The 113,753-nt window shown below is 73.0% G+C and carries 95 protein-coding genes, 4 pseudogenes and 1 riboswitch; of the genes and pseudogenes, 55 read left to right on the forward strand and 44 right to left on the reverse strand.

Translation table 11 applies throughout. The annotated features are described in order from the left end of the window. From ACIQMV_RS28125 to ACIQMV_RS28135, 3 genes are all read left to right on the forward strand, one after another. Positions 1-3,554, forward strand: a 3,554-nt coding sequence (locus ACIQMV_RS28125) for a HAMP domain-containing protein (protein WP_402596175.1), incomplete at its 5' end; no start/stop codon positions are given. 97 nt (positions 3,555-3,651) lie between these two features. Beyond that, a complete protein-coding gene (locus tag ACIQMV_RS28130; protein ID WP_402596176.1) occupies positions 3,652-6,093 on the forward strand; it encodes a SpoIIE family protein phosphatase in 2,442 nt (813 codons plus the stop codon). Between the two features lie 193 nt (positions 6,094-6,286). After that, positions 6,287-6,673 (forward strand): STAS domain-containing protein, encoded by a 387-nt coding sequence (locus tag ACIQMV_RS28135; RefSeq protein ID WP_141364477.1) that lies wholly within the window; start codon positions 6,287-6,289, stop codon positions 6,671-6,673. 58 nt (positions 6,674-6,731) lie between these two features. Here ACIQMV_RS28135 and ACIQMV_RS28140 read toward each other — a convergent pair. Then, a pseudogene (locus ACIQMV_RS28140) lies at positions 6,732-7,143 on the reverse strand (MarR family transcriptional regulator); the annotation flags it as partial. Between ACIQMV_RS28140 and ACIQMV_RS28145 the strand changes: the two are divergent. From ACIQMV_RS28145 to ACIQMV_RS28180, 8 genes are all read left to right on the forward strand, one after another. Beyond that, entirely contained in the window at positions 7,073-7,222 is a 150-nt protein-coding gene (locus tag ACIQMV_RS28145) for a hypothetical protein (RefSeq protein ID WP_402596246.1), read from the forward strand. The pseudogene ACIQMV_RS28140 and the gene ACIQMV_RS28145 overlap by 71 nt on opposite strands. 183 nt (positions 7,223-7,405) lie before the next feature. Continuing rightward, positions 7,406-8,305, forward strand: a complete 900-nt coding sequence (locus ACIQMV_RS28150) for an STAS domain-containing protein (protein ID WP_402596177.1) — start codon at positions 7,406-7,408, stop codon at positions 8,303-8,305. After that, the gene (locus ACIQMV_RS28155; protein WP_402596178.1) at positions 8,302-8,721 is read left to right on the forward strand and encodes an STAS domain-containing protein; all 420 of its coding nucleotides are present in this window, start codon (positions 8,302-8,304) and stop codon (positions 8,719-8,721) included. Before ACIQMV_RS28150 ends, ACIQMV_RS28155 begins: the two co-directional genes overlap by 4 nt. Further along, positions 8,721-9,161, forward strand: coding sequence for an anti-sigma regulatory factor (locus tag ACIQMV_RS28160; protein WP_402596179.1), 441 nt, complete (start codon positions 8,721-8,723; stop codon positions 9,159-9,161). Before ACIQMV_RS28155 ends, ACIQMV_RS28160 begins: the two co-directional genes overlap by 1 nt. Beyond that, complete coding sequence (locus tag ACIQMV_RS28165; RefSeq protein WP_402596180.1) at positions 9,161-10,228, forward strand: SpoIIE family protein phosphatase; 1,068 nt, start codon at positions 9,161-9,163, stop codon at positions 10,226-10,228. Before ACIQMV_RS28160 ends, ACIQMV_RS28165 begins: the two co-directional genes overlap by 1 nt. Next, positions 10,225-11,994: a PP2C family protein-serine/threonine phosphatase gene (locus tag ACIQMV_RS28170; RefSeq protein WP_402596181.1), complete on the forward strand. Its 1,770-nt coding sequence runs from the start codon at positions 10,225-10,227 to the stop codon at positions 11,992-11,994. Before ACIQMV_RS28165 ends, ACIQMV_RS28170 begins: the two co-directional genes overlap by 4 nt. Before the next feature lie 302 nt (positions 11,995-12,296). After that, positions 12,297-13,661 carry an NAD(P)/FAD-dependent oxidoreductase gene (locus tag ACIQMV_RS28175; RefSeq protein ID WP_402596182.1) on the forward strand — a complete coding sequence of 455 codons (1,365 nt, stop codon included), beginning with the start codon at positions 12,297-12,299 and terminating at the stop codon, positions 13,659-13,661. 158 nt (positions 13,662-13,819) lie between these two features. Beyond that, a complete protein-coding gene (locus ACIQMV_RS28180; RefSeq protein ID WP_402596241.1) occupies positions 13,820-16,039 on the forward strand; it encodes an FUSC family protein in 2,220 nt (739 codons plus the stop codon). Between the two features lie 29 nt (positions 16,040-16,068). Here ACIQMV_RS28180 and ACIQMV_RS28185 read toward each other — a convergent pair whose 3' ends face one another. Both ACIQMV_RS28185 and ACIQMV_RS28190 read right to left on the reverse strand, forming a co-directional pair. Then, entirely contained in the window at positions 16,069-16,500 is a 432-nt protein-coding gene (locus tag ACIQMV_RS28185; RefSeq protein WP_141364461.1) for a hypothetical protein, read from the reverse strand. Between the two features lie 89 nt (positions 16,501-16,589). Beyond that, complete coding sequence (locus ACIQMV_RS28190; protein ID WP_402596183.1) at positions 16,590-17,462, reverse strand: SigB/SigF/SigG family RNA polymerase sigma factor; 873 nt, start codon at positions 17,460-17,462, stop codon at positions 16,590-16,592. A gap of 238 nt (positions 17,463-17,700) precedes the next feature. On the opposite strand from ACIQMV_RS28190, the gene ACIQMV_RS28195 reads away from it, so the two are divergent. Next, complete coding sequence (locus tag ACIQMV_RS28195; protein ID WP_141364457.1) at positions 17,701-17,922, forward strand: 3-deoxy-D-manno-octulosonic acid transferase; 222 nt, start codon at positions 17,701-17,703, stop codon at positions 17,920-17,922. Between the two features lie 548 nt (positions 17,923-18,470). Continuing rightward, the gene (locus ACIQMV_RS28200) at positions 18,471-18,923 is read left to right on the forward strand and encodes a cyclic nucleotide-binding domain-containing protein (RefSeq protein ID WP_141364455.1); all 453 of its coding nucleotides are present in this window, start codon (positions 18,471-18,473) and stop codon (positions 18,921-18,923) included. A gap of 18 nt (positions 18,924-18,941) precedes the next feature. Here the strand turns inward: ACIQMV_RS28200 and ACIQMV_RS28205 are convergent, their stop codons facing one another. Together ACIQMV_RS28205 and ACIQMV_RS28210 are read right to left on the reverse strand one after the other, a co-directional pair. Beyond that, positions 18,942-20,249, reverse strand: a complete 1,308-nt coding sequence (locus ACIQMV_RS28205; protein ID WP_402596184.1) for an MFS transporter — start codon at positions 20,247-20,249, stop codon at positions 18,942-18,944. Positions 20,250-20,288: 39 nt separating this feature from the next. Then, positions 20,289-21,044: a TetR/AcrR family transcriptional regulator gene (locus ACIQMV_RS28210; protein ID WP_141364451.1), complete on the reverse strand. Its 756-nt coding sequence runs from the start codon at positions 21,042-21,044 to the stop codon at positions 20,289-20,291. 111 nt (positions 21,045-21,155) lie between these two features. Between ACIQMV_RS28210 and ACIQMV_RS28215 the strand changes: the two genes are divergently transcribed. Then, a complete protein-coding gene (locus ACIQMV_RS28215) occupies positions 21,156-22,370 on the forward strand; it encodes a saccharopine dehydrogenase family protein (RefSeq protein ID WP_402596185.1) in 1,215 nt (404 codons plus the stop codon). A 118-nt stretch (positions 22,371-22,488) separates the two neighbouring features. After that, positions 22,489-22,842, forward strand: coding sequence for a DUF488 domain-containing protein (locus ACIQMV_RS28220; RefSeq protein ID WP_402596186.1), 354 nt, complete (start codon positions 22,489-22,491; stop codon positions 22,840-22,842). Between the two features lie 45 nt (positions 22,843-22,887). On the opposite strand, the gene ACIQMV_RS28225 is transcribed toward ACIQMV_RS28220, so the two are convergent. The 3 genes from ACIQMV_RS28225 to ACIQMV_RS28235 all read right to left on the reverse strand — a co-directional run bounded on the left by ACIQMV_RS28225 (position 22,888) and on the right by ACIQMV_RS28235 (position 25,678). Beyond that, positions 22,888-24,561 (reverse strand): FAD-binding dehydrogenase, encoded by a 1,674-nt coding sequence (locus ACIQMV_RS28225; protein ID WP_402596187.1) that lies wholly within the window; start codon positions 24,559-24,561, stop codon positions 22,888-22,890. A 72-nt stretch (positions 24,562-24,633) separates the two neighbouring features. Next, on the reverse strand, positions 24,634-25,266 hold the full coding sequence (locus ACIQMV_RS28230; RefSeq protein ID WP_402596188.1) for a TetR/AcrR family transcriptional regulator: 633 nt from the start codon (positions 25,264-25,266) through the stop codon (positions 24,634-24,636). Positions 25,267-25,411: 145 nt separating this feature from the next. Next, positions 25,412-25,678, reverse strand: coding sequence for a hypothetical protein (locus tag ACIQMV_RS28235; protein WP_402596189.1), 267 nt, complete (start codon positions 25,676-25,678; stop codon positions 25,412-25,414). A gap of 155 nt (positions 25,679-25,833) precedes the next feature. Here ACIQMV_RS28235 and ACIQMV_RS28240 point away from each other — a divergent pair, with 155 nt between their 5' ends. Continuing rightward, positions 25,834-26,286 carry a hypothetical protein gene (locus ACIQMV_RS28240; protein WP_402596190.1) on the forward strand — a complete coding sequence of 151 codons (453 nt, stop codon included), beginning with the start codon at positions 25,834-25,836 and terminating at the stop codon, positions 26,284-26,286. A 129-nt stretch (positions 26,287-26,415) separates the two neighbouring features. Here ACIQMV_RS28240 and ACIQMV_RS28245 read toward each other — a convergent pair whose 3' ends face one another. The 4 genes from ACIQMV_RS28245 to ACIQMV_RS28260 form a co-directional block, all read right to left on the reverse strand. Continuing rightward, positions 26,416-26,682, reverse strand: coding sequence for a hypothetical protein (locus tag ACIQMV_RS28245; RefSeq protein ID WP_402596191.1), 267 nt, complete (start codon positions 26,680-26,682; stop codon positions 26,416-26,418). A gap of 59 nt (positions 26,683-26,741) precedes the next feature. Beyond that, a complete protein-coding gene (locus tag ACIQMV_RS28250) occupies positions 26,742-28,109 on the reverse strand; it encodes a hypothetical protein (RefSeq protein ID WP_402596192.1) in 1,368 nt (455 codons plus the stop codon). Positions 28,110-28,268: 159 nt separating this feature from the next. Continuing rightward, on the reverse strand, positions 28,269-29,714 hold the full coding sequence (locus tag ACIQMV_RS28255) for an LCP family protein (protein ID WP_402596193.1): 1,446 nt from the start codon (positions 29,712-29,714) through the stop codon (positions 28,269-28,271). 64 nt (positions 29,715-29,778) lie between these two features. Next, positions 29,779-30,330 carry a hypothetical protein gene (locus ACIQMV_RS28260; protein WP_402596194.1) on the reverse strand — a complete coding sequence of 184 codons (552 nt, stop codon included), beginning with the start codon at positions 30,328-30,330 and terminating at the stop codon, positions 29,779-29,781. A 243-nt stretch (positions 30,331-30,573) separates the two neighbouring features. Further along, positions 30,574-30,746: riboswitch (M-box (ykoK) riboswitch) on the forward strand. 415 nt (positions 30,747-31,161) lie between these two features. On the opposite strand from ACIQMV_RS28260, the gene mgtA reads away from it, so the two are divergent. From mgtA to ACIQMV_RS28275, 3 genes are all read left to right on the forward strand, one after another. Next, entirely contained in the window at positions 31,162-33,879 is a 2,718-nt protein-coding gene (gene mgtA / locus ACIQMV_RS28265; RefSeq protein WP_402596195.1) for a magnesium-translocating P-type ATPase, read from the forward strand. Between the two features lie 99 nt (positions 33,880-33,978). Beyond that, positions 33,979-34,725, forward strand: coding sequence for an MBL fold metallo-hydrolase (locus tag ACIQMV_RS28270; RefSeq protein WP_402596196.1), 747 nt, complete (start codon positions 33,979-33,981; stop codon positions 34,723-34,725). Between the two features lie 10 nt (positions 34,726-34,735). Further along, entirely contained in the window at positions 34,736-35,995 is a 1,260-nt protein-coding gene (locus tag ACIQMV_RS28275; RefSeq protein WP_402596197.1) for a DUF4032 domain-containing protein, read from the forward strand. Between the two features lies 1 nt (position 35,996). On the opposite strand, the gene ACIQMV_RS28280 is transcribed toward ACIQMV_RS28275, so the two are convergent. After that, a complete protein-coding gene (locus ACIQMV_RS28280; RefSeq protein WP_141364430.1) occupies positions 35,997-36,869 on the reverse strand; it encodes a universal stress protein in 873 nt (290 codons plus the stop codon). A gap of 200 nt (positions 36,870-37,069) precedes the next feature. Between ACIQMV_RS28280 and ACIQMV_RS28285 the strand changes: the two genes are divergently transcribed. Genes ACIQMV_RS28285 through ACIQMV_RS28295 form a run of 3 tightly spaced genes read left to right on the forward strand, consistent with a single transcriptional unit; the run spans position 37,070 to position 40,592 of the window. Beyond that, complete coding sequence (locus ACIQMV_RS28285) at positions 37,070-38,746, forward strand: FAD-dependent oxidoreductase (RefSeq protein WP_401774306.1); 1,677 nt, start codon at positions 37,070-37,072, stop codon at positions 38,744-38,746. Positions 38,747-38,757: 11 nt separating this feature from the next. Next, on the forward strand, positions 38,758-40,245 hold the full coding sequence (locus ACIQMV_RS28290) for an ATP-binding protein (RefSeq protein WP_388484059.1): 1,488 nt from the start codon (positions 38,758-38,760) through the stop codon (positions 40,243-40,245). Then, the gene (locus ACIQMV_RS28295; protein ID WP_141364424.1) at positions 40,242-40,592 is read left to right on the forward strand and encodes a UBP-type zinc finger domain-containing protein; all 351 of its coding nucleotides are present in this window, start codon (positions 40,242-40,244) and stop codon (positions 40,590-40,592) included. Before ACIQMV_RS28290 ends, ACIQMV_RS28295 begins: the two co-directional genes overlap by 4 nt. Positions 40,593-40,665: 73 nt before the next feature. On the opposite strand, the pseudogene ACIQMV_RS28300 reads toward ACIQMV_RS28295, so the two are convergent. Beyond that, positions 40,666-42,463, reverse strand: a pseudogene (locus ACIQMV_RS28300) (M4 family metallopeptidase). Between the two features lie 312 nt (positions 42,464-42,775). Here ACIQMV_RS28300 and ACIQMV_RS28305 point away from each other — a divergent pair. The 4 genes from ACIQMV_RS28305 (at position 42,776) to ACIQMV_RS28320 (ending at position 46,348) form a co-directional block, all read left to right on the forward strand. After that, on the forward strand, positions 42,776-44,008 hold the full coding sequence (locus ACIQMV_RS28305) for a serine hydrolase domain-containing protein (protein WP_402596198.1): 1,233 nt from the start codon (positions 42,776-42,778) through the stop codon (positions 44,006-44,008). A gap of 38 nt (positions 44,009-44,046) precedes the next feature. Further along, positions 44,047-44,724 carry an AIM24 family protein gene (locus tag ACIQMV_RS28310; RefSeq protein ID WP_402596199.1) on the forward strand — a complete coding sequence of 226 codons (678 nt, stop codon included), beginning with the start codon at positions 44,047-44,049 and terminating at the stop codon, positions 44,722-44,724. A 115-nt stretch (positions 44,725-44,839) separates the two neighbouring features. Further along, complete coding sequence (locus ACIQMV_RS28315; RefSeq protein WP_141364416.1) at positions 44,840-45,799, forward strand: threonine/serine dehydratase; 960 nt, start codon at positions 44,840-44,842, stop codon at positions 45,797-45,799. A 123-nt stretch (positions 45,800-45,922) separates the two neighbouring features. Beyond that, positions 45,923-46,348, forward strand: coding sequence for an SsgA family sporulation/cell division regulator (locus tag ACIQMV_RS28320; RefSeq protein WP_141364414.1), 426 nt, complete (start codon positions 45,923-45,925; stop codon positions 46,346-46,348). Positions 46,349-46,401: 53 nt separating this feature from the next. On the opposite strand, the gene ACIQMV_RS28325 is transcribed toward ACIQMV_RS28320, so the two are convergent. The 4 genes from ACIQMV_RS28325 to ACIQMV_RS28340 all read right to left on the reverse strand — a co-directional run bounded on the left by ACIQMV_RS28325 (position 46,402) and on the right by ACIQMV_RS28340 (position 49,628). Next, positions 46,402-46,899: a DUF6328 family protein gene (locus tag ACIQMV_RS28325; protein WP_402596200.1), complete on the reverse strand. Its 498-nt coding sequence runs from the start codon at positions 46,897-46,899 to the stop codon at positions 46,402-46,404. Between the two features lie 95 nt (positions 46,900-46,994). Beyond that, entirely contained in the window at positions 46,995-47,978 is a 984-nt protein-coding gene (locus tag ACIQMV_RS28330; RefSeq protein WP_401774314.1) for an aldo/keto reductase, read from the reverse strand. 116 nt (positions 47,979-48,094) lie between these two features. Continuing rightward, the gene (locus tag ACIQMV_RS28335; protein ID WP_402596201.1) at positions 48,095-48,799 is read right to left on the reverse strand and encodes a ribonuclease H; all 705 of its coding nucleotides are present in this window, start codon (positions 48,797-48,799) and stop codon (positions 48,095-48,097) included. Between the two features lie 31 nt (positions 48,800-48,830). Continuing rightward, a complete protein-coding gene (locus ACIQMV_RS28340; RefSeq protein WP_402596242.1) occupies positions 48,831-49,628 on the reverse strand; it encodes a VOC family protein in 798 nt (265 codons plus the stop codon). A gap of 189 nt (positions 49,629-49,817) precedes the next feature. On the opposite strand from ACIQMV_RS28340, the gene ACIQMV_RS28345 reads away from it, so the two are divergent. Continuing rightward, a complete protein-coding gene (locus ACIQMV_RS28345; protein WP_402596243.1) occupies positions 49,818-50,825 on the forward strand; it encodes a zinc-binding alcohol dehydrogenase family protein in 1,008 nt (335 codons plus the stop codon). A gap of 90 nt (positions 50,826-50,915) precedes the next feature. On the opposite strand, the gene ACIQMV_RS28350 is transcribed toward ACIQMV_RS28345, so the two are convergent. Continuing rightward, entirely contained in the window at positions 50,916-51,398 is a 483-nt protein-coding gene (locus tag ACIQMV_RS28350) for a VOC family protein (RefSeq protein ID WP_402596202.1), read from the reverse strand. A 169-nt stretch (positions 51,399-51,567) separates the two neighbouring features. On the opposite strand from ACIQMV_RS28350, the gene ACIQMV_RS28355 reads away from it, so the two are divergent. The 3 genes from ACIQMV_RS28355 (at position 51,568) to ACIQMV_RS28365 (ending at position 54,140) form a co-directional block, all read left to right on the forward strand. Then, positions 51,568-52,770 (forward strand): epoxide hydrolase family protein, encoded by a 1,203-nt coding sequence (locus ACIQMV_RS28355; RefSeq protein WP_402596203.1) that lies wholly within the window; start codon positions 51,568-51,570, stop codon positions 52,768-52,770. Positions 52,771-52,879: 109 nt separating this feature from the next. Next, positions 52,880-53,536, forward strand: coding sequence for a ClpP family protease (locus tag ACIQMV_RS28360; RefSeq protein WP_281155923.1), 657 nt, complete (start codon positions 52,880-52,882; stop codon positions 53,534-53,536). Between the two features lies 1 nt (position 53,537). Next, positions 53,538-54,140 (forward strand): ClpP family protease, encoded by a 603-nt coding sequence (locus ACIQMV_RS28365; RefSeq protein ID WP_402596204.1) that lies wholly within the window; start codon positions 53,538-53,540, stop codon positions 54,138-54,140. 67 nt (positions 54,141-54,207) lie between these two features. On the opposite strand, the gene ACIQMV_RS28370 is transcribed toward ACIQMV_RS28365, so the two are convergent. Next, the gene (locus ACIQMV_RS28370) at positions 54,208-54,636 is read right to left on the reverse strand and encodes a helix-turn-helix domain-containing protein (protein WP_402596205.1); all 429 of its coding nucleotides are present in this window, start codon (positions 54,634-54,636) and stop codon (positions 54,208-54,210) included. 326 nt (positions 54,637-54,962) lie between these two features. Between ACIQMV_RS28370 and ACIQMV_RS28375 the strand changes: the two genes are divergently transcribed. Further along, a complete protein-coding gene (locus tag ACIQMV_RS28375) occupies positions 54,963-55,847 on the forward strand; it encodes an RNA polymerase sigma factor SigF (protein ID WP_402596206.1) in 885 nt (294 codons plus the stop codon). 84 nt (positions 55,848-55,931) lie between these two features. On the opposite strand, the gene ACIQMV_RS28380 is transcribed toward ACIQMV_RS28375, so the two are convergent. Continuing rightward, positions 55,932-56,387 (reverse strand): ATP-binding protein, encoded by a 456-nt coding sequence (locus ACIQMV_RS28380; protein WP_402596207.1) that lies wholly within the window; start codon positions 56,385-56,387, stop codon positions 55,932-55,934. Between the two features lie 233 nt (positions 56,388-56,620). Between ACIQMV_RS28380 and ACIQMV_RS28385 the strand changes: the two genes are divergently transcribed. Continuing rightward, positions 56,621-57,802 (forward strand): streptophobe family protein, encoded by a 1,182-nt coding sequence (locus tag ACIQMV_RS28385; RefSeq protein ID WP_253266470.1) that lies wholly within the window; start codon positions 56,621-56,623, stop codon positions 57,800-57,802. Here the strand turns inward: ACIQMV_RS28385 and ACIQMV_RS28390 are convergent. Beyond that, a complete protein-coding gene (locus tag ACIQMV_RS28390) occupies positions 57,786-58,196 on the reverse strand; it encodes a hypothetical protein (protein WP_401774327.1) in 411 nt (136 codons plus the stop codon). The two genes, ACIQMV_RS28385 and ACIQMV_RS28390, sit on opposite strands and share 17 nt — an antisense overlap. Before the next feature lie 304 nt (positions 58,197-58,500). Here ACIQMV_RS28390 and ACIQMV_RS28395 point away from each other — a divergent pair. Continuing rightward, positions 58,501-58,942, forward strand: a pseudogene (locus ACIQMV_RS28395) (nuclear transport factor 2 family protein). Between the two features lie 102 nt (positions 58,943-59,044). Here ACIQMV_RS28395 and mgrA read toward each other — a convergent pair. After that, a complete protein-coding gene (mgrA, locus tag ACIQMV_RS28400; RefSeq protein ID WP_141364387.1) occupies positions 59,045-60,037 on the reverse strand; it encodes an L-glyceraldehyde 3-phosphate reductase in 993 nt (330 codons plus the stop codon). Positions 60,038-60,166: 129 nt separating this feature from the next. Here mgrA and ACIQMV_RS28405 point away from each other — a divergent pair, with 129 nt between their 5' ends. Together ACIQMV_RS28405 and ACIQMV_RS28410 are read left to right on the forward strand one after the other, a co-directional pair. Beyond that, a complete protein-coding gene (locus ACIQMV_RS28405; RefSeq protein ID WP_402596208.1) occupies positions 60,167-61,060 on the forward strand; it encodes a LysR substrate-binding domain-containing protein in 894 nt (297 codons plus the stop codon). Between the two features lie 52 nt (positions 61,061-61,112). Next, on the forward strand, positions 61,113-61,628 hold the full coding sequence (locus tag ACIQMV_RS28410) for a DinB family protein (RefSeq protein WP_402596209.1): 516 nt from the start codon (positions 61,113-61,115) through the stop codon (positions 61,626-61,628). Here the strand turns inward: ACIQMV_RS28410 and ACIQMV_RS28415 are convergent. The 4 genes from ACIQMV_RS28415 to ACIQMV_RS28430 all read right to left on the reverse strand — a co-directional run bounded on the left by ACIQMV_RS28415 (position 61,610) and on the right by ACIQMV_RS28430 (position 64,519). Beyond that, the gene (locus ACIQMV_RS28415; RefSeq protein ID WP_402596210.1) at positions 61,610-62,680 is read right to left on the reverse strand and encodes an adenosine deaminase; all 1,071 of its coding nucleotides are present in this window, start codon (positions 62,678-62,680) and stop codon (positions 61,610-61,612) included. The two genes, ACIQMV_RS28410 and ACIQMV_RS28415, sit on opposite strands and share 19 nt — an antisense overlap. Positions 62,681-62,724: 44 nt before the next feature. Next, positions 62,725-63,123, reverse strand: coding sequence for a VOC family protein (locus ACIQMV_RS28420; RefSeq protein ID WP_402596211.1), 399 nt, complete (start codon positions 63,121-63,123; stop codon positions 62,725-62,727). An 89-nt stretch (positions 63,124-63,212) separates the two neighbouring features. Beyond that, entirely contained in the window at positions 63,213-64,148 is a 936-nt protein-coding gene (locus ACIQMV_RS28425; RefSeq protein ID WP_141364377.1) for a M48 family metalloprotease, read from the reverse strand. Next, on the reverse strand, positions 64,145-64,519 hold the full coding sequence (locus tag ACIQMV_RS28430; protein WP_141364375.1) for a BlaI/MecI/CopY family transcriptional regulator: 375 nt from the start codon (positions 64,517-64,519) through the stop codon (positions 64,145-64,147). Before ACIQMV_RS28430 ends, ACIQMV_RS28425 begins: the two co-directional genes overlap by 4 nt. A gap of 328 nt (positions 64,520-64,847) precedes the next feature. Between ACIQMV_RS28430 and ACIQMV_RS28435 the strand changes: the two genes are divergently transcribed. Next, positions 64,848-65,555, forward strand: coding sequence for a dienelactone hydrolase family protein (locus tag ACIQMV_RS28435; protein WP_402596212.1), 708 nt, complete (start codon positions 64,848-64,850; stop codon positions 65,553-65,555). 40 nt (positions 65,556-65,595) lie between these two features. On the opposite strand, the gene ACIQMV_RS28440 is transcribed toward ACIQMV_RS28435, so the two are convergent. The 3 genes from ACIQMV_RS28440 to ACIQMV_RS28450 form a co-directional block, all read right to left on the reverse strand. Next, entirely contained in the window at positions 65,596-66,504 is a 909-nt protein-coding gene (locus tag ACIQMV_RS28440) for an oxidoreductase (RefSeq protein WP_398228475.1), read from the reverse strand. Positions 66,505-66,559: 55 nt separating this feature from the next. Then, positions 66,560-67,930, reverse strand: coding sequence for an RICIN domain-containing protein (locus tag ACIQMV_RS28445; protein ID WP_402596244.1), 1,371 nt, complete (start codon positions 67,928-67,930; stop codon positions 66,560-66,562). A 383-nt stretch (positions 67,931-68,313) separates the two neighbouring features. Then, on the reverse strand, positions 68,314-68,670 hold the full coding sequence (locus tag ACIQMV_RS28450) for a YciI family protein (protein ID WP_402596213.1): 357 nt from the start codon (positions 68,668-68,670) through the stop codon (positions 68,314-68,316). A 243-nt stretch (positions 68,671-68,913) separates the two neighbouring features. On the opposite strand from ACIQMV_RS28450, the gene ACIQMV_RS28455 reads away from it, so the two are divergent. The 3 genes from ACIQMV_RS28455 (at position 68,914) to ACIQMV_RS28465 (ending at position 72,754) form a co-directional block, all read left to right on the forward strand. Further along, a complete protein-coding gene (locus ACIQMV_RS28455; RefSeq protein WP_402596214.1) occupies positions 68,914-70,446 on the forward strand; it encodes an SDR family oxidoreductase in 1,533 nt (510 codons plus the stop codon). 93 nt (positions 70,447-70,539) lie between these two features. Next, on the forward strand, positions 70,540-71,913 hold the full coding sequence (locus ACIQMV_RS28460; protein ID WP_402596215.1) for a cryptochrome/photolyase family protein: 1,374 nt from the start codon (positions 70,540-70,542) through the stop codon (positions 71,911-71,913). 232 nt (positions 71,914-72,145) lie between these two features. Continuing rightward, positions 72,146-72,754: a sigma-70 family RNA polymerase sigma factor gene (locus tag ACIQMV_RS28465; RefSeq protein WP_402596216.1), complete on the forward strand. Its 609-nt coding sequence runs from the start codon at positions 72,146-72,148 to the stop codon at positions 72,752-72,754. Between the two features lie 20 nt (positions 72,755-72,774). Here the strand turns inward: ACIQMV_RS28465 and ACIQMV_RS28470 are convergent. Beyond that, positions 72,775-73,362: pseudogene (locus tag ACIQMV_RS28470) on the reverse strand (SRPBCC family protein); the annotation flags it as partial. A 187-nt stretch (positions 73,363-73,549) separates the two neighbouring features. Here ACIQMV_RS28470 and ACIQMV_RS28475 point away from each other — a divergent pair. Then, the gene (locus tag ACIQMV_RS28475; protein ID WP_141364363.1) at positions 73,550-73,816 is read left to right on the forward strand and encodes a GlsB/YeaQ/YmgE family stress response membrane protein; all 267 of its coding nucleotides are present in this window, start codon (positions 73,550-73,552) and stop codon (positions 73,814-73,816) included. 31 nt (positions 73,817-73,847) lie between these two features. On the opposite strand, the gene ACIQMV_RS28480 is transcribed toward ACIQMV_RS28475, so the two are convergent. Then, positions 73,848-74,624, reverse strand: a complete 777-nt coding sequence (locus ACIQMV_RS28480) for a GNAT family N-acetyltransferase (protein ID WP_402596217.1) — start codon at positions 74,622-74,624, stop codon at positions 73,848-73,850. Positions 74,625-74,755: 131 nt separating this feature from the next. Continuing rightward, the gene (locus ACIQMV_RS28485; protein ID WP_402596218.1) at positions 74,756-75,415 is read right to left on the reverse strand and encodes a chaplin family protein; all 660 of its coding nucleotides are present in this window, start codon (positions 75,413-75,415) and stop codon (positions 74,756-74,758) included. 264 nt (positions 75,416-75,679) lie between these two features. Here ACIQMV_RS28485 and ACIQMV_RS28490 point away from each other — a divergent pair, with 264 nt between their 5' ends. Further along, on the forward strand, positions 75,680-77,287 hold the full coding sequence (locus ACIQMV_RS28490; RefSeq protein WP_402596245.1) for an alpha/beta fold hydrolase: 1,608 nt from the start codon (positions 75,680-75,682) through the stop codon (positions 77,285-77,287). A 6-nt stretch (positions 77,288-77,293) separates the two neighbouring features. On the opposite strand, the gene asnB is transcribed toward ACIQMV_RS28490, so the two are convergent. Further along, positions 77,294-79,138, reverse strand: a complete 1,845-nt coding sequence (gene asnB / locus ACIQMV_RS28495; RefSeq protein WP_402596219.1) for an asparagine synthase (glutamine-hydrolyzing) — start codon at positions 79,136-79,138, stop codon at positions 77,294-77,296. Positions 79,139-79,574: 436 nt separating this feature from the next. On the opposite strand from asnB, the gene ACIQMV_RS28500 reads away from it, so the two are divergent. Then, the gene (locus ACIQMV_RS28500) at positions 79,575-80,675 is read left to right on the forward strand and encodes a chemotaxis protein (RefSeq protein WP_141364355.1); all 1,101 of its coding nucleotides are present in this window, start codon (positions 79,575-79,577) and stop codon (positions 80,673-80,675) included. 83 nt (positions 80,676-80,758) lie between these two features. Here the strand turns inward: ACIQMV_RS28500 and ACIQMV_RS28505 are convergent, their stop codons facing one another. Beyond that, positions 80,759-81,172: an SsgA family sporulation/cell division regulator gene (locus ACIQMV_RS28505; protein WP_402596220.1), complete on the reverse strand. Its 414-nt coding sequence runs from the start codon at positions 81,170-81,172 to the stop codon at positions 80,759-80,761. 417 nt (positions 81,173-81,589) lie between these two features. Between ACIQMV_RS28505 and ACIQMV_RS28510 the strand changes: the two genes are divergently transcribed. Then, a complete protein-coding gene (locus tag ACIQMV_RS28510; RefSeq protein WP_402596221.1) occupies positions 81,590-83,044 on the forward strand; it encodes a PP2C family protein-serine/threonine phosphatase in 1,455 nt (484 codons plus the stop codon). A gap of 21 nt (positions 83,045-83,065) precedes the next feature. On the opposite strand, the gene ACIQMV_RS28515 is transcribed toward ACIQMV_RS28510, so the two are convergent. Beyond that, positions 83,066-84,559 carry a hypothetical protein gene (locus tag ACIQMV_RS28515; protein WP_402596222.1) on the reverse strand — a complete coding sequence of 498 codons (1,494 nt, stop codon included), beginning with the start codon at positions 84,557-84,559 and terminating at the stop codon, positions 83,066-83,068. A 234-nt stretch (positions 84,560-84,793) separates the two neighbouring features. Here ACIQMV_RS28515 and ACIQMV_RS28520 point away from each other — a divergent pair, with 234 nt between their 5' ends. After that, the gene (locus ACIQMV_RS28520; protein ID WP_402596223.1) at positions 84,794-85,933 is read left to right on the forward strand and encodes an aminoglycoside phosphotransferase family protein; all 1,140 of its coding nucleotides are present in this window, start codon (positions 84,794-84,796) and stop codon (positions 85,931-85,933) included. A 324-nt stretch (positions 85,934-86,257) separates the two neighbouring features. Continuing rightward, a complete protein-coding gene (locus tag ACIQMV_RS28525) occupies positions 86,258-88,237 on the forward strand; it encodes an N-acetylmuramoyl-L-alanine amidase (RefSeq protein WP_402596224.1) in 1,980 nt (659 codons plus the stop codon). A 76-nt stretch (positions 88,238-88,313) separates the two neighbouring features. On the opposite strand, the gene ACIQMV_RS28530 is transcribed toward ACIQMV_RS28525, so the two are convergent. From ACIQMV_RS28530 to ACIQMV_RS28550, 5 genes are all read right to left on the reverse strand, one after another. Beyond that, entirely contained in the window at positions 88,314-88,811 is a 498-nt protein-coding gene (locus ACIQMV_RS28530; protein ID WP_141364343.1) for a hypothetical protein, read from the reverse strand. A gap of 803 nt (positions 88,812-89,614) precedes the next feature. After that, positions 89,615-90,517 (reverse strand): universal stress protein, encoded by a 903-nt coding sequence (locus ACIQMV_RS28535; RefSeq protein ID WP_402596225.1) that lies wholly within the window; start codon positions 90,515-90,517, stop codon positions 89,615-89,617. Between the two features lie 124 nt (positions 90,518-90,641). Next, complete coding sequence (locus ACIQMV_RS28540; RefSeq protein ID WP_402596226.1) at positions 90,642-90,884, reverse strand: DUF397 domain-containing protein; 243 nt, start codon at positions 90,882-90,884, stop codon at positions 90,642-90,644. A gap of 95 nt (positions 90,885-90,979) precedes the next feature. Next, positions 90,980-91,576 carry a GNAT family N-acetyltransferase gene (locus ACIQMV_RS28545; protein ID WP_401774374.1) on the reverse strand — a complete coding sequence of 199 codons (597 nt, stop codon included), beginning with the start codon at positions 91,574-91,576 and terminating at the stop codon, positions 90,980-90,982. After that, positions 91,573-93,072, reverse strand: coding sequence for an acyl-CoA synthetase (locus ACIQMV_RS28550; protein WP_402596227.1), 1,500 nt, complete (start codon positions 93,070-93,072; stop codon positions 91,573-91,575). Before ACIQMV_RS28550 ends, ACIQMV_RS28545 begins: the two co-directional genes overlap by 4 nt. Positions 93,073-93,265: 193 nt before the next feature. Between ACIQMV_RS28550 and ACIQMV_RS28555 the strand changes: the two genes are divergently transcribed. From ACIQMV_RS28555 to ACIQMV_RS28580, 6 genes are all read left to right on the forward strand, one after another. Further along, a complete protein-coding gene (locus tag ACIQMV_RS28555; protein WP_402596228.1) occupies positions 93,266-95,053 on the forward strand; it encodes a serine hydrolase in 1,788 nt (595 codons plus the stop codon). Between the two features lie 357 nt (positions 95,054-95,410). Continuing rightward, positions 95,411-97,267, forward strand: coding sequence for a hypothetical protein (locus ACIQMV_RS28560; protein WP_402596229.1), 1,857 nt, complete (start codon positions 95,411-95,413; stop codon positions 97,265-97,267). 99 nt (positions 97,268-97,366) lie between these two features. Then, entirely contained in the window at positions 97,367-98,782 is a 1,416-nt protein-coding gene (locus ACIQMV_RS28565) for a hypothetical protein (protein WP_402596230.1), read from the forward strand. 36 nt (positions 98,783-98,818) lie between these two features. Then, complete coding sequence (locus ACIQMV_RS28570) at positions 98,819-101,413, forward strand: hypothetical protein (protein WP_402596231.1); 2,595 nt, start codon at positions 98,819-98,821, stop codon at positions 101,411-101,413. A 46-nt stretch (positions 101,414-101,459) separates the two neighbouring features. Continuing rightward, the gene (locus ACIQMV_RS28575) at positions 101,460-103,052 is read left to right on the forward strand and encodes a VWA domain-containing protein (protein ID WP_402596232.1); all 1,593 of its coding nucleotides are present in this window, start codon (positions 101,460-101,462) and stop codon (positions 103,050-103,052) included. A gap of 49 nt (positions 103,053-103,101) precedes the next feature. Beyond that, complete coding sequence (locus tag ACIQMV_RS28580) at positions 103,102-105,063, forward strand: PQQ-binding-like beta-propeller repeat protein (protein ID WP_402596233.1); 1,962 nt, start codon at positions 103,102-103,104, stop codon at positions 105,061-105,063. 361 nt (positions 105,064-105,424) lie between these two features. Here the strand turns inward: ACIQMV_RS28580 and ACIQMV_RS28585 are convergent, their stop codons facing one another. Continuing rightward, positions 105,425-106,993, reverse strand: coding sequence for a phytoene desaturase family protein (locus tag ACIQMV_RS28585; protein ID WP_402596234.1), 1,569 nt, complete (start codon positions 106,991-106,993; stop codon positions 105,425-105,427). A gap of 299 nt (positions 106,994-107,292) precedes the next feature. Here ACIQMV_RS28585 and ACIQMV_RS28590 point away from each other — a divergent pair, with 299 nt between their 5' ends. Next, a complete protein-coding gene (locus ACIQMV_RS28590; RefSeq protein WP_402596235.1) occupies positions 107,293-107,739 on the forward strand; it encodes a helix-turn-helix domain-containing protein in 447 nt (148 codons plus the stop codon). 552 nt (positions 107,740-108,291) lie between these two features. On the opposite strand, the gene ACIQMV_RS28595 is transcribed toward ACIQMV_RS28590, so the two are convergent. After that, positions 108,292-108,861, reverse strand: coding sequence for a hypothetical protein (locus tag ACIQMV_RS28595; RefSeq protein ID WP_402596236.1), 570 nt, complete (start codon positions 108,859-108,861; stop codon positions 108,292-108,294). 286 nt (positions 108,862-109,147) lie between these two features. Here ACIQMV_RS28595 and ACIQMV_RS28600 point away from each other — a divergent pair, with 286 nt between their 5' ends. Next, entirely contained in the window at positions 109,148-109,285 is a 138-nt protein-coding gene (locus ACIQMV_RS28600; protein ID WP_172633111.1) for a hypothetical protein, read from the forward strand. A gap of 192 nt (positions 109,286-109,477) precedes the next feature. Here the strand turns inward: ACIQMV_RS28600 and ACIQMV_RS28605 are convergent, their stop codons facing one another. Beyond that, the gene (locus ACIQMV_RS28605; RefSeq protein ID WP_402596237.1) at positions 109,478-111,724 is read right to left on the reverse strand and encodes a tetratricopeptide repeat protein; all 2,247 of its coding nucleotides are present in this window, start codon (positions 111,722-111,724) and stop codon (positions 109,478-109,480) included. A 257-nt stretch (positions 111,725-111,981) separates the two neighbouring features. Between ACIQMV_RS28605 and ACIQMV_RS28610 the strand changes: the two genes are divergently transcribed. Beyond that, entirely contained in the window at positions 111,982-112,203 is a 222-nt protein-coding gene (locus ACIQMV_RS28610; protein ID WP_141364311.1) for a hypothetical protein, read from the forward strand. Between the two features lie 540 nt (positions 112,204-112,743). Continuing rightward, entirely contained in the window at positions 112,744-113,550 is an 807-nt protein-coding gene (locus ACIQMV_RS28615; protein WP_402596238.1) for a ribonuclease BN, read from the forward strand. Positions 113,551-113,753 lie beyond the last annotated feature (203 nt).

Consider the following 113,753-nt stretch of genomic DNA (forward strand, 5'->3'; position numbering starts at 1 on the left):
ACCAGCTCTCCGCCTTCGCCGACGAGGTCACCCGCGTCGCCCGGGAGGTCGGCACGGAAGGGCGCCTCGGCGGACAGGCCGACGTCCAGGGCGTCAAGGGCACCTGGCGGGATCTGACCGACTCCGTCAACTTCATGGCGGGCAACCTCACCGCCCAGGTCCGCAACGTCGCCCAGGTGGCGACGGCGGTCGCCGAGGGCGACCTCTCCCAGAAGATCACCGTCGACGCCCGCGGCGAGATCCTCGAACTCAAGAACACCATCAACACGATGGTCGACCAGCTCTCCGCCTTCGCCGACGAGGTCACCCGCGTCGCCCGGGAGGTCGGCACGGAAGGGCGCCTCGGCGGACAGGCCGACGTCCAGGGCGTCTCCGGGACGTGGAAGGACCTCACCGACAACGTCAACGTGATGGCGTCCAACCTGACCGGGCAGGTCCGCTCGATCGCCCAGGTCGCCACCGCCGTGGCCCGCGGCGATCTGTCCCGCAAGATCACGGTCGAGGCCGAGGGCGAGGTCGCGGCCCTGGCCGACGTGATCAACACGATGGTCGACACCCTGTCCGCGTTCGCCGACGAGGTCACCCGCGTCGCCCGCGAGGTCGGCACCGAGGGACGCCTCGGCGGACAGGCACACGTGCCCAACGTCGCGGGCACCTGGAAGGACCTGACCGACAACGTCAACTCGATGGCGAACAACCTCACCGGTCAGGTGCGCAACATCGCGCTGGTGACGACCGCGGTGGCAAGGGGCGACCTGTCGAAGAAGATCGACGTCGACGCGCGCGGCGAGATCCTGGAGCTGAAGACGACCATCAACACGATGGTCGACACCCTCTCCGCCTTCGCCGACGAGGTCACCCGCGTCGCCCGCGAGGTCGGCACCGAGGGACGCCTCGGCGGACAGGCCGAGGTCGAGGGCGTCTCGGGCACCTGGAAGCGGCTCACGGAGAACGTCAACGAGCTGGCCGGCAACCTGACCCGGCAGGTGCGGGCGATCGGCGCGGTGGCCAGCGCCGTGGCGGAGGGCGACCTGACCCGCTCGATCACCGTGGAGGCCTCCGGCGAGGTCGCCGAACTCAAGGACAACATCAACTCCATGGTGGAGTCCCTGCGCGAGACCACCCGGGCCAACCAGGAGCAGGACTGGCTCAAGTCCAACCTGGCGCGGATCACCAGCCTGATGCAGGGGCACCGCGACCTGCCGGTCGTGGCCGAGCTGATCATGGATGAGCTGACACCGCTGGTGTCGGCCCAGTACGGCGCCTTCTATCTGGCCGAGGACGGCGAGCGCGGCCCCGAGCTGCGGCTCGTCGGCTCCTACGGCAGGCCCGACGACGACCGGCCCACCCGGTTCTCCTTCGGCCGCTCACTGGTCGGCCAGGCCGCGCGCAGCCGCCGTACCATCACGGTCGGCGAACTGCCGGCGGGGTACGTCACCATCTCCTCCGGACTCGGCCAGGCGGTGCCGACCGCGCTGATCCTGTTGCCGATCCTGTTCGAGGACCAGGTCCTCGGCGTCATCGAGCTGGCGTCGGTCACCGCGTTCACTCCGGTCCACCGGGACTTCCTGGAGCAGTTGCGCGAGGCCCTCGGGGTCAACGTCAACACCATCGTGGCCAACGCCCGCACGGACGAGCTGCTCGACGAGTCCCAGCGGCTGACGGCCGAACTCCAGGCCCGCTCGGCCGAGTTGCAGTCCCAGCAGGACGAGCTCCAGCGCTCCAACGCCGAACTGGAGGACAAGGCCTCGCTGCTGGCGGAGCAAAACCGCGACATCGAGGCGAAGAACCTCCAGATCGAGCAGGCCCGGCAGGAACTGGAGGCCCGCGCCCAGCAGTTGTCGCTGGCCTCCAAGTACAAGTCGGAGTTCCTGGCGAACATGAGCCACGAGCTGCGCACCCCGCTCAACAGCCTGCTCATCCTCGCCCAGCTGCTCGCCCAGAACCCCTCGCGCAACCTCACCCCGAAGCAGGTCGAGTACGCGGGGATCATCCACTCCGCGGGCAGTGACCTGCTCCAGCTGATCAACGACATCCTGGACCTGTCGAAGGTCGAGGCGGGCAAGATGGACGTCACCCCGGAGCGGGTGTCGCTGCGCCAGCTCATCGACTACGTCGAGGCCACCTTCCAGCCGATGACGACGCAGAAGGGCCTTCACTTCGCGGTCACCACCGCGGCGGGCGCGCCCGCGGACCTGCTCACCGACGACTCACGGCTGCGGCAGATCCTGCGCAACCTGCTGTCCAACGCGGTGAAGTTCACCGAGCAGGGCGGCGTCGAGCTGTGCATCGAACCGGCCGCGGACGACGAGGTGCCCGGAGGCGTCGTGCGGGGCGGCGCGGTCGTGGCCTTCCGGGTCAGGGACACCGGCATCGGCATCCCGGAACAGCACCTGGAGACGATCTTCGGCGCCTTCCAGCAGGCGGACGGCACCACCAGCCGCAAGTACGGCGGGACCGGCCTCGGGCTGTCCATCACGCGGGAGATCGCGCATCTGCTCGGCGGTGCCGTCGCCGTGGACAGCGTGCCCGGCCGGGGCAGCACGTTCACGCTCTTCCTGCCGGTGGCCCGCCCCGACTTCGAGCAGGTGCTGGGCGGCGGCAGGACCCCGCAGAAGGCCCCGGCCGAGCTGGTGCCGGCCGCCGCGGCGGACCGGGAGGCCGGGCGGGCGCACTCGGGCGGCGACGGGCCGCGCAGGCGGCGGCTGCTGGTCGTCGAGGAGCGTTCCCGCGGGCTGCTGACCCTGGTGGCCGAGAGCGTGGTCGCGGACGTGGTCCGGCACAGCGCCGACGACGCGGGCGCGCTGCCCACCGTGGACGTCATCACCGCCATGGGGGCGCAGGAGGCGGCGGGGGCGCTGGCCGCCGAGCCGTGCCACTGCGTCGTCCTCGACCTGGACATGCCCGAGCGGGAGGCGTCCCGGTTCCTCCGGGCGCTCCAGGGCGACTCGGCGCTGGCGGGCGTACCGGTGCTCGTGCACAGCGGTCGGCGTCCGGACGTGGCCCGGGCAGAGGCGCTGCGCTCGCGCGGGGACGACGGATCGCTCGAATTCCTCTCCAGCCTCGACGAGTTGCGCGAGCGCGTCGCCCTGCACCTGTCGGCCGAGGAACCCGGGGACGTGCTGTCCCTGGTGCGGGCCGACGAGCCGCAGGACCTCGCGCCACCCGTCGACGGTGCCTTCTCGGGCCGTACCGTCCTCGTCGTCGACGACGACGCGCGCAACCTGTTCGCGCTGAGCGGGATCCTGGAGCTGCACGGCTTCCGGGTGCTGCACGCGGAGAACGGGCGCAAGGGCATCGAGACGCTGGTCGGCAACCCCGACGTCGCGCTCGTCCTGATGGACGTGATGATGCCGGAGATGGACGGCTACACCGCGACGTCCGAGATCCGCAGGCTGCCGCAGTACGCCGAGCTGCCGATCATCGCCGTCACCGCGAAGGCGATGCCCGGGGACCGGGAGAAGTCACTGGCGTCCGGGGCGAGCGACTACGTCACCAAGCCCGTCGACACGGACGACCTCATCGCCTGCGTCCGGCACTGGCTGTCCGCGTGAGCGCGTCGGTGCCCGCCCCGCGCAGCGGCGGGGCGGGCCCGGTCCGCAGCGGCACCTCCCGCACCCCAGCGCCGTTCAGCCGAGGAGCTTGTCCATCGTGAGCACGTCCGAGCAGCAGCGCGATCCGGCCGGCGCCGGGCCGGTTCCGGAGCCGTCCGCGTCGGGGGCGCAGCCGCCCGCCGACGGCCCGGCACCGGCCGATCCCACGTGGGCCTCCCCCACGTCCCCCGTGGGGCGGCTGGCCGCCACTGTGGAGCGGCTGCGCCGCGAAGTGCGCGCCGCGCAGGCGGAGGCCGAGGGCCGGGCCCTGATCGAACTCGCCAAGGGCATCCTGGTGGAACGGCTGGGCTGCGGTCCGGCGCAGGCCGCCCGGCAGCTCGCCGAGCTGGCCGGGCAGGCCCGGGTGACGCCGCTGGAGTTCGCGGTGGAGGTCATCAACCAGGCCGCCCGCGACCGCGTCTCCGAGGTCACCGACGCCTTCCTGGCCGCCGCTGAGAGGGCGGCGGAGCGCGACTCGGCCGTGCGGCTGCGGGCCGCGGAGAGCGGGGCACTGGCGGCGGACGACACCCAGGCCGTCGCCGACTCGCTGCTGGAGCACGCGCTGCGCCCGCTGGGCGCGGTGGCTGTGGCGGTCTGGGCGGCGGGCGCCGACGGCTCGCTGGCCCTGTCGGGCAGCGCCGGTTTCTCCCCGGCGGAGGCCACCCGGTGGCGCTATGTGCCGCCGGAGGTCGCCACCGTGGCCCGCCGTGGACTCACCGAACGCACCGGCCAGTGGTTCACCTCGCTCGCCACGACCGGACTGCCCACCATCGGGCGGCACCTGCACCCGGACGGGGGCCGGGTGGCGGTGCCCGCCGGCACCGGCGGCCGGATCCACGGGGTGCTGGAGATCGCCTGGCCCGGACCGCTGGAGCCGCAGCCACCCCAGGTCGTACGGCAGGTGGAGGCCCTCGCCGAACTGTGCGCGCACACCCTGGAGACGTCCACGCCGGGCCAGGACGCGGGACGGGAACCGCGGGTGCTGCCGGACACCGCCGAGCTGATGGACCTGGCCGACGGACTGCACGACCCGGCCCTGGTGCTGGTCCCGCACGTCGACGGCGACGGGCAGCTGGTGGACTTCCGCATCCAGCACGTCAACAGCCGCTTCCTGGATCCGGCGGGCCGGCCGCGGGCCGTGGTCAACGGCGCGCTGCTCCTGGAGGCCTTTCCCATGGCCGCCGGGAAGAGCGAGCTGTTCCAGCGGGTGGAGCGGGTGTACGCCACGGGTGAGGTGTACCGGGCGCACCGGATGCATCTGACGGCGCTGGTCGACCAGGTGCCGCTGTCGGCGGTGGCGGACATCAGCATCAGCCGGCACGGCGGCAGCGTGCTGCTGATATGGCGCATCGAGGACGAGACGGCACGGCTGGCGAGCCTGCTCCAGCACGCGCAGCGCCTCGGCCGCATCGGCGGCTTCGAGGAGAACCTGCTGACGGGCGAGATCACCTGGAACGACCAGCTGTTCGGCCTCTACGGCCGCGCCCCGTCGAGCACCCCGGTGCCGTTGGAGGAGCTGCCCGTGCACGCCCACCCGGACGACGCCGTGGCGATCGGGCGGTTCCTGCGCACGCTGCTGCACCACCGCCACCCGGCCTCCGCGGCCTTCCGACTCCAGCGGCCCGACGGGGTGACGCGGCACATCCGGGTGGTGGCCGAGCCGGTCCTGGACACCGACGGGCGGCTGTTCGTGGTGCGCGGCGCCTACCAGGACGTCTCCGCGCAGCACTGGACGGAGGTCGCGCTCGCCGCCACGCGCGACCAGCTCGCGCACACCGAGCAGCAGGCGACCGAGCGCAACCGGCTGACGCTCCAGTTGCAGCACGCCATCATGCCGCCGACCCGGGCGCCGCTGCGGGTGAGCGGGCTGGAGGTCGCGGTGCGCTACCGGCCGGCGGAGACCGAGCAGTTGGTGGGCGGCGACTGGTACGACGCCGTGGTGCTGCCCTCCGGGCTCGTGCTGCTGTGCGTCGGCGACGTCGCCGGCCACGGCATCGAGGCGGCCACCAGCATGGTGGTGCTGCGCAACGCGCTGCGGGGCCTGGCCGTGACCGGGGCCGGGCCCGGCCAGCTGCTGTCGTGGCTCAACATCGTGGCGCACCATCTGACCGGTGCCGTCACCGCCACCGCGGTCTGCGCCCTGTACGACCCCCGGCGGCGCACCCTGCGCTGGGCCCGGGCGGGGCATCTGCCGCCTGTGCTGGTCCGCGGCGCGGAGGCGGCGCCGCTGCCCCTGGTCCGGGGCATGCTGCTGGGCGCGGTGGCGGAGGCGGCGTACGAGGAGGCCGAGCTTCGGTTCGCGCCGCAGGACACGCTGTTGATGTACACCGACGGTCTGATCGAGCGCCGGGACCGCTCCGTGGAGGAGTCGCTCAGCCATCTGCTGACCACGGTCCGTTCGGCGCCCGGGCCCCTGGACCAGCAGCTGGACCGGCTGCTGACCTACAGCAGGTCGGACACGGACGACGACACGTGCATCGTGGGCATCCGGGTCGCCTGACGGCGAGCGGTCGCTGCCCGCTCCGACGCATGGCGGCACCGTTCAGGGGTAGGCGCGGAGGCGCAGTGCGGGGAGCCGCCCGTCGCCGGTGATGCGAAATGGATCACGTCGCCGGTGCACGACCGGTGTGCGTCGAAGGCGTCGACGGGGGTAGCCGCCACTGGCCGGCCGTCAGCACCCGTTGGAGGTATCCGTGCCCCTTGCCCACAACCCGCTGTCCGTGGAGGTCACCCTGCCCCGGGAGGATGTCGCCCTGCTCACGGTCGAGGGTTACCTGGACGTCGACACCGCGACCGAGTTGCAGGCCCATCTGGCCAACCAGCTCCACCACGGCCGACGGCACTTCCTGCTGGAGCTGTCCGCCGTCCCCTTCATGGACTCCTCGGGGATGAACATCATCCTGCGGGTGTACCAGGAGGCCCGGGAGCGGGCGGGCAGCGTGCACATCATCGCCCCGGCCCCGGCGGTGCTGCGGATCCTCGATCTCACGGGGGTCAGCATCACGGTGCCGGTCTCGCGGACCGCCGAGGAGGCGCTGGCCCTGGTGGACCGGCAGCCGGAGGAGCCGGAGGCGACGTGAGCGCGTCGGCAGGCGTGGGGAGCGCCGGGAGCGCGGAGCGCGTACGGGCGCGGTGTCGGGCCGTGCGGGCGTCGCCCGCCGCGCCGCCGTCGTGGATCAGTGCCGACGCGGCCGCGCAGAACCCCTCGAGCCCGGTCAGCGGCGCCGTCCGCCGGCACGTCGGCATCCGCTGCAGCACGGACCGCAGCTCCGTCTCCCGGCGCGCACGCACGTCGGCCAGGAGCGCCCGGCCGCGGCGGCTGAGGCGCAGTTCCCCCTCCCGGCGGCTGGTGGCGGCCACCTGCCGCCGTACGAAGCCCCCCGCCTCCAGCCCGGTCGCGGAGCCTGCTCGTGGACGGCGGTGGGGAGCCCAGGGCTCCGGCGAGGGTGCGCAGGTTGATGCCTTCGTCGTGTTCCAGGATGAGCAGCACCCTGAGCCGGGCGGCGGAGAGGGGCGCAGTGGACGCGCGGCCCCACAGGATCTCCAGCAGCTCGGCCGCCGTGGAGGTCGCGCGCGCCACCTCGCCCGGCGGGCGGGAGGACGTCACGCCGGGACTCTCGCAGGATTGACGCGGGCTGTCGGCTCGCCCCGGTGGCCCGTCCCGGCCGATTTCGGGGCCCGGGCCGCGCCGTCAGGACGCCGTGTCGTGCGAAGTCGGCCTGTGGTTACAGTTGTCGCCCGGCAACGGTCGCACCGCCGTGCCGCCCGGGGGCGGACTCGCAACGGTGCAACGCGGATGAGGAGTTGAGCAGGTGCCGGAGCAGGCAGCGGCAGCACAGCACGGATCGCCGGCGCACGAGGTCGCGGACTTCCTGCGCCGCCGCAGGGAGCAGATCGCCCAGCGGTGGGCCGAGGAGCCGCTCTTCCGGACCGTGTTCACCGTCTCCCGGGACGAGGCGGTGGAGGCGGGCCGCGCCGTCGTCGACGCCCTGGCCGAGGTGGCCGCCTCCGAGCGGGTGTCCGACCCGGACGCCCACGGTTTCCTGCTGGTGCGCGAGCAGTTGGCGCGGATGGGCGCCGCGCGCGGCAGGACCGGTCTGACCGCCTCGGAGGTCTCTCGGGACGTGGACGCCCTGCGGCCGCCCGCGGTGGAGCTGCTGACTGCCGAGCTCGCCGACGCCCCGGCGGAGCATCTGCGGGAGTGCGCCGGCGTCCTGACGGTCCTGACGGGCACCCTGCGCCTCGTGGTGATGCAGACGGCGCTCAGCGAGGGACAGGCCCTCATCGACCGCCAGCGGCTCCAGCTGCTGGAGGTGGCCACTCCGGTCATCAAGCTGTGGGACGGCATCGTCGCGGTGCCCCTGATCGGAACGCTCGACAGCGCCCGCAGCCAGGTCGTCATGGAGACACTGCTCGAGGCGATCGTCGACCAGCAGGCGCGCTACGCGATCCTCGACATCACCGGGGTGCCGACCGTCGACTCGCTGGTCGCCCAGCACCTGATGAAGACCGTGGCGGCCGCCCGGCTGATGGGCGCCGAGTGCGTGGTCTCCGGCATCCGCCCCGCCATCGCCCAGACCATCGTCCACCTCGGCCTGGACCTGGGCACGGTCGTCACCCGCGCCACCCTCGCCGACGCGCTCGCCCACGCCCTGCACCAACTGGGCGCCGACATCGTGAGCCGGACACCGCATGGTGTGGGTGACCGGTGACCGACCGTTTCCCGACGCCCGGCACGGGACACGTGCCGGTGCTCCGACTCGGCGACGTGCTCCTGGTCACGCTCCAGGGAGATCTGCACGACAGCACCGCCGAACAGCTCCAGCAGGACATCGGCGAGGCCATCGCGGACAACGCGGCCACGGGGGTGGTCATCGACATCTCCGGTGTGGAGATCGTCGACTCCTTCCTCGGCCGAGTGCTGGCCGAGATCGCGGCCAGCGCCAAGCTGCTGGCCGCGCAGACCGTGGTGGCGGGGATGCGTCCCGCGGTGGCCATCACCATGGTCGAACTGGGTCTGACGCTGCCCGGACTGCGCACCGCGCTCACCGCCGAGGACGCCCTGCGGCTCGTCACCGAGCACACTGCGCTCCCGCGCCCCGGCGGCGCCCGGACGGGGAGCCGGTGATGGAGACAGCAGCAGGCGTCCAGGCCTGCCTGCCGATCCGGTCGGACATGGATCTGGTGTGGGTACGGCAGCATGTGCGCCAGGCGGCCGCCCGGCTCGGCTTCGGCCTGGTCGACCAGACGAAGCTGATCACCGCGGCCAGTGAGCTGGCACGCAACACGCTGGTGCACGGCGGGGGCGGGCAGATGGAGGCGGCCCTCGTCGTCGACGGGCACAGGCACGGGCTCCGGCTGGCGTTCAGCGACGAGGGGCCGGGCATCACGGACCTGGACCGCGCGCTCAGCGACGGCTACACCTCGGGCGACGGTCTGGGCATGGGCCTGGGCGGCGCCCGGCGCCTGGTGCACGAGTTCACGATCGACAGCACCCCGGGCGCCGGCACCACGGTCACCGTCACCTCCTGGGCGACCCGGGCGCCGCGGCCGTACGAGGGGCCCTGATGCCGCGCGTCTGGGAGGTCCCGGTGCCCGACTCGACCCGGGTGCGCGACGCGCGGGTCGCCGCCGAGGACGCGGCCGCGCTGGCCGGCCTGGGCGAGTCCCGCACCGCCGCCGCGGCGCTGGTGGCGACCGAACTCGCCACCAACCTGCTCAAGTACGCCGAGGGCGGGCGGCTCCTGATCGAGGTCGTGCCCCCGCCGAGTGCCCCGGGCGGGCACGGCGATCCGGCGCCGGTGGTGCAGATAGCGGCCGTCGACCACGGTCCCGGCATGGCCGACGTCGCCGCCGCCCGGCGCGACGGGTTCTCCACCAGCGGGTCGCTCGGAGCCGGACTCGGCGCCTGCCATCGCGTGGCCGACGAGTTCCACCTGCACAGCGCACCCGGCCGGGGCACGGTGGCACTCGCCCGCGTGGGCGCCGCCGTACCGCGTGCCGTGGCCGTACCGCGGTCGGCCGCGGTATGGGCGGGCGGTGTCACCATCCCGTTCGCGGCGGCGGAGTACTCGGGTGACGCCTGGTCCTGGGCCGGCGCCGAGGACCGGGTGACCCTCATGCTGGCGGACGGTCTCGGCCACGGCCGGGAAGCGGCCCGCGCCTCGTCGGCGGCGGTCGAGACCCTGCGCCGCTCGGCCCGTCTGACGCCGGCCGAGCTGCTCCGGCGACTCGACACGGCGCTGCGCGGCACCCGGGGGGCGGCCGTCGCCGTGGCCCAGCTGGACCTGCGGGCCGGGCGGCTGCGCTTCGCCGGTATCGGCAACGTGGGAGCCCGGCTGCGTGAGGGCGGCACCTGGCGTCATCTGCTGTCCCGGCCGGGCATCGTCGGCGTGCACCGGCCCACGACGCTGCCCGAGACCGAGGTGCCCTGGGGGGCCGACCGCCTGCTCGTTCTGCACAGCGACGGCCTGCCCAGCCGGTGGGCGCCACCCGGCGCGGCCGGTCCGCTCACGGCGACCGACCCCGCGGTGACGGCCGCCGTGACGGTGCGTGACGCCAGCAGCTCCGCCCGTCCGGTCCGGGACGACACCACCGTGGCCGTTCTGACCCCCGCCCCGCCGGATCGCCCATGACGCACACCTTGTGGATCACCACCGTCACCGACGCCGCCCGGGCCCGTGTCGCCGCGGTCCGCGCGGCGGCCGCGTACGGGGTGCCGCCGCTCGAACGGGTCCGTCTGGCCACGGCCCTCAGCGCCCGCCTGCGGCAGTGCCTGACCGAGGGCGGCACCTGGACGGTCGGCCTCGGGGCCCGGGCCCCGGCCCCCGAAGAGGACGCGGGCACGCTGCACGTCGCCGTGGCTCCGGCCGGTGGCACGCGGGACGACGGGGAACCGCCGTGGCGGATGTCCGTGACCTGCCCGGAGGCCGGCGCGCCGCCGGACCCCGTGGTGCCCGACGACACGGCCCTCCTGGCCGAGGCGCTGCTGGGCGCCGACGAGGACACGGCGGTGGCCCTGGGGAGACTCGCGGAGCAGGAGGAACTGGTCGCCTTCCACCGCGAGGAGCTGCACCAGACCAACCAGGGAGTCCTTGCCCTGCACGCCGATCTGGACGCCGCCTGGCGGGCTCAGCGGGAGGCGTTCGCCGCCGAGCGCGCGGCGCGCACCGAGGCGGAGGAGGCCCGCCGCAGACTGAGGTTCCTGGCCGACGCCAGCGCGCTCCTGACGGCCTCGCTCAACCACGAGGAGATCCTGCGGCGGCTGCCGGACCTGCTCGTGCCCCAGTACGCCGACCGGGTCGACGTATGGCTGTTCGACCACGAGGACGAGCGGCTCCGGTCCGCCCCGCATCCGGCGGCCGCGGTGCTCGCGGCCCGTACCGGCCGGCCGCAGTACGCGGCCGACCACCCCGGCGACCTGCCGGGCGTCGACGACCAGCCGCCGTCCGCGCTGAACCCCGGCCGGCCCCTGCTGTGCGTCCCGCTGCTCGCGCGGCGGGCACCGCTCGGTGTGCTGACCCTGTCGCCGCCCGGCGCCCGCTGGGACCCCGACGACGCGGTCATGCTGATCGAGCTGGCCCGGCGGGCCAGCGTCGCCCTCGACAACGCGCGCCGCTTCGAGCACAACCGCGACATCGCCGAGACGTTGCAGCGCGCGCTGCTCACCGAGCTGCCCACCACGCCGGGCCTGCGCCTGGCCGCGCGCTATCTGCCGGCCACGCACGGGCTGAACATCGGCGGGGACTGGTACGACGCCTTCCGGCAGCCCGACGGGAGCCTGATCACCGTCATCGGGGACGTCACCGGGCACGGGCTGCACGCGGCCGTGATGATGAGCCAGCTGCGCACCGCGCTGCGCGCCTACGCCGTGGACGGCGGCAGCCCCGGCCGGCTGCTGACCCGGCTGCACGTGTTCCTGCACCATCTCCAGCCCGACCTGTTCGCGACGGCGGTGATCGCCCGGTTCAGCCCGGACGACCCCACCGTCACCTGGGCCGCCGCGGGCCATCCGCCGCCCGTGCTGCGGCTGCCGGACGGCCGGGTGCGCGTCCTCGACGCCAAGCCGGGCGCGATGCTCGGCATCCCGCTGAGGCAGGAGATCGAGGACCACACGGTGCGCCTCTCCCCCGGCGCGACCCTGGCGCTGTACACGGACGGTCTCGTGGAGCGCCGGGCACGGGGCATCGACCCCGGCATCGACCGCCTCGCCGCCGCCCTCGAGGCGTTCGACCCGGCCGGCCTGGACACCGACCTGGACGGCTCGGCGGACCGCATCCTGGGCCCGCTGCTGAGCGACTCCGAACGCGACGACGACGTCTGTCTCCTGCTCTGCCACATCGACCGCGCGGCCGGCGGGGAGCCGGGCCGGGTCCCGGCGGGCGCTGACCACCTGCGGTAGCGCCGCGCGGCGCGGCCACCCCGCACACGGCCGCCGGGACGAACGGGCCCTCCGGCTGCCCGTGAGCGCTTCCGGTACGGCACCGGATCCCGGGAACCCGCCGAGGCGGCCCCTGCCGTGCGGCCGCGTACCGGACGGCGGGGACGGCGGCGTCCGGTGCGCACATGGCCCGGTGGGGGCATCGTTGTGCTCGACGGACTCGACGGACCCGATGGATCAGTGAGGTGCGAAGCAGCCGTCCACGGGCAGACGCAAGGACGTCGATGCAGCCGCCCGGAGCCCCGCAGAAGGGATGAAACATCGTGACACGACCCAGGATCCTGGTGGTCGGCGCAGGCTTCGCCGGTGTGGCGTGCGTCCGCCGCCTGGAGCGCAGGCTCTCCCCCGGCGAGGCGGACATCACCCTGGTGACGCCGCGGTCCTACCAGCTGTATCTGCCGCTGCTGCCTCAGGTGGCCTCCGGGGTGCTGACACCCCAGTCGGTCGCCATCTCCCTGCGCCGCAGCAGGAAGTACCGCACCCGGATCATCCCGGGCGGAGCCGTCGGCGTGGACCTGAGGGCCAAGGTGTGCGTCGTCCGCACGCTCACCGACCGCGTCGTCGACGAGCCGTACGACTACCTGGTACTGGCCCCCGGCAGCGTCACCCGGACGTTCGACATCCCGGGGCTCCTGGACCACGCCTTCGGCATGAAGACGCTGGCGGAGGCCGCCTACATCCGCGACCACGTCATCACCCAGCTGGATCTCGCCGACGCCAGCGAGGACCCGGCCGAGCGCGCCTCGCGGCTCCAGTTCGTGGTGGTCGGCGGCGGATACGCCGGCACCGAGACCGCGGCGTGCCTGCAACGGCTGACGCACGCCGCCGTCAAGCGCTACCCGCGGCTGAACCCAGCGCTGATCAAGTGGCACCTGATCGACATCGCGCCGAAGCTGATGCCGGAGCTGGGCGACAAGCTGGGCCGCAGCGCCCAGGAGGTGCTGGGCCGCCGGGGCGTCGAGATCTCGCTCGGGGTGTCCATCGCCAAGGCCGGACCGGAGGAGGTCACCTTCACCGACGGCCGGGTGGTGCCGACCCGCACCCTGATCTGGACCGCCGGCGTGGTGGCCAGCCCGCTCATCGCGACCCTCGGCGCGGAGACGGTCAGGGGCCGGCTCGCGGTGACCGCCGAGATGTGCCTGCCCGGCCACGACGGGGTGTTCGCGCTCGGGGACTCGGCCGCCGTACCCGACCTGGCCAAGGGCGGCGGCGCGGTGTGCCCGCCGACCGCGCAGCACGCCACACGGCAGGGCCGGCGGGTCGCGGAGAACGTCATCGCGACGCTGCGCGGGCAGCCCCTGCGGCCGTACGAGCACAAAGACCTCGGTCTCGTCGTCGACCTCGGCGGCGCGGACGCAGTCTCCAAGCCCCTCGGCGTGGAACTGCGGGGCGTCCCGGCCCAGGCCGTGGCCCGCGGCTACCACCTCGGGGCGCTGCGCACCAACGTCGCCAAGACCAGGGTCGCGATCAACTGGCTGCTGAACGCGGTCGCCGGGGACGATTTCGTCCGCACCGGATTCCAGGCCCGCAAGCCCGCCAAGCTGAAGGACTTCGAGTACACCGACGCGTACATGACGCCCGAGCAGGTGCGGGAGCACGTCGAGCGGGCCGGCCCCCGGCAGGTGTGACGCCCCGCGGCGCCTCTCCCGCCGGTACGACCTGGGCCGCGAAGGGCGGTCCGGCCGTGACATGCCATGCTGGTCGGGCGGATCATGACGGGAGACGGGGACGGGAAACGGGAGGGTGCGGCGGCGTGGGAGCAGCACAGAGGCCGGTCCGGTCGGGGCTGCGTGATCGCTTCACGGCGTCCGATCCCGGCCTGCTGCGGCTGGCCGCCGGATCGCGGACGGCGGGCTCGATCGCGCTGACGCTGGCCGTACTCGGCGTGCTGCGCGTGCCCGTGACGCTTCTGGTGGCCGGGGCGATCGCGTCGATGGCGGCCACCTTCGCCATCCGGGAGAAGCAGCGCTCGCAGCAGGCGGTCACGCTCGCCCTCGGTCTTCCGGTGGCGCTGGCGTCCGTCTCGCTCGGCGCGCTGCTCAACCCGCTCGTGGTGGCCGGGGACGTCGTCTTCGTCGTCCTGATCTTCTGCGCGGTCTACAGCCGCCGGTTCGGCGACCGGGGCAACGCGCTCGGCCTGATCGGCTTCCAGCTCTACTTCATGTCCCTGTTCGTCGGCGCCACCGCGTCGGCGCTGCCCGGGCTCTACGTCGTCATCGCGGTCGCGTTCGCCTCCAGCGCCCTCGTCCGGTTCGTGATCGTGTACGAGACACCGGCGGGCGTCCTGCAACGCCTGCGCGAGGCGTTCCGGGTGCGTCTGGCGCAGCTGGTGACCGCCCAGCTGGAGCTGCTGGACGCCGGTCCGGACGAGGTGGAGAAGGTCCTGGAGGCGGTGCGGGAGGGCACGGCCCGGCTGCACGAGACGGCGATGATGATCCAGTCCCGGCTGGCGGAGGGCACCTCCGACGAGGCCGTGGCGCGGCTGGTGCAGCGGCGGATCGCGGACGCCGAGATCGCCGCCGAGCGGCTGGGGCTGCTCCTGCTGAACGCCCGCAGCGCCGAGCGGACCAACACGCTCACCCTCCACCTGCCCGGCGCGTCCGTCCCGTCCAGCGGCCGGCTGCCGGTGCGGGACGAGGCGACCGAGACACTGCGCCGCGATCTGCGGGCGCTGGCGATGCTGGTGCTGCGGCCCGTCGGGGAGGGCGGTGGGACGGCGCTGGCGCACGTGCGCAACCGGCTCCTCGGCTACCGCGAGGAGGAGAACCTGCCGCCCGCCTCGCCCGCCGTGCAGGACGTCTTCCGCGGGATCGGCGAGACCGCGCGGGCCGTGTTGGGGCTGCGGATCGCGCTGGACGGCTCGCAGGACGAGTCCGACGACGCGCCCGCGACGGTCCGCTCCCGGGAGGAGCTGGACGCGGAGAACGCCGCCATCGAGGGCGTCGAGGAGGCCGAGCGGGAGGAGCAGGTCCCGACCGGGTGGCGGCGGCCCACCACGCGGGCGGCCGTGCAGGTCGCGGTGGGCTCGTCGCTGGCCATCGTCGGCGGCGAGTTCCTTTCCAGCCAGCGCTGGTACTGGGCGGTGCTGACCTGCTGGATCGTCTTCATCAACACGTCGTCCACGGGCGAGATCCTGGTCAAGGGATACCGCCGTCTGGTGGGCACGGTGCTCGGCGTCGTGGCCGGCATCGTGCTGGCGGGGCTGGTCGGGCCGCACACGTGGACGGCGCTGGCCCTGGTGCTGCTGTTCATTTTCGCGATGTTCTACACGGCCCCGCTGTCGTACACGCTGATGTCCTTCTTCGTCACCGCGGCGCTGGGACTGCTGTACACGCTGCTGCACAGGTACAGCGCGGCGGTGCTCGTGCTGCGTGTGGAGGAGACGGCGCTGGGGGCGGCCTGCGGGATCATCGCGGCCGCGCTGGTGCTGCCGGTGCACACCGACCGCCGTACGAACGAGCTGCTCGGCAAGGCGCTGGAGCGGCTGACGGACGTCACGACCGCCGCGGTCGAGCAGCTCAGCGGCGGCCCGGCGGTCGATCTGCTCGACCGAGCGCGCGAACTGGACCAGGCGCTGGGCGATCTGCGGGCGGCCACGCAGCCGCTGACGCATCCGATCACGCCCCTGCGGGCGCGGCGGAACACCGTCCAGTACGTCGTGGCGCTGCTGGAGACCTGTGCCTATCACGCGCGGTCGCTGGCGGCGACCGCCGAGCTGCTGCCCACCCATCCGTCGATAGCCGCGGATCCCCGGCTGCGTCGGGCCTGTGCCCGGATCACCCGCAACATCGAGACGATCCGCGCGCACGTGGCCGACGAGCCCACCTCCGCCGAGGTCGAGCGGGGTCCGAGCATCGCCTCGCTGCTGGAGGCGGGCGGGACGCCCGGCGTTCCGCGGTACGGACGCATCACCGACCGGGTGCTGCGGCATCTCCAGCGCCTGGACGAGGCGGTGGTCGGCCTCGCCCGCCCGCTGGACGTCCCGGTGTCGAAACCGGCGCCGTGACGGGCCGGGGTCCGGCCCCGGCCCGCCGCTCAGAAGTCGGTGGGCATGTCGCTGGCCTCGGCGATGCCCCGCAGCTCCTCGGTCTCCCGGTGCCGGTCGCGGATGTAGTCGGCGATCTCGGTCAGGCGCGCCGGGTCGGCGGCGGTCGCCGCATCGGTGACGACCCGGACCGGGCCGGTCTCCTCGATGTCGAGGACGACCAGCTCGTTGTCCAGCCGTCCGGTCACCGCGGTGGCGATGACCAGGGCGGCCTCGTCCCGTATCTCCTGGGGGAGGCCCTGCGCCTGGGCTCCCTCCAGCGGGAAGTCGGCGGAGGGTACGCCGCGCTCGTCGATGGCCCGCAGGACCGGGTCGACGACGTCGAGCAGCAGTTCGTACTCCTCCTCGGGCATCCGGACACGCAGCAGGTCGAGATACACCTCCACGGCCCGGCCGTCGGGCGGAAGCTCGTCTTCGTTCATTGGCTCCGTGTTCCCCGCGTGCGCCCGCTCAGACGCGGAACGCGCGATCGGCGGCGGGGGCCGGCGGCACGAGCCGGGGAGGGGGTCCCTCACGTCGAGGGTTCCGTCGCCGGTCCCGGTCCGTCGCCGGAGCGGTTCGCCCGTTCCGACAGCACCTCGTCGCGCACGCGCGCGCAGCTGCGGCTGATGAGCCGGGAGACGTGCATCTGGGAGATGCCGAGCCGGTCCGCGATGCGGCTCTGTGTCATGTCCTCAAAAAAGCGCATGTAGAGGATGGCGCGTTCGCGTTCGGGCAGCCGGCGCAGTCCTTCCTTGGCCGACTCCCGGTCGACGACGGTGTCGTAGGAGGAGTCCGACGCGCCGAGGCTGTCGGCGAGGCTGTAGCCGTCGCCGCCGGCCGACAGTTCGGCGTCCAGGGACAGGGTGCTGAAGCTGTCGATCGCCTCCATCCCCGCGTTGACCTCCTCCTCCGTCAGCCCGGCGTGCGCGGCGATCGCCACGACCGAGGGTTCGGGGCTGCCGGGGTTCTGGGTGAGTTCGCGGCGCGCGACCCGTACCTTGTTGCGCAGTTCCTGGACGCGGCGGGGCACCCGAAGCGCCCACATCCGGTCCCGGAAGTGCCGCTTGACCTCTCCGGTGATGGTCGGCACGGCGTAGCTCTCGAAGGCGCCGCGATCCGGGTCGAACCGGTCGATCGCCTTGACCAGCCCGAGTGCCGCCACCTGCCGCAGGTCCTCGATGGACTCGCCGCGGTCGCGGAAGCGGCCGGCGATGCGGTGGGCCATGGGAAGCCACGCGCCGACGAGTTCGTCGCGCACAGCCTCCCGTTCCGGGCCGTCCTCCGCGGCGGCGAGGCGTTGGAAGAGGGCGGCGGTGTCGGGGGCGTCGTCGTGCGGCCGGCGGGCGGGAGCCGCCTGGTCCGCGGGAGCGTCGGGGCGGCTTGTCGATATGTCGATGAGCATGCGGTATGGCTCCTGAACGGTGTTTCAGGGACTGACCGCGGAAGGAGTGGTGCCGTCCGGTCCGCCTGGAGACCTCCCGGAGCAGCAGAAACAGCTTCCGCTGACGCGCCTCCGGTCCGAAGCACGAGGTTCCGTCTGCCCGGCGGTGGGAGCGACAAACTCCGCTTCGCGTAGTTCTTCTCCGTAACGACCGATTCGAGCCGCCATCGCGGCGCGCGGGAGCGGGTAGGTGGAGGACATGACCGATGTGGTGCACTCGGACGAACTGCTGCGGCGCATCCAGCGTGCGAGGGCGTGCGCGGTGCAGGAGGAGCGCCGGTGGCAGGACCGCCGCGACATCCTCGGGGCGAGCGATCCGGACGCCTCGCGCGAGGCGGCCGTACGCGTCCTGACCTACGAGGCCGTCCTGCGGGTGCTGGACGAGATCCTGGCTCCGGGCCGGCACACCGAGCGGGACTGACGGCTGGAGTGAGTCCGCTCACGTGACCCGGTTCCGGCTGCGCGGAACCGCCCAAGATGGTTTACGGTTCATCCATACGCGGCGACGGGGTCGACTCGAAACGTCCCCCGCACACCGCCATGTACGGCCCTGGCTGGCCTCCCCCGTCCAGCCAGGGCTTTTTCATGCCCTCGCCCGGAGACCGGCGAAGAATCCCGGTTCCGGCCACCCCAGCCGGGTACGGGCGGTTCTCGTGACGCGCGCTCTGCTCTCCGGGCCGAGGGTGCTCGCCGTGTACGCGGTCCGCCGGGCGACGGAGGGAGACCGGGCTGACCACCGGACATTCCGACGGTGATCGTCAGCGCGGTGGGCGGCCTCGCCGGTCCCGGCCCGCCGGCGTTTCGTGGCCGCCCGCGGGGCCGCCGCCCCGGCGGTCGCGGCGATCCTGTGGACGTGCGGCACGGGAAGACGAGAAGTCGCCTCCGCCGAGGTGCCCTGGGAACCCGCAGCGGCTGAAATGGGGAGGAGGCACATGCGCGGAACCCATCGCCGGCGAGGAGCTTCGGGTCATGACCAAAGCGATAAAACTGCTGACCGCCCTCCCCCAGAAACAACGCGAGCGCCTGATGGAGGTCGCGCGGGAGGTCTCCTTCCCCGAGGACACCAGGATCTTCGAGGCGGGGGGCACGGCCGACCGCTTCTGGGTCATCCGCTCCGGCGCCGTGCACCTGGACCAGCAGGTGACGCCCACCCGCAAGGTGACGGTGGCGTCCCTCGGCGCGGGCGACCTGCTCGGCTGGTCCTGGCTGTTCCCGCCGTACCAGTGGGACTTCGGGGCGGAGGCGTACAGCCAGGTCCGCGCCTACGAGTTCGACGCCTCGGCGGTGCTGGCGCTGTCCGTGGAGGATCCGCTGCTCGGGCTGTCGCTGGTGCGGACCGTCGCCGAGATCCTCGCCCACCGGCTGGAGCTGACCCGGGGCAAGCTCCTGGAGCAGTACACCATCCCCCGGCGCTCCCACTGATCCGCCGGATCCGGTCGGTCAGATCCGGTAGCGGCGCAGCGCCGGGACGGCCGCCGCCAGGCCCAGCATCAGGGCGACCACCAGCAGGCCGCCGCCGGCCACCGCCGCGCGCGGGCCGAAGGCCGAGCCGGCCGTGCCGTGCAGGACGTCCGCCAGGCGCGGACCGCCCGCGACGACGACGGTGAAGACGCCCTGCATACGGCCGCGCATCTCGTCGGTGGCGGCGGACAGCAGGATGGCGCCGCGGAACACCATGGAGACCATGTCGGCGACTCCGGCGGCCGCCAGGAACACCACCGCGAACCACAGGCTGCGGCTCAGCCCGAACCCGGTGACGGCCGCCCCCCAGGCGGTGACCGCGCCGATCACCATCCAGCCGTGCCGGCGCGCCCGGGAGAGGGTGCCGGAGAACAGCCCTCCGATCACCGCGCCGACCGGGATGGCCGCGAACAGCAGGCCGAGCGCGAGTCCCTCGCCGTAGGGGGCGTACGTCTCGGCGGCGAGCTGCGGGAACAGGGCGCGGGGCATCCCGAAGACCATGGCGATGATGTCGGCGAGGAACGACAGCAGCAGCACCTTGTGCCCGGAGATGTAGCGGAACCCGTCGGCTATCTCCCGCACCCCCGCACGCCGTACGGCGGACCCGGCCAGGGGCGGCAGTGCGGGCAGGCGCAGCACCGCCCACACGGTGACGCACAGGGCCACGGCGTCGATGAGGTACAGCTCGGGCAGCCCGATGACGGGGATGAGCGCGCCGGCCAGCAGCGGTCCGGCCACCAGACCGGTCTGCATGACGGTCGACCCCAGGGCGTTGGCGGCGGGCAGTTCCTCGGCCGGGACCAGCCGGGCGATGGAGGCGTTGCGGGCCGGGGAGTTCAGCCCGAAGAAGGCCTGCTGCACGGCGAGCAGCACCATCAGCACCACGACCGAGTCGAACCGGGCCGCGGCCTGCAACCAGAACAGCACCGAGGTGACGGCGATGCCACTGTTGGTGATCAGCAGCAGTTTGCGGCGGTCCATCGTGTCGGCGACCGCGCCGCCCCACAGCGCGAACACCACCATCGGGACCAGGCCGGCGAGGCTGGCGTAGCCGACCCAGGCCGAGGAGCCGGTGATGTCGTAGATCTGCTTGGGCACGGCGACGGCGGTGAGCTGGCTGCCGACCGCGGTGACGATGGTCGAGGACCACAGCCGGCGGAAGGCGGGGCGGCGCAGCGGCCGGGTGTCCATGGCCCAGCGGCGCCAGCCACGCCGGCCGGCTCCGGGCGGGTCCGGGGCGTCACCGTGCGGTGGCGTGCTGCTGTCGGTGCTCTCGCTGGTGTCCACGGGCTTCCTGGTTGCTCGTTACATCTATCGATGCGGTGTTCAGTGTCGCAGCACCGGCCGGGCCCGGGGACCGCCCGGATCCGGACCGCTGCCGCGTACGCGAGCCAACCGGGCCGCCGCGCTGTCGAGCAGCATGTCCAGGGCGGTCGGGTAGGCGCTGGTGACCATGCGGGTGGCGAGCAGGGGCGCCGCCTCGGCGATGCGCGGATGCGTGGTGGCGGGCAGCCGGGCGTAGGTCGAGTGCCACATCTCCTCGTCGGCGCGCAGCGCGTCGCTCGGCAGGGCGAGGGAGGCGGCGTCGAGCGCGGCGAAGGCGAGGGTCTGGTCGACGAAGGCGTGGTAGATCCGCACCGTGTCGGGCAGCGGGAAGCCGGCCCGCCGCAGCACGCCCAGAACAGCCTCGTCGGCGGCCAGTTCGTTGGCCCGGCCGGAGACGCGGTTGGCGGTCACCACCGCGGCCTGCGGATGCGCGACGTACGCGGAGTGGATGCGCAGGCCCACCTCGCGCAGGTCGGCCCGCCACCGCCCGGTCGGCTCCCAGCCGGCCAGTGCCCGCCCGATGAGCGCGTCGCCGATCGCCAGGGTGAGGTCGTCCATGCCGCGGAAGTAGCGGTAGAGGGTGCTCGGGTCGCAGTCGAGCGCCAGGCCGAGGCGGCGGGCGGTCAGCCCCGTGCTGCCGTGCTCCCGCAGCAGGCGCAGCGCGGTGTCGACGATCAGTGTCTCGGACAGCACGGTGCCGCTCCGGGTGGGGCGGCGGCGCCGTCGCTTCTCCTCGGGGACCACCGGTTTCGGCATCCCGACCTCCTCGGACTCCTCGCCAGCCTTATGCCAACGCCATTGACCTTACGTGCCGCGCGGCGTTGTTATCGACGCTCAGCGAAGAAAAGCCGAGAGGGAGTCCAGGTCATGCGTGTACTGCTCGTGGGTGCCGGTGGTGTGGGTACGGCGATCACTCGGATCGCGGCCCGTCGTCCGTTCCTTGAGTCGATGGTCGTCGCGGACTACGACCGCGGGCGGGCCGAGTCCGCCGTGGCGGCCGTCGACGACGGCCGGTTCACCGCCGAGCGCGTCGACGCGAGCGACGAGGCGGCGGTGGCGGACCTGCTCGCCCGGCACCGCTGCGACGTGCTGCTGAACGCGACCGACCCGCGCTTCGTGATGCCGCTGTTCCGCGCGGCCCGCTCGGCCGGCGCCGGTTACCTCGACATGGCGATGTCCCTGTCCCGTCCGCACCCCGAGCGGCCGTACGAGGAGTGCGGGGTCATGCTGGGCGACGAGCAGTTCGCGCTGGCGGAGGACTGGGAGAAGGCCGGCGCGCTCGCGCTGGTCGGCATGGGGGTGGAGCCGGGCCTGTCCGACGTGTTCGCGCGGTACGCCGCCGACGAGCTGTTCGACGAGATCGAGGAGATCGGCGTCCGCGACGGCGCGAACCTGACCGTCGACGGCTACGACTTCGCACCGTCCTTCAGCATCTGGACCACCATCGAGGAGTGCCTGAACCCGCCGGTGGTGTACGAGGCCGGGCGCGGCTGGTTCACCACCGAGCCGTTCAGCGAGCCGGAGGTGTTCGACTTCCCCGAGGGCATCGGCGAGGTCGAGTGCGTGAACGTGGAGCACGAGGAGGTGCTGCTGGTCCCGCGCTGGGTGGACGCGAGGCGGGTGACCTTCAAGTACGGTCTGGGCCGCGAGTTCATCGACACCCTCAAGACGCTGCACCTGCTGGGTCTGGACCGCACCGACCCGGTCACCGTCCCGGGCCCGGACGGGCCGGTCGCCGTCTCGCCCCGGGACGTCGTCGCCGCCTGCCTGCCCGACCCGGCGACCCTGGGCGAGCGGATGCGCGGCAAGACCTGCGCGGGCACCTGGGTACGCGGCACCCGGGACGGCGCGCCGCGCGAGGTGTACCTGTACCACGTGGTCGACAACGAGTGGTCCATGGCCGAGTACGGGTGCCAGGCGGTGGTGTGGCAGACGGCGGTCAATCCCGTGGTCGCTCTGGAGCTGCTGGCCACCGGGGCCTGGTCCGGAGCGGGTGTCCTGGGCCCCGAGGCGTTCCCGGCCCGCCCCTTCCTGGACCTGCTGACGGAGTACGGCTCCCCGTGGGGCATGCGCGAGCAGTGACCGGGTCCGGCCCGTTCAGGTCAAGTCGGGTCCCCTCACGCGCGCGGTGCGGCCGGCTCCCGGCCGCACCGCAGTACGCTCCGCACCGGAACCGCCCGCACCCGAGAAAGGCCCGACCGTGAGCATCCGCGTGCGTCGCATCTACGATCCGCCCGAGCCCGACGACGGCGTGCGGGTCCTGGTCGACCGGCTCTGGCCGCGCGGTGTCTCCAAGGAGGACGTGCACATCGACGAGTGGCCGAAGGCCATGACGCCGTCCACCGAGCTGCGCCGCTGGTACCACGCCGGCGAAGGGTCCTACGAGGAGTTCCAACACCGTTACGAGGCCGAGCTGGCCGAGCCGGAGGCAGCCGAACTGCTCGATCACATCCGGAAGTTGGCCCGCCGGGGCCCGGTGACCCTGCTGACCGCCTCCAAGGCGCCGGAGCAGAGCCACGCCTCGGTGGTGGCCGGACTGCTGAAGAGTAAGTGAGCCCGCCCGCCCCCGCGTCGCAGGGGGGGCGGGCGGCGAGTCCGCTCAGGCGGTCTGCCGTGCGGCGGCCCGACCGGCCGCACGCCCTGAGAACAGGCACCCGCCGAGGAAGGTGCCCTCCAGGGCGTTGTAGCCGTGGACGCCGCCGCCGCCGAAGCCGGCGACCTCGCCGGCCGCGTAGAGGCCGTCGATCACCTGCCCGTCGTTGCCGAGCGCGCGCGAGTCCAGGTCGGTCTGGATGCCGCCGAGCGTCTTGCGGGTCAGGATGTGCAGCTTGACGGCGATCAGCGGGCCGGCCGCCGGGTCCAGAACGCGGTGCGGGGCGGCCACCCGGCCGAGGCGGTCGCCGATGTAGCGGCGGGCGTTGTGGATGCCCTGGATCTGGGTGTCCTTGCTGTAGGGGTTGGCGATCTGGAGGTCGCGGGCCTCGATCCGGCGCCGCACCTCGGCGGCGTCCAGGAGGGGCTTGTCGGTCGACTGGTTCATCTTCTCGACCAGTTGCTCCAGCGTGTCGGCGATCAGGAAGTCCTCGCCGTGCCGCAGGAAGTCCCGTACGGGTCCGGGTGCCCCCTTGCCGAGCAGCCGGTCGCGCAGCACCGCCTTGCGGTCCTTGGCCGTGATGTCGGGGTTCTGCTCGGAGCCCGACAGGGCGAACTCCTTCTCGACGATCCGGCGGGTCAGCACGAACCAGGAGTGGTCGTACCCGGAGATGTCCTCGGTGGTGCGCAGGTGTTTGAGGGTGCTGAGCGTGTCGTAGCCGGGCAGGCAGGGGTCGGGCAGCCGGCGGCCGAGGGCGTCCAGCCACACCGAGGACGGGCCGGGCAGGATGCGGATGCCGTGGCCGGGCCAGATCGGGTTCCAGTTCCGCAGTCCCTCGGTGTAGTGCCACATGCGGTCCCGGTTGACGAGCCGTACGCCGGCCTCGGCACTGATGTCCAGCATCCGGCCGTCGACGTACGCCGGGACGCCGGTGACCATCCGCGACGGCGGGGTGCCGAGGCGCTCGGGCCAGTAGCGGCGGACGAGGTCGTGGCCGGCGCCGATGCCGCCGGTGGTGAGGACCACGGCCTGCGCGGTGAGTTCGAAGGCGCCGGTCTCCTCGCGGTTGGAGGCGACACCGCGGGGCGAGTCGTCCTCGGCGAGGACCGCGCCCCGCACTCCGCGTGCCGCGCCGTCCTGGACGACGAGCTCGTCGACCCGGTGGCGGTGGTGGAAGGTGAGCAGGCCCTCGCGCGCGGCCTGGAGGGCGTACGCGGCGAAGGGTTCCACGACGCCCGTGCCGGTGCCCCAGGCGATGTGGAAGCGGGGTACGGAGTTGCCGTGGCCGTCGGCGCGCAGATCGCCGCGCTCGGCCCAGCCGACCGTGGGCAGCAGCGTGATGCCGTGCCCTTCCAGCCAGGACCGCTTCTCCCCCGCCGCGAACTCGACGTAGGCGCGCGCCCAGCGCACCGCCCAGGAGTCCTCGTCGTCCAGCCGGTCGAACCGCGCGCTGCCCTGCCAGTCGTTCCAGGCCAGCTCGAAGGAGTCCTTGACGCCGAGCCTGCGCTGCTGCGGGGTGTCGACGAGGAACAGCCCGCCGAAGGACCAGTACGCCTGCCCGCCGAGGTTGGCGGCGTTCTCCTGGTCGACGAGCGCGACCCTGCGGCCCCGGCTGGTCAGTTCGTGCGCGGCGACCAGGCCCGCGAGGCCCGCTCCGACGACGATGACGTCGGCGTCCATGACGACCGTCCCCTTCCTCGGTTTCCTCGGTTTTCTTGGATTTCTTGGATTTCTTGGTGCTCTTGTTTTCCGTCAGTCCTCTTGTGATGCGCGTGCGGCGCCGCCGTCGGTGAGCAGCGCGGTGAGCAGCTGTCCGAGCCAGGCGCGGGCGCCCTCGACGTCCTTGTCCAGCAGCAGTCGGGTGGTGACTCCGTCGTAGGCGGCGACGACCGCGTGCGCGGCGCCGTCGGCGTCGCCGAGGACGGCGGGCAGGGGGGTGCGGGCGCGGGCGAGCCGGTCGGCGACGGCCCGGCGCAGCCGCGCGCGGTGCTCCAGCAGCGTCCGCGCCACGGCCGCGTCGCGGGCGGCGTACACCAGGAAGTCCGTCTTGACCAGGAGCCAGTCCAGGTCCAGCAGCAGCACGTCGGTGACCCGGTCGACGGCGGCGGGCACGTCGAGGTCCGGGCCGTCGAGGGCGAGCGCTCCGGTCACCTGATCGGCGATCAGCTCGGCCCGTTCCCGGTACAGGGCGAAGAACAGCTCGTCGAGGGTGTCGAAGTTGGAGTAGAAGGCGCCCCTGCTGTAGCCCGCGGCCTCGCAGACCTCCTCGATCGACACCCGGCCGAAGCCCTTGGCGGCGAACACCATGAAGGCGGCGTCGAGCAGGTTGGCCCGCGTCCGCTGCCGACGCCGGGTGACGCGCCTTTCCGCACCCTCGACCGCCATGCCGGACCTCCGTTCGATACGCGAATGTATCCGATACACCGTTGTATCGAAAGGGCCATGGAAGCACCTCGGCCACCGGCGCCGGGAGGGTGCGAGGTTTTACCGCGACGCCCGCGGTCAGTCGGGCCCGTGAGCCGCGCTCACGTCACGGCGGCGACGCCCGGGTCGACGTGCGGCTGCACCCGGCGGCGGGGGCGGCCCACGCCCGCATCGCGAGGTGCGCCGGGACGAGAAGGCCGGTGGCCGTGCCGCCGGCCTGACCGCTGGTCCGGGCCGGCTCGGCGAACGCGCCGATCACCGCGCGGTCCAGCGGAAGTGCGTCGAGCGCGTCGCGGAAGAGGTCGGCATACCGGACGGAGACGGCTCTGTAGGCGTCGGCGGTCGCATCGAGGGGGGAGGAGGATCGGGTCACGAGCGGGAACCCTGGCGCCCATATTTGCGCGATCACGCAAGTATGGGGTTATGCTGCTGGACGGCAACAGGAGGCGCCTCGTCATCCCGTCCCGCGCGCCTCCATCGTCCTCCGGCACGACGAGTGAACACGCAAAGAAGGAAGGACGGTTGGTGATGAAGGCCCTGCCACACCCGCGCGACGGCGCCGGCACCGCCGTCCTCGGCGTGCTCGCGTTCACCACGCTGGAGATGACCGTCCTGACCACCGCCCCAGCGGCGTACCGTCCGGTCATCAGCGGCGCCCTGCTGGGAGCGGCCGTCACGGCGTTCGCGCTGCTCGCAGTGGTGCTGCGCGCTGATCGCAAGGCGACTCGGCAGGCGCGGCGCCGCGTTCTGGAGGTGATGGACACGTCCTCGTTCACCGCCCGCGCCCTGGAGGGCTTCCCCATGGAAGCGGTCCGCCCCCGCCTGCTGGGGCCGAGTGCGACTTCCCTCAACCACCTCTACACCGCATGGGCGTTCGCCGCCCGCGGCCATGACGCCACCTGGCTCGTACGCCACCTCGGCCTGCCCGCGGACGTGGCCCGGTTGCTGACCGACGCCGCTGCCGCCCGCCTGCGGGACTGACCACGGCCGCGGCGCCGTCCCGTTGGGGATCAGCAGCGCCTGCGGGATCCCGACGCGGCCCACCGGAGCGCCTTCAACCGGCCGGCAAAAGCGACAGCGGGAACTCGCCGCCGGTCGGAGCGGAAGGCGTCATGTGCCGCCCTGGACCAGCAAGGCGATCCGGTCGGAGTCGAATTCCACCCAGCGTGAAGAGGCGCACCCCGACAGCCTCAGCCGGCACATGGTGGCCCCCTCAGGGCTGCTCCACCATCCGGTGACGGTGCCCGGCCACGTCCACCCGGCCCCGTCACACACCTCGACCGGCCGGTAGGTGCTCCGCACCTGCTCTTCCGGCGGCGGCGGACATCCACCGGCCAGTTCTTCCAGCAGACCCTCGGCCGTGGTCGTGTCCGGCACGGCTCCCCCCCTCCCTTGTTGGGCAATTGACCGCCTGTCCCCCCGAGGGGGTCGTGTGATCACCCCCAGTCGCCGCCGAAGTCACCCCCGCCGTCCGCCCCGAAACCACCGTCGAATCCCCCCGCGAAGTCGGAGGCTCTGAAGTCCGCCCCGGAGAACTCGCCGCCGTCCGGCAGATCGGGCGCGGACGCGACGCCGTCACCGGAGCCGGCGAAGGCGGACGGCGCGCTGAGCAGGCTGCCGAGCAGCGTGCCGGCGAGCAGGCCGCCGACCACCGCGCCCGCGCCGCCGAAGTAGCCGCCCGCCCAAGGCGCGTAGGCCGGGCCGGCGTTCCAGTAAGGCTGGGCGCCCTGGCCGGTGTCGACCATTCGCGTCATCGGCTGCCCGCCCTGAGTGACGCGGGCGGCGTCCTCCGCACAGGCGGGGACCAGCCGCGGCACGCCGCCGGGCGGGCACCAGTTCACATCGTCGGCCGAGGGACCGTGACGGGGGTCGAAGAAGCAGGGCACACGACGCTCGGGCAGGGGGGTTCCACCGCGGCGGGCGGCCAGGGTGGCCAGGGCGAAGCGGCCGTCGGCCAGCGTGGCGGTCACCGGCTGCACGTCCTGCGGCTCGACCGCGGCGGCCATCTGCCGTTTGGCCAGCTCATAGGCGTCGAGAGCGTGGGAGTAGTCGTTGCGCATCTCGTCGGTGGCCCCTGGCTCGGACGGGGAGAAGGCCAGCCGGTCCAGTTCCTCGCCGAAGGCGGTGATGTCCTCGTCCACCACCACCCGCAACGCCTCCAACTCCCTCTGCTGGGCCTCCCGCCGCTTCCTCGCCCGCCGGTACAGCGCGTATCCGCCCCCGGCCGCCCCGACCGCGAGCAGGCCGCCGACCATCAGCCCGCCGCTGCCGGAGCCGCCCTTGTCGCTGTCCTTCCAGGACGCTGGGGCGTGCCCCTGCGCCTGCCGGACGGCCTGGTCGACGAACACGTTCAGCTGTCTCTCCGTGTCCGAGGCGTAGGAACGCTGCACCGCTCCACGGAGGTTGTCGACGGCGCTCTGCGGCATCACCTGATGGTCCGCCTTGGCGTTGAACAACTCGCCCAGGCGCACGGCGTACACCCCGCTGATGCCGGTGAGTGAGCGCAGGTCGGGCAACAGGGACGCCTGCGGGTAGTCGGCGGACCGGGGCAGCACCGCGACGAAGACCGGCTTGTCCGCGGCCTCGATCTTCGCCGCGAGCTTGTCGGCCGCGGACTTCGGCAACTCCCCCGCGGCGCGCGGGTCGACGTACACCGGCCCCTTCTTGAAGGCCTCCGCCACGGCCCCCGTGCCGGGGTCCGTGGCCGCCGGCGCACCGAAAGCCGGCGGGGCGAGCCCCACAAGAGCTGTCACGCCCACTGCGGCGAGGACCCGGGCGAAGCGAGACCGTGGCGAAACAGGCATGGCTGAGACCTCCTTGCGAGGGAGTGACCGCCCCGCCTCCGGAACCAGGTCGGTGCACGGAGGGAACGAGCAAACCCCAATACTTGTTCATTTGCGCAATAGAAGAAGTATGCCAGACGGCGCTGCGCCCGGGCGGAGTTCGGCACGAGCGTCAGCGACTCAGTTGACGCACGGCACCCCGCCCGCCTTCACAGCGGGGCCCGAGTCGGCGGGAGACGACGAGCTCGGCTCCGTGGCGGCGGGTGACGGCGCCTGCCGGCTGGGCAGCGCGTAGCTCTCGCCCAGGGTGACCAGGACATGTCCGGCCGGCACGGCAGAACCGGCAGCCGGGGCAGCGGCGTTGAAGTGGCCGGCGATCTGCTGCGCCGCCTGCTGCGCACCGGGTCCGTAGAGGACGGTGGTGGCGGGTTGCGCGGCCACGTTGCCGGTCGTGCCGGCCGTGTATCCGAGCTCGGCCAGGTAGGACAGCGCGGCGGAGGCTTCGCCCTCGGCGCCGTTTCCGTTGCGTACGTCGACGGTGGCGGGCGCTGCCGCGGCGGTGCCCGCCGCGCCGGCGGTCGGCGACGGGGTCTCACCGAACTCCTGTCGCACCATCGCCTTGATCTTCGCCGGGTCGACCAGGTTGACGTCCTGGCCGTTGCGGGTCGCGAAGCCCTCGATGGGCAGGGTGTGGAACACGACGTTCCCGCCGGTGAGGTTGGTGGCCTGCTGGGCGAAGTCGAGGACGTTCCAGGAGGTGTCGAGGACGATGTCCTTCTTCACCGTGTCGAACAGTCCCTGGAGCTTGGACGGGCTGCTCCACACTCCCTGGCTCTTGAGCTGGTGGGTGACGCTGGAGATGAATGCCTGCTGCCGGCGGGTGCGGTCCAGGTCCCCGGCGTCCAGGCCATGCCGCTGGCGCACGAAGGCCAGGGCCTGCCGGGCGTTCAGCCGCTGCACGCCCGCCGGGAAGTCCGCTCCCGAATAGCGGTCCTGAACCGGGTGGTTGAGGCACACCGTGATGGGCTGCAGGACCTTGGCGATGTCGTAGAAACCCAGCAGGTTGACCTCGGCGAAGTGGTCGATGGGCACGCCGCTGAAGTCCTGCACCGTCGCCAGCGTCGCCTCGCGTCCGGCCTCACGGCTCCTGGCCTCCAGCTCGGCGCCCTCGACCCCCTGCCGGGCGTACCTGTCGTGCGCGCCGGTGTAGGCGTTGGCGTACGCTTCCTTGATCTTGTAGTGGCCCTGTACGGACCCGTCGCCGTTGAGGGTCTGCACGTAGTCGTCGCGGGGTATGGAGAACGCCTGGACCCTGCCGCCGCCGGCCGGAATGTGCATGAGGATCAGGGTGTTGGTGTTGTAGTAGCCGATACTGCTGGACCCGGCGTGCAGTTCGCGCTGCACGAACTTCCGGGGCAGGTCGTTGCCGTTCATGTCCTTGCGCGAATCCAGACCGATCAGCAGCAGGTTCACGGCGTCGTCCAGGCGCGGAGGCGCCTTCTTGCGCACCGCGTCCAGCGCGTCGGACGTCGTGAGGCCACTGATCAGGGTGTGGTACGCGTACCAGGTCGCTCCGCATCCCAGCAGCAGGGCCGACGACACCGTCCACACCACCACGCGCAGCATGCGTATCCCCAGCGACCGTCGCCCACCGCGGACAGCGGCGCGGCGCCGACGGCGCCCCATGGCCTCAGACACGACGGGCCCTCCCCGCACCGGACCGGAGGACGGCCGACGCCGACACGACGACGAGCACCGCACACTCCGCGGCGGCCATCGCCGGGAACGCCTCCACGGCCCAGCGCACCAGTCGTGTGGCAGGCGGACCGCCGGATGTCAGCGCCCAGCCGGCCGTGACAGCGGCCACGGCCAGAACCGGCAGCGGGGCCACCCACCCCAGGACGCGACCGCGGACCGCCAGCAGAGCCGCGAGGAGTGCGCCTGCCGTCGCCCCGGACACCACGCCCCAGCCGGGACCGTGACCGGCGACCGCATCCACTGCCGCCCCCAGCAGCGCAGGGCCTGCCAGCGCCGCGGCGGCGATGCCGATCCCGGGCCCGCCGGCCTGGGACGCGCCACCTGTTCCTCGCTGCGGACGCCGCCTGCGCGACGCGCCCCGGGAGTGCGCGCGCTCCCCGGCACCGCGCTGCGAGACCACTCGCACCTGCCCGGGCGAGCGGCCCCGCCCCTGCGCACCGACGCCACCGACGCCACCGACGGTCCGTTCCTGCTGATCACGCATACGTCCGCTTTCGCTGATCCTGGAATGCGGCGACGGGTCCCGGTCGCCCTCGACATCGCCGCCCTGCCATCCGTGAGACGAAGAAGTGCCGCCAACAGTTGCACGATCACGCAAGTGAGCAATTTTCAAGGGATCGCGACACCCTTCAATTGTGTCAAATGCAGGCATTTTTCGGACCACTTCGAACACCTAGTTGCGTTCATACGCAAGTAGTGGGCTACCATGTGGGACGTTCGAAGGCAGCAGGCACCTCGTTCGGTGAGGCGTCTTCACGGACACAGGCCACTGATCCCACCCGTCGAGAGACGCTCCGGATCAGGACAGGTCTCCCCGGCCCAAGGGGTGACCCCAAGTGGCTTCCCCGCGAAGGGGATCACGCCGTGGAGTGCCAAAGCTCTGACGAGTTGGGGTGAGCCGGGATCCGCCCGGTCGCTCCTTGCCGAGTCGTACGGCGCAGCGCGCGCCCCGGCCGGAAGGAGGCGAGAGACATGGACCGCGACAGCAATGGTCCGAGTCACAGTCGCACCGTCTCGACGGCCGCCTCGTTCCGGCGGCGTTGACCGACCCGCGCCCGCCCGCGCACCGCGCACGCGCGGCCCTGTGAGCCACGGCTGAGCCTCGCCCGCGGTCGCCGCACGGACACCCGCGCACTTCGGGGCGCACTCGCGTCGCGGCGGCGTCCTCCCCGGCCTTCCCGATCCCGACTGCCCATCACTTCTGGACCCAGGGGCGGCGCTCCCGCCGCCCCGGTGTCTTCCTGAACCGCTCCGCGCCGCGGCCGGCCCAGCCGTGTGCTCACGCCTGCCGTCGTGCGCGGAGGGAGGTACTTCGATGACCAACACGTTGACCCCGGAGCGCCTGGCCCCGCCCGGCCGCAGCCGCCGCGAGCGCCGGACCGCGGAACTGGAGGCCCGCACCCGTGCGGCAGGCAGGCGGCTGGCGGAGATCAGCCGCACACCCGCCGCGCAGGTGCTGCGGGACGCCGACAGCCCCGGGCCGGGCCTGACCTGTGCCGAGGCGGCGGCCCGGTTGGAGCGGGACGGCGCCAACGTCGTCGCTCACGAGCGCACGCCGGGGTGGTACATCCAGTTGCTCAAGGCGTACGGGAACCCGTTCATCGCCGTACTGCTCTTCCTGGCCGCCGTGATGTACTGGCAGGATCCGGCCGACCCGGGCGTCCTGATCCTGTCGACGATGGTGCTGCTCAGCGGGCTGCTCCGGTTCTGGCAGGAGTACCGGTCCGCCAAGGCGGCCGCCGCGCTCAAGGCGCTGGTGACCACGACGACCAGGGTGCGCCGGTACCCGGCGGGCGGCTCGGCTCCCTCCGCCCTCGATGTGCCCATGGAGCAAGTCGTCGGAGGCGACCTGATCGAGCTCGCCGCCGGAGATCTGGTGCCCGCCGACCTCCGGCTGCTGAGCGCCAAGGCCCTGACGGTCGGTCAAGCCGCCCTGTCCGGCGAGTCCCTGCCGGTACACAAGGCCGACACCCGCACCCGGGACCTCGGTCAGCAGGAGACCGACGATCCCGTCGAGGCCGACAACCTCTGCCTGATGGGCACCTCCGTGACCTCCGGAACCGCCACCGGTGTCGTGGTGGCCACCGGATCCGGCACCTATTTCGGGTCCATGGCCGGCTCCCTGGCGGGCGCGCGCCCGCAGACGAACTTCGACACCGGCGTACGCAGGGTCAGCTACCTGCTGATCAAGTTCATGCTCGTCATGGTCCCGGTGGTGTTCGCGGTGAACGGCCTCACCAAGGGGGACTGGGGCCAGGCGTTCCTGTTCGGCATCGCGGTGGCGGTCGGACTCACCCCGGAGATGCTGCCCATGGTCGTCTCCGCGAACCTGGCGCGGGGCGCGGTGGCCCTGTCCAGGCGCAAGGTCGTGGTCAAGCGGCTCAACGCGATCCAGGACTTCGGCGCGATGGACGTGCTGTGCACCGACAAGACCGGCACGCTCACCGAGGACCGTATCGTCCTGGACCGCTACCTGGACGCGCACGACCATGACGACGACGAGGTGCTGCAGTACGCCTACCTCAACAGCCACTTCCAGACCGGCCTGCGCAACCTGATGGACCAGGCGGTCCTCGACCGCGTCGCCGAGGCCGAGGAGATCGTCGTCGACGCCCGCTTCACCCTGGTCGACGAGATCCCGTTCGACTTCGCCCGCCGCCGCATGTCCGTGGTCCTGAGCCGCACGACGTACGACGACGGCGCGGACAGCGCCGCCGAGCACACCCTGATCACCAAGGGCGCGGTCGAGGAGGTCCTCGCACTGTGCACCCACGTACTCGATCGCGGACGGCGGGTCGAACTGACCGGGGAGCTTCGCCGTCAGGTCACCCGCATCGCCCAGGACCACAACCGGCGGGGCCTGCGCGTCCTGGCCGTGGCCACCCGCTCCCTGCCCGCCACCCGCGACACCTGCACCGTGGCCGACGAGGACCAGCTCACCCTTGCCGGCTTCCTCGCCTTCCTCGACCCGCCCAAGGGCGACGCTGCCCGGGCGCTGCGCGCGCTCGCCGACAAGGGCATCACCGTCAAAGTCGTCACCGGCGACAACGAACTGGTCGCCGCCCGGGTCTGCGCCGACGTCGGCATCGACGTGGGCGAGGTCGTCACCGGAGCCGTCATCGACGGCCTCGACGACGGCCGGCTGACCGAACTCGCCGCCCGCACCACGGTCTTCGCCAAGGTCAACCCGGTGCAGAAGGCGCGTATCGTACGCGCTCTGCGGCGCGACGGCCACACCGTCGGCTTCCTCGGCGACGGCATCAACGACGCGGCCGCGCTGCGCGACGCGGACGTCGGCATCTCCGTCGACACCGCCGTCGACATAGCCAAGGAGTCGGCCGACATCATCCTGCTGGAGAAGGATTTCACCGTCCTCGAACAGGGAGTGCTGCAGGGTCGGCAGACGTTCGGCAACACCATCAAGTACATCAAGATGACGGCCAGCTCGAACTTCGGCAACGTCTTCTCGGTCCTGGTCGCCAGCGCCTTCATCCCGTTCCAGCCGATGCTGCCGCTGCACCTGCTGGTGCAGAACCTGTCCTACGACATCTCACAGCTCGCCACCCCCTGGGACCGCATGGACCCCGAGTACCTGCGCAAGCCGCGGAACTGGGACGCGCGCGGGATCGGCCGCTTCATGGTGTTCATCGGACCGATCAGCTCGATCTTCGACATCACGACCTTCCTGCTGATGTGGCACGTCTTCGCCGCCAACACCACCGGCAGCCAGAGTCTCTTCCAGTCGGGCTGGTTCATCGAGGGCCTGCTCTCCCAGACCCTGATCGTGCATATGATCCGCACCCGCAAGATCCCGTTCATCCAGTCCAGGGCGTCCGTGCCGGTGATGGTCATGACGGCGGCCGTGATGGCCTTCGGAGTCGCGCTGCCCTTCACCCCGCTCGGTGCGTCCCTCGGTCTGCAGCCGCTGCCCGTGAGCTACTTCCCGTGGCTGATCGGCACATTGCTGGCATACTGCGTCCTCACCCAGCTGGTGAAGACCTGGTTCATCCGGCGGTTCGACAGCTGGCTGTGACCGGCCCACCGACACTGTGGGCGTCCGCGCTTGCACTGCCCCCGGACCCATCTGGTTGGCTGTCCCCCGTCGGGCAGTCACCCTGGAGCGAGGAGAACGATGCGCGCGGACGTCCAGCAGGTCGCCGACGGCACCTATCTGGTGCACGGCAGCAACACGAACTGGGTGATCCTGACCGAGGGCGACGCCGCCACACTGATCGACACCGGCTACCCCGGCGACCGGCAGCGGCTGCTCGACTCGCTGACGGCGGTGGGAAGTTCGCCCCAGGCGGTGGCGGCCGTGCTGATCACCCACGCGCACAACGACCACCTGGGCAACGCCGAGTACCTGCGCCGCGCCCACGGCACCCCGGTGTATCTGCACGGGGCCGAACTGCCGCACGCACGGCGGGAGTTCCTGCACCAGGTGACCGTCGGGCAGGTGCTGCGCAACGGCTGGCGGCCCGGTGTGCTGCCCTGGGCGGTGCACGCGCTGCGCCTCGGCGGCACCGCGCACGTCCCGGTCGCCGCGCCCGAGCCGTTCCCGGCCGCCGGGCCGCTGGACCTGCCGGGGCGGCCCGTGCCCGTGCACACACCCGGCCACACCCAGGGCCACACCGCGTTCCACGTCCCCGACACCGGCGTGCTGGTCTCCGGCGACGCCCTGGTGAGCGGCCACCCCACCTCACGCCTGGCCGGCCCGCAACTGCTGCCCGACATGTTCCACCACCAACGCGCCCAGGCGCTGGCCTCGTTGGACAGACTCGAACGCCTCGATGGAGACCTGCTGCTGCCCGGGCACGGCCCCCTGCTCCGCGGTCCGGTGCCGCAGGCGGCACTGCAGGCGCGGGAGCGCGCCCTCTAGGGTTCGTGCCATGGGCTTGCAGATCAGTGCCACCAACCCGGAGCACCCCGCGCTCCTGCTCGAACTGCCGTGGCGGACCCCACTGGAGGAGTGGCCCGAGGAGTACCTCGTGCCACTGCCGCGCGGCATCTCCCGGCACGTGGTGCGCTACGCCCGCGCCGGCGACGAGGTGGTCGCCGTCAAGGAACTCGCCGAACGCCCGGCGCTGCGCGAGTACGAGCTGCTGCGCGACCTGGACCGGCTCGGCATCCCCGCGGTGGACGCGCTGGCCGTGGTCACCGGCCGCACCGACCGCGCGGGCGAGCCGCTGGAGCCGGTGCTGATCACCCGGCACCTGGGCGGGTCGATGCCGTACCGCTCGATGTTCGAGACCACCCTGCGCCCGGCCACGATGCACCGCCTGATGGACGCCCTGGCCGTCCTGCTGGTGCGGCTGCACCTGGCCGGGTTCGCCTGGGGCGACTGCTCGCTGTCCAACACGCTGTTCCGGCGCGACGCCGGCGCGTACGCCGCCTACCTGGTGGACGCCGAGACCGGCGAGCTGCACCGGCGGCTGAGCCCCGGACAGCGGGAGTACGACCTCGACCTGGCCCGCGTCAACATCAGCGGCGAGCTGCTGGACCTGGAGGCCTCCGGGGCGCTGCACCCCTCGGTGGACCCGGTCGAGTTCGGCACCGAGATCTGCGCCCGCTACCGCGGCCTGTGGCAGGAGCTGACCCGCACCTCGGTCTACCCGGCGGGCAAGTACCACTACATCGAGCGCCGGATCAGGCGGCTCAACGACCTCGGCTTCGACGTGGCCGAGATGCAGATCGAGAGTTCCGCCACCGGCGACACGGTCACCTTCGTGCCCAAGGTCGTCGACGCCGGCCACCACCAGCGGCAGTTGCTGCGCCTGACCGGCCTGGACACCGAGGAGAACCAGGCGCGGCGGCTGCTGACCGACCTGGAGAGCTGGATGGCCACCCAGGACGACTACGCGCCGGGCGGCACCCGGCCCGGGCCGGGCGGCGGGCATGCGCTCGCCGCCCGCCCGGAGGTACTGGCGCACCGCTGGGTGCGGGAGGTGTTCCGCCCCACCGTGCGGGCGGTGCCGGGCGAGCTGCGCGGCACCATGGACCCGGCCGAGCTGTACCACGAGCTGCTGGAGCACCGCTGGTACCTGTCCGAGCGGGCGCAGCACGACATCGGCCTCGACACCGCGGTGCAGGACTACGTCAGGAACGTCCTGCCCGGGGCACGCCGGGCGCCGGACGCGACGCCCGGGTGACTCACGGGTGCGGGACGACGGCCACCGGGCAGCCGGCGTGGTGCAGCATCCCGCTCGCGACGGAGCCGATCCGCGCGCCCACCGCCGTACGGCGCGCCCGGCGCCCCACGACCAGCAGCTGGGCGTGCTCGGCCGCGGCCAGCAGCACCTGGCCCGCGCTGCCCATCTCCACGTGCTCGACGACGGGGACGTCCGGGAAGCGCTCCCGCCACGGCTGGAGCGCCGCGGACAGCGCCTTCCGCTCGTACGGTTCCAGGCCGCCGGCCTCGTCGAGCAGCTTGAGCGAGCCTGGGCTGTAGGCGAACACCGGCGGCAGCGTCCAGGCGCGTACCGCCCGCACCCCGGCGCCGCGCGCGGCGGCGGTCCCGAACGCGAAGGCCAGGGCCGCGGCGCTGTCCTCGGGGGCACCCTGCTGGCCCACGACGACCTCCCGGCCCGCGGCCTCGACGGAGGGCCGGTCCCCGGCGCGCACCAGGACGACGGGCCGTTCGGTCCCGGCAATCACCTGCTGTCCGACGGAGCCGACCAGGAACCCGACGAGTGCGCCGCGTCCGCGCGAGCCGAGCACCAGCGCCTCCGACTCCGCAGCGGCGCCGAGCAGGGCCGGCACGGCGTCGTCCTCCACGGCGTCGGCGGTCACGGTCAGGCCCGGGTGGCGCTCGGTGACGGTCCGGACGGCCCCGCTGACCGACTCGCGCACCCACTGGCGCTGGGTGTCCCGGTCGCCCACGTCGAAGGCGTCGTGCACCTCGTGGCGCCAGGCCCGCACCACGCGCAGCGGCAGCCCGCGGCGCTCTGCCTCCCGAGCGGCCCACGCCAGTGCGGCGAGGCTCTCCTCCGATCCGTCCACCCCTGCCGTGATCGGGCGCGTCATGCCGTGTGCCTCCCTGTGTGGTGTGCCGTCGTCGGTGCCAGTCTCCCCTACCGGCCGATCACCGAAGCGGGCGGCCGTGGATGCCGCCTCCGGCGTACCCGGGCGAAGCGGGACGGCCGCACATACGATGGGCAGAAACCGGCGCGGTGACGACGGGGGCGCACCGGGCAGCCGATCCGAGCACGCGGGGTGACAGCCGCATGACACAGGCCGTGGAGCAGGCGCGGACCGTCATCATGACCGTGGACGACGATCCGGGGGTCTCCCGCGCCGTCGCCCGGGACCTCAGGCGGCGCTACGGCGGGTCGTACCGGATCGTGCGCGCGGAGTCCGGCGAGTCCGCGCTGGACGCGCTGAGTGAGCTGAAGCTGCGCGGCGACCCCGTCGCCGTCATCCTGGCCGACTTCCGCATGCCGCGGATGAACGGCATCGAGTTCCTCGAACGCGCCCTGGACATCCACCCGGGCGCCCGGCGGGTGCTGCTGACCGCGTACGCGGACACCGACGCGGCGATCGACGCGATCAACGTCGTCGACCTCGACCACTACCTCCTGAAGCCCTGGGACCCGCCCGAGGAGAAGCTGTACCCGGTCCTGGACGACCTGCTCCAGGTCTGGCGGGCCGGCGACTACCGGCCGGTGCCGAGCACGAAGGTGGTCGGGCACCGCTGGTCGGCGCGGTCCTCCCAGGTGCGGGAGTTCCTGGCCCGCAACCAGGTGCCGTATCGCTGGTACTCCTCGGACGAACCGGAGGGCAGGCGGCTGCTGACCGCGGCCGGGCAGGACGGTCAGCGGCTGCCGCTGGTGGTCACCCCGGACGGCACCCCGCTGCTCGAACCGGAGCCGGCCGAGCTCGCGGCCCACGTGGGGCTCGCGACGACACCGGCGGCCGACTTCTACGACCTGGTGGTGGTCGGCGGCGGCCCGGCCGGGCTCGGCGCGGCCGTCTACGGGGCCTCCGAGGGGCTGCGGACGGTGCTCGTGGAGCGCTCGGCGACCGGCGGGCAGGCGGGGCAGAGCTCCCGGATCGAGAACTACCTCGGGTTCCCGGACGGCGTCTCCGGCGCCCAGCTCACCGACCGGGCCCGACGGCAGGCGACGAGGTTCGGCGCGGAGATCCTGACCGCGCGCGAGGTGACCGGCCTGGAGATCTGCGGCGCGGCGCGGACCGTGCGGTTCTCCGACGGTTCGGCGGTCGCCGCGCACAGCGTGATCCTGGCGACGGGCGTGTCCTACCGGCAGCTTCCGGCGCCCGGCGTGGAGGAGCTGACCGGGTGCGGGGTGTTCTACGGTTCGGCGCTGACCGAGGCGCCCGCCTGCCAGGGGCAGGACGTCTACATCGTCGGCGGCGCCAACTCCGCGGGGCAGGCCGCGATGTACCTGTCGCGGGGCGCGAAGTCGGTGACCCTGCTGGTGCGCGGGGCGTCGCTGGCGGCGTCGATGTCGTACTACCTGATCCAGCAGATCGAAGAGGCCTCCAACATCACGGTGCGCACGGGCACCGTCGTGGACGCCGCGCACGGCTCGGGCCATCTGGAGAAGCTGGCCCTGCGCGACACGGCCACCGGGGAGACCGAACTCGTCGACACGCAGTGGATGTTCGTCTTCATCGGCGCGGCGCCGCGGACCGACTGGCTGGACGACACGGTGCTGCGGGACGGGCGCGGGTTCATCCTGTCCGGGCCCGACCTCACCGCCGACGGCCGGCCGCCCCCGGGGTGGGAGCTGGACCGGCCGCCGTACCACCTGGAGACCAATGTGCCCGGCGTGTTCGTCGCCGGTGACGCGCGGGCGGAGTCCGCCAAGCGGGTCGCGTCCGCCGTCGGAGAGGGAGCCATGGCCGTGTTGCTCGTCCACCGTTACCTGGAGCAGTCGTGAGCGGCAGGAGGATGCCGTGCGGCGCCGGTGAGATCGGCTCGCTGTTCCTGTTCGAGAAGCTCCGGCCCGAGCAGCTGGGCCGGCTGTGCGCCGAGGGGCGGGTGGAGATGTTCGAGCCCGGCCCGGTGTACACCGAGGGCGAGCCGGCCACCTGCTTCTACGTGATGATCGAGGGCACGGTGGTGCTCTCCCGCCGGGTCGGCGGCGACGACGTGGAGGTCACCCGGACCTCGCAGCGCGGGGTGTACTCGGGCGCCATGCAGGCGTACCTCGGGGACCGGCTGCGGCAGGTCTACATCAACTCGATGCGGGTCACGGAGCCGACGCGGTTCTTCGTGCTGCCTGCCGACGCGTTCGCGGACATCATGCGGGAATGGTTCCCAATGGCGGTGCACCTGCTGGAGGGGCTGTTCTTCGGGTCCAAGAGCACCCAGGCGGCCGTCGGGCAGCGTGAGCGGCTGCTCGCGCTCGGCTCACTGTCCGCCGGACTGACCCATGAGCTCAACAACCCCGCGGCGGCGGCCGTTCGGGCCACCGCCACGCTGCGGGAGCGGGTGGCCAAGATGCGGCGCAAGCTCGCCGTGATCGCCGAAGGACCCTTCACCCGGGACCAGTTGACCAGCCTCATGGAGATCCAGGAGCGTACGGCCGAGCGGGTCGCCAAGGCCCCGGATCTCAGCCCGCTCCAGGCCGCCGACCGCGAGGACGCGCTCACCGACTGGCTGGAGGACCACGGCATCGACCAGGGCCCGCAACTGGCGCCCACGTTCGTGCAGGCGGGCCTTGACGTCGACTGGCTGGAGCAGGTCGCGGCGGCCGTCGACGAGGAGATCCTGCCGGGTGCCGTGGGGTGGCTCAACTACACGGTGGAGACGGAGCTGCTGATGGACGAGATCGGGGACTCCACCACCCGGATCTCCCGTCTCGTGGACGCCGCCAAGCAGTACTCCCAGCTGGACCGTGCCCCCTACCAGGTCGCCGATGTGCACGAACTCCTCGACAGCACCCTGCTGATGCTGTCGGGCAAGATCGGTCCGCGTATCGAGGTCGTCAAGGAGTACGACCGTACGCTGCCGCGGATCCCCGCCTACCCGGCCGAACTCAACCAGGTGTGGACCAATCTGATCGACAACGCGGTGTGCGCCATGAACGGCGCGGGCGGCGAGGGCACCCTGACCGTGCGGACCGCGCTCCACGACGACCGGCTGCTGGTCGAGTTCCGGGACACCGGGCCGGGGGTGCCGCCGGAGATCCGGGACCGCATCTTCGACCCGTTCTTCACCACCAAGCCGGTCGGCCAGGGCACCGGACTCGGTCTCGACATCTCCTGGCGGATCGTCGCCAACAAGCACCACGGTGCCATCCACGTGGAGTCGGTGCCCGGCGACACCCGGTTCCAGGTGCTGCTGCCACTGACCGCCGGTGAAGGCGACGGACCGACGGCGGCCGGATCGCCGCTCACCGCCGAGGACCGCCCGACATCCGAGGAGCCGACATGACCCGTGACACCGGAATCGACCCGAGCGTGCCGCCCAGCGGCTCCGGCTGTGCCGAGTGCGACGCGGCCGGCGGCTGGTGGTTCCATCTGCGGCGCTGCGCCCGCTGCGGCCACATCGGCTGCTGCGACGACTCCCCCGGCAAGCACGCCACCGCCCATCACCGGGCCACCGGGCACCCGGTGATCCGCAGCTACGAGCCGGGCGAGGGCTGGTTCTGGAACTACGACACGAACGAGTTCTACGAGTCCGGACCCGCACTCGCGCCGCCCGAGAGCCACCCGGCGAACCAGCCGGCCCCGGGCCCGGAGGGACGCGTCCCGGCGGACTGGGCGGACACGCTGCGCTGAGCCGCGCCCCCTGCCGTACATGCGGATGCCCTGCCGCGGCGGGGCATCCGGGTCACCGTGTTCGGACGGTCTGTCAGCGGCCGGCGGCCGGGGTGTTGGCGGCGGTGACGTTGACCGCGGCCCAGGCCCGGTCGACCGCCTTGTACTCGGTGCCGGTCGCGCCGTAGAGGTCCCTGGCCGCCTTCAGCGTCGCGACGCGCGCGTCGTGGAAGTCGGTCGTGGACACCATGTAGCGGGTGAGCGCCCGGTAGAACACGGCCGCGGCCTTGGTACGGCCGATGCCCTTGACCGGCAGTCCGTCGTAGGTCGGCGAGTTGTAGGTGACGGCGCCGATCCTCTTGCTGCCGCTGCCCTCGGCGAGCAGGTAGTACGCGTGCGAGGAGACACCGGAACCGGCGTGCACCTCGGTGAAGTACACCTCGGGCGACCAGTAGTCGATCGCGCCCTCGAGCCTGTCCAGGGACGGCCGGTCGAGCCGGCGCAGGAACTTCTGCGCCAGGCCCAGCTTCTCGCCGATCAGGTAGTTCGGCGGGTTCTTGGGGTTGTCGGCGTGGAACTCGACACCGGAGCCGAAGATGTCGGCCAGTGACTCGTTCAGCGACCCCGGCTCGCCGTACTGGTTGCCGGCGGAGTCCACGAAGGTGGGTTCGAGTCCGGCGGTGGCGTCGACGACCCCGTGGGTGAGTTCGTGGCCGGTGACGTCGAGGGCGACGAGCGGCTTCTTGAACATCCCGCCGTCGCCGTCGCCGTACAGCATGCAGGTGCACGCCGGGTCCCAGAACGCGTTCGCGACCTTGTTGCCGAAGTGGACCATGGCCTGGGCGCCCTTGCCGTTGTTCTTGATGCCCTTGCGCCCGAAGGACTTCTTGTAGAAGTCCAGGGTCCTGGTGATCCCGTACTGCGCGTCCACGGCGGCGCTGGCGCGGCTGGAGACGGCGCCGTTGCCCCACGTGTCGGTGGTGCTGGTGAACTTCGCACCCCGCGCGAAGTTCTCCAGCGGCTGGTTCTTGGCGTCCCGGGTCTCCGTGCCGTACCGGCTGGGGTCCTTCAGCAGGAAGCTCTTGCTCGCCGTCTGGGTGGTGGTCAGGGAGACCTTGCCCACGAACAGGGAGGAGCCGGTGCCCGTCGCGGTCCGCGGATAGCCGGCGGCCGTGGCCGACCGCGTCGCGGCGAGGGCGGCGGGCCGCGGGGTGTTGCCGGTGGCCGGGTCGAGCGTCTCGCCATGCCTGCGCAGGGTCTCGACCAGCCGGGGCGAGAGGAACCCGTCCCGGTCGGGCATGTCGCTGCGCACCTCGCCGGTGACGGCGTCGACGACGACGGTCCGGGAACCGCCGCTCCCGGTGGTCGCGGGGGCCGTGACCCGCACCTCGTAGGCGAGGGCGGAGGCGCCGCCGCGGGCGTCCACGACGAGCCGCGTGGTGCCCGCCTCTCCGTGGGCGGCCGAGGCGGCCCTGACCGCCGCCTGTCCCGGGGTCAGCGCGACCCGGGTGACGGCGGGCCGGACGGTGTGACCGGCGGCCCGGGTGACGCCGGTGTACCTCAGTTGCCGGTCGAGGTGGACGACGAGGTCGCCGCCGAGGACCGGCAGTCCCCGGTGGGTGCGTATGAACCGGACGTGGCGCGCGCCCTCGGGGTCGAGCAGCACGTCCCGGGCCCGCAGTTCGTCCCCCTGGGTGACGCCGGTCGCGGACGCGTGCGCGAAGGCCGCGGCGCCGGCGGCGGCCACCACCGAGTCGGTGGATGTGCCGGCGGACGACACGGTGTGGTCCTGCCCCCCCGGCAGGGGCGGCCAGCGCCGGGCCGGCCAGGCCCGTGACGGCCGTCGCCACCGCGACGGCGAGCGCCACGGTGCGTATATGGGGTCTGTGCACTCTCGGGAGTTCCTTCGTTCGTGGCGGAGGCCCGGATCGCCGGCCGCCCGGGGATGACGCCGGTGCGCCATGGGAGCTGGTCGGGCCCCCGGGAGGGAACTCTCATGGATCGATCATGTGCATGTAAAGCACGAATGATCCATTCCGTGCGATACAGGACAATCCTTTGCCAATCCATCCCACTCAGTGATCGGCGAACGACCAACTGTGTGTCGTCCGTGGAGATGTGACTCGATGGGAGAAGGTTGCGCTGCCGGAATGTGATCGATCTCGCACGGATCACCGCGCGGGCGGAGACGGGAGAGGAAACGTATGGCCTCACGAACGGTGTGCAGCGGTGCGGTACTCGGATCACTGGTGCTGGCCCTGCTGGCGGGACCGGCGCACGCGGCGGGCCACCGGCCCGGGACGGCGGCACCGGACGCGCTGCCCGCGCCGGACACGGCGGCGCTGGGCACCCTCCTGCGCACGGCACTGAAGCAGGGCGCGCCCGGCGCCATGGCGCGGATCGACGACCACCGCCTGTCCTACGACGACCACCCCACGGTCCACAAGGCCACGGAGGGAGTCGCCGACCGCAGGACCGGGGACTGGATCAACACGGCCGACCGGTTCCGCATCGGCAGCGTCACCAAGACCTTCTCCGCGGTCGTGCTGCTGCAACTGGCCGCCGAGGGCCGGGTGAAGCTCGACGACCCGGTCAACCACTACCTGCCGGGACTGCTGCCCGACGACCGGATCACGGTGCGGCAGGTACTCGGCCACCGCAGCGGTCTGTACGACTACAGCGACGAGATGTTCGCCAGGACCGTGTCCGGCTTCGAGGCCGTGCGCACCAGGGTGTTCACCTACCGCCAGTTGCTCACCCTGTCCCTGAAGCACCCGCTCACGCACGCGCCCGGCACCGCCTACGCCTACTCCAACACCAACTTCGTCGTCGCCGGCCTGCTCATCGAGAAGCTGACCGGCCACTCGGTGCGCACCGCGTACGAGAACCGCATCATCAAGCCGCTGAAGCTCAGCGACACCTTCTACGTCCACCCCGCCATGAAGATCCCCGGCCGGTACGCGCACGGCTATCTCACCCCCGACGAGGCCGGGTCGCCCCTGGTCGACGCCACCGAGCAGACGATGTCCTGGGCGCAGAGCGCGGGCGCGCTCATCTCCAGCACCCGCGACCTCAACACGTTCTTCTCGGCTCTGCTGGGCGGTCGGCTGCTGCCCCCCGCGCAACTGGACCAGATGGAGCGGTGGATCCCGGCGGGCACCGCCCAGGCGTACGGGCTCGGGCTGCGCCGCCGCGACCTGTCGTGCGGGGTGTCGGTGTACGGGCACACCGGCGCCGTGCAGGGCTACTACACCTACGCGTTCACGAGCAAGGACGGCCGACGCAGCCTGGCCGCGCTCGCCAACACCTCCAACAACGGCGCGGTGCACCTGACGATGCTGCGCACACTGGAGTCGGCGTTCTGCGGCAAGCGGACGAAGGTGCTCGGCACTGCCCAACTGCCCGGTACGGCCCTGGAGAACGACCTCGCCCAGTGACCTTGGCGGAACGGGCGACTCCGGGCCAGGATGCCCGCATGAAGGGTGACCTGTTTTCCAGTGAGTACGTGGTGGGCCCCGCGACCGCGCCGGGCATGTCCGTCGAGAACTCCAAGTGCGTCAAGTACACGGTGGACGGCGAGATGTTCGCCCGCCAGGGCTCGATGGTGGCCTACCGCGGCGATCTGCGGTTCGAGCGCAAGGGCCAGGGCGTCGGCGGCATGCTCAAGCGCGCGGTCACCGGGGAGGGGCTGCCGCTGATGGCGGTGCGCGGGCAGGGCGAGGCCTGGTTCGCGCAGGAGGCCCAGAACTGCTTCGTCGTCGAGGTCGACCCGGGTGACGAGTTCACCGTCAACGGCCGCAACGTACTGTGCTTCGACGCGACGCTGTCGTACCAGATCAGGACGGTCAAGGGCTCGGGCGTAGCGGGCGGCGGGCTGTTCAACAGCGTGTTCACCGGGCAGGGGCTCCTGGGCCTGGTGTGCGAGGGCAGTCCGCTGGTCATACCGGTCACGCCGCGGCAGCCGGTGTACGTCGACACGGACGCGGTCGTCGGCTGGACCGCCCGCCTCCGGACGTCGCTGCACCGCTCGCAGTCGTTCGGCTCGATGCTGCGCGGCGGGTCGGGCGAGGCGGTGCAGCTGATGCTGGAGGGCGAGGGGGTCGTCGTCGTCCGGCCGAGCGAGGCGACGCCGCACCGGCCGCAGCAGCACTGAGGGAGCGGTCCTTCTCGCGGGCCGGGATCCGGCGAGACCTGTTGACCTGCGTGCCCCCGACAGGTGAGGGTCGGGTCGGCGCGGATCACCACCCGCGCCGGAAAGGTGGACTGCCTTGATCGGCATCTCGGAGATCGAAACCGCGGCCGAGCGGATCGCCGGACACGTCGTGCGCACCCCGACCGTGCCGAGTCCCGGCCTGTCCGCGCTGCTCGGCGCCCCGGTGACCGCGAAGCTGGAGCTGTTGCAGCGCACGGGCTCCTTCAAGGCGCGCGGCGCGACGGCGCGACTGCTGTCGCTCGACGAGGCGGAGCGGGCCGCGGGCGTGGTCGCGGTCAGCGGCGGCAACCACGGGATCGCGCTCGCGGTGATGGCCGCCGCGCTGCATGTGAAGGCCACCGTCGTCATGCCGCGCTCGGCGCCCGCCCGGTCCGTCGCGATCGCGGAGGAGGCCGGGGCGTCGGTACGGCTGACCGACGGCATGGACGAGGCGTTCGCCACGGCCGCACGGCTGCGGGACGAGGGGCTCACCCTGGTCCATCCCTTCGACGACGCGGTGGTGGTCGCCGGCCAGGGCACCGTCGGCCTCGAACTGGCCGCGGACGCCGGCGAGCTGACCGACGTGCTCGTCAGCATCGGTGGCGGCGGGCTGATCGCGGGCGTCGCCGCGGCGCTGCGCACGCTGCGGCCCGGGGTGCGGATCTGGGGCGTGGAGACCGAGGGCGCCCAGGCCATGTCCGAGGCGCTGGCGTCCGGTGGCCCGGTGCCGGTCGCCCTCTCCTCGATCGTGACGACGCTGAGCGCCCCGGCGGTGTCGCAGCTGACGTACGACCATGTCCGCGCCCTCGTCCACGAGGTGCTCGTGGTGCCCGACCGGGAGGCCGTGCGAGGCTGCCTCGACCTCGCCGAGCACGCCAAGGTCTGGGCCGAGCCCGCGGCGGGCTGCCTGCTGCCGGCCGCCCGGCACGTCCGGGAGCGGATGGGCCCGGACGTCCGGCTCGGCCTGGTGGTGTGCGGCGGCAACGCGGCGGTCGCCGACGTCATGTCCTGGGCGGACCGGTTCGGACTGCGCTGACACGCGCCCCCGGTCCCGGCCGTCGCGGCACGGGGAGATCCGGTCGGACGGCCGGGCATCTCCCGCGGATCAGGGGTACCAGAGGGGTCTACGTCCCGATGTCGTCCTCGGAGGGCCGAATTCGTGAACGCGTTGGTGCACAAGAGTCTGGTGGTGCAGTTGCAGGCGCACGGCACGGAGCGCTTCCCCGTGCTGGCGCACTTGGAGTACGACGCCGACGACCCGTTCGCCGTCACGGTCGTCTTCGCCCACGACGGGCGGGTGCTGGCCCGGTGGAGGGTGGACCGGGGCATGCTCGGCGAGGGGCTGACGAAGCCGGTCGGCGTCGGCGACGTCCGCTTCCGTCCCGTCGCGGACGGCCCGTCGGAGGAGCTGTGCATGGAGTTCTACGGCGACGCCCACGCCGACGGGGGCCGGCAGCACGCGGCGGTGTTCTTGTGGGCGTCCGCCGTCGCGGCCTTCCTGCGGGAGACCCATGCCGTGGTGGCGCCGGGCGAGGAGGAGGCCGGTGTCGACGACTTCCTCGCGGAGGTGCTCGCGGGGAGCTGAGCCAGGGCCGCTCGTTTGGATCATGCCGGGCTCGCCGGCCCTGGCACAGTGCCTCACCGGGTGGTGTGGCGGCGCCGGGTCCACAGGGGCAGCGCGAACCAGCACAGCAGGTACCAGGCCACCACCGCGGCGACCAGCCAGGACACGAACCCGCCGTGCGTCGCCACCCTGAGGATCAGCAGCAGGGAGGAGGTCATGGTGGCGAGCAGCAGGAGGAGACCGACGAAGGTCAGCCGTGAGGCCCAGGCCACGGCCTGGGGCTTGACCCGGCGCCCGGAGACCAGCCGGTGCAGGGACACCGGGCCGGTGAGCGCGCCGGTCGTCGCGGCACCGAGGACGACGGTGACGACGTAGATCACCTGGTCGGTGTGGCTCAGGTGGTCGTACTTCGGCTGGAACACGACGGTGAGCAGGAAGCCGAAGAGGATCTGCACACCCGTCTGGGCCACCCGCACCTCCTGGATGAGCTCCGCCCATCTGCGGTCGGCCCGCTCCTCCTCGGTCTCGTGGCGCCCCCAGCGCCCCGCGTCGCTGTCTCCCGTCACCGCCATTCCGCCTCCCGGCTTCCGGCCCCCGGAGCCGGCCCGCGTCCCGGGCCCGCCCCTGTGTCATGCGGGTTCCCCGGCGAGCGGTCCCCGACCCGCCGCTACCAGCGGGCCTCCACCTGGTCCTTGATCCGGCGCTCGTAAAGGTCCCGGATCGCCGTGAGGGTCTCCTCGCCCAGCGGGGGCAGCTTCGCGGCGGCGGCGTTCGCGCGTGCCTGTTCCGGCGAGCGGGCGCCCGGGATGACCGTGGTGACGCCGGGCTGCTGGATGATCCAGCGCAGCGCGAGCTGGGCCGGGGTCCACCCCTCGGGGGCGAGCGCGGCGAACTCGGCCGCGGCCTCCACGCCCGTGGCGAAGTCGACGCCGGAGAAGGTCTCGCCCTGGTCGAAGGCCTCGCCGTGCCGGTTGAAGGTGCGGTGGTCGTCGGCGGCGAAGACGGTGTCCTTGGTGTACTTGCCCGACAGCAGCCCGGAGGCGAGCGGGACCCGGGCGATGATGCCGACGCCCGCCTCCCGCGCCGCGGGCAGCACCTCGCGCAGCGGTTTCATGCGGAACGGGTTGAGGATGATCTGCACGCTCGCCACGTTCGGCCGGGCGATCGCCGTCAGCGCCTCGGCGCAGGTCTCCACGCTGACGCCGTAGGCGGCGATCCGCTCCTCCTCCACCAGGGTGTCCAGCGCGTCGAACACCGCGTCGCTGGAGTACACGGGGGTGGGCGGGCAGTGCAGCTGCACCAGGTCGATGCGGTCGACGCCCAGGTTGCGCCGCGAACGGTCGTTCCAGGCGCGGAAGTTGTCCAGGACGTAGTTCTCCGGGACCTGCTCGACGCGCCGGCCCATCTTGGTGGCGAGCAACACGTGGTGGTCCGGCCGGCTGCCGAGGAAGGTGGCGATGGCCGACTCGCTGCGCCCGTCGCCGTAGACGTCGGCCGTGTCGAAGAAGGTCACCCCCGACTCGGCGGCCGCCTCCAGTACGGAGACGGCTTCCTTGTCGTCCACGTCGCCCCAGTCGGCGCCCAGTTGCCAGGTGCCGAGCCCGACGACCGACGCGTGCTGGTGCGACCTGCCGAATTCACGTTCGTCCATGGCGACAGTCTGTCATCAGCCGTCCGCCCGCACGGAGCGGGCCGCTCCGGGTGCTCACCCGGGCAGGGGCGCCGGCGGCGACCGCTGGGGCCGGTGCCCCGTGCGTGCCGAACGGGCTATCCGGCGGCCGCCGTGCGGCACTCCGGGTGGCCCCAGCCCTGGTCGTTGCGGGCGATGGACTCGCCGGCCGCGTAGGAGCGGCCGCACGCGCAGCGGCCGGGGAACTTCGCCTTGATCGTGCGGGACGACGCGCCGCCGGCGCCCGGCCGCGCCGCCTTGGTTCCGTTCGCGCGGCGGCGCGGGGCGGCGGACGCGGGGGCGGCGGGCGGCGGCTCCGGCGAGCCGAGGGCGCTGCCCGCGGACTGCTGCACGCTCGCCGCCTGGCTGGCCGCCCGGTCGGCGAAGTCGTTCAGCGGGTCGCCGTCGACCTGGTGGGCGGGCACGTAGCGGAAGTCGACCGAGCGGCCCTGGAGCAGCTCGTCGATCCGCACGACCAGTTCCTGGTTGGCGACCGGCTTGCCCGCGGCCGTCTTCCAGCCGTTGCGCTTCCAGCCGGGCAGCCAGGTGGTCACGGCCTTCATCGCATACTGCGAGTCCATCCGCACCTCGAGCGGCACGTCCGCGTCGGTCGCCGTCAACAGCCGCTCCAGCGCGGTGAGTTCGGCGACGTTGTTGGTGGCGGTGCCGAGCGCTCCCGCCTCCCAGCGGGCGGGGGTCCGGGCGTCGTCCGAGACGACCCACGCCCAGCCCGCCGGACCCGGATTTCCCTTCGACGCCCCGTCGCAGGCGGCCACCACACGTTCACGCATGGGCCCGATCATGCCACGCCGGCCGGGCCCTCCGGACCGCCGCCTAGGACACGTCCGCGGCCTGCGGCTTCTCCCCCTGCGTCGTGGTGATGTCGATCACCGAGAAGTTCGCACCCTGTGGATCGGTGAGCGCCGCGAACCGGCCGAAGGGGCTGTCGTGCGGGCCGAAGCGCAGCACACCGCCCCGCCCGGTGGCGGCGGCGACCGCCTCGTCGCAGTTCGCGACGGTGAAGTACACGTTGATGTACGACGGCACCTCGGACGGGAAGTCCTCCGTCATCGTCATCCGGCCGAGAACGGTCTCGCCGCCCACGTCGAACAGACGGAAGTCGATCGCCTCGTCCTGGAGCTGCTTGGCGGTGTAGCCGAAGACGGCGGAGAGGAAGCTGTCGGCCTTCGCGGGCTCGCGGGTGAAGACCTCCGCCCAGCAGTAGGCGCCGGGAACCGCGGTCGCCTCGAAGCCCTCATGGGTGCCGCCCTGCCACACACCGAACACGGCGCCGCTGGGCTCCCGGGCCAGGCACATGGTGCCGAAGTCGCCGACCTGCATGGGCTCCATCAGCACCTCGCCGCCCTTGTCGCGGATCCTGCGGGCGGTGGCGGCGGCGTCCGGCGAGGCGAAGTACAGACACCACTGCGACTGCCCCTCCTGCCCGGGCATCGGCGGTACGACGGCGGCCACCGCCTTGCCGTCCGCGTAGGCCTGGGTGTAGTTGCCGTACTCCGACGAGGACTCGCCGAAGGTCCAGCCGAGGACGTCGGCGTAGAAGCTCTTGGCCCCCTCGAGGTCGCTGAACATCGCATCGGCCCAGCAGGGGGTTCCCTCGGGTCGTAGCGCCATGGCCGCCGCCCTCTCCCGTTCGGTGATGTGTCCCGCCCTCACGCTAGTGACTCCCGGGTCCGGTCGCGCGCCGAGCGGGCTCGCCTGTTCCACACTGGGACGGACAGAGGTGTACCGGACAGGGGCGGACCGGGCGGCCTTCGGCGGACGGGGCGCGAGATGGCGGACGGCGGGATGACGGACGGCACGATGCGGGCGTGGACGGTGACCGGGCCCCGGCCGGTGGAGGAGGGTCCTCTGCGGCTGACGGCGAAGCCGATTCCCGTGCCGGGGGACGACGAGTTGCTGGTGCACGTGCGGGCGTGCGGGGTGTGCCGCACCGATCTGCACGTGACCGAGGGCGATCTGCCGGTGCACAGGGCCGGGATCACGCCCGGCCACGAGGTCGTGGGCGTGGTCGCGGGCCGGGGGCGGGCCGTGAACGGCTTCGCGCCCGGCGACCGGGTGGGCGTGGCCTGGCTGCGCCGCACCGACGGCACCTGCGCGTACTGTCTGCGCGGCGCCGAGAACCTGTGCCCGGCCTCCCGGTACACCGGCTGGGACGCCGACGGCGGCTACGCCGAGTACACGACCGTCCCGGCCGCCTTCGCCTACCGGCTGCCCGGCGAGGTCGACGACGTCGCGCTCGCGCCCCTGCTGTGCGCGGGCATCATCGGCTACCGGGCGCTGCGCCGGGCCGCCCTGCCGCCCGGCGGACGCCTCGGCCTGTACGGGTTCGGCGGCAGCGCCCACCTGTGCGCGCAGGTGGCACTCGCGGAGGGCGCCAGGGTGCACGTCATGACCCGCGGGGCGGCCGCGCGGCGACTCGCTCTGGAGCTGGGCGCGGCCTCGGCCCAGGACGCGTACGCGGTGCCGCCCGAGCCGCTGGACAGCGCGATCCTGTTCGCCCCCGTGGGCGATCTGGTGCCCGTGGCGCTGCGGGCCCTCGACCGCGGCGGTGTCCTGTCCGTGGCCGGTATCCACCTGAGCGACACACCGCCGCTGCGCTACGAGAGCGAGCTCTTCTACGAGAAGGAGCTGCGCAGCGTCACCTCGAACACACGTGAGGACGGCCGGGACTTCCTCGCCCTGGCCGCCCGGCACGGGGTGCGCGCCACCACGCACGCCTATCCGCTCTCCCGGGCCCCGCAGGCACTGGAGGACCTCAAGGCCGGCCGCTTCGACGGGGCCGCGGTGCTGGTGAACGACCTGCCCTGACCGGGGCCCGCACCTCGCGCCCGGCCCGTGCACAGGATGGCGGGGCCGGTCCACTCCCCCGGATGGGTGGACCGGCCCCGTCGCCCGCCGTCACTCGCCCGCGTACGCCCTTTCCAGGGCGGCGATGTCGAGCTTGCGCATGGCGAGCATCGCCCGCGTGGTGCGGGCCGCCTTCTCGGCGTCGGGGTCGCCGATCATCTCGATGAGCTTGTCCGGGACCACCTGCCAGGAGACGCCGTACTTGTCCTTGAGCCAGCCGCAGGGGCCGGGCTCGCCGCCGTTCTCGGTGAGCTTGGTCCAGTAGTGGTCGATCTCCTCCTGGTTCTCGCAGTGGATCTGGAAGGAGATCGACTCGTTGAAGGTGAACTGGGGACCGCCGTTCAGCGCCACGAACTTCTGGCCGTTGGCCACGAAGTCGACCGCGATCACCGATCCGGCCGGGCCGGGCCCGGCCTCCGTGTAGCGGCCGATCCGCCCGATGGTGGAGTTCTTGAAGATCGAGACGTAGTGGTGGGCGGCTTCCTCGGCCTGGCCGTCGAACCAGAGACAGGTGGTGAATCCTTCGGTGGCCACGGGTTCCTCCTGGGGTGTGCGACGCGGTCACGTGTATCGACCGGCCCGCGCCGCGAAACTCATCGGCGCTTCCGGAGAAAATCCGCGGGCGCTTCGGCGGGCCGGAACCAGTGCCGCGGCAGGCAGCGGTCGCCGGTGAAGGAGCGGCGTCGGCACTAGCATCGCGGGCATGACGACGTCACCGCCCGCCGACGGCATCCGGCCCTTCCGGCTCAGCGTCCCGGAGAGCGATCTGGACGACCTCCACGACCGCCTCGACCGCACCCGCTGGCCGGACGAGCTGCCGGGCACGGGCTGGGACTACGGCGTTCCCGTCGACTACCTGCGCGAGCTCGTACGGTACTGGCGGCACGAGTACGACTGGCGGGCGGCCGAGGCGCTGCTCAACCGGTGGCCGCAGTTCACGACCACGATCGACGGGGCGAACGTGCACTTCGTCCACGTCCGCTCCCCGGAGCCGGACGCCACCGCACTGGTGGTCACGCACGGCTGGCCGGGATCGATCGTGGAGTTCCTCGACATCGTGGGCCCGCTCACGGACCCGGCCGCCCACGGCGGCGACCCGGCCGACGCCTTCCACGTCGTGCTGCCGACCATTCCGGGCTTCGGACTGTCCGGGCCCACCACCGAGCGGGGCTGGGAGGCGGGACGGGTCGCCGACGCGTGGGCCGAGCTGATGCGGCGGCTCGGCTACGAGCGGTTCGGCGCGCAGGGCGGCGACTGGGGCGCGATGATCTCCCGCGAGCTGGGCCGCGCCCACCCCGGCCGGGTGATCGGCGTGCACCTGAACCTGCTGCCGGGCGCACAGCAGTCCACCGAACCGACCGGGGAGGAGCTGGCCGGGCTCGGCTCGGAGGAGCGGGAGCGGACGCTCGCGTCGTGGCGGCGCTGGGAGGCCTGGCAGCGGGAGGGCACCGGCTACGCGATGCTGCACGCGACCCGCCCGCAGACCCTGGCGTACGCGCTGACCGACTCGCCGGTCGGCCAACTCGCCTGGATCGTCGAGAAGTTCCGCGAGTGGACGGACTCCGAGGAGCTGCCCGAGGACGCCGTCGACCGCGACCGGCTGCTCACCGACGTGATGCTGTACTGGCTGACCGGGACGGCCGGTTCGTCCGCGCGGATCTACTACGAACGGGCGCACGCCTCCGGCCGGGCCGCCGCGCCCGCCGAGCCGTCGACCGCGCCGACCGCGCTCGCCGTCTTCCCGGCCGAGCTGCAACTCCCGTTGCGGCACCGGGCGGAGCGCACCGAGAACATCGTGCGGTGGACGCGGTTCGACCGGGGCGGGCACTTCGCGGCGATGGAGGAGCCGGACCTGCTGGTCGCGGATGTGCGGGCGTTCTTCCGGCAGTTGCGCGAGAAGGGCTGACCGGCCGCTCTGCCGGTGGCGAATCTGCCACGGGCAGAGAAACCGCACACGGCGGTGGCTCCGGGCCGACAGTGGGGTCGACGGCATCCGTGCACGACAAGGAGATCCGATGACCCCACCGACCGCGCTCCTCTCCCCCGGCGCGCTCGCGCCGCGCGCCGAGGAGCACGACACCCCGCCCAGCCGGTTCGACGACGACCTCGCGGCCGGGCTGCTCGCCCAGCGGATCGTGTTCCTGGGCACCCAGGTCGACGAGGTGTCGGCCAACCGGGTGTGCGCCCAACTGCTGCTGTTGTCGGCCGAGGACCCGCACACCGACATCGCCCTGTACATCAACAGCCCCGGCGGATCCGTCACCGCCGGGCTGGCCGTCTACGACACGATGCGGCTCATCCCCAACGACGTCTCGACACTGGCGATGGGATTCGCCGCCAGCATGGGCCAGTTCCTGCTCGCGGTGGGTGCGCGCGGCAAGCGGTTCGCGCTGCCGAACGCGCGGATCATGATGCACCAGCCGTCGGCGGGCATCGGCGGCACCACCGCGGACATCGAGATCCAGGCGGAGAACCTGGAGCACACCAAGCGGACCATCGAGCGGATCACCGCCGAGCACACCGGGCAGAGCGAGGAGACGATCTCGCGGGACGGCGACCGGGACCGCTGGTTCACGGCCGAACAGGCCAGGGAGTACGGGATGGTGGACCGGGTGGTGGAGTCGCTCGCCGACATCCGCCCGGCCAACTCGCGCCGACGGATGGGGTTGTGACATGGGGTCGTACACGGTTCCGTACGTGGTCGAGCGGACCGCGCAGGGTGAGCGGTCCTACGACGTGTTCAGCAGGCTGCTGAACGAACGCATCGTCTTCCTCGGCACCGAGATCGACGACGGCGTCGCGGGCGTCGTCATCGCCCAGCTGCTCCACCTGGAGTCGGCGGCCCCGGACCAGGAGATCGCGATCTACCTCAACTCGCCCGGTGGATCGTTCACTTCGCTGATGGCCATCTACGACACGATGACGTTCGTGCAGGCGCCGATCTCCACGTTCTGCGTGGGGCAGGCGGCCTCGACGGCGGCGGTGCTGCTGGCGGGCGGGGACCCGGGGCGGCGGTTCGTGCTGGAGCACGCCCGGGTGCTGCTGGGGCAGCCGGCCTCCCGCGGCCGGCAGGGCACGGTCTCCGATCTGGCGGTCCAGGCCAGGGAGATGAGCCGCATCCGCTCCCAGGTCGAGGAGGTGCTGTCCCGGCACACCGGCCACGACGCGGCGACTCTGCGCGCGGACATGGACCGCGACAAGGTGTTCACCGCCGAGGAGGCGGTGGCGTACGGGCTGGCCGACGAGGTGCTGAGCCGGCGCCTCGCACGGGTCTGACCCGCGCGGCCAGGCGCCTCGCACGGGTCCGGCTCGCGGCTCCGAGGCGCCGGCCCGGGTACGGCCGTCAGGCGGCCAGGCACAGTCCGTCGTGACGGGGGGCGGACGGGCCGCGGCCGCGCACGGCGCCGCTTCGTGCGGTCCGCGCCAGCTCGTCCTGGGCGAGTGAGAGCAGGTCGCCGAGGCCGAAGCCGAGCGCCTGCGCCGCGGCCGCGAGGACCTCCGAGGAGGCCTCCTTGCGGCCGCGCTCGATCTCCGACAGATACGGCATCGAGATCCGCGCCGCGTCCGCGACGTCCTTGAGTGTGCGCTCCTGCGCCTGCCGCTCGCGGCGCAGGACGTCGCCGACGAGATCGCGCCAGAGAGGTTCCCTGGGCGCGGCCGCCGGAGTGCTGCCCTGGGCGGGACGTCCGGATGCCGGACGGGACGGCCCCGGGCGCGCGGCCGGCGGGCGCAGGGGGATGACGCGGGCTTGGTTCGGCGCTCGTTCGCTCATCCCCTCAGCGTAGGAGTCCCGGACGCGGGCGGAGGGGAGGGCGGTTGCGCCCTGGGTGAATTCGCGGCCGGAACTCCCCACCTCGTACCGGCGAATTCGCGCCGCCCGGCACACGAAGGGCATGTGCCGGGTCACTCCGGGTATCCGCAGCTCCAACGGCCCGGCAGGCAGGGAGCGGAGCACGACCCCCGAGGCCGGCGGCGCGCATACATTCCGGCGGGCCGGGTACACGGGGGTCGCGCAACCGCTCGGTGCCGCCGGCGCCGGAACAGACGTACGCAGGCCGACGAGGCAGAGGGCGAACCGTGACTTACGTGGGAGAGGCGATGGACACCACCGTGATCCGGTCCGGGGCAGCGGTCGAGGAGACCCGGGAGGCCGTGACGGGTGGCGAGCCGCTGCCGGGGGTGGCGGACCCGCGGTCGGTCGCTCCGCGTGACGCGCGCGAGCTGTCCCGCCACTTCTTCCGGCGTCTGACGGAACTCGACGAGGGCACGCACGAGTACCAGTACGCCCGCAACACACTCATCGAGATGAACATGTCGCTGGTGCGGTTCGCGGCCGGCCGGTTCCGCAACCGCGGCGACGACATGGAGGACATCGTCCAGACCGGGATGATAGGCCTGATCAAGGCCATCGACCGGTTCGAGCTGTCGCGCGAGGTGGAGTTCACCTCCTTCGCCCTGCCCTACATCGTCGGCGAGATCAAGCGGTTCTTCCGTGACACCACGTGGGCGGTGCACGTGCCGCGGCGGCTTCAGGAGCTGCGGGTGGAACTGGCCCGGGCGCGCGAGGAGCTGTCCAGCCGCCTGGACCGGGACCCGACGGTGGCCGAACTCGCCACGCTCATGAACATCTCCGAGGACCAGGTGGTCGAGGCCCAGATCGCCTCCAACGGCTACAACTCCGCGTCGCTGGACGCCGCTCTCACCGGTGAAGGACCCGAGGACGGCGAGGCGGTGCTCGCCGACTTCATCGGCGTGGAGGAGGACGGGATCAGGCTGGTCGAGGACTTCCACTCCCTCGCGCCGCTGGTGGCCGGGCTCAGTGAACGCGACCGGCAGATCATCCATCTGCGGTTCGTGGAGGAGGCCACCCAGGCGGAGATCGGCGAACGGCTCGGCTGCTCGCAGATGCACGTCTCCCGGCTGATCAAGCGGATCATCACCCGGCTGCGCCAGGGCATGCTCGGCGAACTGGGCTGCGCCTGACGCCTCCTGCCGTGGGCTGCGCCTGACGCCTCCTGCCGGACCCCCGCCAGACCCTGGGGGCCGCCCGCGCGGGCCGCGCGCCGGTCACTCCCCGCCGAGCTCGACCAGCGCGCGGACCCGCTTGCCCACCGGGACGCGTTCCACGGTCACTTCCTGCGCCAGCGCGTGCACGATCTCCAGGCCGTGCCGGCCCACGCGCCGCGGATCCCGGGGGAAGCGCCGGGGCAGTACGGCGCTGCTGTCGTACACACACACGTTCACCGCGTTGTCCGTACCCTCCAGTTCCAGGATGTACGGCCCGTCGCTGTGCCGGTCGGCGTTGGTGACCAGTTCGCTGACCACCAGCAGGAGCGCGTCGCCGCAACGGCGGCCGATCTCGGCGCACCACTCGGTCCTGAGCTGGTCCAGGAAGTGCGCGGCGAAGGAACGCGCCTCGGCGATGCAACCCGGTTCGCCGGTGTAGTGCGTCGCCCGCCGGAGCGGTTCCACGGGAACGTCGAAGCCAGTCGCTATCACTGCCCCGTCCAGATGGTCGGTCATGCGTGTCTCTCTCGGAAGCCGGCCAGGCCGGACACTGCTGCATGTGTGCTGTTACCCCGAGCCGCGCCCGGCAGTCCCCGCCCGCCGGCGGACGCGGACGGACCTTCCGGCAGGCGCGGCGCCGGGGCCCTGCATAGCGTTGCGGTGTGAGCCCCGTGAGCCCCCCGGTCCCGTCGGCGGCCCGCCACGGCTGGGCACAGGCCCTGGCCACAGTACTGGCCGCGGTGGTGGGCATGGGTGTGGTCGCCGCGCTCGGGCTGTGGGCGGCCGGTGCGGCGAGCCTCCCCGACAACGCCTTCCCCCGGGTGGTCGCCGCGACCCTGGTGACGGCGGTCGGCGGCAGCGTGGAGCTGTCGGGCGACGCGGGCGACCTCGCCCGGACCCACGCGGGCATCACGGTGATGCCGCTGTCGGTCACGCTGGCCGGCGCGCTCGTCGTCGCCGCGGGCTTTCTGCGGCCGCTGCGGCATCGTGCGGTGGCCGGGACGCGGGAACTGGCCGGGTGGGCCGCCCGGATCGCCGTCCTGTGGCTGCTCGCCCTGATCGGTCTGGCGCTGGGCGCCCGGCAGACCTTCGCCATCGACCTGGGCGACGGGGTGCTCGGCGTCATCGGCGGCCTGTTCGGCGCCGCGCCGGAGGTCGGCTTCGCCGCGCAGGTGCCGCTGACCGTGGTCTTCGGGCTGCTGTGGCTGGCGGGCGTGCTGGTGCTGGCCCTGCTGGTGGCACCCGGGGCACCGTTGCCGTCGCGGCTGCTGCGATGGCGGGAGCCGGTGCGTCCGGCGGCGTACGCCATGGTGGCCCTGCTGCTCGCGTGCGTGGCTGTGGGACTGGTCGTCGCGCTCGTGACGGCGGCCACCCGCGGGCGCCCGGCGGAGCACTTCGCCGTGATCCTGCTCGGGTTGCCGAACGTGGTCTGGCCGGTGTTCACCATCGGCCTGGGGGCCACCTGGGACGGCCGGGTGGACGGCCCGTTCGGGCTGCCAATGCCGCACCTGCTCGACGAGGTGCTGCGCACTCCGGACGTCTCCACGCTCAACCTGGGCACGCTCGCCGAGCACGACGGGCGGGTGTGGTGGCTGGTGGCCGTGGACGCGGTGCTGCTGCTGGGTGCCGCGTTCCTGATGGCGGCGCGTTCCCCGGCCGGGACGCCGGCCTGGCGGCACGCCCTGCGCATGGCCGTCGCCCTGGTGCTGACGGTCCTGACGATCTGTGCCGTGGGCCGGATCTCCGCGCACTACGGTCTGTCGCTCCTCGGCATCGGCGAGGTGGGCGGCAACCTCTCGGGAGAGCTGCTGCTGCGTCCCCGGTTCTGGAGCGCGCTGGGTCTCGCCGCCCTGTGGGGTCTGGTCACGGGCTTCCTGGGGGCTCTGCCGGCGCACCGGTCACGTCACCGGGCGGTCAGGCCATCGGCATGACGAGCGCGGGCAGGGTCCGGTGCATGCGCAGGGCGTCCACCGACTCGGCGAGCAGTTCGTACTCCGTGGTCTCGTCGCCGGCGGCGATCCGCACCAGCCTTCCCTCGGTCAACTCGTCGGCCGCGATCTCCTGTTGAGCCGCGTCGGCGCACCAGGCCCGCAGGATGCCGGGGACGTCGGGCACGGACTCCGGCACCGGGACCAGAGCGCCCGGCGGGACATGGGGGGTGTCGGGGCCGGGGTCGAGCCGCTCGGCGATCCAGGAGGCGCGGTCGCGCAGCCACCACAGGGCCAGCGCCAGGGTGGGCGCCCGGTAGGTGCCGAGCGGTACGCCGATGCGGCGGCCGTCGCACACCCCGTACGCGGTGACATGGCACAGGAATTCGTCGTGCACTGCTCCTCCCCCGTAGCGTCGCCGGCCGGCCGGCCCGCCTCGCCCTGCGTGCGGCTTTTATGCGGTGAAGTGCCCCTGAATTCGAGTATGTTCACTACTGAACCACTGTCACCACGACTTTCCAGCCAGTCTCCTGGCATATTCATCACGCCAGGTGGCCGAAAGCGCGACAGTCCGTGACCACGCGGGCATGACCCGCGCGGTGATCGACCCCGGCGACACCCGCGCGGCAGGGCGGTCCCATCGGGTCGCCGATCACCGGCACCCGGGCTCCGACCAGCGTTGACGACCTCGATGGAGGCTGATTCAGCATGTCCGCGCGGTCCGACCGGTACACGATCGCCGTCACCTCACCCGCTGCTTCGAGGCCTGGAACGCGCCGGACGCCCAGGCCCGGGCGAAGGCGGCTGGCCGACGCCTGGACCCCGGACGGCAGCCGCACCGCTCCTCCCCCAAGCTCGTCGAGCAGGGGGGACCCCAGCCGACGCCGGCGGCCACGAGGAGATCGCCGCCGTCATCACCGCCGCCCGCGAGCAGTTCACCGAGTTCGCCTTCCGGCTCACCGGCGCCGTCGACGGGCACCACGACACGGCACGCTTCTCCTCGGAGCTGGTGAGCGAGGCCGGGGGTACCCCTCCGGGGGAGGCTCCGCGCCGGTCGCCGGGTCCGACGTGGTCACCCTGGACGGCGACGGCAGGATCCGGACCGTCCTCGGCTTCGTCGGCCGGGTACCCGCCGGGGCATGAGGCGACCGGGTGCCCGCCCGGGCATGAGGGCCGGCCCCGGCGGAGCGTCCGCCGGGGCCGGTACGAGCGCGCTTCCGGCCCGTGTCGTGGGCCGGAGGTGTCCTACGGCGCGACGACCGCGTCGATGCGGGCCAGCTCCTCCGCGTCGAAGTCCAGGGACCGCGTCGCGGCGACGCTGTCCTCCAGCTGCCGCGGGCTGCTCGCGCCGACCAGGGCCGAGGTGACCCGTCCGCCGCGCAGCACCCAGGCCAGCGCCATCTGCGCCAGGGACTGCCCACGGGACTTGGCGATCTCGTCCAGCGCGCGCAGCCTGCCCACCAGTTCGCCGGTCAGCGCGGCGGAGTCGAGGAAGGGGCTGTCGCTCGCCGCCCGGGAGTCCTCGGGGATGCCGTCGAGGTAACGGGCGGTGAGTAGGCCCTGCTCCAGCGGGGAGTAGGCGATGGAGCCGACCTGGAGCTCGTCCAGGGTGTCCAGGAGGCCCTCGTCCTCGGGGCGCCGGTCGAGCATCGAGTAGCGGGGCTGGTGGATCAGCAGCGGGGTCCCCAGTTCGCCCAGGATCCGGGCGGCCTCACGGGTCTGCTCCGGGGAGTAGTTGGAGACGCCGACGTAGAGCGCCTTGCCCTGCTGGACCGCCGAGTGCAGGGCACCCATGGTCTCCTCCAGCGGGGTGTCCGGGTCGGGGCGGTGCGAGTAGAAGATGTCGACGTACTCCAGGCCCATCCGCTTCAGGCTCTGGTCGAGCGAGGACAGCAGGTACTTGCGGGAACCCCATTCGCCGTACGGTCCGGGCCACATCAGGTAGCCGGCCTTGGTGGAGATCACCAGCTCGTCGCGGTACGGCACGAAGTCGGCGCGGAGCGCGTCGCCGAGGGCGGACTCGGCGGCGCCGGGCGGCGGGCCGTAGTTGTTGGCCAGGTCGAAGTGGGTGACGCCGAGGTCGAAGGCACGGCGCAGGATGGCGCGCTGGGTGTCGACCGGGCGGTCCGGGCCGAAGTTGTGCCACAGGCCGAGCGACAGCGCGGGGAGCTTCAGGCCACTGCGTCCGGTGCGCCGGTAGGGCATGTCCGCGTAACGGTCGGGGTGGGCGGTGAACAACGCGACTCCATCAGGGTTGGCACGGGGGTGAACGGTTCCGGCGGAACCGGTGTCCCCACTCTCGCGCGCCCCGTGGGCAGCGGTCCAACAGGAGAATCCGATGGGATTCAACGGTTAGGCTGCTCAATCATGGAACTGCGTCATCTCCAGCACTTCGTCGCGGTCGCCGAGGACCGGCACTTCACGCGGGCGGCGGAACGCCTCATGGTCTCCCAGTCGGGGCTCTCGGCGTCGATCCGGGCGCTGGAGCGGGAGTTGCAGACCTCCCTGTTCGTGCGCACCACGCGCCGGGTGACGCTCACGGAGGCCGGACGTGCGCTGCTCGGCGAGGCGCAGCGGATCCAGGCACAGGTGCGGGCGGCGCACGAGGCGGTGGCGGCGGTGCAGGGCGTGCTGCGCGGCACGCTCTCGCTGGGCACCGAGCAGTGCATCGCCGGGGTGCACGTGGCCGGGCTGCTCGCCGCGTTCCGGCGGCGGCATCCGGATGTGGAGATACGGCTGCGGCAAACGGGTTCGGGAGCGCTGGCGGAGGAGGTCGCGGCCGGCCGGCTCGACCTGGCGTTCGCCTACCGGACCCGCGCGGACACCGACCAGTTGCGCTCGGTGTCCCTGGCCGGCGAGCCGATGACGGTGCTGTGCCACCCGGGGCACTGGCTCGCGTCGGCCGAGGCCGTCCTGACGCCGCGGGACCTGGACGGCGAGGTCTTCGTCGACTTCCACCCGGACTGGGGGCCGCGCCGCACCACCGACGCCGCCTTCGCCGCCGCGGGCGTCCGGCGCACGGTGGCCCTGGAGGTCAACGACGTGCACAGCCTGCTCGACCTGGTCGACGAGAACCTGGGCATCGCCGTCGTCCCCCGGCACTTCCGGCACAAGCGGCCCTCGCTCACCGCGGTGCCGCTCAAGGGCGCCGCGGAGACGGAGTACGAGACCGTCGCCCTGCTGCCGTCCGAACAGGCCACCAGTCCGGCGGCCCGCGCCCTGATCACCCTGCTCGGACCGGAAGAGCCCGGCACCGTCTGACGGAGACCGTGTTCCGGACGCGGGACGGGGAGTGATGCGCCAAGGTGGGCGTATGCATGCGAAGGACATCCTCATCGAGGGCTACGGCCGCATCCGGGAAGAGGTCCATGCCGTCGTCAGCGGCCTGCCGGCCGCATGGCTCAACGCCCGTCCCGCCGCCGACGCCAACTCCGTGACCTGGCTCGTCTGGCACCTCGCGCGCGTGCAGGACGACCATGTCGCCGACGCCTTCGGTCTCGACCAGGTGTGGCTGGCGCGGGACTGGCAGAAGCGCTTCGGGCTCCCCCTGAACCGCCGCGACACCGGCTACGGGCACAGTCCGGCGCAGGTCGCGGAGGTACGGGTCGACTCCGGTCGGCTGCTGACCGGCTACTACGACGCCGTGCACGAGCAGACCCTGACGGCCCTGCGCCAAGTGACCGCCAAGGACCTGGAAAGCGTCGTCGACGAGGGCTGGGACCCCCCGGTCACGCTGGGCGTGCGCCTGGTAAGCGTCCTGTCCGACGATCTCCAGCACGCCGGACAGGCCGCCTACGTCAGGGGGCTGCTTCAGAGCGCGGACTCGTAGCCCGGCAGCACCACGTCGCGGATCAGGCTCACCCGCTCGTCGAAGGGGATGAACGCGCTCTTGACGGCGTTGACCGTGACCGTGCGCAGGTCCTCGACCGTCCAGCCCGCCTGCTCGACCAGCAGCGACATCTCGCGGGTCATCGTGGTGCCGGACACCAGGCGGTTGTCGGTGTTGAGGGTGACCCGGAAGCCGAGGTCCTTCAGCGCGGTGATGGGGTGCTCGGCGATCGAGGTGGCGGCGCCGGTCTGGAGGTTGGAGGTCGGGCACATCTCCAGGGCGATCCGGCGGTCGCGCACCCAGTCGGCGAGCCGCCCCAGCTTGCCGTCGACGATGTCCTCGGTGATGCGCACGCCGTGCCCGATGCGCAGGGCGCCGCACACCTGGAGGGCCTGGTGGATGCTGGGCAGGCCGTGCGCCTCGCCGGCGTGGATGGTGAACGGCACGCTCTCGCGGCGCAGATGCTCGAACGCGTCCAGGTGGTCGGCGGGCGGGAAGCCGTCCTCGGCGCCGGCGATGTCGAAGCCGACGACACCGGCGTCGCGGTGGGCGACGGCCAGGTCGGCGATCTCCCGGGTGCGGTCGAACATCCGCATGCCGCACAGCAGCGTGCCGACCCGGACGGGCGTGCCCTGGGCCGCCGCCTTGGCCATGCCCGCCGCGAGGCCCTCCTGGACGGTCTCCACGACCTCGGTGAGGGTCAGCCCGCCGTTGACCATCAGTTCGGGGGCGTAGCGGACCTCGCCGTAGACGACGCCGTCCTCGGCCAGGTCCAGGACGTACTCCTCGGCGGTGCGCAGCAGGCCCTCTCGGGTCTGCATCACGGCGAGGGTGTGCTCGAAGGTGGCTATGTAGCGGACCAGGTCGCCGGAGTTGGCCGCGTCGTAGTACCAGGCGGCGAGCTCGGCCGGGTCGGTGGTGGGCAGGGTGTGGCCGACCGCGTCCGCGAGTTCCACGACGGTGGCGGGGCGCAGGCCGCCGTCGAGGTGGTCGTGCAGCACGGCCTTGGGGAGCCGGCGGAGGGTGTCGGTGTCGATGCGGGGCGCGGTCATGGGGCGTTTCCTAGGGCAGTCGAGCGGTGGTGGTGTTCGGCGGGTCAGCCGGCGTCGGGGGCGGGCTGGAGCAGGTCCCAGCGGTTGCCGTACAGGTCCTCGAAGACGGCGACCGTGCCGTACGGCTCCCGGCGCGGCTCCTCCAGGAAGGTCACGCCCGCCGCCCGCATCCGGGCGTGGTCGCGGGCGAAGTCGCCGGTGTGCAGGAAGAACCCGACGCGTCCGCCGGTCTGGTCGCCCACCCGGGCGCGCTGGGGCCCGGTCCGGGCGCGGGCCAGCAGCAGCGCGGTCCCGGTCCCGTCGCCCGGTTCGACGACGACCCAGCGGGAGCCGTCCGGGCGCGGGGCGTCCTCGGCGAGACGGAAGCCGAGCGCTCCGGTGTAGAAGCGGATCGCCTCGTCGTAGTCGTCGACGACGAGGGTGATCAGGGCGATGCGTCTCACTGGGGCCTTTCGGAACGGGCGATCGTCGGGTGAGGTTATACGTAAAACCTCACCCGCGCCAGTCATCTCGGGGACCGGTCGGCAGGGGCTCAGCGGGAGGTGTCGCCCTGGGCGACCTCGACCCGGTGATGGAAGTCGATCATGCCGGTCGCCGAGGCGGCGAAGGAGACCGCGGCGCAGGCCATCAGCAGCGCGGCGATCCGGGTCGCGGCGCGGCGCGTGACGTGCGGGGCGGCCAGGAGGGCCTTGACGCGGTGCGGGACCGGGCCGGAGGTGGCGGCGGGGGCGAACTCCGGGCGCACGGAGCGGGCCTCCTGTCCGGCCAGGGCGGCGCGCGCGATGGCACGGGCGGTCAGTCGGCGGTCGCCGACGGCCGCGGCCGCGGCCTCGTCGGCGGCGCGCTCGGCCGCGAGGCGGATCGCCCCGCGGACGCGTCGCAGCGCGGGATGGCAGTGGGCGGCGAGCTCGGCGGCGGCCAGGAAGTAGTGGTGGCCGCCCCGATTGTGGGCCCGCTCGTGGGCGAAGAGCGCCTCACGCTCGGCCGCGTCGAGGCTGCGGAGCATCGCGGTGGTGACGACGATGCGGTGCGGACGGCCGGGCAGCGCGTAGGCGTCCGGGTGCGGGGAGTCCACCACGCACAGGTCGCCGGCGGCGGGCCTGCGGCCGGCCTCCGTGTGCGCGCTGCGGAAGGCGCGGAACTCCCTGAGCGCGGCGCGCCCGAGCGTCCACGCGCACACGGCGAGCACCCCGACGGAGATCGCGGCCGCCGGGACGACCACCAGGTCGGAGGCGGTGGGCAGCGGGTGGACGAGTTCGCCCAGCGCCGCGACGAGGGGCAGCTTGAGCAGGCCGGTGAGGACGAAGGCGCCGAGCGCGGCGAGGGAGCAGCCGGCGAGCACGACCGCGAAGAGGGTGATCATCCACAGCGCGGTGACGGGGGCGAGGCGGTCGAGCGCGCGCCGGGCCAGCGCCGGCGCGGCGAACGGCAGCAGCAGGGGCAGGAGCAGGAGCAGGGCCGCGGTCATCGCTCACCTGGTTCGAGCAGGTCGCGCAGGACGCGCTCGTCGTCGGGACTGAGCTGGGCGACGAAGCGGGCGAGGACCGTCTCGCGGTCGGTGTCGCGGTCGAGCTCGGAGTGCATGCGGCGGGCGGTCAGCCCGTGCGCGTCCTGGACCGGGTAGTACGCGTACCCGCGCCCCTGGCGGCGGCGGTCGACCACGCCCTTGTCGTGCAGCCGGGTCAGGATGGTGGTGACCGTGGTGCGGGCCAGGCCGGCGCCGAGGCCCAGCTGGACCTGGCCGGGGGTCCGGGGCGCGCCGGCCGCCCACAGGACGGCCATGACGCTGGCTTCGAGCTCGCCGGCCGGCCTGCGTTCGTCCTTGTCGTCGTCGGTCATGGGTATTTCCTCACCCCGTCGTCGCCCACAGTCATAGATCGTCTACATGATTGTAGTCAGTCTGGCGCCGTGATCCGCTCGCGGCCTCGCCGCCCGCCCATTATGGAAGGAGCCGCCGGGAACGGCCGCGGGGATGCGCGCACCCGCGCCCCGGTGCGCTCCGGCGGCCCGCCGCGCGACCGGACCGCCGGCACCAGCGTACGAAGGGGCGCGAACCGGACCGTGAACGGCGGGCGGAATCGGCACGGCGAACGCGGTAAGGATCCGGGGAGGCCCTCCGTCACCCCCGGCGGGGCCCGATCCACACCCCGGCAAGGAGTTGAGCGCCATGTCCGAGCGGCCCAGGCCCGCCGAGACGCCCGCCCGGCAGAACGTCACCTTCCCGAGCGCGGGAGCCACCGCGCACGGCTACCTCGCGCTGCCCCCGTCGGGAAGCGGTCCGGGCGTCCTCGTCATCCAGGAGTGGTGGGGGCTGACGGACCACATCGCCGACGTGGCCGACCGGCTCGCCGCCGAGGGCTTCGTCGCCCTGGCACCCGACCTGTACGGCGGCAGCGTGGCGCACGACGCCGACGAGGCCCTGCGGATGATGAAGGCCCTGCCGGTCGCCCGCGGTGTCGAACTGCTCTCCGGCGCCGTCGGCCACCTGCTGTCCCTGCCCGAGGTCACCTCCGGCACGGTCGGCGCGGTCGGCTTCTGCATGGGCGGCGGGTTCGTGCTGTACCTCGCGGCGGTCGAGCCGCGGGTGAGCGCGGCCGTGCCGTTCTACGGCGTCGTCCGCGGCGAGCTGCCCGACTTCTCCGGGCTGCGCGCCCAGCTCCTCGGCCACTACGGGGAGCAGGACCGGAGCATCCCGCCGGAGCAGGTGGAGGAGCTGGGCGAGACGATCCGGCGGCAGTCGGGCGTCACCGCGGACTTCCGCCTCTACCCGGCCGGCCACGCCTTCTTCAACGACCGCCGCCCCAGCCACGACCCAGGATCGGCGGATCGCGCCTGGCAGAGCACCGTGGCGTTCCTGCACCGGCAGCTGGACTGACCGGGACCGGATGCCGGGACCGGCGGGCGCGGGAGAACGCTCAGTCGGTCCCGGCGTGCAGCGCGTCGAGACGGGCCATCTCCTCGTCGGTGAGGCGAAGGGCGCCCGCGGCCACGTTCTCCACGAGGTGGTCGGGGTTGCCGGTGCCGGGGATGGCCAGTACGTGCGGGCCCTGCTGGAGGGTCCAGGCGATCCGGACCTGTGCGGGTGTCGCGTCGTGGGCCTTCGCGACGGCCGCGACCTCCTCGTCGTGCGCACCGTCCGCCGCCCCCTGGGAGCCGCCTTCGCCCGCGATGGCGAAGAACGGCACGAAGGCGATGCCCTCCTCGCCGCAGACCCGCAGCAGTTCGTCGGTACCGGGATCGTGGAGATCGAGCCCGAAGCGGTTCTGCACGCACACCACCGGCGCGATGGCCCGGGCCTCTTCGAGGTGGCGCGGCTCCACGTCGGAGACGCCGAGGTGGCGGATCAGGCCCTCCTCGCGCAGTTCGGCGAGCGCGCCGAAGTGCTCGGCGATGGAGTCCTGCCCCATCCGGCGCAGGTTCACCACGTCCAGGTGGTCGCGGCCGAGCTGACGCAGGTTCTCCTCGACGTGGCCGCGCAGGTCGTCGGGGCGCGCGGACGGACCCCACTCCCCCGAGCAGTTCCGGAACGGACCGACCTTCGTGACGACGACCAGGCCGTCCGGGTACGGGGACAGGGCGCTGTTGATCAGCTCGTTGGCGGAGCGCCGGGCGGAGAAGTAGAAGGCCGCCGTGTCGATGTGGTTCACGCCGAGCTCGACCGCGCGGCGCAGGACGGCGATCGAACGGGTCCGGTCGCTCGGCGTGCCGAGATGGAAGGCGGCGCTGCCCGTCAGCCGCATCGCGCCGAGGCCGATGCGGTGGACGGGCAGGTCGCCGAGTTCCCAGGTGCCCGCGGCGTCCGCGGTGATCGTTTCGGAGGTCATCGGCGGAGTCTCGCACACCCGCGTGCCGCGGTCCCGTGCGCCGTACGGGCGGATGTCAGGGATATGTGTGGGTGTTCAGCGCGTCGACGGCGGACGCCGGGTTGCCCAGGTCGTAGCGGTCCACGGCGAGGAAGTTGGGCTTCTTGCGTGCGGCGGGCTCGCAGAACCGCTGGGCGCGGTCGGCGAGTTTGGTGTTGTCGGTCTGTGCCGTGGCGGCGATCGTGCTGTCGCGGAAGTGGTTCATCACGAACAGCGGCCGGAAGCCCGGTTCGGTGTGCGTCAGCGGGATGTTGAGGTCGGCACCGTACCAGCGGCTGTGGCAGGACCAGTCGGACGCGCCGAGGCCCGGCCCCATCGACCAGTGGTTCTCGACCGTCCACTCGCGCTGGTACATCACGCCGAAGCCGTCCCGGGCCAGGCCCGCGGCCTCGTCGGCGGAGCGGCTGTGGTCGGTGAGGATCAGCAGCCGGTCGTTCGCCGCGATCAGATCGGTCATCCTGGGCCAGCCGCCGTTGCGCACTCCGGTCCGGTCGGGCCGGTAGAGCACGTCGGACAGGCCCCGGACGCGGGCGAGTTCGGCGCGCAGGACGCCCGGATCGACGTAGTCCTCCAGGAACACGGTGACGAACTGGTCGGGGTGCGCCTCCAGGAAGTCCACCATGCGCTGGAGGTCCACCCACAGGGCGACCGGCCTGCTGACCAGGGTGCAGCTGTTGTGGCAGAGGATCGCGCCGTCCGGGGTCTGGTGGATGTCCAGCATGAACCCCCGTACTCCGTCGGCGAGTTGCTGGTTGATGCCACGGCTCTGGTTGGGGAAGAGGTTGACGAACGGCGGGGCGAAGCCGCCGTCGACTCCGTTGGCGTAGGCGTTGTGGGCGGTGAGGAAGGTGACCTGATCGAGGGTGCGCCGGTCCGCCGGCGGCATGGGCCGGGTGTTCGGTGTCACCGGGGTGAGGTACCAGCGGGCCGGATCGCCCGCGGACCCGATGGCCAACGGGGCCGGGTAGTTGGCGCCGGACGGCTTGGCGGCGACGGTCAAATAGCGTTCGGTGCCGGGTGACTTGAGCGTGTACTGGTCGTCCCCGGCCGGTGCGATCTCCCAGGCCGCCTCCGTGTCGGTACAGGCGACGGTGCGCGCCTGGTCGCCCGAACGGCCGAGGCAGGTCCCGGTCAGATCGGCGTTCTCCAGGACGTACGACGGCCCGTTCGCCCTCAGGTTCCACTGCTGGTGGTCCTCGTCGCCCCTGGGGTTGTGCTGTTCCACGGCGCCGGCACCGGCGGCCGCCGCGGCCAGACCGGTCGTGACGCTCTGGACGTAGTACGCCCCGGCGGCCGGAGCCTGTGCCGTGGCGCTCGCTGGAACGGGGGGCGCCACGGCGGCGGCGAGCGCCGCGGTCGTGGCGAGCAGCGCGTGGGGGGTGCGCATGGCGGTGTGCCCTTCGTCCGGACGGTGGCCGTACCCCGGGGGAGCGCCCCGGCGGCCGAGGACACCGTCGGCCAGGATGGTCAGGTGCATGACACCACGCGCGGCGGCCGGACGTCAGCGGAACCGGTCGGCATCCGGCGCGACGTCGAGGGCCCGTCGAGCACGGCCGCACCCCCGCGAGGCCGGACGGAGCCGGTCCTCGTGCGCATGCGCCGGTGGTACCGGGCACGGTGTGGGGGGCGGCCGCGGTGGGGGGTTGGGGGCACTCAACCGCAAGGGCCTGTACCAGTCAAGGGTATAGACCAGTCAAATCCCTTGCTCCGGCGGGCCGGAGACGGCGCGGCCGTACTCGGCGCCGGCCTCGACGACGCATGCGCCGGGCATCAGTCCCCGGCCGGATGCAGGAACGGCCGCACCTCGATGGGGAGGGTGGTGGCCAGTCCTGCCTTCCGGCCCCATTCCAGGGCCGCGTCCAGGTCGGGCGCCTTGATGAGGCACAGGCCGCCCAGGTACTCGTCACCCTGGGTGTAGGGGCCGTCGGTGACCCGCACCTCACCGCCCCGGGGACGCAGGACGACGGCGGTCTCCGGGCCGTGCAGCCCGCCGGCGAAGACCCAGGCGCCCGCCTCGCGCAGCTCCTGGTGGAAGCCCTCGACGTCGCGCATGATCCGCGCGAGCGCCTCGGCCGAGGGCGGCTCGCCCTCGGCCGGCTGGATCACGCTGAGCAGGTAGTACTTCATGACGTTCTCCTTGGCGTCGTGCCGTCGTCCCACCTCGTACACGAACGGCGGGCCACCGCACCGGCACCTCGCCCGACGGCCTCGGCGGAATCCTTTCCCCGGCCATCGCGGTGCGGCAGCCCCGGCCACGCGATCGGCCCACGGAAAGCACCGGACACGCATCCGCGAGAGCCGTCCCGGTGGAAGTCATGTGGAGGTGATCCGGAGCGTCACAAGGCACTGACACACGAGGGACGGAGACCGATGAACGGTGAGGACACGGGCGACGGGCCGCGCTGCCTGGTGACGGGCGCCACGGGGTACATCGGCGGCCGGCTGGTCCCCGAGCTGCTCGACGCCGGCCACCGGGTGCGCTGCCTGGCCCGCTCCCCCGGCAAGCTGCGCGACCATCCGTGGGCGGCTCGCACGGAGGTGGTGCGCGGGGACGTCACCGACCCGGAGTCGGTCGCCGCGGCCCTGCGGGACGTCGACGTCGCCTACTACCTGGTGCACGCCCTCGGCACCGGCAAGAACTTCGAGGAGACCGACCGCCGGGCCGCGCGTGTCTTCGGGGAACGGGCCCGGGCCGCGGGCGTGCGGCGCGTCGTCTACCTCGGCGGCCTGACCCCCACGGGCGTGCCGCGGCGGGAGCTGTCCCCGCATCTGCGCTCCCGTGCGGAGGTCGGCCGCATCCTGCTGGCCTCGGGTGTGCCGACCACCGTCCTGCGCGCCGCCGTCATCATCGGCTCCGGCTCCGCCTCCTTCGAGATGCTGCGCTACCTCACCGAGCGCCTGCCCGTGATGGTCACCCCCAGCTGGGTGGGCACCCGCATCCAGCCGATCGCCGTGCGCGACGTGCTGCGCATCCTGGTGGGCAGCGCGCGGATGCCCGCCGACGTGAACCGGGCCTTCGACATCGGCGGGCCGGACGTCCTGACGTACCGGGACATGATGCTGCGGTACGCGGCGGTGGCGGGCCTGCCCCGCCGGGTCATCGTCCCCGTCCCGGTGCTCACCCCCCGTCTGTCCAGTCACTGGATCGGCCTGGTCACCCCCGTACCGGCGGCCATCGCGCGGCCGCTCGCCGAGTCGCTGCGCCACGAGGTGGTCTGCCGCGAACACGACATCCTGCGGTACGTGCCCGACCCTCCCGGGCATCCGATCGGCTTCGACGAGGCGGTGCGGCTGGCCCTGCGCCGGGTCCGCGACGCGCAGGTGACGACCCGGTGGTCGTCCGCCTCGGTGCCCGGCGCGCCCAGCGATCCCCTGCCCACCGACCCCGACTGGGCCGGCGGCAGTCTCTACACGGACCGGCGGGAACGCACGGTGGACGCCCCGCCCGAGGCCCTGTGGCGGGTCGTCGAGGGCATCGGCGGCGACCACGGCTGGTACTCCTTCCCCCTCGCCTGGGCACTGCGCGGCGGCCTCGACCGGCTGGCGGGCGGTGTCGGGCTGCGCCGCGGCCGCCGTGACGCGCAGCGGCTGCGGGCCGGGGACTCGCTCGACTTCTGGCGCGTGGAGGAGATCGAGCCGGGACGGCTGCTCCGGCTGCGGGCCGAGATGCGGCTGCCGGGGCTGGCCTGGCTGGAGATGGGCGTCGGCACCGACGCCCGGGGCCGCACGCTGTACCGCCAGCGCGCGGTGTTCTATCCGCACGGGCTGCTGGGGCACGCCTACTGGTGGAGTGTCTCGCCCTTCCACGCGCTCGTGTTCGGCGGGATGGCCCGCAACATCGCCGGCGCGGCGGCCGAGCAGGCCCGGCTCACCCGGGCGGGGGAACGCACCTCCGTGCGCTGACCCCCGCATCCGCCGGACGCCCCGCGCCCGAAACGATCCGAGCGATCCGGAGCGATCCGTCCGGCCTTCCCGTCCCCTCCACGGAGACCCCACATGAACGTCTCGGTCGTCCTGTTCACCGCCGACCTGCGGGTGCACGACCACCCGCCGCTGCGCGCCGCCCTCGACGGCTCCCGGCACGTCGTCCCGCTGTTCGTCCGCGACCGGGCCGTGGACGCGGCCGGCTTCGCCGCCCCGAACCGGCTGGCGTTCCTCGCCGACTGCCTCCACGGCCTCGACGCGGAACTGCGCCGGCGCGGCGGCCGGCTGGTCGTCCGCGGCGGCGACCTCGTGGACCAGGTGTGCGAGGTGGCCCGCGAGGCGGACGCCGACGAGGTCCACATGGCGTCCGACGTCAGCGGCTTCGCCCACCGCCGCGAGGAGCGCCTGCGGCGCGCGTTGGAGGCGGACGGACGCCGGCTGCACGTGCACGACACAGTGACCACGGCGGTCACGCCCGGCGCGCTGACACCGTCCTCCTCGGACCACTTCGCCGTCTTCACTCCCTACTTCCGGCAGTGGTCGGCACAGCGCCTGCGCGCTCCGCTCGGCGCCCCCCGCACCGTCCGCGTGCCGGACGGCGTCGCCTCCGAGGAGCTGCCTTCCCGGCCGGCCGCCGCGGACCTGTCGGCGGGACTGGCGCCGGGCGGCGAGGCGGAGGGCCGCAAGCGGTTGGCGGCCTGGCTGCGCTCCGGCGTCGGCGCCTACGAGGAGCGCCACGACGACCTGGCCGGCGACGCCACGTCCCGGCTCTCCCCGCACCTGCATTTCGGCACCCTCTCCCCGGTCGAGCTCGTGCAGCGGGCGCGCGGCGCGGGCGGTCCGGGCGCGGAGGCCTTCGTACGGCAGGTCGCCTGGCGCGACTTCCACCGCCAGGTGCTGGCGGCGCGGCCCGCCGCGGCGAGCGCCGACTACCGCACGAAGCACGACCGGTGGCGGTCCGAGCGGTCCGCGCGCGAGGACGTCGAGGCGTGGCGGGAGGGCCGCACCGGCTACCCGATCGTCGACGCGGCCATGCGCCAGCTGCTGCACGAGGGCTGGATGCACAACCGGGGCCGCCTGCTGACCGCGAGCTTCCTCACCAAGACCCTGTACGTCGACTGGCGGGTGGGCGCGCGGCACTTCCTGCGGTACCTGGTCGACGGCGACATCGCCAACAACCAGCTCAACTGGCAGTGGATGGCGGGCACCGGCACGGACACCCGGCCCAGCCGGGTGCTCAACCCCGTCACCCAGGCCAAGCGGTACGACCCCGACGGCACGTACGTACGCCGCTGGGTTCCCGAACTCGCCGGACTGGACGGGCCGGCCGTGCACGAGCCGTGGAAGCTCCGGGGTCCGGCGCGGGCCGCCCTCGACTACCCGGACCCGGTCGTGGAACTGTCCGAGGGGCTGGCCCGCTTCAAGCGTGCCCGCGGACGCGAGTGAGGATCCGCGGGCCCCCCGAAAACGACGCAGCATCGATGCAAGTTGAGAACGACGCGCCGGGGATCACACGATGGCGGCACGGGGGCGAGCCCCGGGAACCGTCACAGGAGCCGTCGTCATGACACCGCATCCGACCTCCGTCCCGACCGGCACCGCGCGTCCCGCTGCCGCTGCCGCGTCGGCTTCCGCTTGCCCTTGCCCTTGCCCTTGCGCTGCGGACCGTCTCGCGGAAGTGTCCGCGCGGGAGCCCGACGAGGAGCTCGCGCGCGGCCTGGTGGCGGGCGACGACGCCTGCCTGGCCGCCGCCTACCACCGCTGGTCGGCCCTGGTCCACACGCTGGCCTGGCGGTCCCTGGGGGACCCCAAGGAGGCGGAGGACGTGACCCAGCAGGTCTTCCTCGGTGTCTGGCGGGGCAGGCACGGCTACCGGCCCGAACGCGGCCCGCTCGCCGGGTGGATCGTCGGCATCACCCGGCGCAGGATCGCCGACGCGCTGTCCGCCCGGACCCGTCGCGGGGAGCTGGTCGCGGCCGCCGGGGCGGCCCTGGGCACCGCCGATCCGTCCTGCGGCCGGCCGGAGGCCGCCCTGGACCGCGTGCTGGTCCGGTACGAGCTGGACCGACTCCCGACCGCTCAGCGGCGCGTGCTGCGCCTGGCCTTCTTCGAGGACCTGACCCAGACGCAGATCGCGGCGCGCACGGGCTGGCCGCTGGGCACCGTCAAGAGTCACGCCCGCCGGGGCCTGCACCAGTTGCGCCGCCGCCTGGAGCAGCAGGCGTGCGGTGAGGACCGGCATGCGATGCACGAACGGTGCGAGAAGTCCGGTCCGGTCCGCAAGTGAGCGGACCGGCTCTCCCCGGGTCAGTGACCGGGCACCAGCCAGGGGTCCTGGGGAAGCGGACTGCCGGTCTCCACGAGGGACTTGAGATTGGACAGGACCGCCGGCCAGCCGCCCGAGACGTCGGCGAGTTCGCCCTCGTCGTTGAGGTCCTCGTGGGTGACGGTGAGGCGGACGATGTCCCCGTGCGGCCGGATGTCGAAGGTGACCCGGGAGTGCCTGTCCGGCCGCTCCGCGTCCTCGGGCGCGGCCCAGGTCGTCACCAGGCGGGTGGGGCGGTCGGCCTCGACCACCGTGCCGACCACGTCGGCGACGCCCGAACCGTCGGTGCGGACATGCTCCCAGCGGGAGCCGGGCCGCCAGTCCGAGACATTGCTGTGGCCCCAGTACACGGCGGTCAGATCGGCGTCCGTGAGGGCGTCCCAGGCCGTTTCGGGCGTGCTCTCCATATAGATGACGTACACATAGCTCGGCGGGTCGGCCATGGCTTCCTCGGCTCATCGCTTCACGGCGCCCAACACCCTCGGACGCGGGCGCTCGAACTTGTCGATCCACCGCTCCTGGATCCCGTGGAGCGGGACCGGATCGAGGTAGTGCAGCTTCTCCCGCCCCCCTGCGGGTCTCGTCGGCGAGTGCCTTGGAGACCCTGTCCATCCCCGAGTCACCCGCGTGATCCCCCACTCCAGTTGCGCAGGCAGTCACCTGCACGTCAAGCCGGGGCGGTGGAACCGATCGGTGTGGCTCCGGTTCCAGCGGGCATTCGAAGGGCGCGGGGGTCACGAAGCAGAGGGGCGGAAGATGGAGATCACGGGCATCATCAGTGCCATCGTCATCGGCTTGATCATCGGTGTCCTGGGACGGCTCGTCGTTCCCGGCCGCCAGCACATAGGCGTTCTCTGGACGATCCTCATCGGCATCGTGGCCGCCCTGGTCGGCGCGGCGATCGCCTCCGCGCTCGGTGTCGCCGACACCAAGGGGGTCGACTGGATCGAGTGGCTCATCCAGATCGCCCTCGCCGCGGTGGGTGTCACCGCGCTGGACCGGGCGAAGGCGGGTCACCGCTGAGCCGGCGACCCCGCTCGGACCGGGAGACGGCTCACGGCTCGTACACGTACGGCGTCGTGGTGGTCAGCGCGACGAAGCCGAGGCGTTCGAGGATGGGGCGGCTCTGGCTGGAGGCGTCGACCTGGAGGTAGCGGTAGCCGCGGTCGGCGGCGGCACGGGCGCGGTGGGCGACGAGGGCGCGATAGATGCCGCGGCCCCGCCAGCCCTCCGCGGTACCGCCGCCCCACAGGCCCGCGAACGGTGTCCCGGGCACCAGCTCCATGCGCGCCGCGCTCACCGGCACGTCACCGGCGAGGGCGACGACGGCGACGAGCGTGTCCGGCTCGGCGGCGAGCCGGTCGAGGAGGCGGTGGCGCAGACGGGAGCCGTCCGTACCGAACGCCTGCTCGTGCACGCCGACCAGCAGGTCGACACCCGCCTCGTCGGTGACCGTGCGCAGGCGAACGCCCTCGGGCGGCTCGCCGTCGAGGTGCAGATCGGCGATCTCGCCGACCATCAGCGTCTCCCGCGGCTCGGGGGCGAAGCCGGCGGCCAGCAGACGCCGCCCGAGGTCCGCGGGGCAATCGTGCCCGTACACCTTCCACTCGAAGGCGAGGCCGGACTCACCGTAGCGGGCCGTCTGCTCGGCGATCGCGGCGTCCACGGAGGCCGCGTCGAGGTCCGACCACAGCACGCCGTTCCAGTCCTGCTCCGAGCCGACCTGGCGCACCACCTTCCCGGCGCGCTCCACGCGCATGCCGGGGCCGTCGGGGCGAGCGCCCTCGCGCAGGTCCCGGTCGTACAGGGCGAGTACCGCAGCGTGATCCATACCCCGACTGGAACAGACCGCGGACGTCCACGGCAACAGGTTTTCGGTGCGGGACCCGCGCCCCGGGGGCCGCACCGGGCGGAGGCCCACCGGCCAGGTCCGGTGGGCCTGCGCCGCGGTCGCGGGCCGCTTCAGCGGTACGCGCCGGGCCGGAGACGCCGATACAGGACGGCTCCGCCGAGCACCAGGGCCGCCCCCGCGGCCACCACCGGCACGGTCTGATCCGCGCCGGTGTGGGCGAGCGTCGCCTGCGCCTGGGGCACGGCCGCGGGCTCGATGTCGGTCACGGGCCTCGGCTGCTGCTGCGGCTCGGACCGCACGGGCGGCGCGGGCGTCGGGGCGACGTGGTGCCCCGGGGTGTTCGTCGACGTGTTGCCGGAGGCCGCGTTGCCGATGCCCCCCACGTTCACGCTGTTGCCGGTGACATTCACCGGAACGTGCACGGGCAGCTGGATGGTGTTGCCGGAGACCACACCCGGGGAATCCTCTGTGCTCGCCTGTGCCGCCGCACCGTCGGCTGCCGGCGTCCGGTCCCCGTCGGACGCGTTGGCGCACCGGTTGCCCGCCGCGGGGTTGAGAAGCCCCACCACGTCCACGGTGTTCCCGCACACGTTCACCGGAACGTCCACCGGCAGCTGGATGGTGTTGCCGGAGAGCACACCGGGTGAGCCGGCCGCGACACCCTCCGCCGCGGCGCCGTCCGCCGCGAAGGCGGACACCGGCATGGCCATCGCCATCGCACCGGAGGCGGCGGCCACGGCGATCACACTGTTCCGGGTGACCCGTTTCATAGGTTCCCTGCCTTCCAGACATGGTCGCGGGCGCTCACCCGCACCCCGTAAAACGCTGGTGAAGGATTCGGGGTTATGGCCTGTCGTCCTTTCACCCCATCGGGGGGCCTGTTATCGAACGATGCACGAAGCCGCCGGCGCCGGGCGGCGGGTCCCGGTGCGGCGACCGTGCGGCCGGCCGCCGGGAGGCGGCGTTCGGAGGGGCCGCCTAGGGTGGGCGAAGGCCTGTTCCCGGTCCGCGGCGGAGCGTTGCTGGAGGCGTCCATGCCGGCCAAACTGCCGACGCGGCGCACGGCCCGGCGCGGCGCGTGCGTCGGGGCCGTCACCCTCGTCGTCCTCGGCGCGGGACTGCCCGCGGGGGCCGGCAGCGACACGCCAGGTGGCCTGAGCCGGTTCTACCGCCAGAAGGTGACGTGGTCGGCGTGCGAGGCGGGCGCCCCGCCGGACCTGCAGTGCGGCAAGGTCACCGTGCCCCTCGACTACGCGCACCCCGGCGCCGGCACCCTCGACCTCGCCCTGGCCCGCTACCGGGCCACCGGCCCCTCCCGGGGCTCGGTGCTGCTCGACTTCGGCGGCCCCGGCGTCGCGGGCGTGCCCGGACTGACCACCGACGGCAGACGGTTCATGGACCTGACCAACGGTTACGACGTGGTCGCGTTCGACCCGCGGGGCGTCGGCAGGTCCTCTCCGGTCGGCTGCGGCCTGGGCACGGACGACCGGGCCGCACGGACGACCGGCGGGAACGCGAACCTCGGCGACCCGAAGGCCGCCCGCGAGAAAATCACGGCGTGGCAGCGGATGGCCGCCGAGTGTGCCCGGCGCTCGGGCCCGGTCCAGGCGCACATGGGCACCGTCGACGCGGCCCGGGACCTGGACGTGATCCGTCAGGCGCTCGGCGACGACCGGCTCGACTACCTGGGCTTCTCCTACGGGACCCGGCTCGGCGCGGTGTACTCGGCGCTGTTCCCCGGCAAGGTCGGCAGGATGGCCCTCGACGGGGTCGACACCCTGACCGAGCCACTGGCGGAGCAGGGGCTGGTCGCCGCCGAGGCGCAGCAGACGGCGCTCGACGACTTCCTCGACTGGTGCGTACAGGACCTCGCCTGCCCGCTGGGCGACGACCGCCGCGCGGCCGGTGACCAGATGGTCCAGCTCGTCCGCTCCCTCGACGCGAACCCGGTGCCGAACGGGTTCGGCGGCCGGCTGTCGGGCCAGGACCTCGCCCGGGCGGTCGGGCAGGCCCTCTACAGCAGGCGGTTGTGGCCCACCCTGGAACGGGCGATGGACTCCCTGGTGGAGGACGGCGACACGCACGGCATCGAGGCCTTCACCCTGGGGGGCGGCACCCTGCCGGGACGGCGGAGCGCGCCGCGTCCGGCGGACGGTGGTCTGGTCGGCTCCGCCGGGATACCGCCGGACAACCAGCCCGCCGCGACCATGGCGGTCAACTGCGCCGACGATCCCGACCGGCCCGGTGCCGCGCAGCTCACCAGGGACCTCGGCCGGCTGAGCGCCGAGTACGAGCAGGCCTCGCCGGTCTTCGGCCGCGCCCGGCTGAACGAGCTCCTGATGTGCTACGGCCGTCCCAAGGGCACCGCCTTCATCCGCGAGAAGGTGAAGAACGTCGACACGGCGAGGATGCTGCTGGTCGGTACCCGCGGCGACCCGGCGACCCCGTACCGCTGGACGCTGGAGACGGCACGGCGGCTCGGCCCGTCCGCCGTGGTGCTCGACAACCGGGCCGACGGGCACACCGGGTACCTGTCCTCCCGGTGCGTGCACAAGAAGGTGAACGACTTCCTGCTGTACGGCTCCCTGCCGGCCGACGGCAGCTCGTGCGGCGCGGACCGGGAGCCGGACGCGAGCGGCTGACCGGGCTCAGCCGGTGACGATCCGGGGCTGGTACAGGTCCAGCCAGACGGCCAGGTCGAGGGTCCGCTCCAGGCCGCGTCGCGCCGCCTGGTTGCCGCCGAGGGGGGTGTCGCTGTGCGCGAGGCGGCGCAGCCTTTCCTGATCCACGAGGTCGAAGACCGGGTGCCCCGGCCGGCCGAGCAGGTCCTTGGCATGATCCTGGAGGGCGAGGGCGTACTTGGGGTCCTGGGTGGACGGGTAGGGGCTCTTGACCCTGTCGTAGACGGACTTGGGCAGCAGGTCCGCGGTCGCCTCCCGCAGCAGGCTCTTCTCCCGGCCGTCGAAGGACTTCAGGGCCCAGGGCGCGTTGTAGACGTACTCGACCAGGCGGTGGTCGCAGTAGGGGACGCGGACCTCCAGGCCGACCGCCATGCTCATCCGGTCCTTGCGGTCGAGCAGGGCCCGGACGAAGCGGGTCAGGTGGAGGTGGCAGATCTGCCGCATCCGGAACTCGAAGTCGCTCTCGCCGTCGAGGCGGCTGACGGCGGCGATGGCGGTGCGGTAGCCGTCGGCGACGTAGGCGGGCAGGTCGAGGGCCCGGGCGAGGTCGGGGCGCAGGACACCGGCGTCGTCGCCGAAGTCGCGCTGGAAGCGCACCAGCCAGGGGAAGGTGTCGGCGCGGCGCGCCTCCTCGTCGAAGAAGTGCTGGTAGCCGCCGAAGACCTCGTCGGCGGACTCGCCGGACAGGGCGACGGTGGAGTGGTCCCGGATGCTGCGGAACAGCAGGTACAGGGAGGAGTCCATGTCGCCGAAGCCCATCGGCAGGTCGCGGGCGTGGACCACCTTCCGGCGGATCTCCGGGTCGGCGAGGGTGTGCGCGTCGAGCACGATGTCCTGGTGGTCGGTGTCGGCGGCGCGCGCCACGTCGTGCACGAACGGCGTGTCGGGGGTGGCGCGCAGGTCGTCCGCGACGAAGTGGTCGCTCTGTCCGACGAAGTCGACGGCGAAGCTGCGCACCTTCTCGCCCTGCTCGGCCAGGCGGCGGGCGGCCAGCGCGGTCATGGCGGAGGAGTCCAGGCCGCCGGAGAGCAGGGTGCAGCGGGGTACGTCGGCCACGAGCTGGCGGCGCACGATGTCGTCCAGCAGGGTGCGCACCGTGGCGACGGTGGTGTCGCGGTCGTCGGGGTGGGGCAGGGTCCGCAGCCGCCAGTAGACGCGGGTGCGCAGGCCGGTGCGGCCGACGGTGACGACGGTTCCGGGCTCGACCTCGCGCATGCCGTCCCAGACGGCGTGGCCCGGGGTCTTGACGAAGGTGAACAGCTCGCGCAGGCCGTCCAGGGTGACCCGGGGTCGGACCATGGGGTTGGCGAGGACGGCCTTGGGCTCGGAGCCGAAGAGGACGCCGTCGGGGGTGGGGTGGTAGTAGAAGGGCTTGATGCCCATCCGGTCGCGGATCATGACGAGTTCGTCGTGGCGGCCGTCCCAGATCGCGAAGGCGTACATGCCGTTGAGGCGCTCGGCGACGGCGTCGCCCCACTCCAGGTAGCCGCGCAGGACGACCTCGGTGTCGGAGTCGGTGGTGAAGCGGTGGCCGCGCGCGGCCAGTTCGGCGCGCAGCTCGGTGAAGTTGTAGGCCTCGCCGGAGTAGACGAGCGCCACCGTGCCGTCGGGGGTACCGGCGGTCATGGGCTGCCGGCCGCCGGGCAGGTCGATGATCGCGAGCCTGCGGTGCCCGAGAGCCGCCGGTCCCTCGGTCCAGGTGCCGCGGTCGTCGGGGCCGCGGCAGGCCATCGTCTCGGTCATGGCTCGCAGGGTCGCGGCCTCGGCGCGCAGATCGCGGTCGTAGGAGACCCAGCCGGTGATGCCGCACATCCGCTACCTCCTGTCCTCCGGCCCGCCGGAAGGGATCGCTCACCGGCACCGAGCCGGGTGAGCGCCCGACGCCCGGGCGAACCAGTTGCATCGAGCATCTATATGACGAGCGTGTGCCACCGGGGCGGTGGCGGTCAACGCGGCCGTCACCCGGTTGCCACCGTGACCCGCTCGTTCCGGCCGCACTGTGCTCCCGGAACATCACGGAAGGGGCCTCGCACCAGGGGCGGAGCACCGGGAACCGGCCAAGGGCAAAGACTTCTCCAATGCGCGCGAACGGGGCGGCGCCGGCCCGGGCGGCCCACATGCCGGACGGCCTCGGGCGGGGCACGCCGCGGGCCCTGCGGCGCCTCCGGCGCCCTACCATCGAAAGACCCCGCGCGCGAGCCGAGTTGCCCCGAATGCCTGAAGTGCGAATCGGACCTATCGTGCTGTCATGGAGCACGAGCTGAGTCCCTCGATCCTCACCGAGCTGCGGCGTCCGCGCCCCTACCCGGCGGTGTCGGTGCTGACGCCGACACACCGCCGCGAGCCCGACAACGCGCAGGATCCGGTCCGGCTGCGCAACGTCGTGGCCGAGGCCAAGCGGCAGCTGGAGACCAACCCTCAGGTCACCCGGGAGCAGCGCAACGACGTCGTCCGGCAGCTCGACCAGGCCCTCGCCGAGGTGGACCTGACGTACGCCGAGGACGGACTGGCGATCTTCGCGGCCCCGGGCGAGCACCAGGTGTGGTCACTGTCCCGTACCGTCCCGGAGCGCGTGGTCCTCTCGGACACCTTCCTGACCCGCAACCTGGTCTCCGCGCGGACCGCCGAGCGCCCGTTCTGGATACTGTCCGTCTCCGCGGACCGCGTGACGCTGTGGACCGGCGGCGTCGACCGCGTCACGGAGGACCACACCGGCGGCTTCCCGCTGACCAGGAAACTCGTCGAGAACTTCGACGCCGAACGCCGGATGCAGATCGGCGACGCGCCGAGCACGTTCCGGGACCAGAGCACCCGCCAGTTCCTGCGGGAGGCGGACAGCGCGATGAGCGCGGTCCTGCGGGAGCATCCGCGCCGGCTGTACATCACGGGCGAGCCGGCCGCGCTGTCCGCCCTGGAGGAGGTCGGCAGCGTCGCCAAGTGCGCGGTGCCCGTCCAGCACGGCGGCCTGGCGCACGCCACCCCCGAGGCCGTCTGGCGGGCCATCGGGCCCGTGCACGGCGAGGAGACGCGGGGCGACACAGAGGCGGTGGCCCGGGAACTGGAGGGGGCCCGTGGGCGCAAGGAGTACGCGGCCGGTGTCGACGAGGTCTGGCAGACCGCGCGGGAGGGCCGGATCCGGCTGCTGGCCGTCGAGGAGAACTACCGCGTGACGGTGCGCGACTCCGCCGGCGGCCATCTGGTTCCGGCGGAGAGCGAGGAGCCGGGCGCCCGCGAGGACATCGTGGACGAGATCGTCGAGCAGTGCCTGGAGACGGGCGCCGACGTGCGCTTCGTCCCCGACGGCACCCTGGGCGACGCGCAGGGGATCGCCGGAGTGCTGCGCTACTGACGCCGGACGCGGGCACGGCCGTGCCGGGCACCGGGGCCCCTCCGGGGAGGCCCGGCGGCGCCCGGCGCGGCGGGGCCGCCGGGTCAGACCGTGCCGAAGAGGGTGCTCAGACCGCGGTCGACGGCCGTGGCGAGGTCCTCCTGGCCGGCTGCGACCACCGCGTAGCTGCGCAGCAGGAAGCGGCGCAGCGCCGGGGTCTCGAACTGGAGCAGGGCCAGGCCGGAGGGCGAGTGCAGTTCCAGCACCGTACGGGCCCCTCCGCACGGCCACAGGTGCACGTCCCCGGCCCCGGCCTGTCCTTCGAGTCCTTCCTCCAGCAGGGCACGGGCGAAGGTCCACGAGACCGCCGCGCCGTCGAGGGAGGCCTCGGGCGGGAAGTCCACGTGCACGGCCAGCGGGTCGGTGGAGACGTAGCGCAGGGTGGCGGGCACGGGGAGTTCCCGCCCGTCCGCGGTGATCAGGCGGGCGCGGGCGGGCTGCTCGAGAGTGGTGTCCATGATCGGTCTCCCCTGCGGGTCGTCAGGTCGGCCGGTTGTGCCGTTGTCCTTAGGAGCCCGAAGGGGCCGTTCGCATTACGCATGACCCCCCACCAATCCATGTGACCTGCGTCACTCCTTCGACGATCGACCTCGGGCGGTCGACCGGGAGGGAACACACGACCGTAGAACACACGCTTGGACGTCCGGGTACCACCTCCGGACGACCGCCAAATCACGTACGTCGTCTACGTCTTGGCCACCGGGGCGGCTACGCCGAAAGTGCCGGTCAGTCGCCACGGGAAGACTGTGGCATATGCCAGGTGCACCCTCGCATCGCGTCTTGCCAAATGCCTTACGGGGCGCCGTCGGCTGTGCAACAGTCATAGCGGTCCCTCCCACCGCCTCGGCCGTACCGTCCCCGTATCGGAGTGCGCCATGCCGCCCCACGTGTCCGCGGACCGCTCCCCCGCCCAGCCACCAAGGGGCGGGCCGGTCGACGCGCTCATCTCACAGGCGCGCCGGCTCAGGGGCGAGGTGGACGCCGTACGGCGGGACGCGGGGGGCGACGCCTCGGATCCGCGGGGCCGGTGGGAGCGTGCGCTGTGCGATCTGGCGCTGCGCCAACTCAACGATCTGGACGAACACCTGGCGCAGTTACGGGACGGCCCGCCACCGGTGCCCGCGGCACCGGCGGCCGAACCCGGCACACCGGCCGTCCCGTCGCGCGGTCCGCTGCTCAGCCGGGTCGGCAGCGCCGAGTGGAACCTGCTGACGGACGAGGCCGCCTGGTCGGGCGAGCTGTTCCTGATCCTCGGCCGCGACCCCGCCGTTCCCCCGCTCACCCTCGACGAGCTGCCCTCCGTGGTGCTGGAGGAGGACCGGCCCCGGCTGACCGCCATGGTCACCGACTGCCTGGTCGACGCCAGGCCGATCGACGGGGAGTTCCGCATCGTGCGGCCCGACGGAGCCGTCCGCGCGGTGCACATGATGGGCGAGCCCGTGCTCGACGCCGACGGCGGCACCACCTCGATGTGGGCGGTGCTGCGGGACGTCAGCGAACTGCGGCTCAGTCAGTCGGCGGTGCGCGAGACCCGTGACTCGCTGCACCGCCACCGGCGTCGCACGCAGCCAGAGCACCGGCTCGCGGTCGAGCCGCAGGAAGCCGCGCTCCCCCCGTGGCGCGGCTCCCTGCGGCTCCCGCGCCGGGGCCGCCCGAGGCTCGACCTGGCCGCCCACCACCTGCCGTCCTCGACCGGCACGCCGATCGGGGCCGACTGGTACGACGCGCTGGAGCTGTCCGACGGCGACACCCTGCTCAGCGTCGGCGGACTCACCGGCCGCGGGCCGGGGGTGGCCTCGGGCACGGCGCTGCTGCTGGGTGCCCTGCGCGGCATGGCGATGGCGGGGGCCCGGCCGGGCCAGCTGATGACCTGGCTCGACCAACTGCTGGACGCCACCGTGCAGCCGGCTCTGGGCAGCGCCGTCTGCTGCCGTTACCGGCCCGCCACCCGCACCCTGACCTGGGCGCGGGCAGGACACCCCGCCCCGCTGCTGTTCCGCGGCGGGACGGGGCGGATCCTGGACGCCCCGGACGGCGTCCTGCTCGGCGCCGCTCCGGGAGCCTCCTACGGGCAGGCCGAGGAGACCCTGGAGACGGGCGACCTGCTCCTGCTGCACACCGACGGACTGGTGCCGCGACGGGAGTCTGCGCGCTCCAGCGCAGCCGAGACCGAGGGACGCACGGCCACCGCACACCGTCTGCTCGACCTGGCCCCGCGGTTCGCCGCGGCGCGCCGCGCGCAGGAGTGCGTACGGACGGTCGTGGAGGAGTTCGGCGGAACCGGGCGCGAGGACGACGCCTGCGTGCTGATCGCCCGAGTGACGTCGTAGCCCGCGTACGGAACCGGGACCCTACGCCGGTGCGCTGCCGGTGTTCCTGCCCTTCGGCTTGGGAAGGGCCAACCGGATCTCCTCCCGCAACTCGCCGACCTTCGGATAGGTGGCGTACTCGGCGGTGAGCCGGTACATCTCGCGCAGCCGGTCCCAGGTGCGGCGGGAGGAGTTCGATCCCATCGCCATCAGAGCCAGCCGTGCGTACCGGTCCGCCTGCTCGGGGTCGTCCGCGATGAAGCAGGCGGAGGCCATGGACAGATGGTCGAAGATCTTCGACCGCTCGCGTCCGTCGACGCGCAGGGCCAGGGCCTTCTCCGCGTAGTGCTGGGCGTGCGCGGCCGCGTTCGGGTCGTGCTCCGCCAGCGTGCGGTACGCGAGCGCCGTCATGCCGTACAGATCCTCGTCCTTGAAGGTCTGCATCCAGTCGAGCGGCTCCGCGTTGCCGGTGTCCGAGACGAAGAGGTCCTCCGCCTGTCCGAGGGTGCGGCGCATCGCCTGGCCCTTGCCCATCGAGGCCTGCGCCCACGCCTCGATGGTGTGGAACATCGCCTTGGTGCGCGGCTGGAGGCGGTCGCCCGCGCCGGAGTGGGCGAGCTTCATCAGGTCCAGCGCGTCGTCGGGCCGGCCCAGGTGCACCATCTGGCGCGCCGCGCGGGACAGCGCCTCCCCGGCGCGCGGCCGGTCGCCGCCCTCCCTGGCGGCGTGGGCGGCGATGACGAAGTACTTCTGGGCGGTGGGTTCCAGGCCGACGTCGTGGGACATCCAGCCGGCGAGGACCGAGAGGTTGGCGGCGACGCCCCACAGGCGCCGCTGGAGATGGGGTGGGTGGCGGTAGGCGAGCATGCCGCCCACCTCGTTGAGCTGGCCGACCACCGCCTTGCGTTGCAGTCCGCCGCCGCGGGCGGCGTCCCAGGCTCGGAACACCTCCACCGAGCGTTCGAGTTCCTCGATCTCCTGCGACCCGATGGGGGCGGCGTCGTAGCGGTCGAACCCAGCGGGGTCGGCGTGCAGGGGATGGTCGAGGGCGGGGGTTTCGGTCTTGAGTGTCGGATCGGATTGCAGCCAGTCGTGCATGGCGCTGCTGAGTGCGGAGCCCGCGGCGAGCGCGGCGCCCGCGCCCACCAAGCCGCGTCGGTTGAGCATGAGGTCCATTCCCGTGAATTCGGTGAGGACCGCGGCGGTCCGCTCGGGCGCCCACGGCACTCCGTCGGGATGTTCCGCACTCCCGTCGCCCTGCCGATTCCCTGTACGCCCGTGCCGTACCAGACCGAGGTCCTCGATGGTCACGACACGGCCGAGACGCTCGGTGAACAGGGCCGCCAGCACCCGCGGTACGGGATCGCGCGGGATCTCTCCCATGTCGATCCAGCGCCGCACCCGAGAGGTGTCGGTCGCCAGCTGGGGGTGGCCCATGGCCGCCGCCTGCCGGTTGACCAGCCTCGCGAGTTCCCCTTTGGACCAGCCGGCCAGGCCGAACAGGTCCGCGAGACGGGTGTTGGGTTGTCCTGTCACGTCAAGCCCCCAGGTACTCGGCTGAGTTGACAGTAGACCCGCCGCGACTTGCCGGGCGACTATTCGCCAGGGTTCGCCAGGGTGCGCCACATGGTGTGCCAGTGCGCACCGGGTGTCAGGTAGGAACGCGCCACCCCGACCCGGTCGCCGAGGGACATTCCCCAGGGTGCACCCGGGCGTCCGGGCCGGGAGCGCGCTGAAGTATCAGGCACACGAAGGGATCGGTCCCGCCCCATGTATGCAGCATCGTCCTCCGTGTCCGCCCCGCCCCGGTCGCTGCGCACCCGTCAGGGCACCGGCGGCCCCCACCTCGACCCCCTGCGTCCGGCGGCCCCCCCGCTCGGTGCCGGCCGGGCGCGGCACGCCATGGGGCCCGGCACGCAAACGCTGAGCGGGAGAGTCGACTTGTCCGGCCCGCAGGGCGCGCAACTGCGCACGGCGATCGCCTCGGTGCACCGGATCTGTCCGGAGTTCGCTCCGGTGCAGGTGCTGCGCCGCAGCGGGCGGTCCGTGCTCCTGGTCGGCACCATCGGGCGCAGCACGGCTGTCGCCAAGTGCTTACTCGACCACTCCCCCGCGTGGGCGGAGCGCTACCGGCACGAAATAGCCGCATACCGCTCGTTCGTCCGGCACCGGCCGCCGGTCCGGGTGCCCCGGCTGATCGCGGCGGACCCGGACAACTGCACGCTGGTGATCGAACGGACGCCGGGACGGGTGGCCGCCCTGCAACGGCACCCGGTGGAGGCCCCGCCCCGGGCGGACATCGGGGCTGCCCTGGGCGCGATCTGCCGGCTGAACGCCTGGCGGCCGCCGGCGGGCACGTTCGACGCCCCGCTGGACTACGCCGCCCGTATCTCCCGGTACCACGAGCTGGGTCTGCTCACCGACCGCGACCTGGGTGACCTGCAGAAGCTGCTGCACGGCATCGCGCACGCCGCGGGCCGGCAGGGCATGGGCCAGTTCTGCCACGGCGACGCGTTGCTCGCGAACGTCCTGCTCTCCCCGGCCGGCCCCGTGCTGGTGGACTGGGAGCACGCGGGCTGGTACCTGCCGGGCTACGACCTGGCGACGCTGTGGTCGGTGCTCGGGGACGCTCCGGCGGCGCGGCGGCAGATCAGCCAGCTCGCCCAGTCGGCCGGCCCGGCCACGCGGGACGCGTTCCTGGTGAACCTGATGCTCGTGCTCACCCGGGAGATCCGCACCTACGAGACGGCCGTGCAGCGCTCCATGCACGATACGGCCCCGACGCCACCGGGCACGGCCCACCCGGGTGCTGCGCCGTCCGGCGAGGAACAGCGGCTGCTGCTGCGACGGCTCCACGACGACTGCCAGCTGGCCCGCCGGGCCGTACGCGCAGCCGTCGGCACTCGCTGACGGGGACAACGGTCCGCGGGCACCCATCGACCGGGTGCCCGCGGTCCTTTGTCATGCCTGACAGCTCCGCCGCTCGCCTCTTCGCCCCGTCCCCGGCCCGGCTCTCGTTCAGCTCTTTCGGAGCAGTGGCCGTAGGGGCCATTGGTGTAAGCCACTGACGCCGCGCAGGCCTCGGGGGTGCCGTGCAGAAACTCGCCGAGATGCCGTTTGACATGGGGAATCGCCTTGCTGTGCACATGATTGACGGATCGTCGGACAGCCGGTACCACTGATCCGCACCGGCCCCGCACGCCCCGCTACGCCCGAGCGCCCCAGGAGGCTGCATTGCGAGGATCCGCCATCGACCCCAGACCCGTGCCGGGACGCAGAAGCGCGCGCAGCGCGGCGGGGGTCGTCGCCTCGGCGGCGCTGCTGCTGCCGCTGCTGGGCGGCACCCCGTCCGCGGGCGCCGCCACGGACGACACCGGAAGGTTGCAGCGGGCGTTCGCCTCCGCGTCCGCCGAGTACCACGTGCCGCTCAGCGTCCTGCTGGGCGTGTCCTATCTGCAGTCGCGCTGGGACGGGCACAGCGGCGCCCCGAGCGTGACCGGCGGCTACGGTCCGATGCACCTGACCGACGCGCGCACCGCGCTCGCCGAAGCCCCGCACCACAGTGAGGGCACGGAGGACGCGCGCGGGGACGACGCGCGGCCGGCCCTGCACCCCGAGACGAAGACGCCGGCGGAATCAGCCGTGCCCGCCCGGCTGAAGACGCTGCCCAAGGCGGCCGGGCTGACCGGGATCCCCGCCGCGCGGCTGCGTGCGGACGAGTCGGCGAACATCGCGGGTGGCGCGGCCCTGCTGGCGGCCGCCCAGAAGAAGCTCGGCGAACCGCTGAGCGCGGATCCGGCCGCCTGGTACGGCGCGGTGGCCCGGTTCTCCGGCGCGGACGACAGCGCGACGGCGGCGGCCTACGCCGACGACGTGTACAACGTGATCCGCTCCGGTGAGCGGCGCACCACCGATTCGGGCCAACTGGTCGTCCTGGCCGCGCGGCCCGGCGTCGCCCCGCGCACCGACCAGTTGACGCTGACGGCCCTGCCGCACCGTTCGGCGGAGGGGACGGAGTGCCCGGCCTCGGTGTCCTGCGAGTGGATCCCCGCGCCCTACGAGGAGTTCGGCGGTGACGACTACGGCAACCACGACCTGGGCGACCGGCCGAAGGCGCAGTCCATCCGGTACATCGTCATCCACGACACGGAGGGCCGCTGGGACGGCGTCCTCAATCTGATCCAGGACCCCACCTATGTGTCCTGGAACTACACGCTGCGCTCCACCGACGGGCACATCGCCCAGCATGTGAAGGCCAAGGACGTGGCCTGGCACGCGGGCAACTGGTACATCAACGCCAAGTCGATCGGCCTGGAGCACGAAGGTTTCCTCGCCTCGCCGGACGCCTGGTACACGGAGGCGATGTACCGGTCCTCGGCGCGCCTGGTGAAGTACCTCGCGCGCAAGTACGACATCCCGCTGGACCGGCAGCACATCCTCGGTCATGACACCGTGCCCGGGCCGACCTCCGCGAGCATCCCGGGCATGCACACCGACCCGGGCCCGTACTGGGACTGGCAGCACTACTTCAAGCTGCTGGGCCGCCCGTTCGAGCCGTCCGCGGGCAAGAACGGCGGCCTGGTGACGATCCGCCCCGACTACGCGACGAACCAGCCCGAGTACACGGGCTGCGTCACCAGCGGCCGGCCCTGCGCCGCGCACGGCTCCAGCGAGGTGCGGCTCTACTCGCAGCCCGACACCTCCTCGCCGCTGATCAAGGACCTCGGCCTCAGGCCGGACGGCAGCCCGTCGACGATCGACGTGAACGACGTGGCCTCGCGGGTGGAGACCGGGCAGCAGTACGCGGTCGCCGGCCGGCAGGGCGACTGGACGGCGATCTGGTACCTGGGCCACAAGGCCTGGTTCCAGAACCCGGCGAGGCAGCCGGCGGCGGTGGACGCGGCCGGAACGGTGGTGACGCCGAAGGCCGGGCTGGACAGCGTACCGGTGTACGGCAGGGCCTACCCGGAGACGGAGGCCTATCCGGCGGGCGTGCCCGTCCAGGCGGTGTCGCCGCTGCCGTACAAGCTGCTCGCGGGCCAGAAGTACGTGGTGGGCGGCCTGCAGCCGGGTGAGTACTACTACTCGGCCACCTTCACCACGACGTCGCACCGGGTGGTGGTCGGCAAGGACATGTACTACCAGATCCAGTTCGGCCACCGGGTGGCGTTCGTGCGGGCCGCGGACGTACGGGTGGAGCCGTCGTCCCGGTAGCGGGCCGAGGTCGTCCGTCGTACGAGAACGTGAGGGGCCGGTCCCGTGGGGGCCGGCCCTTGCGCGTGGCGCCTGGTCAGCCTTGCTGGAACAGCTCCGCGGGCAGCGGCTTGAGCAGGGCGTACAGGTCGTCGGTGATCGGCCGGTCCCAGGCGGCGATGGTGACCAGGACGCCGTCGCTGCGGTCGAACTGCACGCAGGAGATACGGCTCTCGGAGAGCTTCAGCCGGCGCACGATCAGGAGGTTGTCGCCCTGGAGCACGGGCATGTCCTCGCTTCCGACGACGGTGACCTCCTCGTCGTTCTCCAGGGCCAGCAGCAGCTGCGCCACCTCGAAGGGCACCTCGCCCTCGGCGACCTCGCGGGCGACCGAGCCCTCGGGCAGATTGCCGATGATCATCGCGGTGCCGCGGCCGCCGAACAGGTCGTAACGCAGGAACACGCCCTGGCAGGTGCCGTCGGGCGCGGGCAGCAGACCGGCGCCCAGGTTGCCGGGCCAGTCGCCCGGGTCCATGGCCAGGACGTCGAAGTCGGGCCCGGCGGGCGTGGCGTTGCGGCGGCGGAGGAACGACATGCCGCCATGGTACGTGCCCCGGCCTGCCACGTGGCGTGAGGGCGGCCACCGGCCGGGGGTGGAATCACCCGGTGCCGCGCACGCGGTGCCGCGCGTGGTGGCGGCACGCCACCAGCGCCCGTCGGGGCTGGTCGGGAAGGCGATCAGCGGCGTGGGCGGGGCCCGCTGCGTCCGTGGTGTGAGCCGGCCCCACCGCGTCTGCGGTGCGCCCCGCCTTCTTGGTCCGGTGCGGTACGGGCATGGCGGGAGCGCGGGCCGCGGGCGGGTCGGTGCCGGCGTCGCTCGACGGGCCGGGTCGCACGGCGGGGGCGAGGAGGCCGCACCGCGGGGGCGAGGAGGCCGCACCGCGGGGGCGAGGAGGCCGCACCGCGGGGGCGAGGAGGTCGCACCGCGGGGGCGAGGAACGCGGGGTCGGCGGCGCGGGCGGGTCCCCAGCCCCCCGCTCGGTTCGTTCCCGGCGGTCGGTGGGCGGGGTGCCACGCGGGCCGTCGTGGCGGAGGTGGTCGGGGCGAGGCCCCGAGCGAACCGCCGCGCGTCCCGGCCGGGCGAGTCCGGCCTCGTACTCACGGCAGGCAAACCGCTCGCCGTGACCAGGCGGTCTCGCCGTCACCCCCTCTCACGGCGACGACGACAGCGACACCGCCCGAACGCGGGAGTGCGCCGCGGCTCCTGGTCTCCCCCGGCCACGACCGCGCCCCCTGCGACAGGAACCTGTCGTGCTGCCCGGTGACCAGCGCCCCCCTCGACGCGACAGCGCCACCGGCCGAGGACGCCGCCCTGCCGCGTCACCCGAGCGGCTGCCGTCACTCCTCAGGCGGCGACGGGGGAACCACCGCGACCGGGCTCGCCGCGTGCAGCAGGACGGCCTGGGTGACGGAGCCCATCATGCGGGCCGGTGCCAGCAGGCGCCGGCGGTGGCGGCCGACCACGACCAGTCCGGCGTCGCGGGAGGCGGCGACCAGCAGGCCGGCCGCGTCGCCGGGCGCCACATGGGGCTCGGCGAGCACGTCGGGGTGGCGGGCGCGGTGCGGGGCGAGGAAGCCCTCGGTCAGGGTCCGGGTCTCGCTCTCCACGGCGTCCTGGTCGACCATGAGCGTGGTGACTTCCGCCGGGGCCACCCAGGCCGGGGGCGGCCACGGGTAGGCGGCGAGCACCTGGAGCCGGGCCCCGCGCAGGGCGGCCTCCGTGAAGGCGAAGTCGAGCAAGGCGTCGTCGGGACTGTCGACGTTGACGCCGACGACCACGCGTGGCCCCGGGCCGGCCGCCGTCTCGCCATGGACCTCGCGGCCGGGCCGGGGCACCACGACGACCGGGCACGCGGCGTCGCGGGCCGCGGCCAGGCTGCTGGAGCCGAGCAGCAGGCTGGCGAAGCCGCCGCGCCCCCGTGAGCCGAGTACCAACAGCTGGGCGGTGGAGCCGAGTTCGGGCAGCAGCGCGCCCGGAAGCCCGTCAAGACCGGCGTACTCGACCTCGGTCCCGGAGGTGCGCTCGCCCAGGTGGGCGCGTGCCTGGTCGAGCACCGGATCGCCGTCGTCGCCGGACGGTCCGGCAACGAGGACGTCGGGCTGGGCCAGGGCCGCGTACTGACGGACGTGTACCGCCCGCAGGGGCGCCCCGCGCCGCCGGGCGGCGTCGAGGGCCCAGTCCAGGGCGCGCAGACTGTCGTCGGAGCCGTCGACGGCGGCGACGACCGGTGGGGTGCTCATGAGTTCCTCTCCTCCGGATGGCGACCTCCCCGCGGGCCCGGCGCCGCTCGGCCGCCGGCCCCTGCGGGGCTTTCAAGGTCCCCTGTCCCCGAACACGAGGGAAACACCCCCTGTCCGCGTCCGGTCAGGTGAGATCGAACTCCCCGTGCCGTGCCCCTGACATGAACGCGCCCCACTCCGCGGGGGTGAAGATCAGGGACGGGCTTTCCGGGCTGTCGCCGTTGCGCATCGCGATGAATCCCTCGACGAAGGCGATCTGGACATCTCCCAGCCCGCCGCTGCTGGACTGCCACTGCGCGCTGCTGAGATCCAGTTCCGGCTTGTCCCATCCCGCGAGCGGGTGCTCCTGGACAGTGCTCTCGGCCACGTCCGTGCTCCTCCCCAATCGTCGTCCGCGGGTCAGCCTAGCCATCGAGTCCCAGCGTCAACAGGGCACGTGAGGGGGACTTTTCAGGAGGGGCGTCAGGCCCCGTCGGGAAGCCGTGTGCGGATGTGCAGGTGACCGTCGAGCGGGTAGTCGGGCGGCGCCGCCGGCAGGACCCCGGCCTGCTCGTAGCCGCATTTCCGCGCGACCCGGCAGGAGGCCGTGTTGTCCACCTGGTGCAGCAGCTCCAGCCGGGTCGGTCCCCGGTCCGCGAACAGGGCGAAGGTCCAGTCGGTCAGGGCCAGCAGGGCCCGCGGGGCCACTCCCCTGCCGCGCGCGTGCGCCGCGGTCCAGTAGCCCACCTCGGCGGACGGGGCACCGGGGCGGAGGCCCTTGACGACGGCGTGGCCCACCAACCGCTCGCGCGCCTCGGGCCCCTCCCGGTCCTCGTGCCCGTCGGGGCCCTGTTCCTCCAGGACGGCGAACGCGAAGCGGTCCCCCGTCTCCCAGTCCCGTTGCCGCTCCCGGATCCACCGGGCCGCGCCGGTCTCGTCGTCCACGGCCGGACCCGCCCAGCGGCGCAGTGTCTCGTCCCGGTACGTCGCGACCAGGTCGGCGGCGTCCGCCGCGCGCCAGGGGCGCAGGGTCAGCGCGGGGGTGCCGGGGGTGGCCTCCGCCGACGGGTACGCCGTCACCGCGCACCGAACCGGTCACGCAGTTCCCTCTTGAGGATCTTCCCGCTGGCGTTGCGCGGCAGTTCTTCCACGAAGATCACTTTCTTGGGAGCCTTGAACGACGCCAGCTTCTCGCGGGCGTGGGCGATCAGTTCGGCCTCGGTGACGTCGCCGCGGGGGACGACGAACGCGGTGACGGCCTCGATCCACCGCTCGTCGGGAAGGCCGACCACGGCCGCCTCGGCGACCTGCGGATGAGCGTACAGAACGTCCTCGACCTGGCGCGAAGCCACCAGTACGCCGCCGGAGTTGATGACGTCCTTCACCCGGTCGACGACCGTGTGGTATCCGTGCGGATCGCGCACGGCGAGGTCGCCGGAGCGGAACCAGCCCTCGCGGAACGCCTCCGCGGTCTCCTCGGGCCTGTCCCAGTAGCCCTGGCACAACTGCGGTGAGCGGTAGACGATTTCGCCGGGTGTGCCGTCGGGGACGTCCTTGCCGTCCTCGTCGACGACGCGGGCGTCCACGAAGAGCACCGGCCGGCCGCAGGAGTCCATGCGGCCCTTGTGCTCGTCGGGTCCGAGCACCATGGCCAGGGGGCCGATCTCGCTCTGGCCGAAGCAGTTGTAGAAGGCGAGTTCCGGCAGGCGTTCCCGGAGGCGTTCCAGGACCGGCACCGGCATGATCGACGCGCCGTAGTACGCCTTGCGCAGTCCGCCGAGGTCGCGGGTGGCGAAGTCGGGGCGGTCGGCCAGCCCGATCCAGACCGTGGGCGGGGCGAACAGGCTGTCCGCGCGCCCGGCCTCGACCAGGTCGAGGATCCGGTCGCCGTCGGGCGCGTCGAGGACGATGTTCGTCGCGCCCACGGCGAGGTACGGCAGCAGGAACACGTGCATCTGCGCGGAGTGGTAGAGGGGCAGCGCGTGGACGGGGCGGTCCCCCGCGCTGAGGTCGAGTGCGGTGATCGCGCTCAGGTACGCGTGGACCAGTGCCCGGTGGGTCATCATCGCGCCCTTGGGCAGGGCGGTGGTGCCCGAGGTGTACAGCAGCTGCACGAGGTCCTCGGAGCGCGGTTCGGCGCCGTCGTACGGCGGCGTGGACGGCAGCCGGGCGAGCAGCGAGTCCCCGGCGTCCCGCAGGGGCAACGCCCTCGCGGTGGCCGGGAGCCGAACGGCCAGATCCGGGTCCGTGAGGACCAGGGCGCTGCCGGACTGGCCGACGATGTACGCGAGGTCGTCGCCGGTGAGGCTCTGGTTGACGGGCACGTGCACCAGGCCCGCGCGGGCGCAGGCGAGGAAGCCGATCAGGTAGGCGTCGGAGTTGTGGCCGTAGGAGGCGACCCGGTCGCCGGGGGCGAGGCCCTGGCCGAGCAGGACGTTCGCCGCGCGGGAGACGGCGTCGTCGAGTTCGGCGTACGTCCAGGAGCGCTCGCCGTACTCGACGGCGACGCGTGCCGGGGTGCGGCGGGCGCTGCGCCGCAGGACTCCGTCGACCGTACTGCCGTGTCCAGGCGTCATGACAGATGATCCTGGGTACGGCGCGGCGAGAGGTCAAGAATCACCGTGATTCCGCCCACCCGAGGTTAGTTGACGTGCCATCAGATCGCTCCGGGAGGGCACGCACCGTTGACACAGCCCCCGCCTGACACGAAAGTTTCACCGCACACGACCATCCCCGAAAGATACTTTCAGACGGTGGGCGGGAGGCCTCATGACGAGCGACGACGCGGCAGGCAGAAGAGCGGGCGGGCTGACCCGCCGCCAACTGGGTTTGGAGACAATGGCGTTGGGCGGGGCTTTCGCGCTCGCGGCCCTGCCCGCGGGCCCGGCCGCCGCCGCCCCGGCGAACGGCAGCCCCACCCTGCGGCACGGATCCCCCGAGCGGGCCGGCCTGCTCGCCGCCCCGCTGCGCCAACTCGTTGAGGACGCCGAGGCGTTCCTCGGCCCGTCCCCCGCACATCCCTGGTACGCGGGTGCCGTGCTGCTCGCCGGGCGCGGCGGCACCGTGGCGCTGCACGAGCCGATCGGCATGGCGGTGCGCTACTCGGCGTACGACGAGAAGACCGACACCGCTGTGGAGTTCCCGGCGGACCGGCGGATCCCGATGACCCGGGACACCGTCTTCGACCTGGCCTCGGTCTCCAAGCTGTTCACCTCGATGCTCGCGGTGCAGGAACTCGAGCGGGGCACGCTGGAGCTGGAGGGCAGGGTCGCGTCCTACCTCCCGGAGTTCGGGCGCGCGGGCAAGCAGGACGTCACCATCCGCCAACTCCTCACCCACACCTCGGGATTCCGGGCCTGGATCCCGCTGTACGACGCGCCGACGTACGAGCGGAAGCTGGAACTCGTCTGGAACGAGGCGCCGATCAACCCGCCCGGCACCGCGTACCTGTACTCGGACCTGAACATGATCTCCATGCAGCTGGTCCTGGAGGCGGTCACCGGGCGCGCCCTGGACACCCTGCTGCACGAGCGGATCACCGGGCCGCTGGGTCTCGACCGCACGCGCTACAACCCGCCCGCCTCCTGGAAGCCGCGGATCGCGGCCACCGAGGATGCCCGCAAGCCCTGGTCGGGCCTGGACCGCGGTCTGGTGTGGGGCGAGGTGCACGACGAGAACGCCTTCAGCCTCGGCGGTGTGGCCGGGCACGCGGGCGTGTTCTCGTGCGCGTGGGACCTCGCGGTCCTGGGCCGTACGCTGCTCAACGGCGGCGCGTACGGGCGTACCCGCATCCTGCGGCCCGAGTCGGTGGAGCTGATGTTCACCGACTTCAACACCGCCTTTCCCGGCAACGAGCACGGCCTGGGCTTCGAGCTGCACCAGCACTGGTACATGGGCGCGATGGCCACTCCGCGCACCGCGGGGCACACCGGCTTCACGGGCACGTCGCTGGTCCTCGACCCGACCACCGACTCGTTCCTGGTCGTCCTCGGCAACTCCGTTCACCCGGTGCGCAACTGGCGTTCCGGCTCCGCTCCGCGCGTCGCCACCGGCAACGACCTGGCACGGGCCGTACCGGTCCGGCCGACGCGGGGCCGCACGGCGTGGTTCTCCGGGATGGCGAGCGCCACGACGGCGACTCTGGCCCTCCCCGCGCTCGACACCTCCGCGGGCGGCGCCCGGCTGCGGTGCGACCTGTGGTGGGACACCGAGCCCGGGTCGGACGTGCTCGTCCTGGAGTGCACGACGGACGGGGGCGCCACCTGGCAGCCGGTGCCGTTCACCACCACGCGCCGGGGCGAGGAGCCGGAGCCGCACCCCACGGGCACCGCCACCGGCTACTCGGGCCGGGTCTGGCACGGGCTCACGGCCGGCCTCCCGGCGGCCGGACGGCTGACCCTGCGCTGGCGGTACACGACCGACCGCCTGTACGTGGGCCGCGGCGCCTACGTCGATGCCCAGCGGGTCGAGACCGGCCGCGCCGTCCTGTTCGACGAGGCGCGCCCGACGGACTCGGCCCGGATCGAGGCGAAGGGCTGGACGGCCTCCGCGGACTGAGGAGATCGACACCCGATCGAATTCGATCAATTCCAGCTTTCCCGCACCCGGAAAACCGTCGACAACAGAAAAAGACAAACCTCATTCCCCTGCCTTTCTTTCAGGTTCCTTTCAGATTCCTTCCAGCCCCCCACCAGCACGGCAGCGACGGAAATAAAAGCTCACGAATACGGGTCCCATCCGCACAGCGGGCGATAATGTGAATCCGCAACCGGATGGGGGATTCCGGGTTCTGCGATCAGTCGTGGCTGCCTCAGTGACCTCTGTGTCAGGGCCGTTCCATGCCTGATTCACGTGCAACAGCGGTCGCCGGCCGCCCCCGCGGGCGCCGGCGACCGTATCGGGGGGTGAGGAACAGTGCAGTCGGACCACGGTGCGAAGGTGCGGCCGGCCGACCTTCGGGCCGCGCTCCGCGTCGCGGACCTGCTGGCCGGCGGGCCCGCCGCGCGCGACACGGAACAGGACGGCGAGCGGAGCGACCGGCCGGCGCCGCCCGACCGGTACGCGGTGGCGCGGCTCCTGTCCGCGGCGGCCCCGCCGCCCGCCTGGCGGTCCGCCTGGGAGGACGTGCTCGCCCAGGAGCGTGCCAGGCGGTCACGGGCGGGCCTGGGATGGGTGCTCACCCGCCTCGCCTCCGGCGACTTACCGGCCCTGGACGTCCTGGAGGTCGGCTGTGAGCGGCTGCGCCTGCACCGGCTGGCCTACGCCCCCGGCGCGACCGGTCCGGAGCCGATCCGGCTGGCCGAGACGTCCTGGACGGAACTGGCCCCCGTGTCCGCGGCGCTCCCGCAGGAGCGGCCGAGCCGCCTGTTCCTGCTCGCCGGCGGTGCGGACGACGCCGCGGCCGGGGTGGGCGCCGCCCTGCGGAGCTCCCTGGCCGCCTTCGTGAGGAGCACGCACCGCGACGCGACGGAGCCGCTCGTGCTCGCCGTCAGGGCCGCCGGCTGGCAGCCGCTGGAGCGGGCGGCGGAGGCGGTTCGGGCACAGTCGGGCGCGCTGCTGTGCCTGCGGCTGCCCGCGCACTGGCCCCTGGCACCGGAGGACCTGACGGCCGAACTGCCGCTGCGCACCACGGTGTGGCTCGCCGCCGCCCAAGTCGACGGCGCCTCGGGGACGGTGGACCTGGTGCGCCGGCCGCTGTTCCCCGCGGGCAGCCGCGCGGACGACCGCACCGCCGCGGGACCCGTCGTACGGGTGCCGGTCACCGCGCCACCGCCCGGCGCGACCACCGGCGAGAGCGTCGCCGCCGTCGTCTCCGCCGGGCGGGACGAACCGGCGTCCCGGTGGCGCTCGCTGCGCATCGACCGGCCCGAACTGCCGCCCGGCTCCCGGACCACGCTGTCCTACTCCCTGCGTGGAAGAAGCCGGGTGGAACTGGGCTACGACGGCCACCACGAACCCGAGACCTCCCCCTGGACCGCGCTGGCCTCCAGCACCCCCCGGCAGCTCTCCCGGCCCTGCCCGGTCGACCTGATGGTCGCCGTGGAGGTCTCCGGTCCGCAGGCCGACGGGGGCATCGCGGTCGAGGAGCGCCTTCAGGAGGCCGCGGCCGTCGTCACCGCCGTACAGGACGCCGTCGGCGGCGAGGACACGCTCCGGGTGGGCCTGATCGGCTACCGCGACCACGACCCGCTCCACCGGCCTCGCGACCACGACCCCGTCGTGCACCGGGTGGGGATGTCGGCGGCGCCGGACGCGGCACGGGCGCTGGAGTCCTGGCGCCCCTGCCCCCTGCGGCACGACTTCGCCACCGGGCTGGAGCACGTGCCCGGGGAACTGCCCGGGTGGCGCCACCAGTGGCGCACCGACAGCCACCGGGTGCTGCTCGTCATCGGCTCCCGGCCGCCGCACCCGCGGGCCCGCCCGCCCCAGGTCCTGCGGCGCGGCGCCCCCGTACGCATCTGCCCCGACCGGCTGGACTGGCAGGCCGAACTGGACGCGGCACGCCGCCACGAGGGCGTCGCCTGCGTGGCGGTCGTGGACGAACCGGCCTGGATGGACGAGCTGGTGGGCGAACCCCACCTGGCGCACTGGGCCGACCACGCCTGGGGCGCGTTCGGCACCGAGGGGCGGTTCATCGCGGGGCACGATCCGCGGCAGATCGCCGCCGCCGTCGCCGCACCCGCGCTGTGCCTGCCCCGGGACGGCGCGCCGATCCGGCTGGTCGTCGCCGACGGCACGGCCGCCGACTGGCAGCACGCCGTGGCCGGCTGACGAGGACCTCACCCACACACCGGTTGCGCGCGCACGCGCGGACCGGACCACCACCGTGCGGCGGACGACATCCGCCGCCCGTCAAGCGGGAGCACATCCATGGTCGACGACGACGCGCGGTCCGAGCGCGCCAAGGACGCCGAACCGGACCGCAGGCAACAGGACCGGGAGCAGGGGCCGTTGGACGTCCTGGGCCGGTCCACCCTCGTCGGGGGCCTGGCGGCCCTGCCCCCACCGCCGACCGCCGCCCCGCCCGCCGGTTCCGCGGCCGGCACCGGAACCGCGCCCCCTCGCCCCCGTCCGGGAAACCCGGGCGCGCGGAAGGACCGGGCGCGCCCGTCCACCGCGCCCGCGCCCCGGTCCGCGCCGGAGGACGAGGCGCTGCCCAGCGTCTTCCTGGAGAAGCTGGACGAGCCGGCCGCGCCCGCACGCGCCGACAAACCCGCCAAGCCCGCCAAGTCCGGCCGGAAGGGGGCGGCCGCGGAGCAGCGCGAGAAGCAGGACGCGGCCCCGCAGGAGCCGGAGGACCGGACCTCCTCGCCCGAGTCGACGATCACCCTCTGGGGCGGTATGCAGAGCGGCAAGTCCACGCTGCTGGCCGCCCTCTCCCGGGCCGTTCAGGACCCGCTGTACGGAAAGTGGACCATCTATCCGGACGACCACGCCTCCCAGAAGTTCCTGGGCGACCTGGCGCGTCTCCTGTACCGCGAGCGCAAGTTCCCCAACGCGACGCTGACCGAGCAGCGCCCGGTCCGCTTCACGCTGGCCGGGGACCTCACCGGGACCCGCTTCTCCCGCGCCGGACGCAGACTCTTCCGGCGCGGCGGCGACCGCGGACGCGACCTGACGGAGTTCAAGGTCACCGTCCGCGACCTGCCCGGGGAGGCGTTCGACCTGCGCTCGCAGACCGGGGCCGCCTACGGAAGCAGGCTGATCAAGGACCTCGGCGCCTCGCGGGCCATGGTCTACGTGGTCGATCCCGTCCGCGAGTGGCAGGTCAACGGCGACGACGGACCGGTGACCAAGGACGCCCGGCAGAACGCGGACTTCTTCACCGACGTCCTCGGCGGGGTGGCCACCGAGATCAACATGCGCCGTGAGCGCCAGGGCAACTTCCTGCCGCACAGCATCGCCGTGTGCCTGGCGAAGTTCGACGACGACCGGGTCTTCCGCTTCGCCTGCGAGCAGGGCAACGTCCGGGTCAACCCCCGTACCGGACAACCCGAGGTCATGGATGCCAAGCGGCTGTTCGACGGGTTGTGCCACGCGTTCCCGCACGGCAGCCTGCACGAGATCCGGCAGCAGATCGAGCAGTTCTTCGCACCCGAGCGTGTCGGCTACTTCGTCTGCTCCGCCGTCGGTTTCTGGGTCGACCCCGAGCGGGGGTTCGACTTCGAGAACCCGTACCTGATCAACCACGTCGAGGACAGCGTGCGCTTCGTGGCGCCGCCCAGGCCCGTCAACGTCCTCGAACCGTTCCTCTTCCTGCGGGGCTTCGGCCCGACGCATTCCTGATCCGGCACCGAACACCCGCATGAGGAAGGACACGCCATGGCACCGGGGCTGATCGCCGACTGGGCCCTGTGGGGCAAGGAGCCCCACACCAGCAGCGGATACGGGGTTCTCGCCGCCCACCCGCCCGGCCGCAGCGCCGAGTTCAACGCCGCCGTCCACCACTGGTCGCCGGGTACTCCGGAGCCCGGCGACCCGTTGCCGTGGATCACCATCGGATGCGCCAGGGGCCCGGACGGGGCCGGCACGGTCGGGGTCTTCCTGCTGGACGGCACGGACGGCGTGGACGGCAGCAACCGTGCGATCTACCGGATCAACCACTTCGCCGTCCCCTACGCGGCGATCGGGGCGGCGGGCATCGGCTGGTGCGCGCTGGCCCGGGCCGCCCACACCGCGGCCGCGGGCCTGTCCGGCGCCGGCGCCGGACCCGCGCACCTCGCCTTCCGCGAGGAGGACCTGCTGGTCACCGATGTCAGCGCCAACATCACCCCCCGGGTCTCGGAGCTCACCCGGTGGCTGGCGGCCGCCGCGGCCCATCTGCTGGACGGCCCGGTGGCGGTGACGGGCGACCGCCACCACGAGCCGTTCCAACTGCTGCGCGTCCTGGACTCCGTGGCCGCCCTGCTGCCCTTCGGCATGCGCAGCACCCTGTCCGCGGCCAGCTCGACGTCCTCGGGCTCCGAGGTGCCCATGCGGCTGTACTGGGGTGACGCCGACGGCTCCCCCGGGGCGACCGGCCTGACCCTGAGCGGCGAACTGCCCGATCTCGGCGAGCTGTCCCCGCAGGCGCGCAGCTACCACGACCTGCTCATCGAGAACTGGACCGCGCACGGCGGCGACGCCGTCGTCCGGCATCTGGCCGACGTCCGCGAGCCGTTGGACATCTCGGGGCCCGAGGCGCACGCGCGGGCGCTGGAGGTACTGGAGGCCCTGGACCCCTCGCTGGCGGTCGTCCAGGCCGTCTCCGAGGGCCAGGAGGTGGGCGCCGACCGGATCAACCAGGCCCTGCGCACGCCCGGGATCAGCACCGGAGCGCTCGCCGTCCTCGCGGGGAAGGCGCTGACGGACCCGGACACCGGAATGGAGGCCCTGGCGCCCCTGATGTCGAGCCCCGTCGTCTCCCAGGCCTTCCGCGACCAGCTCTTCGACGATCTGCTGCACGGGCGGACGGACGTGGCCCGCCGCGACTTCGAGAACATGCGCGCCGCCCTCACCTCCACCGGGCGGAGCCTGGATCCCCTGGACGAAGTCCTGGCCGGCGTCATGGACGAGGTCCGGGCCCGCTGCCCGCAGGGCGTGCCGGATCCCGTGACCGAGCGGCTGCTGCCCGCCGTCGCTCCGTTCACCGAGGGCACCATGCGCTTCACGCAGTCCATGCTGCGTCAGGTCCCCGGCCTGGCGGGCGGCCTGGTCCGGGCCCTGTACGAACAGACCGACCCGGGCGTCCTCGTCCGCGCCTGGCTGCGGTGGCTGTGCGGCGAAGCCGGGCCCGAACGCCGGACGGACATCGCAGGCAGCCCGGAACTCCCGCTGCTGTACGCCCTGTTGAGTTCCGGCACCGGACCGGCCGAGGCCGACAGGAAGTGGGCCGTGAGCCACCCCGAGGCGGCGGCACGTCTGCTGGAGGGCGCGGTCGTCTGCGGAGCCGTCGACGAGGTCCTGCTGCCCGGCTTCTTCCAGGGGCTCCTCGGCTGTGTACTCCGCTCCCCCTCCACGGCGGACGACGCCCCGACCCACTCGCCGCTCCGGCGCACTCTGGACCGGCCGCCCGCCCGGATGCGGCCGGAGACCGCGGCCCACTGGGACGTGCTGTGCCTCCTGGCCGGCCTGCCTCCGTCGGGCTTCCTCACCCTGGCCGCCGCGGCGCCGCAGCCCGGCGCCGCGGGCCCCTCGGGACGGGTCGACACCTATGTCTCGGCCCTGCGGGCGGCGCTCCACCCACGCCCCGCGCAGCAGCACGCGACCACCGTGGTCCACCTCCTGCTCGACCAGGCCCTGTCGGTCGACAGGACCACCGGTGCCGGTCCGGGACAGGCCGGCCGCGACCTCACCCTGCGCCTGTCGGACTGGCCCGACCCCTGCCCGCGGATCGTCCTCGACGCCGTGCACCGGCTCGCCACCGAGGCGCCGCACTGGCGCGAGACGCCCGAGGACCAGCGGTGGCTCCCGCGCATCGCCGACCGCCTGCCCCGGCTGCGGCCCGTGATCGCCCTGCGCGAGGTCTATCGCCTGGCGGCGCGCTGCTCGGGCATCCCGGAGGACTGCGAGAAGCTGGCCGTGCAGGCCTGCGCGGCACGACGGACGGGCGCGGAGAACGACCAGCTCGCCGCGGCCCTCCAGGCCTGGGCCGCCCACGGACGCGTCGGCGAACGCGTCCTCGCCCTGCTCGAGGCGTACGAGCTGGCCTGGACCTCGTACGACGCGACCGGCCGCGCCGCCGAGGAGCGCGAGCACCTGGAACTCGCCCTCATCCGGGGCAGTACGGGCCACCGGATCTGGTCGCACTACCGCGATCACGCGATCGGCAGGCAGGCACGCCTGAAGGACGAACTCGACCGGCAGAGCCGGCAGTGCGACCGGGAGATCGCCCGGCTGCGCAAGCTCGACTCCCTCGCCGCCCGCACCCGTACCTGAACGACGCACGACCCCACCGCGCACGACCCCAGGGGGACACCACCTCATGCCCACCACCCGGGCCACGGCCCACCGAGCCGCGCTGCTCACCCTCACCTTCCTGCTGGCTCTGAGCGGCGCGGCGCCCGCCGCGGCCGCGGACCCACCGGCGCCGCGCGACGACATCTACCGCGCGCTGAAGGTCGACGACGTCCCGGCGGCCTACGTCGTCCTCGTCGACGTCTCCAGCTCCATGCAGGACCGGGGCCCCGACGGCGTACCGCTCTACACCACGGTCAAGCGGCGCCTGGTCGACTTCCTCGACTCGCTGACGCCCGCCGACCAGGTCGCCGTCGTCACCATCGGCCGGGCGACCGGCGTCGTCCACCCGATGTCCCCGGCGAACCGCACGGACGGCCTGTTCACCAGGGAACTCCCCCAGTCCGCCCAGGAGTCGGCGAGCGACCACGGCGCCGCGCTGGACGCCGCCGCCGACCAGCTCGACCACAGCGCGGCCCCGGTCGGCGCGGTGCTGATGCTCACCGACGGCGCCGTCAACGCGCCGGGCAGCCCTTACGCCCGTCCGGGCAGCACGGCCTGGCAGCGGCTGAAGTCGCGCTACGCCGCGCTGGGCGCGGACCGCAAGATCATGGGCTACGGGCTTCCGCTCGCCGAGGGCACCGGGGTCTCCGACGTCCTCGGCAACGCCTTCGGCGCCCCGAGGATCCTGCCGGTCGACCCCACGGCCCTCGGCTCGCAGCTCAGCGCCGCCAAGGACCAGGTCCGCGCGCAGAAGGCGGTGTCCCTGCTCCGCGCCGACCAGGGCGGCACGGTCACCGTGTCGGTCGCCGGCGAGGGGGTGCGCGGGGCGGGTGGCGAACACGTCACCGTGGGCACCGGGGACCGTACCGGTGTCCGCACCCGGACGCTGCGGGTGACGCTGGAGTCGAAGGCCCGGCACGTGCCGCTGACCGTCCGGCTGACGACCACCGGGGGCGCCGGCGGTCCGCAGTCGACCCCGGCCGGGCCGACCGCTCCCGTCACCCTGCGTCCGGGTGAGAAGAAGACCGTGCCGATGACGCTGACCTGGCGTCAGGAGCCCCGGTTCAGCCTCGTCCCCGGCTCCCGCGACTTCCAGGCGCGGGTGGGTCTGCGCGCCGAGATCTCCTCGGCGTGGACGACGACGGTCCGCGGCTCCCTCGGCGAGTCGACGTTCTCCACCGGCGAGCCGGTCGTCACCACGCTGGACCTGCGGGGCACGGTGCCCGGCCGCCCGCCCGGCTGGCTCTACCCCCTCGTGCTGCTCGTCCTGCTGCTGGGCTCCGCCCTCGTCTGGCACGTCCACCGGAGGCGCAACCCCGAGCTGAGCGGGTTCCTGGTCGTCACCGACCTGCGGACCGGGAACCGCCAGACGATCCCGCTGCACGGCCGGGAGGTCACCCAGGAGACGGACGCCGGGCAGGTGCGGGCCAGGGTCACCGTACGCGGCCGGCAGGAGGCCGGACGCCCGGTCCTCGTCGTGCGGTGCGAACGCGACGCCCCGCGCGCGGGCGGGGAGCGGCTGCGCGACACCGGCACCTGCGAGCTGGGCAAGTCCACCGTGCTGTGCGGCATCGGCTTCTCCCACGCGACAGAGAACGAGGCGGTCGTCCTTCAGTGACCCCCTCCCAGCCGGGCGCCACGGAACGGCCCGGAGAAAGGACGTGGACATGGTGATGCCGCTGGATGCGGACGGCGATCCGCCGGAGGCCGCCGGTTTCCGGCTGCTGGGCAGACTGGGCACGGGCGGGTTCGGCACGGTCTACCTCGGCCGGCGGCCGGGTGAACGGCACGGCCCGGACACGCTGGCGGCCGTGAAGCTCCTCAAACACGAGTTCACCGACGACGCCCAGCACATGCAGCGCTTCCACCAGGAGAGCAAGGCGCTTGAGCGCTGCAGGGGCGCGCGCATCCCCGAACTGCTCGCGCTCGACTTCGGCGCCGGGCGGCGGCCCACGCTGGCCACCCGCTTCATCCCCGGCCTGTCGCTGTACCGGGTCGTGGAGGAGCACGGCGGCCCGCTGCCCCGCGACACGGTGCACACGCTCGCCGCCGAACTCCTCGACACCCTCGGCACCGCGCACCGCAAGGGGCTGCTGCACCGGGACCTGCACCCGGGGAACATCCTGCTGACCCACGACGGTCCGTGGATCATCGACTTCGGGCTGACCCGGATCCGCGGCCAGCGGGTCACGCTCACCCTCGACATGGTCATCGGCCACCCGCACTTCTGCGCCCCCGAGCAGGTGCGGGGGCTGGCCAGGACCGGGCTCGCGACCGACGTCTTCGGCATCGCCGGCATCGTCCTGTACGCCCTCACCGGCCACCCGCCGTACACGGCCGAGAACGACGCCCGGGCCATGCTGGTGCGCCGGGTCAGCGGGGCCGCGCCCGACCTGTCCGGGCTGCCGGACGACACCACGGGCCGGCTGATCCGCGCCTGTCTGGCCGAGGATCCGGCCGACCGTCCCCGGCTGGACGAGGTCGCCGACGGCTTCGGCCGGCCGGGCGCGCTGCGGCTGCCGGAGGACGTGGGCCGCACCCTGACCGCCTACCGCGCGGAACTGCGGGACTTCCTGGCCGGGGCGGGCAACGTCGCCGATCTGACCGTGCCGTTCCGTCCGGGACGGCGCAGCTGGAGCGCCGACGTCGGGGAGTGGCCGCAGTGCGTCGTGGCCACCGAGGAGGACGGGGTGGTCGTGGCCGACGGCGGCGGCGCGGTGTGCTGGCTGGACGCGGCCACGGGCCGGGAGAAGGTCCGCAGGCCGGACTTCACCGCTCCGGTGCAGTTGTGCGCGGACGGCGACGTGCTGCTGGTGTGCGACGCCGACGGCCGGCTGGAGTCCTGGGACATCCGGCAGCACCGCCTGTGGTGGTCCTCGGCCACCGGCAGCCTCGCCCATGCCCGGGTGCTGCTGCGCGGGCGGAGCGTGTTCCTCGGCGACGCGACCGGCCGGCTGCACCACTTCGACGCGGTCACCCGCCGGCTGTGGTGGGAGACCGACCCCCTCACCGACACGTCGGGCGCCCCGGCCGTCCCGGTGGTCGCCGGCGCCCGGCACGTGTACCTGTCGGCCGAGCGGGGCGCGGAGATCCTCGCCGTCGACGACGAGGACGGCGCCCTGGCCTGGAAGGCGCCCGCACGGCTGCCGGCCCCGGTCCTGGCACCGCCGCTGCCGTGGGAGGAGCATCTGGTGGTCGCGGACGGGGAGGGAACGGTGAGGTGCCTGGCGGCCGCCGACGGCTCCGCCGTGTGGGAGGTCCGGCTCGGCGCGCCGGTGGTCGCCCCGCCGGTCCGGGTGCTCGACACGGTGATCGTCGGGGACGTCGCGGGCACGGTCCACTGCCTGGGCGCCGCGGCCGGCGAGCCGGTCTGGCGCGCGCACCACGGGGAGCGGGAGGAGTTCTTCGCGCTGTGCTCCGACGGGGTCGCGGTGTACGCGGGCGGCTGGAGCGGCCGGCTGCATCTGCTGGACGCGGCGGACGGGGCGTCGCTGCAGAGCTTCGACCTCGGCGGGCAGATCCTGGCCACGGCCTGCTCCCCCGGTGGCCGCAGCGTTCACGCCGCCTCGTCCGGCGGAACCCTGCACACACTGCCCGCCGCGGCGGCGAACACCACCGCGGTCCGGTAGCGGAGGGGGGTGCGGGTGCGCGGGAGCGGGTCTCCACGGTGCGGGGGGGGCGGGTCCCCACCGTGCGAGGGCGTGGGTCTTCGCCAAGCGGGGGCGTGGCCTCGGTGGCCCGATGGCGGCGCTGCAGGTAGTCCGGGCCGCCTCAGCCGATGACGCCGACGGCCGGCGCGGCGGGCAGTCCGCCGCCGTGCGGCCGCAGGCAGGCGGCGGCCTGAGCGCCCCCTCGCGGGTGGCGAGGCGTCGGGAGAGGTCCACGGGGGTCTCGGCGGCGGACGCGGGACGGGTGACCGCGTCCAGCAGCCCCGCGTAGCCGCGGCACTCCGCGTCCATCGGGCCTGCGGGGGCGAGGGGCGCCGCGTCCTCAGGCGTCCCGGCCTTCGAGCACCGCCATGGCGGCGTTGTGCCCGGGCACTCCGCTGACCCCGCCGCCACGCACCGCGCCCGCGCCGCACAGCAGCACGTTGGCGTGCCGGGTCTCCACGCCCCAGCGGCCGGTGCCCTCCTGGGCGTACGGCCAGCTCAACGCCCGGTGGAAGATGTTGCCGCCGGGCAGGCCCAGGTCCCGCTCCAGGTCCAGCGGGGTCTTCGCCTCGATGCAGGGCCGTCCGTCGGCGTCGGTGGCCAGGCAGTCGGCGAGCGGTTCGGCGAGGTGCGCGTCGAGCTGCGCGAGGGTCGACTTCAGCAGCTCCCCGCGTACGGCGTCGTTGTCCCGGGCGAAGAGCCGGGCGGGCGTGTGCAGGCCGAACAGGGTGAGCGTCTGGTAGCCCTGTTCGACCAGGTCGGGGCCGAGGATGGTCGGGTCGGTCAGGGAGTGGCAGTAGATCTCGGAGGGCGGTGCGGCGGGCAACTCGCCCGCCGCGGCCCGCGCGTGGGCGTCGGCGAGCTGCCGGTACCCCTCGGCGATGTGGAAGGTCCCGGCGAAGGCCTCGCGCGGGTCGACGGCGGTGTCGCGGAGCCTGGGCAGCCGCTTGAGCAGCATGTTCACCTTCAGCTGGGCGCCCTCGGCGGGCTCCGGCGGCTCCTCGCCGGTCAGCGCGGCCAGGGCCTGCGGGGAGGCGTTCACCAGCACGTGCCGGGCGCCGACGGTGGCCTCGCCGTCGCGGGTGCGGTACGTGACCTCCGCGGCGCGCCCGTCGCTCGCCACCCGGGTCACCTCGTGGCCGGTGGCGATGACGGCGCCGGCCCGGCGGGCCGCGGCGGCGAGGGCATCGGTCAGGGCGCCCATGCCGCCGACCGGTACGTCCCAGTCGCCGGTGCCGCCGCCGATCACGTGGTACAGGAAGCAGCGGTTCTGTGCCAGGGACGGGTCGTGGGCGTCGGCGAAGGTGCCGATGAGGGCGTCGGTGAGGACCACTCCGCGTACGAGGTCGTCGGCGAAGCGGTCCTCGACGGCGACGCCGATCGGCTCCTCGAACAGGATCCGCCAGGCATCCTCGTCGTCGACGCGGCGGCGCAGTTCCTCGCGGGTGGGCAGCGGCTCGGTGAGCGTGGGGAAGACCCTGCGGGCGAGGCGGCCGGTCATTGCGTAGAAGCGCTGCCAGGCCTCCCACTCGCGGTCGGAGCCGGTGAGCCGGGCGAACGCCTCGCGGGTCCGCTCCTCGCCGCCGCCCACGAGCAGTCCGGTGGGCCGCCCCGCGCGTTCGACGGGCGTGTACGAGGAGATCGTGCGGGTACGCAGCCGGAAGTCCAGGCCCAGGTCCTGGACGATCTTCCGGGGCAGCAGACTGACCAGGTAGGAGTAGCGGGACAGCCGTGCGTCCACGCCGGCGAACGGCCGGGTGGAGACGGCGGCGCCCCCGGTGTGGTCCAGCCGCTCCAGCACGAGCACCGACCGTCCGGCCCGGGCCAGGTAGGCGGCGGCGACCAGTCCGTTGTGCCCGCCGCCGACGATGACGACGTCGTACGTCCCGTGTCCCTCGTGTGCGCTCATGGTCCTTCGTAACACGCGGTGATCCACTTCGGCCAGGGCGCGGCCCGCTGCGGATCCGGGACGGCACACCTAGTCTAGGGCCTCTCGTTTGGATCATGCCGGGCTCGCGGGCCCTGGTGCCGCGCCTCGCCGCGTTGTCGTCGGTTGGCAGGGCTCCGCCCTGCCGCCCTCCTCCGCCTTGCGATGCACGGCACCAGACCCCGCTCCCTGATCCGGCCTGATCCAAACGAAAGACCCTAGTGACCTGAGTCGGAGATTTGCCGTTGGTTATGAGTCGTCCGGGTCCGAAGATTCCGCCGTTGTCGTTGAGCGATGCCCAGCGGGCCGTGCTGGAGGGCTGGGTGCGTCGCCGCACGACGGCCCAGGCTCTGGCCCAGCGGTCGCGGATCGTGCTGGAGTGCGCCGACGGGCACTCGATCATGGAGGTGTCGCGCCGGCTGCGCACCTCTCCGGACACGGTCCGCACGTGGCGGCGCCGGTTCCTCGAACGCGACCTGGACGGCCTGTCCGACGAGCCGCGGCCCGGGGTCCCGCGGAAGATCACCGACGCCGACGTCGAGCAGGTCATCGTCCCACGCCCGATGCCTGACCCGGTGCGCCGACCCGGAGGAGGCCGGCCACGACGAGCGCGGCCAGGTCGCCGCGGCACTCACGTACCGGACGCCGTCGCTGCCCGGTCCACCGCTGTGCGCCACGCGAGCGACGAGCGGCTACAAGCCGTGGTCGACAGGGCGAACGTTGCCTGATACGGCCCCAGATGACGACGGCTCCGGCCGGGGCCCGACGTTGGCTCAATCCCATCGTTGATCGACTCCGTGAATGACCAATGGATGTCGGGGAGCAGATGAAAACGCTGGACTCAGCCCGGTACTGCTGCACCCGTCGTCAAGGCGAAGCAGGCCCCGTCAACGATGCCTTCACAGATGCCGGCCACCATCTGCCGACCAGCAACCAGCAAGAAACTCACCACAGCCATCATCCTCTCGCACACGGCCTGAGACGGTTCGTCACGGTTGGAGCGAGTGGCGCGACGGCATAGAAGTGCCACGAGCGCACATAGTCCGGAACCCAGCAGTGCTGGGGTCGGTCCAGCGGTCCGGCTGACCAGCAGGACAGAAGAAGCCCACGGCTCTGACCAGCTCGGACGCCGTGGACTTCCGTCGTTGTTGGTCGATGTCGGGTGCAATGACGGAGCCAGGTTGAGGGTCTTGACGCGGACCTCGCTCCGTCCCGATGGCGGCCGCAGCCTCGTCTGTGCTGAGGAGCACCACGGTTACTTGGCCTTGGCAGAGAGTTATTCATCCGTTGTTGGTCTGCTCGAATGTGACGATCTCTGCTATGGGGTCGGCTGGTACCGGAGCTTCGTCTTTGTCAATGAGAAGTCCCGCTTCCCGCGCTGAGTCCCCTGGCAGCACGCTGGGGAAGGAGCGTTTCATCGTCACCTCGTATCCGTGCGGCCCTGTCACGCGCACTGTGACAGAGAAGTACATGGCCCTTCGCGACAGGTTGGGGATGTGGATGGCGGTGTAGACGCCGAGTTCGTTCGGGGTGAGCCGAATCTCAATGTCGCCGAACGTGTAGACCTTGGTGTCTCCGTCTCTCGTCGGCGCAGCGGCAGGCGCTGTCGCTACGGCGGGAGGAAGATCAGGAGACATCGAGGAGACTGCCGGCGTTTGCTCAGGCGATGCGTCTTCTGTCGTGCTCACCCCCTCGGGGCGGCTTGCCGATGTGGTGGTATGCGTCGGGGTGGCGGAAGTTCCCGACAGATCGGCGTCTTCTTGCTGTCCGCTGCATCCTGAGACGGCCAGAACCGTCACCGCGAGGGCGGTGACGGTTGCTGAAACACGGCGTGTTCGGGCCAGGGCCACGCTTAGCACTCCCGCTGTAGATCGTGATTTTGCTGGTTGGGGCAGGTGTGGAGACGGGTACGGCCACCGTCGATCATCGTGAATTGTGTGGTCTTACGAAAAGCTGGCGGTCGCAGGCCACAGCCTAGATCCCGGCCCTTGCCGGGAAGCACTCGAGGTGGCCATGGGCCGGATCCGCGCGGGCCGAACCAAGGCCGCGGGCAGGGTAGTTGGTGCTGGGCCTGCAGCCGGACGTGCCGCGCAGGAGTTCGGGACACGCGGGTAGCCTCTGCGCTGGGAGGGGATCGTGAAGAACCCGGACAATGACGAGCCTGTAATCGCCACGGTCAGCCGGTGGATCGGGTATGTGGGGGTTGCCCTGGCTCTCGGCTGGGCGTTGTTCATGGTGTTGGTTGTGCTGGTGATATTCGGCCTCAAGGCGTGAGAGCGATGGGTCACCAGTCACCACCTGATCCTGAACCTCGCACATCCCATCGGCCAGTCGTAGACCAGCTGTTGAGGGACGTTCCAGCGCCACAACAGGAGACCGTCACTCTCGCCGCGGTGAACCTTTCCGGTCACAGCACAACTAGGGTCTTTCGTTTGGATCAGCCCGGCATGATCCAAACGAGAGACCCTAGGGCCCGTCGGCCGCGCGTTGTCCGCGCAGGACGGCGACCCTGCGGTACAGCTCGACGGCCTCCCCGCCGCGGCCGAGCTGTTCCAGGCAGTGGGCCTCGTCGGTGCGGCTGGAGAGGGTGTCGGGGTGGCCGGCGCCCAGGACGCGCTCGCGGGCGTCGGCCACGGCGCGGTACTCGGTGAGCGCGTCGGCCCACCGGCCGAGCCAGCCGAGGCTCACCGCGACCTCGCGGCGGCTGACCAGGGTGTCGGGGTGGTCGGGGCCGAGCTCGCGCCCGCGGATCGCGCACACGTCGCGGGACTCGGCCAGGGCCTCCTCCCAGCGGCCGAGCCGGCCGAGGTTGACCCCGAAACCGTGGCGGGCGCGCAGGGTCTCGGGGTGCGCGGGGCCGTGCACCCGGGTGCGGTCGTCGATCAGGGCGCGGTACAGCCGCAGCGCCTCCGCGCTGCGGCCGAGCCGGCCCAGGCTGATGCCGACCTCGTAGCGGGCGGCCAGGGTGTCCGGGTGGTCGGCACCGAGTGCCCGGGCGCGTGCTTCGGCGACGTCGCGGTAGGTCTCCAGGGCCTCCACCCATCGCCCCAACTGACCGAGCGCGTAGGCGACTTCGAACCTGGTGACCAGAGTGTCGGGGTGCTGCGGCCCGAGCACCCGGGCGCGGGCGGCGGCGACCTGCGAGGCCATGCGGTAGGAGTCGTCCAGGCGGCCGAGCCGGCTGAGGCTGAAGGCGAGGTTGTGCCGGCAGCGCAGGGTGTCGGGGTGGTCCGGGCCCATGATGCGCTCGCGCGCGGCGAGCACCGCGGCGTACACCTGGTGCGCGTCGAAGTGGCGGCCCAGGCGGCCCAGCACGTACGCCATCTCCTGGCGCACGGCGAGTGTGTCCGGGTGGTCGGAGCCGAGGGCCCTGATCCGCGCCTCGGCCACCTGCTTGTACTCGCGCAGCGCTTCGGCGGCGCGCCCGGTGCGGCTGAGGCCGAAGGCGAGTTCGTAGCGGCTGGCGAGGGTGTCGGGGTGGTCGGGGCCGAGGAGGCGCGCACGCTCGCCGACGACCGCGCGGTGCGTCTCGGCCGCCTCGTCCCAGCGGCCGAGCCGGCCGAGGCTCAGGCCCGCCCGGTGCCGGTCGGCCAGCGCTCCGACGGCCTCCGGTGGCGGGACGGGCCACCCGCCGGGCGTCCGCCCGGTCTCCGCGGAGCCGTCGGCGGCGCGGGGGATCCACTCACCGGTCAGGCCGCCCGCCGCGTCCGGGCGTGCGCTGCGCGGCCCTCCGGCTCCGGCCGCCTTGTGACCGGTCGTCATGCCCTGTGTCCACGAGGGCAGGCGGGCGTCGCGACCGGTCGGCTCGGGCGGGTGGGGCCGTGGGAGCGGAGTGGCCACCGTGGGCGCGTACCGCGGCGCCGCCGTGCGGCCGGCGATGATACGGCGGCTCAACTCGTGTGCGTCATCCGGTCGTTGCTCGGGCAGTTTGGCCAGCAGGTCGAGGACGATCCGCTCCAGGTACTCGGGGAGTTCGGCGCGGTGGCGGCGCGGCGGCTCGGGCGCGGTGTCGCGGTGGCCGACGAGGATCGCCCAGGCGTCGTCGAAGTCGAACGGCGGTGACCCGGTGGCGAGTTCGTACAGCACACAGCCCAGTGAGTACAGGTCGCTGCGCTGGTCGACCTCGGTTCCGCCGATCTGTTCCGGCGACATGTAGTGCGGGGTGCCCATGGCGACGCCGGTGCCGGTCAGCCGGGCGGTGAAGCCGATGTCGTGGCCGAGCCGGGCGATGCCGAAGTCGCAGATCTTCACCGTGCCGTCGGTGAGGCGCATGATGTTCGCCGGTTTCAGATCCCGGTGCACGATGCCCTGTTGGTGGGTGTAGGCGAGAGCGGCGGCGACCTGTTCGGCGATCTCGATGATGTCGGGCACGGCAAGGGGCCGGTGGTCGTTGTCCTCCAGCAGCTGTCCGAGGTTGCGGCCGTCGAGCATCTCCATCACGAGGTAGAGCACGCCGTCGGACTCGCCGAAGTCGTGAACCACCGTCACCCCGCGGTGCTGGAGCGCGGCGGCCACCCGGGCCTCGCGCCGGAACCGCTCGCGCAGCACGCGGGTGAAGGACGGGTCGTGGTGCCGGCCGAGCGGCTTGAGGCACTTCACCGCGACATGGCGGCCCAGCGACTCGTCCCGCGCCCGCCAGACCTCCCCCATGCCGCCGCGCCCGATCGTGTCGAGCAGCCGGTAACGGCCCTGGATCAGCATGGTCTCCGACATCTCGCGCCGCCCCCGTCGCCGTGTACCCCGCCTCTCCGGGCCGTGCCCGCCGTACGGGCCGCCCCCTGGCCCGTCCCGGCGCGGCCCGATCCGCGGGGAGGCCCTCGTCCAGTATGGCGAGCCGTCGCCCGGCTTTGTACGGGGCGGGACGGACCCGAGGTCCCGGAGCCGGCCCGTCTACCAGCCCTGATGCAGGCGCTCAGGACAGTGACAAAAATGGGCAACGTACCTGATTTCCAAGGGAAAGGGAGCCGGCTATGCGACGTCGATTCACCCGCGCGCTGGCCACCGGCCTCGCTGCGGGCGTGATGGCGGGCGGCGCGGCCATGGTGTCCGTGGGCACCGCGTCGGCAGCGCCCGCGAAGAGCACCACCTCGTACTCGACCGCGCACCACTGTCACAAGGTCAAGGCACACTTCGAGACCCGCCACGGCAAGAGGGTCTGGGTCTCGGAGCACATGGTCTGTACCAGGATGTGACGGACCGCTGAGGCACAGCCTCACCCCAAGCGAAGGGGGCCCTTCTCGTCCACGGGCGGGAGGGGCCTCGGTGAGCGGCCGGCGGGGCGTGGAGGGGCGGCCGTGCTCCCGGTGTGCCCGGCTTCAGGCCGGCTCCGCTGACGGTGGGTGCGCCCGCTCCGGCGGCGGCGTTCTGCTCACCGTCCGGTGTGCCGGCCGTCACCACGGTCACCATCATCCGCGTGGTGTTCTCGGCGGAGGTGTATCCAGTGGTGACGGCCCCCCGCTCGTGGTCGACCTCGGCCGTCCGCCATCCCTCCTCATCGACGGCGGACGGGTCGTCGCCCTCGATCGCGCCTGCCCCGCGCCGCGATCCGCTGCCGCATTCCCGCGTGCCCGGGTGCGGCCGGGCGGGCGGGTCGCGATGATGGGTATGCGCGGGGCCGTGTGCCGGTCACCCGGGACCCGGAGAGGAGGCGCCGTCGTCATGTCACGTCCCACCCCGTCCCGCCCGGCGTCGAACGGCACCGGTCGCGGAGACGGGCGCTCACGGCGGCCGAGTTGAGCGAGCGGGAGTCCACCGATCGCCCGACGACACACCTGGGGTGGGCCGCTGAGCTCTACCGGCGTGGCAAGCGGCTGGAGCTCATGCACCGGGCGATGGGGTTCGCCACGCTCTCCCTGGTCACCCTCGCCCCGTTGCTGATCGTGGTTGCCGCGCTCGATCCGCTGCACCACGGCGGGTTCGCGTTGTGGCTGGTGGACGGCATGGACCTGTCCGGCCGGTCCGCCGACGTGCTCTCCGAGGTCTTCAGCCCGGCCCGCAAAGTGGCGGGCAGCACCAGCGTGTGGGGTCTGGTGCTGCTGGCGGTGTTCGGCGTGTCCTTCGCGTCGAGCGTGCAGAACGGCTACGAGCGGGTCTGGCGGCTGCCCGCCGGACCGTGGCACCGGATCTGGCGGCAGGCCGTCTGGCTGATCGCGCTCATGGTGTACCTGTACGTGCAGGTGCTCACCCGCACCGTGTTCGACGGGACCTACCGCATGCTGCTGAGCGTGGGCATCGGCGTGCTGTTCTTCTGGTGGGGCCCGCACTTCCTGCTCGGCCACCAGGTGCGCTGGCGGCTCCTCCTCCCCGGCGCCGTCGCCACCATGGTGGGCCTGGTGGGACTGCGGGCCTTCTCGTTCCTGGTGTTCACCCCGCTGATCGTGACCAACGCGTTCAGCTACGGTGCCATCGGCACCATCCTGGTGGTGGAGTCCTGGCTGGTCGGCGCGGGGTTCGTCGTCTACGGCGGCGCGCTGTTCGGCCATCTGTTCTGCGACCGCATGGGGCACCTGCTGGAGCACGAGGAGGGCCCCGAGGAATGAGTCCGCGCCGCACGGGACGGCATAAGGGAGGGAGCCGGTACGGCGACCGGGAAGGCGCGGCATCGCCGGAAACGCCGGCCCGGTGGGAGCCGGGGCGGCCGGTCGTGGCGGGGCGGCCGGTCGTGGCGGGGCGGCCGGTCGTGGCGGGGCGGCCGGTCGTGGCGGGGCGGCCGGTCGTGGCGGGGCGGCCGGTCGTGGCGGGG

Source organism: Streptomyces sp. NPDC091412 (genome assembly GCF_044756885.1).
Taxonomy (GTDB): domain Bacteria; phylum Actinomycetota; class Actinomycetes; order Streptomycetales; family Streptomycetaceae; genus Streptomyces.

Coding starts and splice junctions, on each gene's coding strand:
- ACIQMV_RS28200 (WP_141364455.1), top strand. CDS start 18,471: ATGACCAAAGCGATAAAACTGCTGACCGCCCTCCCCCAGAAACAACGC.
- ACIQMV_RS28490 (WP_402596245.1), top strand. CDS start 75,680: ATGCCGGCCAAACTGCCGACGCGGCGCACGGCCCGGCGCGGCGCGTGC.
- ACIQMV_RS28500 (WP_141364355.1), top strand. CDS start 79,575: ATGGAGCACGAGCTGAGTCCCTCGATCCTCACCGAGCTGCGGCGTCCG.
- ACIQMV_RS28285 (WP_401774306.1), top strand. CDS start 37,070: ATGACACAGGCCGTGGAGCAGGCGCGGACCGTCATCATGACCGTGGAC.
- ACIQMV_RS28575 (WP_402596232.1), top strand. CDS start 101,460: ATGCCCACCACCCGGGCCACGGCCCACCGAGCCGCGCTGCTCACCCTC.
- ACIQMV_RS28250 (WP_402596192.1), bottom strand. CDS start 28,109: ATGCCTGTTTCGCCACGGTCTCGCTTCGCCCGGGTCCTCGCCGCAGTG.
- ACIQMV_RS28530 (WP_141364343.1), bottom strand. CDS start 88,811: ATGTCGTTCCTCCGCCGCCGCAACGCCACGCCCGCCGGGCCCGACTTC.
- ACIQMV_RS28405 (WP_402596208.1), top strand. CDS start 60,167: ATGGAACTGCGTCATCTCCAGCACTTCGTCGCGGTCGCCGAGGACCGG.
- ACIQMV_RS28570 (WP_402596231.1), top strand. CDS start 98,819: ATGGCACCGGGGCTGATCGCCGACTGGGCCCTGTGGGGCAAGGAGCCC.
- ACIQMV_RS28255 (WP_402596193.1), bottom strand. CDS start 29,714: ATGCTGCGCGTGGTGGTGTGGACGGTGTCGTCGGCCCTGCTGCTGGGA.
- ACIQMV_RS28335 (WP_402596201.1), bottom strand. CDS start 48,799: ATGATCGGGCCCATGCGTGAACGTGTGGTGGCCGCCTGCGACGGGGCG.
- ACIQMV_RS28410 (WP_402596209.1), top strand. CDS start 61,113: ATGCATGCGAAGGACATCCTCATCGAGGGCTACGGCCGCATCCGGGAA.
- ACIQMV_RS28360 (WP_281155923.1), top strand. CDS start 52,880: ATGACCCCACCGACCGCGCTCCTCTCCCCCGGCGCGCTCGCGCCGCGC.
- ACIQMV_RS28460 (WP_402596215.1), top strand. CDS start 70,540: ATGAACGTCTCGGTCGTCCTGTTCACCGCCGACCTGCGGGTGCACGAC.
- ACIQMV_RS28580 (WP_402596233.1), top strand. CDS start 103,102: ATGGTGATGCCGCTGGATGCGGACGGCGATCCGCCGGAGGCCGCCGGT.
- ACIQMV_RS28505 (WP_402596220.1), bottom strand. CDS start 81,172: ATGGACACCACTCTCGAGCAGCCCGCCCGCGCCCGCCTGATCACCGCG.
- ACIQMV_RS28325 (WP_402596200.1), bottom strand. CDS start 46,899: ATGGCGGTGACGGGAGACAGCGACGCGGGGCGCTGGGGGCGCCACGAG.
- ACIQMV_RS28280 (WP_141364430.1), bottom strand. CDS start 36,869: ATGACGCGCCCGATCACGGCAGGGGTGGACGGATCGGAGGAGAGCCTC.
- ACIQMV_RS28190 (WP_402596183.1), bottom strand. CDS start 17,462: ATGCTCATCGACATATCGACAAGCCGCCCCGACGCTCCCGCGGACCAG.
- ACIQMV_RS28165 (WP_402596180.1), top strand. CDS start 9,161: ATGCCGCGCGTCTGGGAGGTCCCGGTGCCCGACTCGACCCGGGTGCGC.
- ACIQMV_RS28340 (WP_402596242.1), bottom strand. CDS start 49,628: ATGGCGCTACGACCCGAGGGAACCCCCTGCTGGGCCGATGCGATGTTC.
- ACIQMV_RS28440 (WP_398228475.1), bottom strand. CDS start 66,504: ATGACCTCCGAAACGATCACCGCGGACGCCGCGGGCACCTGGGAACTC.
- ACIQMV_RS28485 (WP_402596218.1), bottom strand. CDS start 75,415: ATGAAACGGGTCACCCGGAACAGTGTGATCGCCGTGGCCGCCGCCTCC.
- ACIQMV_RS28145 (WP_402596246.1), top strand. CDS start 7,073: ATGAGCAGCACCCTGAGCCGGGCGGCGGAGAGGGGCGCAGTGGACGCG.
- ACIQMV_RS28330 (WP_401774314.1), bottom strand. CDS start 47,978: ATGGACGAACGTGAATTCGGCAGGTCGCACCAGCACGCGTCGGTCGTC.
- ACIQMV_RS28270 (WP_402596196.1), top strand. CDS start 33,979: ATGCGCGCGGACGTCCAGCAGGTCGCCGACGGCACCTATCTGGTGCAC.
- ACIQMV_RS28555 (WP_402596228.1), top strand. CDS start 93,266: ATGACGAGCGACGACGCGGCAGGCAGAAGAGCGGGCGGGCTGACCCGC.
- ACIQMV_RS28510 (WP_402596221.1), top strand. CDS start 81,590: ATGCCGCCCCACGTGTCCGCGGACCGCTCCCCCGCCCAGCCACCAAGG.
- ACIQMV_RS28610 (WP_141364311.1), top strand. CDS start 111,982: ATGCGACGTCGATTCACCCGCGCGCTGGCCACCGGCCTCGCTGCGGGC.
- ACIQMV_RS28475 (WP_141364363.1), top strand. CDS start 73,550: ATGGAGATCACGGGCATCATCAGTGCCATCGTCATCGGCTTGATCATC.
- ACIQMV_RS28605 (WP_402596237.1), bottom strand. CDS start 111,724: ATGTCGGAGACCATGCTGATCCAGGGCCGTTACCGGCTGCTCGACACG.
- ACIQMV_RS28240 (WP_402596190.1), top strand. CDS start 25,834: ATGAAGGCCCTGCCACACCCGCGCGACGGCGCCGGCACCGCCGTCCTC.
- ACIQMV_RS28290 (WP_388484059.1), top strand. CDS start 38,758: ATGCCGTGCGGCGCCGGTGAGATCGGCTCGCTGTTCCTGTTCGAGAAG.
- ACIQMV_RS28380 (WP_402596207.1), bottom strand. CDS start 56,387: ATGACCGACCATCTGGACGGGGCAGTGATAGCGACTGGCTTCGACGTT.
- ACIQMV_RS28355 (WP_402596203.1), top strand. CDS start 51,568: ATGACGACGTCACCGCCCGCCGACGGCATCCGGCCCTTCCGGCTCAGC.
- ACIQMV_RS28480 (WP_402596217.1), bottom strand. CDS start 74,624: ATGGATCACGCTGCGGTACTCGCCCTGTACGACCGGGACCTGCGCGAG.
- ACIQMV_RS28375 (WP_402596206.1), top strand. CDS start 54,963: ATGGACACCACCGTGATCCGGTCCGGGGCAGCGGTCGAGGAGACCCGG.
- ACIQMV_RS28425 (WP_141364377.1), bottom strand. CDS start 64,148: ATGACCGCGGCCCTGCTCCTGCTCCTGCCCCTGCTGCTGCCGTTCGCC.
- ACIQMV_RS28295 (WP_141364424.1), top strand. CDS start 40,242: ATGACCCGTGACACCGGAATCGACCCGAGCGTGCCGCCCAGCGGCTCC.
- ACIQMV_RS28365 (WP_402596204.1), top strand. CDS start 53,538: ATGGGGTCGTACACGGTTCCGTACGTGGTCGAGCGGACCGCGCAGGGT.
- ACIQMV_RS28195 (WP_141364457.1), top strand. CDS start 17,701: ATGACCGATGTGGTGCACTCGGACGAACTGCTGCGGCGCATCCAGCGT.
- ACIQMV_RS28275 (WP_402596197.1), top strand. CDS start 34,736: ATGGGCTTGCAGATCAGTGCCACCAACCCGGAGCACCCCGCGCTCCTG.
- ACIQMV_RS28210 (WP_141364451.1), bottom strand. CDS start 21,044: ATGCCGAAACCGGTGGTCCCCGAGGAGAAGCGACGGCGCCGCCGCCCC.
- ACIQMV_RS28385 (WP_253266470.1), top strand. CDS start 56,621: ATGGGTGTGGTCGCCGCGCTCGGGCTGTGGGCGGCCGGTGCGGCGAGC.
- ACIQMV_RS28565 (WP_402596230.1), top strand. CDS start 97,367: ATGGTCGACGACGACGCGCGGTCCGAGCGCGCCAAGGACGCCGAACCG.
- ACIQMV_RS28445 (WP_402596244.1), bottom strand. CDS start 67,930: ATGCGCACCCCCCACGCGCTGCTCGCCACGACCGCGGCGCTCGCCGCC.
- ACIQMV_RS28370 (WP_402596205.1), bottom strand. CDS start 54,636: ATGAGCGAACGAGCGCCGAACCAAGCCCGCGTCATCCCCCTGCGCCCG.
- ACIQMV_RS28160 (WP_402596179.1), top strand. CDS start 8,721: ATGGAGACAGCAGCAGGCGTCCAGGCCTGCCTGCCGATCCGGTCGGAC.
- ACIQMV_RS28430 (WP_141364375.1), bottom strand. CDS start 64,519: ATGACCGACGACGACAAGGACGAACGCAGGCCGGCCGGCGAGCTCGAA.
- ACIQMV_RS28550 (WP_402596227.1), bottom strand. CDS start 93,072: ATGACGCCTGGACACGGCAGTACGGTCGACGGAGTCCTGCGGCGCAGC.
- mgtA (WP_402596195.1), top strand. CDS start 31,162: ATGACCAACACGTTGACCCCGGAGCGCCTGGCCCCGCCCGGCCGCAGC.
- ACIQMV_RS28215 (WP_402596185.1), top strand. CDS start 21,156: ATGCGTGTACTGCTCGTGGGTGCCGGTGGTGTGGGTACGGCGATCACT.
- ACIQMV_RS28185 (WP_141364461.1), bottom strand. CDS start 16,500: ATGAACGAAGACGAGCTTCCGCCCGACGGCCGGGCCGTGGAGGTGTAT.
- ACIQMV_RS28585 (WP_402596234.1), bottom strand. CDS start 106,993: ATGAGCGCACACGAGGGACACGGGACGTACGACGTCGTCATCGTCGGC.
- ACIQMV_RS28415 (WP_402596210.1), bottom strand. CDS start 62,680: ATGACCGCGCCCCGCATCGACACCGACACCCTCCGCCGGCTCCCCAAG.
- ACIQMV_RS28455 (WP_402596214.1), top strand. CDS start 68,914: ATGAACGGTGAGGACACGGGCGACGGGCCGCGCTGCCTGGTGACGGGC.
- ACIQMV_RS28345 (WP_402596243.1), top strand. CDS start 49,818: ATGCGGGCGTGGACGGTGACCGGGCCCCGGCCGGTGGAGGAGGGTCCT.
- ACIQMV_RS28230 (WP_402596188.1), bottom strand. CDS start 25,266: ATGGCGGTCGAGGGTGCGGAAAGGCGCGTCACCCGGCGTCGGCAGCGG.
- ACIQMV_RS28260 (WP_402596194.1), bottom strand. CDS start 30,330: ATGCGTGATCAGCAGGAACGGACCGTCGGTGGCGTCGGTGGCGTCGGT.
- asnB (WP_402596219.1), bottom strand. CDS start 79,138: ATGTGCGGCATCACCGGCTGGGTCTCCTACGACCGCGATCTGCGCGCC.
- ACIQMV_RS28535 (WP_402596225.1), bottom strand. CDS start 90,517: ATGAGCACCCCACCGGTCGTCGCCGCCGTCGACGGCTCCGACGACAGT.
- ACIQMV_RS28520 (WP_402596223.1), top strand. CDS start 84,794: ATGTATGCAGCATCGTCCTCCGTGTCCGCCCCGCCCCGGTCGCTGCGC.
- ACIQMV_RS28450 (WP_402596213.1), bottom strand. CDS start 68,670: ATGAAGTACTACCTGCTCAGCGTGATCCAGCCGGCCGAGGGCGAGCCG.
- ACIQMV_RS28305 (WP_402596198.1), top strand. CDS start 42,776: ATGGCCTCACGAACGGTGTGCAGCGGTGCGGTACTCGGATCACTGGTG.
- ACIQMV_RS28310 (WP_402596199.1), top strand. CDS start 44,047: ATGAAGGGTGACCTGTTTTCCAGTGAGTACGTGGTGGGCCCCGCGACC.
- ACIQMV_RS28435 (WP_402596212.1), top strand. CDS start 64,848: ATGTCCGAGCGGCCCAGGCCCGCCGAGACGCCCGCCCGGCAGAACGTC.
- ACIQMV_RS28170 (WP_402596181.1), top strand. CDS start 10,225: ATGACGCACACCTTGTGGATCACCACCGTCACCGACGCCGCCCGGGCC.
- ACIQMV_RS28225 (WP_402596187.1), bottom strand. CDS start 24,561: ATGGACGCCGACGTCATCGTCGTCGGAGCGGGCCTCGCGGGCCTGGTC.